Raw genomic sequence first — 105327 nt, forward strand, 5'->3', positions numbered from 1 at the left:
CCACCACGATCAGGCCCACTTCACAGGAGAAGCAGGAGCCCCAGAGAAGGCGCGGGCTCTGTTCGAAGCCCTCGTCCCGTACCTGGCCGAGCTCCTTGGGGAGGACCATCGCAGGACCCTGTGGAACCGGCACAAGCTCGCCCGCTGGACGGGTCGAGCCGGACAGCCCGCCGCCGCACACACCCTGTACAGGGAACTGGTCGTGGATCACACCCGCGTGCTCGGCGCCGACCACCCGGACACTCTCACCAGCGTCCGCGAACACGTCTACTGGGCCGGCAAAGCCGGCCTGTGAACCCCAAGTACAAAGGCCTTGATCCGGACCGGGAGAGTCAGGACGTTTTCCGACTCGTTAGGACCCGGTACGGATGGCCGCGACTTTCACCTTCACGGGTTTCTCTCCGTGCAGCCCCAAACGCGTGTTCGGGCGGTTCTGCTCGGCTTCTCGGATTCCCTCCAGGATTTCCTGGAGGGAATCCCCGAGGCTTTGCGCGAGGGGCCGAATGGGGTACGGTAATCACCGATGAACTCGCTGCTACGGGGCGGGGTGATCGGTGCGGATCCGACTCAACGTCGCCTTTCGTCGGCGGCGGTGCGGGCGGGTGTGCATTCGCGCGCCAGTTCCCCGTGGAGAGGGGGCCCGGATGGGCCTCGGCAGTGAAGACGACGAGCGGAAGAAGTGGTTGCGCAGCCTGTTGAAGGCGCTTCGCCACGCGACACCGCTGGTCGCCCTGGTGGCGGACGTCCTGGCCATCCTGTACGGGATCCAGGTAGTCGCTGGCAGGTAGCCGGTCCGGGTGAACGGTAATCACCCGGACCGGCCGCTTGTAAGGGGAACGCGGTCCGCCCATGGTCCAGTGCCACGGGCGGACCGCGGTTGCGTGTCGGGTAGACGTGATGTCGATGCCGATTGCCCCTCCCGTAGGGTACCGCAGTTCTATGCGGTTCTACCGTCATACGGTCGGCACGATTTTAAAATCCCCGCGTCATTTCACGATCGTATCCGCGGCTGAAGTCACGTTTCGGTATTTCCCGTCTCCGGCGTCATTCCAATCCTCCCGCAACGGGCTCCGCATTGAACGTTGGCTCTCAATTCCCGGCGTCGTCGTATTGCGAAAGTCGCGGTCCCTCGCGCTGCGCATCTGGGCCGGCCGACGGCGCCCTGATCGTCGTGCGCACCGGCGACGGCAGGGCGGGAGCACGCCTTAACGTTGAGGGGAGGTTCCGTCTCCCGCCGGGTGCGGCATCGTGATGGCCTCGAAGAACGTGCTGACCAGCTCCTGCGGCATCTGATAGCCCTTCACCTTGCCGAAGCCGGGTCCTCGCGGTGCGAGGGGCGGCTGCATGCCCTCCGGCCACCAGCCTTCGCGGACACCGCGTTCGAGCGCCCGCTTGAGCGGGCCCGCGTGGCCCCGCAGGCTCTTGCCGTCCAGGTCCTCGCGCAGGATTTCGTCCGACACGAAGCCGTCCCTGACTGCTGCTTCCCGGAGCAGGCGCTGCGCCCGCTTCGGAACGGCCTGGTAGAAGCGGTCGGCGCGCTCGACGGTCCACTCGGAGTCGAGTTCGACGGCGGCGGCGTGCTTGGCGAGGAGGGCGAGGAGGTCGGCCCGGAACGCGTCGTTCGGCTCTTCGACGGTCAAGACGATGCGCATGGTTCAGGGCTCCCGTTACAACAGACGTGAATAGCGGTCCATAGACGTGGAGTCACCGTAGCGGTCCCGCTGCTCGCGTGTCCCCGTCTTCAGGGCATCCGGGTGAGAGGTCTTCCGTAAGACCCTCACCGTCCATGCCATACAGGAAAATTACAGTTTTCCTGTAATCTCTGATCAGCTGAGCCGATCAGCTGAGCCGAGCGACCGTCAAGCGAGGCCGAACCTCAGGGGATTCATGTGGAGAGTGTGAAGTCGGCGGCTCTGGCCGGCCAGCGGTCCTACGTACCGCCGGGGCTGCGCCTCGGTCCGCCGCAACTGGACTTCCCGCCGGTTCCCAACGGTGTCGACTACCTCCTCAGCGTCGTCCACCACCTGAACGAGGACACCGGCGGCTCACCCCGCGACATCAAGTACGCCGTGCTCCATCTCCAGGCGGCTGCCGAAGTCCTGCTGAAGGCCCGGCTCTTGCGCGAGCACTGGACGCTGGTCTTCAAGGACCCGGGAGCGGCCACCCGGAAGAAGAAGGACGACTTCTCGTTCGAGAGCTGCACCACCACCGAGGCGGTCACGCGGCTGCGCAACATCGCACACATCGCGATCACCGACGCCGAAGCCAAGGCACTGAAGGATCTCACCCGGGACCGCAACGCCCTCCAGCACTACGGTCTGACCCACAATGCGCGCGCCGTCGAAGCCCGCGCCGCTGTCGTGCTCGACTTCCTCGTGCGCTTCCTCGACGAGAGCCTGCTCCCCGAACTCCACGAGGAGGAGAGAACAAGAATCCGGCGCCCCATGGACGAGGTGCGCAGCGGACTCACCGCCATCGAAGCCTTCGTCGACGAGCGCATGAAGCGCCTTCGCGGCAGCGAACTGAAAGGCGCCGAGAGTACGACCGCCCAGTGCCCGGACTGCAACCAGCTCGCCTTGCGCGTTGCGCCAGACGAAGCGCGCTGCCATTTCTGCGCCCGGGACTGGACGGCTCGACAGATCGCGTACGAGCTGGGAGACGGCGATCCCGACAACCCGTGCAACGAATGCCCCGGCTGTCACGCTCCCACGCTGCTCGACTCCATCGTCTTCGTTGACCCCATCGGCGACAAAGACCTTTACTGCGTAACGTGTGCAACACGCTACGCCCTGGACGAGTTGGGCAACTGCGCTGCGTGCGGCTGCTACTGGCCCCACGAGGGTGACGACGACGGCACTCGCCAGACTCTCTGCGGGATGTGCCAGGACCAGATTCGCCGGGAAGAAGAGATGCTGTGACAGGGCTCGCGCGAGGCACGGCGGCAGAACACCCGGAGGTCAGGCTGGGGGCGCGGCGGTGACCGGCTCGGAGATCGACATCGTCACGGCCACCTCGGGTACGCCGCGCCCCCAGCCCGGTGCCGGCTTCACGCTCGCTGCCCTCGCCAAGGACCCCCGTACGGGCTGGCCGCCGCGTGCCCGGCGCATGTACGAGTACCTGGCAGCCAGGTACGGCGACCACGACGCGCTGTGCACCCTCGCCGCAGCCTGGATCGCCCACCAGCGCTCCGAAGGGGTCCGCAAGACCTACAGCACGAACTTCCGCGTGTTCGAGCCCTACCTGCGCGAGCACGGCATCCACCCACTGACCGTGGGTTTCCTCGCCGCCGATGCCTTCGCCCGGCACCTGGAGACCGCGCCCACCCTCGTCTGGCGCGACGGCCGCCGGGAACCCGAGGGCCCACCCCGCCAGGACGCCACCCGGCACAACGTCCTCGCCAGCTGCTCCAGCTTCTACGAGTTCGTCCTGCGGACCCGAGCACTGCCCAAGGAGGCGTTCGACGCGAACCCCTTCACCGGCGTGCTCTATCCCGTCATCGACCCGCTGGAAACCACCACCGTCTCCCTGAGCGAGACCGAGTGGACGACGCTCCTGGCCACCGCCCGGGACAACCCGATCTCCCGCGCGACGGCGCTGCGGACCTACGTGCTGCTGTGGTTCGTCTACGTCTGCTTCCTGCGGATCGACGCCGCCCTCACCGCCCGGATCGAGAACATCGGCCACACGGACGGGCACCGCACCATTCGCGTCCGGATCAAGGGTGGGAAGTGGGCCACCAAGGCGCTGCCGCCGCCCGTGTACGCGGTCCTCACGGAGCTGATCGGTGACCGTACCGAGGGCTTCGTCTTCATCACCAGCACGGGCCGGCCCCTCGACGAACCCTCGGTGTGGCGCACCCTGCGCAAGCTCGCCCGGCGCGCCGGCCTGCCCCAGGCCGACAGGATTCGGCCGCACTCCATCAAGCACACCGTGATCGAGCACGCCTTCGCCCGCCCCGGCGCCCGCCCGGACCGGATCCAGGAAGCGGCCGACCACCGAGACCCCCGCACCACGATGCGCTACCACCAACGCCGCAAGCGCCTCGACGACAGCCCGATGTACGACATGGCCGCAGCCACGGCCGCCGCTTTGGAAGAGTCGTAGCACGGCTGATGATTCGCCCCGAGGGGGACAGAAACTGGTCACGTCGGTGAGTGCCCTTGAGCGTTGTGGCATACGCCCCTCGCCTGTGGGGATGGACCGCGACTCTGCTCTGATGGGAGCTGGCGGCTGCGGCGTTGTAAGGGCAACCTGATCGTTCCTGGTCGGCACCGTATCTTCACGGCAGGCGGTAGGTGCTCCATTCCGGCTGGCCGGGCCCGTCCTCCTCCTCGTAATCAATGGGGAACTGGTGGCCATGCAGCCGGTAGACCATCTCGTCCGGTGCTGCCAACATCCGAGCCCGCCGCCAAGCCGCGTCGAACGACAGGCGCTTGTTCGCTTCGCGTCGCAGGCGCAGCGCACGCCAGGAAGTGAGAGGGGCGAGGATGATCCGCCACAGGGTCAGCTTCATCCCTTGCGCTGACCTTCTGCCGCTTCCCTGCCGGCCATGGATGCGCTGCCCACCGCCGAATCGTCCGCGGCGGCATCGCCCTTCAGCATCTTGACCGACTCGCAGAGCGCGAGCATCGCCCGGTTCTGCATCTCGATGTCGTCGAAGCCCTGGCCGATCGCCTCCCACTGCTCGAGCAGAGGCTGCCACCATGCGTCGGCAGCGACGATCCACCGCGCCAGGCGCTGCCAGTCGGCAACCTGCTGAGCGCCTGGCCAGTCGCCCTGCCGTTCGATCCGGTCGAGCACGAAGAGGTCGGGCTGCTCGTACAGGTTCGTGCGCAGGAACCGCAGCCGCCGTATTCGTGCCTCGTCTGCCCGCTGCTGAGCGAGGTCCTCCTGGGTGCTCTCCGAGAGGGTCAGTTCCACGCGGGCAGCCAGGCACCGGTATCCGGTGGCACGTGTGTGCTCCGGGGTGCCGAGCTCGGCGTTGACGGTGTCCTGAGCGGTACGTACCTCCACGGCTTCGAAGAGCCGGGCGACCTGTCCGGCCCGCGCCAGGGTCCGGCTGAGTACGAGGTCCTCGACATTGAGCCGGGTTCGCAGCGCCGGGCGCCATTCGATTGTGAACGTGGCCTCGAAGTGCATGCCGGCGGTTGCGGAGCGAAGCATCCGAGGCTGGGTGCAGTGGATCGTGCGGGCCCGGTGCTGCCAGAACCACCTCACGCCGGGTTCCTGTTGAGCTGGATCACGGTGCGGAGCCGAGGGTCGACGAGGCGGTCCCAGAAGTCGTTGGCCGCAGTCCTGTCCCCGTCGACCGTGACGTGCTCCAGTGCCTGCATCAGGCTCATGGAGGCCTTGAAGATCTTCTGGCCTCGCAGGACCGGGAGCAGCCCGTCCCGGACCCGGGCGTAGGAGGCGGGGTCATCTGCCGACTGCCTGATCCAGGCGGTGAGGTGGTCGATGGCGTCCGGCGCTGTGGTGATGTCTCCCAGCAGCTCCTGCAGGGCACGCTTTACGTCCACCTCTGGCGGAACTTGATCGGACAGCAGCCACGGGGTGGTGGTGGCCGGTACGGTCATCAGAGCCAGGAAAGCAGCGGTACCGGCGTCGCGGGGCCGCCCCGACTGCTGCCAGGCGCGAACTTCGGTGAGCAGCCGAACCACTCCAGCGGGCTGTTGCGCCTGCTCCACGAAAGCGTTGAGGACCTCGTTCCGGGACGATTCGTGCCCGCTGTTGGCGGCCCGCCGTAGCCGGACCATGGCCATCCTGGCCTGTGAAGACGTGACATCCGGGGTGTTCAGGACCTCCCGGCAGGTCGCCACCACCGTGGCCCCGTGCTCCTTGACCGATGCCCAGCCATACAGAAGGCCCCAGGCCTGGCGGCCGATGTGCTCGTCCTGTAGGGCCTCGACCAGAAGGGCGCTGAGGAGTTCCTTCTTCGCAGGGTGGTTCGGGGACCCGAGCTGGACGAGGTGGTCGACGTTCCCGTGCCGCAAGGTCAGAGCGGCGATGGCGTCCACGACGTGCTTGTTTGCCTCGCGGCCGCCACTGCCACCGTCCCCGGACACGAGCCACTTCAGCAAGGGGTCGCGCATGACCTCGTAGTTGTCCCAGACGTAGGTCAGGACGGCCCTGCCGTAGCCGGGCTGGTCGAAGACGACCTCGTCGTGGGCACCGACCCCGGCGCCGACATCGACGAGGCGACGGCGTAATCCGCGGCCTGCGAACGCGGCACTGGTCGTCGAGGCGAAGCCGCTCGTCCCGACGTTGATTTTTTCCTGCAGGTCTCGGGCGGCCTTGGCCACCTCGGGCATGGGGGCGGATTGGTGCACGGCGAGGGCCAGGAGGAGACAGCGGTCCTCCAGGGGCAGCGAGGTGTCCTTGCCACTGTGCACGGGGGCCGTCTCCCCGAACAGGGTGTCGAGTTTGTCGCGCCAGTCAGACAGCGCGGAGGTGATCCGTTCGGCAAGTCCGGCATCCAGTGCGGACCATGGCAACGGGACGTCCATGGGGAATGAGGAACCAGTCAGTCGCTCGTGTTCCTGCCACGTGAGCACGAGCGAGTCGGCCCTGCGGACCGCCTCCACGGCGTCCAGGCCCCTCAGCGAAGCCTTTGCCTTGTCGACGGACTGGAGGTAGGAAATCAGACCGGGGGCTTCGCGAGCCCTCAGGCGGGCCTCCACGACGCTCTGCGCCGGCGGCGGCTCGTTGAGGTGGACGAGGTGAATGCCTGACTGGACCGGGACGTAGTGATCAGCCCACAGGTCCTTGGCCACGTTCAGAACGAGGTAAGAATCCAGCTTCTCCAGGAGCCGGGCATGTGCTTCGAGCATCGTGAGGAAGTCGGCCGAGACGCGGTCGCGGCCGGGGTCCTTGAGGTCGAGCTGGTAGGCGTGGCGTTCCTCGGCGGGAAGCCGACTCACCTTCGGCGTTTTCCAATCCGCGTCCAGTTTCACGATGTCGGAGTCCTCATCCGTATGCCGGGCGAGGAGGTCCAGGGCCAGGGTGGTCGACCCGAAGGAACGCGGGGCGACGATGATCAGTACGTGCTGCCGCGGGCGTACTCCCTCAGGATCCAGAGCCTGCCGCCACGTCTCGGCCCACTGGCCTTCTCGGACGATCAGTTCCTGCTTGATCTGGTGACGGTGGAGGGTGGGTCCATCAAGGATGTCGTGCTTGCGGGTCTCGTTGATGATCTTGTCGGCGTGGTTGACGACCATCTCCGGATTGTTCACCGTGATCGGCGTCGGCCCAGCGTCCGGTACGGGAGGCAGGACGAACGCTGCCGGGTCTGTTCGCCCGCCGCCAGGAGAGCCGGGCTCATCGGACGGACGGGGCGGAAGGAGGGGACGATCGTCGGACATGTGCTTTGTGCTTCCTTTCGGCAGGGAAGGGGAGGTGAGAGCACGGCCGGCTCAGATCCGGCGTCGGTCGATGCGCATCGTCCCGACCTTGTTGATGACGGTGGTGTCGGTCATGTCGCCCATGAACTGGAAGACGGCGGGCGGGCGACTCGGGTCCCCTTGGCCGCCTGGGCCGCTCGGCGGCGTCGGCGCGGCAGTTCCGCCCTCGTCCTCGGGCGCGTCCGGATTGATGAGCGGGTCGAGGGCTTTCGGTGTCATCTGGGGTACGAACAGCCAGCACGGCTCCTCGAACGCCTTGCCGTCCACACGCGCCGTCGCGCGGAGGAAGTGTTCTTCGTCGAGGTCCGGCGTGCGTCCCGCACGGACGGTGCGGCGGAACGCCGCCTCCGAGACGACCGCGGCCAGAAGGCCTCGCCGGTGTTCCCGGGCCGCCGTCAGGGCCGTGCGCACGACCTGGCTGTCGAGCAGTCGGCACACCTCGTTGATGGCGTCGCCGCGGTGGTCGGGAAGGGAGAGCGGTCCGACGTGCACGGCGGCACGCAACCTGATCGCCGGAGCGCCGGCGAGCCGTTCGCGGTCGTAGCGGACGAGCGCCGCGTGCAGGTGTTCCAGCAGCGGGTCGACCAGCCGTGCGATGTCCTTGGCGGGCATGACGAGGATGGCCCCGTCACCGGTGTCCTTGAACGCGCCGGGCCGCTCTCGTGGGTCCTGGAGTCCGATGTGTGCCAGCACGTTGGTGAGGACGTCGTCCAGGTCCGAACGCAGGGGAGCCATCTTCGCTTCCTGGACCTGGCTGTAGCCCTGCATGTCCACGGCCAGGAGTGCCTGTTCCGGAGGGACATCGAGGGACGAAGGCGGGGCAATGGACACGCTGCTACCGACCTTTCGGTCACGACGGAGGAATCGGGTGCCCCATGCTCATCGGCCCGGGCGCGCGGTGGTGCCCAGCACTGGGCACCACCCTGGTGCGGCCGGTCACATCGTGCTGCGGGCGTGGGCCTCGATCGATGCGATGTCGTGGATCAGCAGACCGCCGCCCGGCTCCGTCTCCAGCCAGCCTTCTTCCCGCCACGGCTTGATCGCCGCACCGACGGCGTTGCGGGAAGCACCGATCATCTGGGAGAGCTCTTCCTGAGTCAGCCGAACACTGACCGCCGGACGATTGGTCGATGCCGCGTCCACGAGCCGGCTCAGCGCACCGGCCAGGCGTGCGGGGACGCATGCGGTGGCCAGTTCGAACCTGACCTTCTCGGACTCCCTGACCCGCGCGATCGCATGACGCAGCAACGGGTTGAGCAGGCCGTTGTTCTCGACGAACGTGAGGAACTCGGGAGCTGGAATGAGGTGCACGCGACAGGATTCTGCGGCGATCACGGAAGCCGAGCGAGGCTGGGCATCCAGGACGGCCAGCTCGCCGAGCAGCTCGCCGGGACCTCGTACAGCGAGCAGGGCCCGTTCCCCGTTCGGTCCTGTCAACGTCACGAGGGTCGATCCCGAAGCGAGAAGCACCACATGGGTGCCGGGATCCCCCTGCCGCAGGAGGACGCTGCGGGCCGGACGCACCCGCAGCGGGGCCAGGCGGCATAGCTGGGACCACAGGTGATCGCCGATCACTGCCATATGCGACTGATGCATATCCCCCCAAACATACGGACCAACGCAGGGGGTGAGGGTTTCAGGCGGTGAGGAAGGCGAGCAACAGGCCCAATCCAGCCATAGCGATTGCGGCCACGGTGAGATCAATGGCCAACTTGATCGCCCTGAACTTCCGGCGGGCGAGAGCGGTCAGGGCGACACCCCTCTCGGTCTCCCCTTCGAGCGCGGGCGCGGATCCCGCTCGGCCCGCAGGCTCGTCCGCAGTCCGCCCGCCTTCTCCGCCGAGCAGATTCTCCCGCCAAACGGCCCTGTCGTCCTTTGGGAAGACAGGGCGTAAGGCTCTCAGCGCCGATATCAGGGCCGCCCCGAGCAGGCTGCCCGCCCCTGCGAGGGCTGCCGCGAGCAGGTGTGATGAGCCGACCAGTGAGGACAGAGCCGTACCCGTGACGATCGCGAGCAGCGCACCGGTGACCCCGGACAGAGCAGTCGCTTTCGCATCAGCTCGCTGCACCTCGACGAACATGGTGCTCGTTCCGCTCGCGGGGTCGGCGTTACCCGCCGGCCCCGCCGCCGGGGTGTTCTGAGGCCAGGATCCTTCCACTGCGTACTCCTGTTCGTCGTCCTGCGACCATTGGATCTGCAGTCTGGGCGCGGAGGCCTCTATGGAGCTGCCCACCAGGTGGTACCGGACCCGATCGGTAGCTCACACAGTCCGGAGCACAATCGGGAGAGCCCTAACACCGCACGCGGCCCCATACCCGACCTCGACGAATACCGGACGTGTGTCCGGAGACTGGCCGGGCCCGGCTCCCCTACCGGCGGGCCGAAGAGGTCTCTGACACACGACGTCGAGAACGGCACCTCGACGCCAATGCTGCTGGCCCGCTCCCGCCACGCCTCCGTCCGCTACCGGTCACAGGGCGTCGGGGTTCGCCCTGACCGGCTGTGCCCACAAGGGTGCGATGCGCCGCGTCACCTCGTCGGCCAAGGTGCCCCGACCGGCCTCGGAGAGTTGCCTGGCCAGGTGCTCCAGGAAGTGGGCCAGCTGCACCTGTTGGGTGGAGGACACGGGCGCCTTGAGCCGACGCCAGACGAGAACGGACTCGATCAGGGTCGGACTCACCGCCTCCTCCGGTCCGCGCTCGCCCGGCCACAGGGCAACGAGCATCTGGGCCGTCGCATAGCTCGCCGTGTACTTGACCGGGTTGATGTTGGCGAGCCTTCGGTAGCTCTGCAACGCCCCCAGCTGGCAGGTGAGGGCCTCGTCGAGGCTGCCCGCCGTACGCAGTCGGCCGGCCAGTGAGGCGATGACCTGCGCGTACTGGCTCAAGTACGCCTCGGGGTCGCTCCTCGCCAGAGCCTGGTACATGGCCGCCGCCCGCCGCAGCACCACCAGTGATTCCTCGCCCTTGCCCATCGCCTCCAGAAGAGTGGACTGAGTCTCCAACGCCTGGGCGTGGTTCAACTGGTTCACCGGCACCGTGTGGTCCATGGTCCGGTACATGTCGAGCGCTCGGTGGAGCAGGGCGTGCGCGTCCTCGAGGCTGATGTTCATGAGCTTCTTGGCCACCGGCACCAGAGAGTGGGCGTAGAGCACCGAGTAGCGGGCCGGATCCGCGGCGGCCGCCCGCTGGTACGCCACGGTCACGCGTTTGAGCATGGCCAGCGCCTCGTCGCGCCGCTGACCATGGCCCAGGCGTTTAGCGGCCGCGTTCAGCGCACCCACGAGCGGCCCGACGTATCGGGTGATGTTGCGCTCCGCGAGTCCTTCGTACGCGTCCGCCGCACGAGTGAAGAGGGACAGTGCTTCCTCGTCCCGTCCCGCCGCGGCTGCCCGGTTCGCTCGCTGAAACAGTTGCAAGGCATGTGAGACCAGCTCCGGGTCGGTCGGTGCGGTCAGTGCCTGCCCATACAGGGTGACGGCTTGCTGATACGTGGTGAGCGCGCCCTCCTCCCGGCCCGCATCGGCGTGATCCTTCGCCTCCGACTCCAGGGTCTGCGCCCGCGCCACCAGCTCCGGTTCCCGCGAGGGCGCCTCCGTCCGGGCGAAGATCGCGCAGGCGTCCTGGTACGTCTGAAGCGCCTCGCTGACGTGCCCCAGCGCGGCCTCCTGCCGCGCCAGCATCACCAGCTGCGGTGCGAGGAGGTCCAGAAAGGTCGACGGCTTTCCGGCGGCCACGCCCCGTCGCGTGACCATGGCACTGCGCAGGACCTCCAGCGAGTCCTCCGCTCTGCCGCCCTCGGCGTACCACTTGCTGAGCAGGATCTCGGAGTCGGCCAGCCGCAGACGCAATTGGGGCTTCACGGCACACAGTCGGCGACAGACCTCCACGGCCTCCTCCAGGCGAGCCAGCGCCGCGGGCGAGGGTGCCTTGGTGCCCGATGCAGTGGCGGTGAGGAACAGTCCCCGTTCCAGCTGGGAGAGGTAGCCTGACGGATTCATTCGCGCGAGCCGCCGCCAGATCTCTGTCGCCTGTTCGCGACTGGCCGTCGCCTCGTCCTCCCGGCCCAGGGCGGACTGGCGCCGTGCGACATCGACGAGGCGATCCGCCAGCACGGACAGGTTCCCGTCCGGTCGTGCGTCGGCGAGCTCGCGTGCGACCTGCGACGCTTGTTGCGAAGCCCGCAGCGCCCCTTCGCCGTCCCCGCAGCCGTCGAGTACCGTCGCCAGCTGGCCGAGCGTGCGGGTCAGCGCCAGGGCCGTGTCCGACGCGGGATCGGCCGTCTGCTCGGACAGCCTTCGGCGGATGGCGACGGCGCGCTGGGCCGCGGCCAATGCCTCGTGCTGCCGGCCGGCGTGGAGCCGTAGTTTGGACAACGTCACCAGCGACTCCGCCAGCTGTGCCTCGACGTCCGCGCCGACCGACTGCGCCTGCATGGCCACGGCGCGCTCCACCTGAGCGATCGCCCGCCAGTACTGCCGCATGTCGACCAGCCTGTTGGCATGGCTGACGAGGTAGCGGGCGAGGCGGGACGTGTGCGCTTCCGGGTCCGACGCGACCAGATGCTCCGCGTACTTCACAGCCTCGTCGGCGGCTTGGGCAGCCCGCCTGACATCGCCCTGGGACCGACGCTGCTTCCGGACGCGGTTCGCGTACTGGTTCGCGAGGCTCACGAGCGCTTCAGCGAGATGCGGTTCGTATGTCTGCGGGTCCGTGGGGACCAACTTTTCGCGGTAGAGCAGCACCACGTCCTTCATCACCGTCACTGTCTCGGCCCGACGGTCATCCCGAGCCAGGCGGCTCGCCAACGCTTCGAGGGCCTTGGCATGGCGGTACAGGTCGGCAGGAGCACCTGATTCGGCGGCCAGCTGGCAGCGGCCGACGATCAGCTCGGCCATCGTCGTCGCCTGGTGCCCCAGCCTCTCCGTGAACCGCGGAACGACCTCCAGCAGCGCCTCCAGTACCTCCAGCGGCAGGACGTCCGGTTCGGCGAGCACGGCGTCGATCGCCTTCACCAGCGGCCCCGGGTTCTCGGTCTCGCCGATCACCGTGAGAGCGGCGACACCGAACCGTGCCACATGGTCCTTGATCAGTTCGGCCAGCACGTCGGCGACGTGGTGCTGACGTACTTCTGCCCGCGCCAGCACGGTGAGCAGATGGTTGATCTGCCGCCCGGTGGCCACGTTCGCAGCGTCGTGGAGCAGCTGCGGCCGCTCCTTCAGCACGGTGCCGATAAGGTGTTCGCCGAGTCGGTCCGGCTGGAGCGTCGCCCAGAAGTGACTGGACGTCGGGTACAGATCGCTGATCCATCGCGCGACCTCGTCGCTGCCGTCCTCCCCGAGGTCCCGCACCCCGCGCACCCTGCCCAATACCGACAGACCCTCGGTCTCGTCAATGGCGCTCCATGCCGATGCCGAGGTGACCGCGTTCCGTCGCCCCTGGGATCCGAGCGTCAGGCCCCGCGTCCTCGCCGTCTTCTCCCAGTAGCTCTGTTCGTGGAGGAGCAGCACGTCCTCCGTGCGTGTGGCCGGCGAGGCCAGTGGACTGCCCGCCTCCAGCAGGGCGGCCAGGGCGTTCATGTGCAGGGCCAGCACCGAGCTGTCGTCGGTGCCGTCCGTCCCGAGGTTCGGCCGCGAGGCCACCTCGTCCCGTATGGCCGGCCAGAGCGTGTTCTTGTAATGGGGTAGCGACGACAGTGAGTCAGCCAGTGACGCGACCGCGCTCTGCCACACATCGACACGACCGGCCGGGGTGATCTCCAGTGGCTTCAGTTCCTCGACCGGCACGTTCACCAGCGATGAAAGGTACTGCGACGTGGCCAGCTCTGTCAGCCAGTCTCCTGCCGACCGGGCGAGGAGCAGCAACCTTACCGACTGCTGCGGGTATCTCAAGTGCCTTGTCAGTGCGTCTAGTTGCTCCCTCCTTGTCTCGGCGTAGTCGACGACCAGCAGCAAGGGGCGAGACAACTGTTCGAGCGTCTTCAGTGTCTCGGTGGGAGCATCCTCGGCGAGCCGGCCCGTGACCCAGTCCTGGTCACGGAGGCGGTGGCAGAGTTCCACACCGAGGCGTGTCTTGCCCTCGCCGCCACCGCCCACGAGCAGCCGAGTCGAGAATGAACCGGGTTCGTGGCACCAGCTCTCCAACGCTGCCAAGAGGTCGGTGCGGCCGTGGAACGGCACCGCCTCCACGTCCGCGCGCAGCAGTGCCGCCGGCGAATCGGCCGTGTGTGGCTCCTGGAACAGGCGCCGGATCTCCGCCGGCTCGACGACGCAGTTCCGGCCGGTGTCGGCCTTCAGCAGCGAGCGGAACTCAGGGTCGGCGGCCAGTGAGGAGACGGGCACGGCCGTCAGGCGTCGGCTGGAGAACCCTCCCTGATCACCGGCGACGACGCCGATGAGAAGGCCGTCGGCGAACAGCGCCGCCCCCGACATCCCGTGCCAGGGAGTACTGCTCCTCCTCACCCGCGTCGGCGGATCCTCCACGCCCACCGCGTACCAGCCCGCCTTGAGACCGGTCAGCGGGTTGACCCGGCCGCTGAGCTGCTCCGTGTCGCGGACTCCGTCCGGGTGTCGCTGCACGTCCGGGAATCCTGCGGCGGTCACCGATGTGTTGATCGCAGAGGTCACCAGCCGACCCCACCGGACGGCCTTCCACCGTTGCGGCAGGCTCTGCTCGGGATCGGTGACGCGTAGGAGTGCGACGTCGAGATTCCGGCCGTAGCGGTGCCAGACGACGGTGCACTGGATGAAGCCGTCCGCGCCGAGCAGGCGCACCTGCACCGTTCGTGCGGGCGCGCCGTTCACCAGCACGACATGGGCTGCGGTCAGCAGCAGGCGTGGTCCCACGCCGTAGGCGGAGCCACAGTTCCAGGGGTTGTCACCGGTCGTCGCGTAGACCTCGGCGACGAGGACCGTGTCCATGCCGGTGCCCGGTCAGCGGGGCGGGAGTTCGTTGACCCGGCCCTTGATCTCCAGGGTCTGGCCTTCACCGTCCCTGGGCAGCAGTTCGAGGCGCAGCCTGTGCGTCGTTCCGGAGGAGTACTCACCCTTGCCGTTGAGGGCGAACACGCCGAACTGGAGCTTGCCGCCGCCGCCGCCGGACCACCGGGCCTCCAGACCCAGTTCGACCTCCACCTTTCCGACGGAGAAGGCCACCTCGCTGTCCTGGCCGGCGGCCTTGGCGATCAGCAGCTGCTCCCGCAGTACCCGGATCGCCTCGGACAGTTCCATCCACTCGTGCGCCATTGACCCGTGTCCCCTCGTCTTTGAGCGTGGGCGAGCAGAATAGCCGAGCAGGACGGTCCCTAGGGGCGAAGTCGATCAATGATGCAGTGGACTGATGCTGACTCAAATGGTGCTTGATGATTCGGAGTTCAGCGACTAATGGCTGTCCCGTAAATGATCTCCGAGTCGTTTCGGGCAGGGTCAGCCGCCGCGCGGGGCCGCTCGCCTATCCGCCGAGGGCGAGGTTGTGCATCCGTGCGATGCCCAGCATGGCGTGGTGGACGCCGTCGTGATCGCGCTTCGCCGCGAGGGCGCCAGCTCCCCGGGCCAGGGGCGGCCGTGGGGTCTGCCGCTGGAGGACCGGGTGCTGCTGGTAGTCGACGGCACCGGTCGTTGTGGTCGGTGAGCCTTTGCCCGGCAATCGCAACGACTGCCGGGCATGGGAGGAGTCTGGCGCGAAGGCCGCCGTGGGCAGGGCCCTCACGAGCAGGGCCCTCACGATGGCCGACCGCGGCTAACCGGGCACCGGCCTCCTCATGCCCCACCGCCGCACCCCGGGCGAAGAGTTGCCGGGCTGGAAGCGCGAGCACAATCGCTCGCACGAACAGGTCCGGGCCCGCGGCGAGCACGTTTTCGCCCGCATGAAGACCTGGAAGATCCTCCGCGGGTGCCGTCTCAAGGGCGACGGGGTCGGACGCGCCATGCTCGGCATCGCCCGACTGCACAACCTCGCTCTCACGGGATAGCTTCTGCCGCATACGAGACCTGAGAGGTCCCCGGGAGACGGCTCCCCCCTCGCAGTCTCGGAGGAGAATCAGGCGAGGCAGAACTCGTTGCCCTCGATGTCCTGCATCGTGATGCACGACTCGTTGACGCCATCGGCGCGCTGCGTCAGCACGTGTTTCGCGCCGAGCGCCATCAGCCGTGCGCATTCGGCCTCGAGTGTGGCCAGGCGCTCGTCACCCACGAGCCCTGTGCCGACCCGCACATCAAGATGCACCCGGTTCTTGACGACCTTGCCTTCGGGAACTCGCTGGAAGAGCACGCGCGGGCCCACACCCGAGGGATCAGCGCACGCGAAGTAGACCTCGTCCTCAGGCGGCAGCGAGTGGTGGTACTCCTCCCACGTGGCAAAGCCCTCCGGGACTGTCGGTACGACGTACCCCAGCACCTCGCACCAGAAGGCGGCGAGCCGCGCAGGTTCCGCGCAGTCGAAGGTCACTTGGAACTGCTTGATCGTTGACATCGGCGCACGATAACAGGGGCCCTGCCCATCTCCCCGGGCGGGTGGATCCACACGTTGCCGGGAGGACGGCCCGCCCCGCCTCCAGCAGCAGCCGTCGCTGCCGCGCCGTGTGTCAGGGGCGAGTCCGAGTCGAGGTCGCGCAGCTCGGTGGACGACGGCGAAGGCGTGGCAGTACGCCGGCCACACGATCAGGCCGGCTCCCGATTCGGCGACCACTGTCAACGACCTGGAGTTCGTGGACTACAACGACCCCTGCGCGAGGACGTCGACATCCTCAAGCGGGCCACGGCTTTCTTCGCGAAGGAGACCCGCTGACGGTGCGCTGACGGACAGACAAGTCACCGAATCGGAACCAAGATCGGCCCGCTGTCACTACTGATAGTTCTTATTCTCCCCGCAGGCCGGTACACGACTGCCGTCAGTAGCCTGACCATCTTGCATAGCAGCCGTAATATTTCTCGACCTCGTCAGGGTCGTCGTTTCGGTAGGGAAACCACCAGGTAGGGTCCTTCTGGTCGCGGAATTCTTTGAGGTCGTTGTCCGTGATAGTCAGGCAAAACTTTGTTGTCACAGGTTCTTGGCTGCTCTCGCGCTTCAGCGTCAAGGTTCCCTGGTACGTGCCTGCGGCGAAGCTCCAGTCCTCTGCCACGAAGCTGAGAACTGGCTGCTGGGGTTCGCCCTGAGTGACCATGAACAGGGTTGGATCACTGATGTGTGAGTAGCCGTCCTCTGGCTCCCCCTTCCACTTGATCACCTCGTCCCACCAGAACTTGGGCCTCTTGGAACGATCAGCGGGTCTCTCCGGCCGCAGCTCGAGTTGAATGTCCGTGATGATTTCGACATCCTGGGCCTTCTTGCGTGTGGACAGAACCGGCTGCAGAAAGATAAAGGTATTGTCCTTCTGCCCGATGCGCAGGATATGAGGCAGGGTCGTATTCACGCTTGGGGGGTCCATGCTGAGCGTGAGGCTCACGATGGAGAGCCCAAGAGCCGTCAGACTGATGACGGCCGAGATCCAACCCTGCAACACACCGTGCGGTACTCCCTTGCCCGGCGTCGGCTCCCCTCCCCCGGCTTCGTCTGCGGCAACCGTCTCCATGGTCTTCAGCCTGCGCGCCGAGGGCGACGGAGGCGACCCAGGAAGGTCTGCACGAGTACCGCACCTACTGGTAACAGACCAAACCCCCAGGAGGTAGGGCCGAAGCAGTCGTACGGGCCAAGCCGACCGGACAGACTGGGCCCGACTGCCCGAATTCCTTGGCAGTCTCGGCGCCACCACAGTCTGTGCCGCCGGCGCCTGACTGCTTCGCAAGACGGCCAACCGGCGGGAGAGCCCGGCGCTCGCGCTCGCCCACGCCCTCCAGCAGGCCGGCGCCACCGTCACCGTTCACGACCCGCAGGCCGTGGCCACCGCCATGGCCCGCAACCCGGAGCTGGACTACACCGACGACCTGGCCGCCTCCGTCGACGGAGCCGACCTCGTCGTCCTGGCCACCGAATGGCCCGAATACCAGCAGGCCAACCCCCAGGACCTGGCAGGCCGCGCGGCCAGCCCGCTGCTCGTCGACTGCCGCACCACCCTCGACCCGGAGCCCTGGCGCATGGCCGGCTGGAGCGTTCACCAGCTCGGACGCCCCGGATGCGTTCCTTCGCCGCCGCTCTGCCGACCGTGCGCTGCGCGCACAGCGAAGCCGAGGTACACGACTGGTTCGCCCGCCTGCTCGTGCCGCAGTACGAGACCTGGGTGGCAGAGACCGGAAACCACCTCGTGGGGCTCCTGGTGCTCAACGGGAAGGAGCTCAAACAGCTCTACCTCGACCCTGCGTGGCGTGGGCAGGGCCTCGGCAACCGGTTCAGCTCCCTGGCCAAGCAGCAGCAGCCCGACGGGCTGACGCTATGGACGTTCCAGGTCAACGAACCAGCACAGAGGTTCTACGAGCGGCACGGCTTCATCGCGGTCGAGCGGACGGACGGGCGACGCAACGACGAGCGCGAGCCAGACGTCCGCTACGCCTGGCAGCCACACTGATCGTTGGCGGCAGCGGCTTCCTGGGGCCGAGCTGATCCGGCAGGCGAGAGCAGCAGGGCACACGACCATCGCGACCTACGCGACCAAGCCAGGCGACGCCTCCCCAACTGTTTGGTACCCCCTTGATCTGCGGGACGGTGGCAGCCTGGATGCCGTCATGGCCGAGGTGCGCCCGCAGCTTGTCCTCAACGCATCGAGCAGCCTGGGCGACTGGGCGACTGGGCGACTGGGCGACTACGGCAGAGGGACCCATCCGGCTCGCGATGGCCCCGCCGATCGCTTTCGATCTTGTTCCGGGAAAGGGTCGTTTGTGAGAGCTGATTCGTCTACACGTCGAGTGAGGCCAGTGCCCGGCGAGTGACGTCGGCCGGGGCCGCAGCGATGACGTCATTGAGTGCGTCCATGGAGGTCTGAAGGTCGCTGATGACCCGAGCGATGCGGTCGCGCTCCTGGTGGAGGTCGGCGAGCAAGTCCGAGCAGGTGGGGACGAGGCGGTCGCCGGTGTCCCGCAGGCACGGCAGGACTGTGGTGATCGTTGAGGTGCCCAGGCCCGCGGCCAGCAGGCTGCGGATGCGGCGGACGATGGCAACGTCCTCTTCGACGTATTCCCGGTATCCGCTGGGGCGCCGCTGCGGGTGGAGCAGACCCTGTTCCTCGTAGTAGCGCAGCAGGTGCACGGCCACGCCGGTCCGTCGGGACAGCTCACCGATGCGCACCTGGACCTCCTGATGGTCGCGCGGCTTTGCCCGTTCGACTTGACTCTCATACCGATGTGAGACTTTAGCGTCTGCGGCATGACGGTGAACAAGGGTTTCGCGACGCTCGCCGCGTTGTGCGCGAGCGTCTTTGTCGTGGGTACTTCGGAGTACCTGATCGCCGGGCTGCTGCCCCAGGTCGGCGCTGATCTGGATGTCTCTGTGGGCACCGCCGGACAAGCGGTGACCGCATACGCGCTCGGAGTCGTGATCGGAGGGCCACTCATGGCCCTGCTGACCTCGCGACTGCCGCGCAAGGGGCTCGCCATCGGCCTGATGCTGCTGTTCGCGTCGGGCAGTGCGATCAGCTCCGTGGCCCCGTCGTTCGGCCTGCTCCTGGTGGGCCGCATGGTGTCCTCGCTCAGTCACGCCGCGTTCCTGGCCCTGGCGCTGGTGACGGCGGCCCAGGTGGTCCCGGCCGAGAAAACGGGCTCGGCCATCGCCACCGTCGCCTCCGGATTCACCGTGGCCACGCTCCTCGGAGTACCCCTGGGGGCACTGCTCGGGCAGGGCGCCGGATGGCGGGCTCCGTTCGCCGTGCTGACCGTTCTGTCCCTGGTGGGCACCATGCTGCTTGCCGCCGTACTGCCCCGGCAGGAGGCACCGTCCACGCGACTGCGCGACGAGATACGCGTAGTGGCACGTCGGCCGGTCATGCTCGCCATCGCCACCACCGCAGTGGGCTTCTCCGGCGTCGCCACGGTGTTCACCTACATCGCCCCGCTGCTGACCCGCGTCTCCGGCTTCTCCGCCACGGCGGTCTCCGGTCTGCTGCTCGCCTACGGCGCGGGCAGCTTCCTCGGCAACCTCACCGCCGGAAAGCTGACCGACAAGTCGATGAGCGCCACCGTACGCGGGGTCTTCGGCGGGCTGGCCGGGACGCTCTTGCTCGTCCCGTTCGCCGTGGTGTGGCAGCCCACCGCGGTGGCCGCGGTCCTGGTACTCGGCCTGCTCGCCACCGCGACCATCGCCCCGCTGCAGGGACTGATCCTGCACCACGCGGGCGCCGCCCCCAATTTGGCGGTCTCCGTCAACGTGGGCGCCTTCAACCTCGGGGCCGCAGCGGGCTCGGTCATCGGCGGCGCGATCGTCGCCGCCGGCGCTCTGCGGTGGACCGGCCTGGCGGGCGCGGTGCTGAGCCTGATCGGATTGGCCCTCACCTTCGTCCTGCCTCGGACACGGACGTCGGCGAAGGATGCCGAACACGAAGCTCCGATCGCCGCCTGATTCCCGGCCACTCACCTCGTAAAGGAGGTCGCCATGCGCGCGATCCAAATCGCTCGCCACGGCGGGCCCGAAGTCCTGTCCGTCCGGGAGGTCCCCCAGCCCACTCCAGGAGCCGGCGAAGTACTGATCCGTACCGTCGCCAGCAGTCTGAACCCGGTGCGACAGCCGACCTCGTGATCTGGGACTCCTTCGAGTAACCCCATCGCAAGACCCGCGAGTACACGGCATTCGGTCCGTTCCGGTTCGACCGTCGCCAATACGATGACGCCCTGCGCGCGCTGAACGCCGCTATTGGCCCCGACGAGACGTAATGCGCACCCGCTACCGATGGTTCAGAGAAGCCTGCGTCCGGTGCCCCTACTGTCGCGGGCGTTGCCGCGCGCACGCTGACTCAGGCCTCAGGCTCCGCGGCGGGCGAGTGGGTGACGGCGTCCGCGGACAAGACGGGGGCGAACTCCTCGAGGTCGGGGTGGGTGGCGGCGACGGTGCGCAGGATCCGGATGAGGCTCTGCGGTTCGAGTGGCCGCCCGTTGACTGTCGTGAAGAGGTGGCCGCTGTCGTCGCGGGCGGCGGCGCGGTGCAGGAGGTACTCGTCGATGGCGCGTACGGCGTCGCGGTGGACGGGCTGGAGGCGGGTGGCGTCGGACGCCGCGTTCTTCTGGGGGACGTCCCAGGTGGTGCGGTGCTGCTCCTGGTGGCGGCCGTTCAGGCGCATGGCGGTGATTTGGCCGGGGCGCAGGATGTCCTCCTCGTGGCCCCGGCCCCACAGGTAGTGGTTGAGGCAGAGGTAGACGAGGGCGCGGGCACGATGGGGGCCTTCGCGGCGGGTGCCGGGGTAGCGGTCGGCGGCCTGGGCGAGCCAGCGGCACTGGTCGGGGGTGAAGAGTTCCCGGCCGGGTAGACCGGCCGCGAAGTTTCCGCCACGGCGGAACTGGAGCGCCCTCGCGGTGCCGGGTGGCACGAGGCCGGGTCCGCCGGCGGATTTGACGGTCTCGGCCCAGCGGTAGAAGCTGCGCACGGCTCCGCAGGCGGCATCGCGGGACCGGGCCGCGGCAGCGTAGTCGATTGCCCAGTTCTGGAGTGCCATGAGTGTGGGCCGGAGGTACAGGTCGGGGTCGGGGTTCCCTTTCGTGCCGCAGCCGACGGTCAGCCAGTGCAGGACGGCAGAGCGGTAGTGCTCGACGGCCTGGTAGCTGAAGTAGCCGTTGGCGGAGGAGTGTGGGCCCGCCAGCCATTCCTCGACCAGCTGGGCGACGTCGTGGTCCATCGGACCAACCTAGCCGTGCTCCGCTTCGCGGGTGGTCGCAGGGTCTGGGCGTTCAGGCCGCCGGCGCGTCGCCGAGCCGAGAGGGTGGTTCGAGCGTGTGTGCGGGCATGGTGAACCGGGGCTACTGCTGCCCCGGTTCACCATGCGGGAATGACGACGGATGTCCTGTGGCAGTTGTGCAGTGTGGAGGCGTGCCAGGACGCGGCGGAGTCGCGGGGATGGTGCCCGAAGCACTACTGGAGGTGGAAGAAGTACGGCGCACCGGATGCTCCGGTGCGGGTGTATTCCACCGCGCCGGCGGCGCCGCGGTCGCGGCAGTGCACGATCTCGGGGTGTGAGCGGTCGCGGCAGTGCACGATCTCGGGGTGTGAGCGGCCGCGGCGGACGAAGCTGTGGTGCGGTACGCACTACGCCCGCTGGCGCAGGGAGGGTGACGTCGGCTCGGGCGGTGGGTCGACGAGCAGGGCCGATGTCTGAAAACGGTTGGCCAATTAGGGGTAGCCGGATCATCGGCCGCAAAAACAACGGATATGGCTGACCTGCGGCAATGCGGTTACTCGGCAGGCTGCGCTGGCCCAGGTAGTCCAGCAGCATCCCGGCGAACGGGGACCCGGAGGACCTGTGCGAGCGGCCGGTTCTCTATCGTGGCCGCATGTCTGGGGAGCGGGAACTGGAGAAGTACATCGGCTTGAGTCTGGCGCGGTGGCGCGGGCGGCTGTTCGAGGCCGGTCATTCGGAGCGGTCTGGTGCGATCTGGTTGACCGCGCTCGACGGGGATGACGAGCTCGGGGAGCTCGCGAGCGGGGTCCAGTGGGGCAAGCCCGCGCGGCTCGTGTCGCTGGACGAGCTCTCCGAGAAGTACGACGTGGCAGCGAATTGCACGCTGGACGGCGTGCACCTCTCCGTGACGAAAATCGACGGCGACACGGTTCACGTCTGGTACTCCAATCGTGGCGAGAACGCCTTCACCCGGGCGCACGGCCTCGTCCCCCAAAGCTGGGACTACTGCGTCGGCGAGGTCGACCGCGCACAGCTCGACAGCCTGGAGGTGGAACGCCGGGAACTCCTCGAGCCGGAGCGTGCCCATGCCAGGCTCGTCGCGGTTTTCGGCGAGGATCTCGTGGACCTCAACCGGTCGTGGTGCCGCCGCCCTGCGGATGCGGGACCGTGGCTGGGCTCCGAGCAGGTGCCGGCGCCCTACGACTTCAGCGGCGCGACAGTGAAGACGCTGGGGGAGCCGAGGATTCAGGTTCCAGTCGAGGAGCTCGAGAGCTGGACCATCCGGGTCGCCTACGCGTTCTACGACGGTTACGAAGTCTGCGTGGACTCGACAGGCCTCGGCTACACGGCCACGATTTGCACTGCCGACGCCGCGTGGGCCGAAGCGGAAGGCATGGGGCCGACGCTCCGCGGGTGGCATCCGGTCTACTGGCCGCAGCTGCAGTACTGGAGGAAGAAGGTGCAGCTCACCGAGCTCACCGACTTCCGCGCCGAGCGCCTCGACGTGCTCGCCCGGATCGTTGCCCGCGGCACCCGCCATGCTGCGAATGGCGGCGCCTACTCCGCCACGCATGACGACGAGGAAGCCGGAGGAACCTGGCCTCACTATTCCCCCGGCGATCACTCACGATGACCCCTGATCCGCAGCGCTGGGCGAAAGGGCTCAGGAGAAGAGGCACTTGCGGCGCCGACTGAGTTCACTGAGACGAGGCTTGCTTCCCTGAGAAGGGACATCGGAAGTCCGTCCGCCCTGTGCAGCCCGGACCTCACCCACCTGTCGGGGCGCCGGTGAGCCTTCCCTCGTCGAGGACCAGGCCGACGTACGCGTTGACGAGGATCGGTGCCGCCTCGGGCTTGGTGGGCATGTCGGTACCGGTCAGGGCATCGAGTGTGACGGGGCCTGCGGGGCCGATGCCATATACGCGACCGTGCCAGACGGCGGTGATCTGCGGAACGCGGCGGCCGTCGTCGCCTCCCTCCTTGAGCTGCCACAGCATGCGGCCGTCGGCCGGGTCCACGGCAGTGACCGCAGCGGAGCCAAAGCAGAGGAGGGTTTTCGCCTCGTCGTGCGTGCAGCCTATGCTGCTGAGACCCGAGGGCATGTTGCCGCGTACGCGTCCGCTGTCCGGCGCAATCAGCTGATCGACGTACTTGCCGTCCGGGCGGTGTCCTCGTACGCGTACCGCTGCCGGTCCGGCGTCGTACATGCCGGCCTGGAAGACCTTCTCACCACGCCATCGCTCAGCGCCCGTCGCGAGATCGAAGCTGACGGGGATGGAGTCGAGGTTCTCGACGTGGAGCAAGCCCGTGGCGGCCCCGTCGCCTACCTGCCGCACTTCCACATCCTGCTGGGTCCAGCGCAGCGCGTGTGTGGCCATGTCGATGCCGTAGGAGATCGCCTTGCCGCTCCCACTACGGCCGGCCAGGGTCACCACGACGGTGCCGCCCCCGGCGCCGACCGCAGAGACCTGGACCGCGCCGGAGGACTGCGTCACCCAGTCGGGCACCTTGACGACGGTCCGCCAAGAGACCGCAGGCCTGCCGGTCGCGGGGGACGCGAGGAGCTCCAGCGCGGCACCCGCAGCGCGGGTGCCCGAGGCGGGCTCAGTGATCAGGAACGGCGCCAGGGCCACCCCGCCGACCACCAGGGGCGGGAGGACGTCGCCATCAGAGTCCGGGCGGAGTACCTGACCCTGGGGTGCGATCTCGCCCTCGACCTGTCCGGTCGCCAGGTTGAAGGCCTGGAGGCGGTCCGGCGAGGCGATGATCGCTCGACCGTCGGCGAGAACGAGGGGCAGGACGCTACCCCCGCCGGGGGTCCGCCCGGCCAGATTGAGCCTGCCCTTTGTCGCCGCCGAGGGCAGAGCAACTTCCTTGCCGGTGTCGAACCAGGCCGGCGGATCGTGCGGCACCAGCTGCGGCTCCGGCGGCACGGATGGGGACGAGGCCGCAGTCGGCGCCGCCGTGCTCCTCGGCTTGTCGTTGTCGCCGCCCGAACTGCACGCGGTGGCCATGCAGGCGGTCAGAGACAAGACGAGGGCCAGCGGCTTGGTGGTACGCACGAGTGCCTCACTCCTTGGGCGGGACGGCGTGGACCGATGATCCACTCGGGGAGAATACGCCCCGGTTCCGCTACTGCCGAGGTGATGCGGGTGACACGACGCCCTACCTGATCCACGCGCCCTTGGCCCGCGCCAGAGATCGTTTCCGCGCCCCGCCCCGGCAGGCGCCCGGGCAGCGTCGAGCTGCCGCCGCATCACGGGGCCCGCGTGAGTAGGACATTAAGTTACTTGTAACAGACCCAGGCCACCCCTCCCCTGCCCGCGGGTGTACCAAGGTCCGGTGCCCACGGGTACGGCGCGGGGCGGGGCCGGCGCCTGCCGGTGAGTGGGTGGCGGCTGGTCTGTTACAAGTAACTTAAGCCGGATGGGCTTCGGGGTTCGAGCGCTGCCATCAGCTGAAGAACCGCTGCCGCAGCGCAGCGAAGTCGGTCCTCGGTACTGGTGAGCTCGCGCAATCAACGGTCGCGCATTCGCAGCCGCAGGAAGCCTGGTGGTGACTGTTCGCAGTCCTGGACGGATGCGGCTGGAGGATTGGGGAGCTTCTGCCGGGTCAGGTCAGGAACTCGACAAGCCCGTGTCGATGACGATCATCTTCTCCAGCGCGTACCTGTCCAGGTCCGGATGGTGCTCTTGCCGGCCTGCGCGGATGCGGTGGAAGCGGAAGGTCCCGTTGGTGGTACTCGCGCTGACGATGCATCGGATCTGGAGTGGAGGTTCGGCTGAACGGCCGAGATGGCAGACGTGCAAGGCCAGCGTGAGGCCCTGGGCCAGCAGTAGCCTCTGATCGGCCTCGGCGATGACGGGCTCGCCGTCATCCAGGACGTCGACGGTCACGGGCACGAAATCCTCAAGGTGGAAGCTGTTGACGCTGCACTCCCACGCGGTGAGGTCGATGAAGCCTCCGGGTCCGGTGTCGGGCAGGTGACGGACGGTATCGGTCAGCACCACGGCGTCCCCGTGGAGAGCGATGCCGTTGGCTGTGAGATCACGGAGGCCAGCTGTCAGTCCCTGTGGTGGCTGTGTCGGTGCGAGTCCTGTCCATGCGCCGAGGAGGGCCGCCGCCGCGTCGTTCATCTGCACTGTAAGCACGTGGGCAAGAATCCCTCAGGGGCTCAGGAGGACGGGAAGCAGGGCCGCTTCCATGGTCTTGGTACTGGTGGGCTCGCCTGTTCAGCCCCCGTCAGTTCGCCGTGCCGTCCAGCCGGATGGTGACCGTAGGTGGTCGCCTGCGGCGTATCGGCTCCACGTCCCGCCGGTCTCCCTGAGGAGGCGGCCGGTGGCCTTGTCGTGGCAGCCCAGAACGACCGCGACGACGGGGGCAGGCAGCTCAAAGAATTGCTGTCGAATGGCGGCGCCGCGGGCAGCGGCGACCGGGACACCGATCTCGCGCAAGAGGGCGGACAGGTGGTCGGGCCGGGCAGGCTGGCCTGCCCGGCGGCCGGGGAAGAGCCAGCGCGGTGCCTGGTTGGTGGCGGTGTTCATGTTGTCGCGGTCTGCGATGTACTCCAGCAGCAGGGATGCCACTGGTGCAGGGACGGGTGAGGCGGGTTCCCCGAGCCGTAGAAGCATTGCTTCTCCGTCGTTGAGCACGTCGTCGGCCGTCAGCTGGACGATGCGGGTGACGGGTTGCGCGTAGAGAAGAACGATGACGCCGGCGACACGAAGACGCATCGGCGTGTCTGCGTCGGTCAGCAGGCGGCCGAGCGCGTCCAGGCGCTCGTCTCGCCCAGTGCGGCTCGTCGGGAGACGTTCATCACGGGGATGGAGAGCAAACGCCGGCACTGGCGGCTCTGCATGGCCCAGTTGAGGAAGGCTCTGAGGCAGTTGCGGCTGTGCTCGCTGTTCTCGGCGTACCAGGCGTCGATGTCGCTCTGGCCGCCGGCCTTCCCGGTACGCGGTGCGTACGGCGTCGGTCTTGTCGGCCGGGACGGCGGGGCGGCGCCCGCCCTTGTTGCCCTTGCCTCCGCAGCCCGCAGTCCGCAGCCCGTCGTAGGTCAGCTCGCGCTGGAGGTCGCGCTGGAGTTCGCCGGCGGCGGCGAGGGTCTGCACCATGAACGTCACGGTGGACAGCAGCTCTCCGGTGCGCGGGTGGCGGGCCGTGAGGTCCATCGCGGAGAACGCGCCGTCGTGGATGCGCAGGGCGAGGCGGTCGCGGTGCAGGACGTCGAGCACGTCGAGAATGTGCCGGTGCCGCGCACCAGGCGAAACATCTCGGAGATGTGCACGGTGTCACCCGGCCGCGCGTACGTCAGCAGCACGCCGAACTTCGGGCGCTCCAGCGGGTGGAGGCGGCTGGAGATGCCGGCCTGCTCCTCGAAGACGACCGGGTCCTCGATCCCGGCTTCGTCCAGGACGAGGTTCTGACGGTCGGTCGACACCCGCTTGTCGACCAGGTTGGCCATGCCGCTCCCCGTGATGGTGGTCGCATTCGACCCTAGCTGTCAGCAAACCCTGTCATCAGCCGTCATCGGATCTGATTGGATCGGCGACGCCACGTCGGGGCCGCGTCGCCGTTGGGGCACGCGATCTTGCTACGACTGCGGCGAGTTCTGCGGCACCACCCGCTGCTAGCCTGCGGTCCATGATCAAGGGCGGCTCGGCAGGCCGAATAGGCCGCATGGCGGGGGACAGCAGGCCGGAGCGCGTGCTGGTCGCCGCCAGTTTCGTAAACCGGGTCGGCAACGGTCTGTTCAACGCGGCGTCGGCGCTGTATTTCACCTTGGTCGTGGGTCTGCCCGCAGTGCAGGTCGGTGCCGCGCTCACCATTGCCGGAGTGATCGGCCTGTGCGCGGGGATACCCGGCGGGCATCTCGCCGACCGGCGCGGCGCGCGCACGATCATGATGCTGGCCCTCGCGGTCCAAGCGGTGTCAATGGCGGCCCTCGTCCTCGTCGAGAGCTGGACCGCGCTCACGATCATCGCGACGGTCGACCAGATCGCCGCGGCGGTCGGTGGGGCGGCCTGGGGCGCTCTGGTGGTCCGGGTCGGGGGTGATCGCCCGGCCATGTTTCGGGCGAAGCTGCGCACCTTCGTCAACCTGGGCGTCGTCCTGGGAACGGTGGGCGCCGGGCTGGCGCTGGCCGCGAACACCCGCGGCGCCTATGTCACGCTGATCCTCGGCAACGCGGCGAGCTTCGCCCTGTGTGCTGCGCTGTTGCTCCTGCTACCTCGCTACCCGGTGCTGGCGGCACCGCCGCAGCAGCGCCGCTGGCTCGCTTTCGCGGACCGTCCGTTCCTGACGTTCACCGCCCTCTACGGGGCCATGGGACTGCAGTACCCGGTGGTTTCCCTGCTCCTGCCGATCTGGATCTCCGAGCACACCGAAGCGCCGCGCTGGACTGTGGCCGCGCTGTTCGCCGTCAATTCCGCCTTCTGCGTGCTGATGCAGACCAGGATCGGCTCGCGTATCGAGACCCCGCACGACGGCGGCAGGGCGTTTCGCACTGCGGGGCTGCTCTTCCTCGTCAGCTGCCCGATGATGGCGCTGGCGGCGTACGCCCCTGTCTGGGCCGCGGCGGGACTGGTCCTGGCAGCGATCTTCGTCCACAGCCTGGGAGAAGTCTGGGAGTCCTCGGCGTGCTTTGCCCTGGGCTTCGGTCTTGCCCCCGACCACGCCCAGGGTCAATACCAGGGTGTCCTCGGTCTCGGCTTCAGCGCGGGTCAGGCTCTTGCCCCCGCGATCCTCACCACGGTGGTGCTTGGTCTCGGCACGGCAGGCTGGCTGCTGCTGGCGTTGTTCTTCGCGGCGCTGGGTGCTGTCGGCCCATCTCTTGCCCGCTGGGGTATGCGGACCCGGCCGCAGCCGGACGTTGCTGCGAAAGCGACGCGATGATCAGGGAGTAGGTACCGGAAGTCTTCCGCGTGGCGTGGAACGGTGGGCGTGCGTGTGCATCGCGCTGCCGCTGGAGTAGCGGCATGGCACGGGTGGTCAGGCCGCCGGGCCGTAGCCGTCCGCGTCGGGGCCATCGCCGCGCAGCGGACTGAAGTCGACGTCCAGATGCGGGTCGTACGCCTCGGGCTGGATGCCGAGTTCGTGGGTGGAGTACTCGCCGAAGCGGCGGATGTGCTCGGTCAGGTACGGCGAGATGTGGGCCAGGTCCTCGCGCGGTCTTCTCCTGCTCGACGGGGTCGTTGTCGGTGATGACGCCGCCGTTGCCGAAGCCGATCCACTGGGAGAAGCCGTTGAACGCCTCGACCTTGTTCGTGGCCGCGGTGACCCGCCGACGCAGCGGGGCATCCGAGAGTCCCGGGCGGCCTGGACGGGACTGTCGGCGTCGATGTGCTGGAGCACGGTGCGGTAGTTCCCGATCAACGCCTCAACGATGGCCTGCTGTTGCTCCCGGATGCTCTCCTGCTCCGCCTTGGCCCGCTTGACCTGCGCGAGCCGCTTCACCAGGTTCCAGTCCCGAAGCCCAGGCGCGTCCGCGGCGTCCGCCTCACCGGTGAAGTCGGTGATCTTCCCCGATGCGAAGCCGGTCAGCCACATCCCGGTCTCGCCGAGCTCGTCCGGTGAAGCCCGGCAGCTCCAGCCCGGCTTCGACGACCGCGGATACGCGGTCCTCTCGATCGTGACGGCGGACCCGCTCAGGCGCTCAAGATCATCCCGTGGCGGGTTTCTGGCGCATCTGGGTCATATCCCAAAGTGGCGAACCAGCAGCTGTGGGACACCGTGCACGGGCTGCTGAGCGTTGGGCAGCGGGCGGTGCTGGACTCGCTGCTGACGGAACCGGGGTGTTGAGGATGGCCTCTTCTGCATGGCCTGGACCCTGGCTGACGTTTGCCATCACCGTTTCCGCCAGAACCGGCTTGGGGCCAGCCAAGACGTAGCCTGACGGGCCCCACACCAACTTTTGGAATACTTCACCTAATTGCCAACACCAGGCTCCGAACGAGGTCCATCACGCCTGGCAGTCGCAACTTCCGCTATTAATCCGCAGCAGGTCTTGGCGTAACCCAAAATCGTTCAGTCGAGCCGTCGTGAGAACCTCGGAGTAGAGGTGACACTACCTGGGACGCCTGGCGTCTTCTTCGTTCCATACCGAGATCACGTGCCCCTCGCCATATTGCTCGACGACCATTGCCGTTGCTTCACTCGGCGACGAAGCCATCAGCCGCAATTGGATTTCCGGCTGGCCAGCGATCTGAATAAAGCCGACATATTCACGCTTCGGCTCTCCTGACTCGGTGCTCATAAACGTCTCCCTGGCTTATCTGTAGGTTTTGAGGCAAATAGCGCTGTGACAGAACGCTCCGACAACAGTCCCTGGGCTTTCCAGAACTCGACTCATCGCCTCCGACGACATGGACGGGACATCGTGAATCGTGACACCAGAGAGTCGCCCAAAACGACCAACATCTTCAACGTAAAAGCTGGATTCCGGAGTCATGACGCCAGCACTATCGCCATGGGTTCCAGTGAGGATATGGACGTCATCTCCACGCTTAACGCCGTCCCTCACGATGCCGACCAAGTCTTCCTGCGTAATAGTTCGGTTTGAGGTAAAAACTCTCCCACCGGCCGCATTGCTGTCTTCTAGCCAGGGTGCCGACGGTGCCCTTGGTGCGGACCATCCAGGAACAGGCCCAACATCCCTGTTGTTCGCGGCTGAAAGAAGTTTAGCGCCTCCCCCACAATTGTGGACGAGAACTGGGGTGGCTCCTGCGAGCACATAGTACGTGTGCGTGCCGAGGTGCCGTCATCTGCGTTTTCGCAGGTCAGCGGAATTCGGCCAGTCCGTGAGCGTGCGTGGAAGTGCTGTGTTGTGCGCCCCTGTTGCCGTCGGCGTTGCCGTCAGACGGCTATCCCCAGCGAGTGCAGCCGCTCCCTCAAGGAACGCCGCGAACATCAGGAAGGAGAGCGTGAGGCGGCAGGGGTGGGTTGGACGGACGTCGACCTGGTCTTCAGCACATCAACTGGTGGACCACTCGACCCCGCCAACCTCACCCGCAGCTTCCGCGGCCTCCTCAACCAGGCAGGGCTCCGCCGTATCCGCTTCCACGACCTCCGGCATTCAACCGCCACGCTCCTACTGGAGCAGGGCGTCGATCTCGTCGTGATCAAAGAACTCCTCGGCCACGCCCACATCGGCGTCACCGCCGGCGTCTACGCCCACGTAAGACTCCGCCTCCAACGACAAGCCGTCGACACCCTCAACAACGCGCTCAATGCCGAGAACGACGGCACTGACGGCCCACCTTCTGTCGCGAGCGTCCACTGACGTTGCCGTCAAAGCCCCGCCAGCGTCCTTGCTGGCGAGGCTTCGATGATTCAGCGCGCCACTAGAGTTCCCAGTTGCGAAGCTCGGCTACCTCCTCGATGGAGGGCATAAGCCTTGCACCGAATTCGGTCGCTGATGCCTGGATTGGAGTCAGAGCCGAGGAGAGATCCAGACCCAAGCTGAAATTCGTTGCCCCCCGAGCGAGAAGGTCAATGACTTCACGCTCTGCGTCAATCTCCATCTGGACGAGGGGCCCCGGCGCAGGAGACGGATCTCCGTACCTCACAATCACAGGCTTCTCTCCTCCCAGCTTGAAGTCGAGCATGGAGAGTAGTGACCTAATGGCGTTGATGGACATCTCCGCCTTGGCCGCAGATGGCCTCAATGAAACCGCGAGGGCGTTTCCAACCAACGCCACAGACTGGGCCGCATAGAACTCGGGTCGAGACGAATCATCCTCGTCATCCTGAGATTCCATATCCAGCTTATCCAGGGCCTCTGCGCACTCATCCTGCACGGAATTTCCGGCAGCTGCCGCCCAGGCGAGCCCGAGCGAGGCATCGACCCACTCAATCTGCTCCGATCGGCCGAGGGCTCGGCAGAAGGCAGCACCTCGCTCCGCCGCTGCGGCACAGATCAGCACCAGTTCAGGATCCGAAACGTTCGAAATTGCTTGTAGTTCCGGCGCAATCTCCATGTCCCTCTAGCCTCCAGTAGCCCAGAAGATTGTGAACGGTGAGTTCTGTGCAGCATGGCCACGCATCCCCGCACCACCCACTGTTACCCCACGGACGTTCAACATGGGGGAGCAGATGCTGACACAGAAATTCCTCGACGCTGCACCGAACACGGCATGCTCATTGGGCCCCAAGCTGCTAAGAATCCCTTGCTCGGCATGCCCAGCAGCCTGCACGAACTCTTCTCCTGGCCGGAGTGTCCACCCGGAAGGCATGGCACCATCTCCGTTGATTCCAATGCGATTGACGAATGTCTTCGTTTTCGAGTTAAAGACACCGATTACCGCTGTGGTGCCCTTCACGTCCGCCATGAAGTAATCGCTGCGAGATGCTTGCAGTTCTTCCGCACGACCGAGCGCGAGCATTGCATCGTCTTCACTTGCAACCCCAGGGCCACAGTTGTGTACCAGGACCGGCGTGGCACCCGCCAGCACATAGTACGTGTGGAGTTCGGCGATGGTGAGGTTGTGAACAGCTGCCTGAAGGGTTGTCCAGCGACGGATTGCCGTGACCTGGACGTGGGTGCCGGCGCTGGTCTGGAGCCATTGGCCTGGCTGGAGGTCGGTGGCGTCCACCCATGTGGAAATGTCGGCAGCCCAGAAGGGGTGCTTGTCAGTGGCCGTGATGACGTCGGTGCCGGAACCGTCGGCGCCGTCAGTGTCCACCGTGATCTCGACGAGGTTTTTGGAACCTGCGCCGAGGATGGTCGCGGTCACGTCTTCGGCGGCCGTCTCGCCGGTCTCGGGATCCGTGGCGAGGATCTTGTCGCCCGGCTCAAGGTCTTCGATCGGTTTGGTCGAACCGTCGGCCATGAGGACGAGAGTGCCCGGGATGAAGCTGTTGGGAGTGGGGCATGATCCGGCCTTGGAGAACAGCTTGCCCAGACCCTTGCCCCCTGCCTTGCCCAAGGCTGTGACCGCGGGCGCCGCCGCCGCTCCCATGACTCCGCCGACGCCTCCGGTGACCGCTCCCAGGCCCATGTCCTTCAGCACACCCGTGGTGCTGTGGTCGGCCTTCGGGTTCATGGCGTTGCCGACTGCCGAGCCTGCGGCTCCGGCGATCGCCCCGCAGCCGGCTGCCGCTGCGAAGCCGACGCCTCCTGTGGCGAGACCGGCCGCACCTGCGGCTGAAACGCATACGCCTCCGACGATGATCTCGGTGCCGATCGTTACGATCGCCACCTTGTTCTCGTGCCAGAAGGCCTTGCCCTTCTTGACCGTCTTGTTCAGGTTGCACTTGGAGAAGAAGCCGCAGTCCTTGGCCGGCTTGCTCTTCCCGCCCTTGCCTGAGGTGCTGTTCTTTCCGGGCGGTGGTGGGTTGTAGTCGTTGTCCAGGCTGCTGCGCTCGTCACTGCCACCGCCTGAGCCGAGGGGGTCCTCCTCATAGAGGGTTCCGCCGTTCGCGGTGCAACTCGAGTGGTACGCACAGTTGTCGGCCTTGAGACCGCTTGGGTCGGAGCCGGTGATCGGGTTGCCGTTGGCGTACGTGTACCCGTTCATCTGGATCGGATCGGTGATGTCGATCACCGGGTCGACGGAGATGAAGCGCCCGGTGGTGGGCTCGTACTCGCGGGCGCCGATGTGAGTCAGGCTCGTGTCGGAATCGTCGACGCCGGTGCCGAGGAAGGTGCGGCTGCCCGGCCAGTCTGCGGGCTGGGCGCCGCGCGGATTTCCGTAGGGGTCGGATTTGCGGCGGGTTACGCCTTGTCCTGCCGCCAGGTCCACCGTGGTGGTGGCCGTGTTGTGGTGGTCGGTGAGCAGGACCGCCAAGTTGTGGCCTTCGGACCTGCCATTGGTCTGACGAACCGTAGTGGGGCTGCCCGAGCTGCCGTAGTAGCGGACGGCATCGATGGCCTGGCCGGCCTTGTTGACGGTGATCTCTGCTTCGCCGAGGTACAGGGTGCGTGCGCTGCCGGTTTCCTCGATCAGCCGGTTGCCGTCGGCGTCGTAGATGTAGCTGGTGGTGGCGTCAAAGGTCCACTGCTGATTGGCGCCGGTGCTGCAGGCGTACACGAGCAGATCGGTTCCGCTTGCGTCGTTGCTGTGGGGGACGTCGATGCAGGCATTGGTGGCCGGGTTGTAGAGAGACTTGTCGCCGGGCCGGTAGATGAACTTCTGCTTGTCGCTGCCGTCGCAGGTGGTGATGCGAGCCTCACCGTTCTGGGCGGTGAGGCACTTGCCGAGGGCCTGGACGGTTTCACCGGTCAGGCGCCACTGCTGGGCTTTGGTCTCGTTGCACGGCCACAGCTGGACCCGGGTGCCGTCGGCCGAGTTGCCTCCGTCGACATCGAGGCACTTGCCCGACAGGCCCTTGACCGCGACGGCTCCGATGCCTGGACTGGAGGCGGAGGTGATCTTGTTGCGCCGGTCCCAGTTCAGGATCTGGGTGTCGCCGTCGATGCGCCGACTCTTGGTGTTTCCTGACGCGTCGTACTCGTAGGTGGAGACCGAGTCGATCGTGGAGCCCGGCTTCTTGGTGGTCTTCGCGGCCTTGGTCAAGGCATGGGGCTGGATGGTGGTCGTCGGCCGGGTGCCGTTTCCGGCGACCGTCACGCCGTAGCTGTACGTGGTGACGTCGTCCAGGGCCGCGTCGGAGAGATCGTGGTTGATGAGTTTGGTGCGGTTGCCGATCGCGTCGAACTGATATTCCTGCCAGAAGCCGTCACCGTCCGGGCCCGGTGTGACGTCAGCCAGGCTGGGGCCCGAGCAGGCCTCGGTCTTCCCTGTCCAGGCCTGCGTGAGCCGGCCCATCGGGTCGTACGCGTAGCACTGGCGGTCGGTGCGGCCGCCGGGCTGCGAGTCCGCAACCGAGGTGATGTTCCCCGCGGCGTCGTAGGTGTAGGAGACGTCGCTGATGCGGTGGGAGTTGGCCGTCTCCCGGTCGTTGATCGACTGGTTGATCCGGCCGGTGTTCGGGTCATACAGGTTGGTGGTCCACACTCGGTTGGGTGCACTGCCGGAGGCAGTGCGCAGGACCTCGCCAAAGGGGCTGTACTTGACGTCGGCGGTGTACCACGACAGACCCGACAGGGTCTGGGGCATGCCGTCGCCGTTGTAACGGGTGATCAGCTTCTCGGCGGCCAGGCCGCCCGGGGTGGCCGGGACTGTCGTCGACTGGACCTTGCCAGTCGGTGTGTAGGTGGTGCTGTAGACGTAAGTGCCCGCGAGGCCCTTCGTCGCGGGCGCGTCCGGAATCGTGATCTTGGATCCGGTCGGCCGGTACTCGGCGTCGTATCCGGTTACCTCGCTCCTGTACTCGACGCCGCCCTCGTAGCGGATCGAGGCGACGGGCTTGCCGTTGGCGCCGGGGAGCGAGTCGAAGGTCCAGGAGGCGACCAGTGGTCCGTTGGCGGCGTCGTCGCGCAGCTCGGTCTTGCGGCCCAGAGCGTCGTAGGTGCTGTACTGGGTACGGCCGCTCGAGTCCTTCGCCCAGACCTGCCGGTCGAGCTGGTTGAAGCCGAAGGAGGACTGCCCGGTGTCGGGGTCGCTGGACGAGGTTTGCCGGCCGCGGGCGTCATATCCATAGGTCCACTGGTTTCCGGCCGCGTCGGTGACGGATGTCAGTTTGTTCCGCAGGTCGTAGCTGTAGGCGGTCTTGGTCCAGCTGCTGAGGTCGCTCGACGTGGCGTGCTCGATGGCCGTGGTGCGGCCGAGCGGGTCGGTCGATGTCTTGGCGGCGCGGCTGCCCTTGAGTGGGGTGGTGCCGTCCACGGACATGGCCGATCTGGTGAGGGTCCAGTCTCCCGCGTACTGGGTGGTGGAGGAGTACTGGGGGACGTCCGCGTGCAGGGTGGTGCTGCGGACGGCCCGGCCGAGCCCGTCGTATGCCGTGGCGGTCGCGTTCGGCACGTGGAAGACGGACTCGGGTACGAAGATGTCCTTCGACGGTGTTCCTTCGGCGTAGTAGCCGTTGTTGGTGCGCCGGACCGTGCCGTTGGCGCTGTAGAGGGTGTCGGTGATCAGGCGGCCTCCGCCGAGGGCCTGTCCCTGGGTCTGGCGCGGGCGCAAGAGACCGTCGTAGATCGCGACCGATTTGGTGTACGTGCCGTCGTCCTGCAGCGTGCCGCTGGTGACGACCGGAGCCTCGTGCTCGGAGATCTCGTACCCGAAGGTGAAGGCTGCCTTGTCCGTTGCGGGCTTCTGTGAGGCAGTCCAGACCGCCGTGGAACGCCCGAGGTTGTCGTAGGTCGTCGTGACCTTGCGGCCGTTGACGTCGGTGTCCTGGAGTGGCTGGCCGCGGCCGGGGTCGCTCTTGGTCGCGGTCGTGTGGCCGATCGCGTTGGTGCTGGTCACGGTGAAAGCCGGACCAGTGGCGGGGCTGTAGGCGGTCGAGACGGGGTTGCCCGCGGCATCGAAGACCTTGACGGAGCGTCCGAGTGCGTCGTACTCCGTACGGGCCGTCGTGACCCAGCCTGTGCCGGCCGCGTCGTTCGTGTCGACCTGGTAGGCCAGCCCCTTCGTCGGGGCTGTCCCGAAGGCGTTGAGCGCGTCGTAGGACGTGCGGGTGTCTGAAAGGAGGGGGCCGGAGCCCGACTCCTCACATGATCCGGCGGTGGTGCGAACGCGTTCGGCCAGACCGATCAGGTGTTTGTCGGTGTTGTGGACGTACGCCGTGGTGACGCACACCTGGTCGCTGGTCTTCGAGCCACCGGTGCCGTTCGAGGTCACGGCCTCGGTCTGGACGCTCTGGACGAGGCCGTAGCCGGTCTCATGGGTGGTGTGCGTGCGATGTGTCCGCGTGGCTCCGCCGCTGACGTTCTCGATGCTGTCCTTGCGTGCGGTACCCGTGCGGTAAGCCTCCAGGGGCGTCGTGCCGTCGCGGGGCCGAGAGGCGACCTTCTGGCTCCAGGGCCAAGTGAGGGAGCGGGAGACCACCTCGCCGCCCGGCTTGGAGTACGTGATGCTCTCGGCCGCCAGGCCTTGGTACGGAGGGATGTCCTCGCCGAGGTCTTCGGACTCGGTGGAGTCCTTCAGCGTGATCTTGGGCCGGCCCGCGTCAGAGGACATGCCGCGGAAGTAGCGGGTACGGGTCTGTGACTGCACGGTGGCGTCGGGATTGCCCGCGTTGGCGGTGACGCCCTTCGTCACGACGACGCCGGCGTAGCCGCGCCACTGGTTGTACGTGCGGAGTTCGGGCTTGGAGAACTCGTCGCTGTCCTTCGCCCAGGCAGCGTCGCCCTCATAGGTGTAGCTGGTGGTGACGTCAGGCTGGCGGGCGACGCGGTCCTTCTCGACGACGCGGTCGACGACGTACTTGTTGAACCACTCCAGCGGCGGCTTCTCCAGCTCCCCGTCCGGCGACCAGTGGACGGGATAGCAGCGGGTGGTGTTCTCCTCGGGCTTCGGGTGGGTGGTACCGACCGCGCAGGGTGCGGAGTAGCCGACGTAGATCTCACCACCGGTTTCGGTGCGGATGGTCTCCACGCGCAGACGGTCGAAGTCGGGAGTGGCGTCACCGGAGCTCTTGGCCACGCGGTTGGGCATGTCCTGCACATTCGCGAGGAAGGACACCGGTGGAAGGCTTGTGGAGGTCTGGTTTCCCGAGGTGTCCAGGGACGTGCCGTAACCCGTGCGAGTGATCGACTCCAGCCACAGCGGCGGGTGGGTGTCGCCGCGCTGCTCGGGGAAGGACTGGGTCAGGTTCCACCGGTCCACGAGGGACAGGTCGGTGGAGCCTTCGGTGCGCTGGCCGTAGGTGGTGACAGCGGTCAGGCGCTTGCGCGTCCAGAAGGTCGGGGAGCCGATGAAGCAGTTCTTCGCGTCGGCCTTGCAGTGGAGGGTGGACGGTGTGTCCCACCAGGGCTGCTTGTCTCCGTAGTTCTTCGACTCGAACTCGGCGTCCGAGCAGGTGGTACTGCCCTGCTTGACGCAGCGCTCGGCGACGGTGAACGCGACTTTGCCGGCCGGTGCGCCGGAGAGGTCGCTCGCGCGCAGGCCGTAGGAGATGGTGGTGGGGTAGCCGCCGCGGACGTAGGAGACCTTCTCCTTGAACTTGCTGTTCTTGGCGTAGTGGTTGGTCTCCTTGGCCCAGTCGATGACCATGGCGTTGCCGTTGACGTCCTCGACGTAGTCGAGGTTCCAACGCCAGCCCTGGGTGCACGAGGAGTTTGCGTAGGCCGTCTGGTGGCAGGGCTCGCCGGGGTGGTTGCCGAAGACTGGGACGGTGAAGACGGAGTTCGTGACGGCTCGGCTGCCGGATCCGTCGACGTCGTGGCGACCGAAGTGGTACTTCGTGCCGTCGCGGGTGGTGACGACCCAGTACTCGCCGTCCTTGGCACCGTTGGCCACGGTTGAGTCAGTCTTGCGCTCGATCTTCGAGCCGTCGTCGGATGCGGGAATCCACTGGCCGGACGTGGCGTCGTGGACGAGTTCAGTGCTGGAGCCGCCCAGCGACATCACGACGTTGTCGCCCGCCCAGCACAGGTCGCCCTTCTTCTTGTCCGTGGCGTTGTCGTTGTTGGGCTTGGCCGGGGTGTCCTTGCGGTCGTCGGCGCAGGAACGGTAGCGGCGCTCGATGAAGCCGGGTTCGTAGTCCCAGCCATCGCCGACCCAGGAGGCCTGGCCATTGGCCACGGACGTCTTGCCGTCGACCGCCTGGGAGGAATAGGAGAAAGCAATCTTCGGGGCCGGTCCGGCCGGAGGCGCGGGAACGGTCAGGGGATACGTCCAGGAGAAGCCGCCGCCGCTGCCGCCCGCCGTCCAGGAGCTGGTGGGGGACAGAGAAGTCGCCGTGTAGGTACCACCCGCGCCGGAGGCGCCGTCGGAGGCCGCGAGGACGACCGGGCCGCCGCCCGACATGGTCCGCATGCCCTGCGACGGCGCGCTGGCCGGATCGATGGTGGCGCGGACCGTGCCCTTGTCGGGGTCGTTCGTGCTGGGCACGTCCTGGGCTGCCGTGCACTCGGGCAGGTCGGGAGTGGTCAGGAAGCACTCCGGGAGCTGCTTGAGCTCCAGGCGGCTGGACCACTCGGTGCCGTACAGGTCTTCGAACTTCTTGTAGTCCAACTGGACGTCGACCGGGGTGGAGCCCTGGGCGGGCGGGGTCACCTTGATGATCGCGCCGTCGACGTCGGCGGCCTCGGTGGCGGCGCGCGCTTCGACCGACACCGACCACGTACCCGAGGGTGCAGGCGGCGCGGGGTTCTCCTCGGTCGGGGAGGCCTTGCCGATCGCGACGGGAAGGGAGCCGACCTGTACGAGCTGGTCGCCCGTGGCCGGCGCGAGCGCGACATCGGCCGAACCCGCCGCAGGAGGGCTGACTTGGCTCGGCTCGTACTCGGCGGGCGGCGTCACGGGCGCGCCCGCCCAGCCGTGCAGCTTCGCCGCCGCGGCCTCGTCGAGTTTGGCCTTGGGTTCCTTTTGCAGGGCGGGCAGCTCGAGGGCGGAGCGGTCGCCCGGTGGCGCCGCCCATGCCTGGGCCGGCAGCAGTGAGGCCATCAGAAGGACGGACAGTGTGACGCCTGTTCTCCGTGCCAGGCCAGCGCGTTTGCTGCGCGCCGACCTGGTTTTGGGCAGGCGGAAGTTGTTCGCCGAGAACGGCGACATGTGGACCCCCCCACGCCGCTGCCGGCCCGGAACTCTCAAAAGTCCGAACCTGACAGGGGACTGACAAATAGCCAGCTGATTCTGCAATCCCGGCGTGCCGGAAATCCATAGCTGGAGGATCTCTGTGGGCTTAGTCACTTTATTGCGCGTAAATCTTGGGATGATCCACTCATATCGCCTGCGACCTGGGGTTTTGCTCGAATGAGGCGAGGTGACGAAACCTCAGAGATGGTCCATGCTCAGCTCGCACATTTCTGCGCGAAAGGCGACTGGGGAGCCGCCTTTCCTTTCCGGCCAACGTGGCCGAATTAATGCGAGTACCGAGGGCCGATGATCTGTGCCTGAGGGGGGAGAAAAAGACGTGGCCGATTCACAGCCATTTGAGGAAAACTCGCCGCCCGATCCTGTGAACGGTGGTCGCCGCCCACGGTGGAGTGGCCGCAGGCGCGTGGCGGCCGCTGTCGCCGTGCTCGCCGCGGCCGCGCTGGCTGTGCCGCTGGGCATCCACCTCACCGCCCATGACGGCGGCAAGCCCGTGAAGGCCCAGCGTCCGGGGCGCCCGGTCGAGGCGGCCGAGGCCTCCCGCGAGGCCAAGAAGACCGGCAAGGACGTCGAGGTCACCGCGGAGCGAACCGCCGACAGCACCACCTGGGCCAAGCCCGACGGCAAGATGAAGATGCGCATCCACAACGGCACCGTCCGGGCCAAGGTCGGTGGTGATTGGAAGGACATCGACACCACCCTCCAGCGTGTCGAGGGCGGCTACGCCCCCAAGGCGGTCAACAACCCCCTCGTCTTCAGCCCGGGCACCGCCAAGAACGCCAGTTCCCCTGCGTCTGCCGGCGGACGTGCCTCCCGCGCGGTCGCCCGTACGAACCTGAGCGGCTCCGGCGTGATCACCGCCGCGCACCAAGGCCCGTCCACGCGCGCGCCCGAGCCCGAGTGGACCGAGCTGGTCCGCCTCACCAGCGAAGGCCATGACGTCGTCGTCAAATGGCCCGGAAAGCTCCCCGCCCCCGTCATCGACGGCCCGCGCGCCCTGTACGAGAACGTCCGGCCGGGAATCGACCTGCTGCTGACCGCCCGCGACGGCGGCTACGGCCACGTCCTGATCGTCCACGACAAGCAGGCTGCCGCCGACCCGCTGCTCACCGAGCTGAACTACGGGCTCAGCTCCCCCGACCTCACCTTCCACCTGGACCCCGAGTCCAAGGCTGTCAGCGCCCAGAACGGCGAGGGCCAGGAGGTGGCGGCGTCGCCCAGCCCGTTCATGTGGGACTCCGCCGGCGAAGCACGTGTGACCGAGGGCGAGAAGAAGGAGGTCTCGCCGCTCGCGAAGGACCACCCCGCCCTGGGACTTCCCGCCCTGGGAGGCCCTCAGACCGACGCCCACACGGGTGTGGCCGACGCCGAGCTCAGCGCGGACAACATCCTCAAGCTGAAGCCGGACAGCAGGCTGGTCAACGATGCGGACACGGTCTACCCCCTCCTCATCGACCCGCCCTTCACCGTCCGCAAGCACAGCTGGACCCTGCTCTACGCCAAGTACCCGAGCTCAAGCTTCTTCAACGGGCAGAACTTCAACGACGGCACCAACGAGGCCCGCGTCGGCTACGAGTCCGACAGCAGCGGCCTCTCCCGCTCGGTGTTCAACTTCTACCTGGACTCCCGCCTGCACGGAGCCACCGTCACCTCAGCGAGGGTACGGCTCCTGCAGACCTACTCGTGGTCCTGCGACAGCTACGCCTTCGACGTCCACGGAACCCCTCTCGCCACCAGTTCCAGCAACTGGAAGAACAGCACCGACGCGGCGTTCTGGGGGCGCTGGATCGCCGCCGGCGAAACCGGGCACGGGTGGAACAGCTCGTGCCCCGACAGCTGGGTGGCCGTCGACGTCCTGCCGTTCGTGAAGGACGCCGCCGCGGGCGGATGGCCGAGCATGTCCCTGGGACTGCGCGCGAAGAACGAGAGCTCGGCGAAGTCCTGGGCCAAGTTCCTCGCGAACGGCGAGAGCGCTCCGTATCTGGACATCGAGTTCAACCGGCCCCCCGCCGAACCGACGCAGGCCGACATGCAGACCTTCCCCGGCGGCACGTGCAGCATCGGCAGCCCGGTTCCCAGCATCGGCAAGAGCGACCTGACCTTCCAGGCCAAGAGCTCCGACCCCGACGACAACCTGAAGAGCATCTACATCGACATCTGGCGCAAGTCCGACGGCGCCACGGTATTCGGAAAGCATCTCGAACCGGACAGCAGCGGCACGGTCAAGGTGACGATCCCCTGGTCGTCCTTCACCCACAACGCGCAGTACTCCTGGGCCGCCTCCGCCTACGACACCGACGGCGCGTACTCGCGCGGCGGACCCGCCGGCACCGACTCCTGGTGCACCTTCAGCATCGACCACGTCGCCCCCAGCTCACCCGCGTTCTCCTCCACCGACTTCCCCTCCCCCGGCCCGGACGGGGCCGAATGGAGCGCCGGCCGATTCCCGGCGCCGGGAACGGTCCGCTTCCTCGGCAACGGCGCCAAGGCCGAGGAGATCCGCGAGTACCAGTGGAGCATCAACCGCCCCAGCTTCGACCAGAAGGCCACGCCCTCCTCAGGCGATACCGCGACCGTGCAGGTCACTCCCCAGAACTCGGGGCCCAACGTCCTCTACGCCCGGACCGTGGACAAGTCCGGCAACGTCTCCGCTCCCTCCACCTACCTCTTCTACGTCCGCCCCGGCGACAAACTCGACACCCCGGGCGACGTCACCGGTGACACCTTGCCGGACATCCTCGCCATCGACGCCGACGGCAACCTGCGTACCTACCCGGGCGACAACCGCGGCGACATCGACGCCTCCATGCCCGCCGCCACCAACGCCGGCCAGCCCGTCGCCGACGGGTACTGGAAGGACGCCGCCACCGGAAAGAGCGCGCTCATCGGCCACTCCACCGACTGGTTCCCGGGCGACGGCATCACCGACCTGATCGCCCGCATGCCCGACGGAAAGCTCTACGCCTACCCCGGTGACGGCAGCGGCCGCTTCGACACCAGCCGCCGCATGGACGTCCTCATGCCCCAAGGCTCACCCGACCCGGCCACCTTCACCCAGCTCGTCGTCACGGAAGACGTCACGGGCGACGCGATGGCCGATGTCTTCGCCGTGACCGACACCGGAACCCTGTGGGCCTTCAGCGGCTACACCGGAGCCAGCTTCTCCGCCGCCCAGCAGATCGGCGGAGCCGACTGGGCCAAGCGCGACATCATGCACGTCCGCGACGTCTCCGGAGACGGCGTCCCCGACCTCGTCTTCCGCGACGACTCCATGCCCAGCCGCGGCCTCGCCCTGCGCAAGGGCAAGCCCGGCGCCAAGGGAGGCGTCGACCTGAACTCGCTCGCCAGCGCCGCCGCCTCCAACGGCGGCCAGGACCTCGCCTACGGAGCCACCGGCTGGAGCCGCGCCACCTGGCCCCTCCTGCGCGGCACACCCGACGTCACGGGAGACGGCGTCCCCGACTTCTGGCTCGCCAAGACCGACGGCAACCTCTACCTCTACGCCGGAGGCACCGCCACGCACGGCGACTGGAAGACCGTCGGCACCGGCGGCTGGAACACCATCCGCAGCATCGGCTGACACCACCCGGAGATCCGTCCTGACGCGGCAATCCCCCAAGCGAAGCCGAATCACCATGGCCGCCCGGCAGTCGACCAGCCCCCCTCAAGGCTGACACGACTCCCGGGCGGGAACTCCCAGATCGAGAGGGACCAGCTCCGCGCACGTAAAGAGGATGAAAAAGGGTTGGTATTGCCTTTGCACGTTCTGGCCTTCTCCGCGCACTAGGTGTGTGACGGGTCGGCTGGTCGGACCTGTCCCATGGGTCCCGCCGTCCCCACTCGGGCTGAGATGAAGGCGGCGGGGCCCGAAAGTTGGGCGCGGCCCACTAGCATAAATTTGCCGCTATCGACCCATAACGCAACAACCCGACAGGTAGCTGTACCCTGCCGGGTTTTTTGTGTTGCTCAGTAACCAGTGCTTCACTATGTGTGGTCGATCAAATCGACTGGTTGCCCTGCCGTACTTCGATCACTAGCCCGAGTGGGGGCGGCGGGGCGATCTCCAACCATGGGACAGGAGATCATTCCTTGGCTCTGTTGACTTCCGACCCTGCGCCGCCTCGGCATGGTGCGACGACGCAGGGAATCATTTGGTTCGGCGGCCTGATTCTGTTCTTCTTCATGGCCGGCGTCATCTTCCCGGAGATCCCCCCTGCTCTCGAGGGGTATCGCGAGACGGCTCTTGTGAGTTCGTGGGTCGGTCTCGGCGGCTTCTTGTCCTGGGGAACCGCGAGCAAGGCGAAGATGACCGGGAGCAAGCTCATGGATCACTTCTTCACCAAGTTCTGGGACAGAGCTCCCCGGCCGTCGGACCCGGCTGCGTCCGAGTCCGACGCCGGACAGGTGTCGACGGAGGAAGAGAGCTGACCGCGGAACATCCTGAGGCGACTCGGCATCAGGCCTCTGTGGCTGATGCCGAGTTCGCTGCGCTGTTCGTCGACCTGGCCCCTCGGACTCGACTGCACCTGCTCTACCTGGGCGCCCAGCCAGCAGAGGCCGAGGAGGCCGTGCAGGATGCCATGCTCAGCCTGCTGCAGGCTCTCAGGGGTGGCATGAACGTGCAACATCCGAAGGCCTGGGTGAGAATGGTCGCCGCTCGGAACTTCTTTCGACGGAAAACGACGACCACGATTCGCGAAACCTTGGTGCGTGATGTCCCGGATTTCGCCGCACCGCATTCGATGGACGCGGAGGTAGCGACCGCGGTGGACGTTCTGGAAGCCCTGAAGCGCCTGCCTGCACGACAGGCGACCATCATGCGCCTTTTCGCTGCCGACTACAGCGTTTCAGAGATAGCCGATTTGTTGGAAATGACACCGGCAACGGTTCGATCGAACCTTCGGCACGCCCGGAAGAAGCTGCACCTGCTTCTACTTGGATAGTTTCTCTGCCTGAGGGACGTCCGGCTGCTCCACCGCTCGGACAGCCACACGACGGCCGACACCGGGATCGGCTTGAACGTCCACTGCCTCGCTCCCGGAGCCATCCGGTCGAGCGGCTCCCACAGCCCCAGCCCGTACCCGCTCATCAGCAGATCACCTGGGACTGGGGCGCAGCGACCGTGCCGGCACCTTCTAGTGGGCGCGGTCATCCGGTCCTCGGCCGCTGGGGGGCCGAGACTGTCGCTCCCGCGTGGTCGTCCACGCCCCGTAGAGCGTAGCGAGGGCGGCCGCGATGCCGGCTATGGAGCCTGCCGAAACGCCGAGCAGAGTGAGCACGACACCAGCAGCCAGAATCGAGAGGAAGACGATCATGTCCAGGACGCGGTCGGAGTGCAGGCGCTGACGGTTCCTACTCATGGTGTCCTTCCGGTAGGTACGAGGGGTTGAGCTGCCCGTCGGCTGTTCAAGCGACCGTGCGGGCCGAGCTCGCATCCTTCGTAACCGCGCGGCGTCAGCGGTGGAAGATGACTTTTGTTCCCTGGACGAAAGCGCTGGTCAGAATTTTTGCTTCCCGTCGTGGAAGCGTGGGTAGCGTCATGTCATGTCAGGGCAGGGGGGTCCCGGCAGGGACGATGGCCAAGCACAGGCCCGGGGAAGAGGACGGCCTCGGAAGAGCCTGGACGTGACCGGGCGCGATCCGCACATGCGGGAGTTTGCCCGGGAGTTACGAGAACTCGTGGGGAGCTCCTACAGAGGCTCCGGCGCTCTGTTGAGCCCGGCCGAACTGTCCAGGGTCTGCAGCGGTCAGAGACTCGTGGCGCTCGACACGCTGCGCCGACTGCTGGAATTCAAGGGGGCCGAGCCCGAGCACGTCGAGTACTGGGAGCTGCGATGGGCACTGGCCTATCGGCATCTGGAGGCTTCGGGAAGCAAGGCTCTGGCCCGGAGGAAGGGCGAGGCGGAAGAAGCCATGGCGATCGCCGCGCACAAGCCGGATCGCCTGCACATAGTCGCTGACCAGATACAAGCCAAGCAGGACCGCGCTCGTCACCGGGCTCTACGCGCCGCTGAGCTACCACTCGGCGAACTCGATCGCTCCTTGCCCAACGCCAGGCAGAAGTTCGGTTACGGTCCAGCGGCCTGCTGGGTCGATCTCACGGACTATCTACGCCGTCTGATCCTGCTTTTCACCGAGCACGAGGCCCACGAGAAGTTCAACAGACACACCTTGAGCGAGCTGCTTCCTCACCTGGCGGGCTTGGCCGAGGTCACGGGTGTCGCGGGGTGGCGGAAACTGGCCGAGCAGATCGCCGCAACCTACGAAGAAGCAGACCGTAAGGGCTGGGAGGTCATGCCTTCGCCGAGCATTGAGCGAACTGTTCCTGACATCTACGTCGACCGGTACTCCCACTTCCGCGCACAAGCCGGCCGAAGGGCCGCTCAACTGGCCAGAGAGAGCGTCTTCCTGGCCGAGAAACCGGTCCTCTTCCCATCCTCGCCCGTGGATCTCGACCGCTACGACCCACCGCGCAGCAGCTACCGACACGCCGCCCCCGTCAGCGCCGTGTGCGCCGGCGCACTGCCTTTCGGGTTGTGGGTGACGGGTGCGCCGGCGCCCTGGCTGGCGGTCGGCTTGCACTCCCTCGTTGTCTTCCTGGGCATGTGGCTGGTCTGTTTGGTGTGCAAGGCCGAGGCGCGCCCTGACCAGGAACAGGCTGCGACCGATCGACCGGACAGCCCGATATGGTCGTCCGAGGCCCTGTGACCGGCTGTCTGGGCGAAGGTGGACGCGCAATCCCGGGAGCTTCAGGCAGTGCTGTCGATGCCCAGGTGCGCGAAGGTGATGTCGCGGACCTGCGTGACCGCTTCCGGGGCAAGCTCCGCCAGCACGGGCAGGGCGGTGTGCCAGCCCGGGCCCGTCACCGCTCTCCGGAGGAACGCCGCGGTCGTCACCACGGCGCCGGGAACGTCCGGGGCGGCCGCCAGGGCCAGGATCCGGAGCGTCTGCGTGAACGGGTCGGGGCCCGCGGGGTACCTGGCGGGCGTCAAGCGGGGCGGTACGCGGGCCAAGTGCCCCGCCACGGCGGCGAACGCCGCCGCGCGCCCTTGCGGATCCTCGATGCGCTCGGCCGCTCGTGTCGCCGCGTCGGTGTCGCCGAGCAACGTGTGGAGGACCGCGAGTCCTGCCAAGGGGAACTGTCCCGTACGCCCGACCCGGGCATCGCGCTCGAGCCAGTCCAGTTGGGTGCGGACGTCCTCGCCGTCGCCGATGCGGAGTACGGCGTCGACGAGCACGGTCGCGGCCTGCCACTCCTGAGGATTCGTCGGCGCCTCAGCACGCGCGTCGCCGATGGCCCGCCGGAGCCGATCCCGACACGGCTCGTCCGTCTCGGCCGCCGCGGCAGTGAGTTCGCCGAGGTGTGCGAGCAGGGCAGCAGCCCGCCCCGGCAGCGTCTTCGTCGCTTCCAGGCGCGCCCGGGCCGCGTCCACGATCCTGGCCGCAGCTGCCGGATCGTGAGCGGCGAGCCCTGCCGCGACCACGACGCGGGCTCGCCCGGCCTCCTGCCGCCACGAGGTCTTACGCGCCCGCTCGGCCGGCTCCGTCCGGTCAATGAGGTCGTTGGCCGCACCGCCCTCCCCTACGAGGGCCAGGGCTTGCGCCGCGACGGCCCAGGCTCCTCCCCCGGCCTCCGGGGCTTCGACCGCCGCGCGGGCCGCCTCATCGGCCAGCCTGCGCGCGTCGGCCTCGCGCCCCGATGCCCCAGCCGCCATTGATGCTTCGGCGAGGGCGCGAGCCCGGTTGCCGGGGGTGGCCAGCTTGCCGGCAAGGACTTCGGCGTCCTGCGGCAGGCCGACGCGCGCGAGCGCACCGGTGAGGGAAGGCAGCCAAGGCAGCGCGTGCCCGGCACCGGTGTCGATCTCCGGCAGCAGCGCGAGGGCGTGGTCCAGGCGCTGCCTCGCCTCCGCGTCCCGGTCCCGTTCGGCAAGGGCGACAGCTTCCCTCGCCAGCCGCTGGGCCTGCGCTACCGCCAGGTCCTCGGAGTCGTCTGAGTCGTCTGGGTGGTCTGAGTCGTCTGTGTGGTCGGCCTCCGCAGCGCCGTCCGCGGTCTCCGCGTGCGTGATCACCACGTCCACGAAGTCGGCCCTGTCGTATCCCTGCCGGAATTCCTCGGGCACGCCCTCCAGCAGCTGCCGGACCCGATCGCTCGAAGCCCCGGTTTCGGTCAGTGCCCGGACCAGTCGTACGAGAGTGAGCCGGAACCCGCATTCGATGTGGGCGCGGTCCTCGACCGAGAGCGAAGCGGGGGTCCGACACACCGACTCGATCCGCTGCCCGGCCAGTCCCGCCAAGGCCACGGCCTCCTCGGGGCGCGTGCCGGCCAGCGTGGAGGCCGCGATCGACAGGACGTCCAGGTCTCGGAGGTCCTGGGACGCGGCCCAGCAGTCCCGGGCGTGGCCGAGGATCCGGTCATGAAGGCGCTCGCGCCTGTCCGGGGCGGCTGCCGCGAGGAGTGCCCAGAGCTGGATCGCGGTCGCGGGATCCTCCGCGGTGTCCTCGGCGGCGCGCTCCGCGGCTTCCCCCGCCTGGTGCTCCAACTCGTCCAGGAGGTGGGCCGCCCCTGCCGGTTGCCGCGGGGCCAGGAGTCCGGCCGCCTGCGCCCACGCCTCGTACCGCGCCGTGTTCGACCCGCGCGTTCCGCGCAGGAGCTCGATGCCGTCCTCGTCCTGCCCGGTGGCGATCAGGGCCAGTGCCGCTTGGGCGACGACGGCCTCGGCCTCCTCATCGCCCGCGATGAGGAGCGGTGCCTGGCGACGGGCGGTGTTCGCCCATGCCACCGCCTCCCGCGCCGTCTCCCTCGCCTGTTTGTGGCCGCTGTCGGCCAGTACGCGGGCCACTTCGGCCAGCGTCGCCGCCTTGGAGGACGGGTACGGGGAGGCCAGCGCCAGAGCCCGGGCCCGGCGTGCGTCGCCGAGCCGGGCGAGCGCGCGGGGGATGTCGCGCGGAAGGGTCCGGGAGTGCCGGAGCAGGAACGAGCGCGATGCGGCCGCGCCCGCCAGGACGGCCAGACTGTCCAGGGTGTCCCCGGTGGCCGCCTCCGCGGCGAGCTCGATGTCCGCGAGGGCAAGGTCCGACCCGAGGCCGGCCACCTGCCGCTGCCGGCGGCGGAAGTCGAAGACGAGGGAGGCCAGCCGGTCGGGGCCGCCGCTGTGCTGCACCAGGCGGGTGTAGCCGGTCAGGAGGTAGTTCGGCGTGTGCTCGGGCCAGCCCTCCCTCCGGTACCGGTCTGCCCAGGCGTGCAGGATCCCCTCGGCCTTGGCCAGCTGCGCCGTGCCGAGATGCTGCGCCGCCACGCGGGGCAGCTCGTCGTGAGCGAGTACGTACGTACGCAGGGCGGGGTCGTCGCCCCAGTCGGGGCCCCGCAGGGCCAGGTGGTCGCTGTCGTCGGGGCGCATGCTGCGGCCCGTGACGCCGTGGAGCAGTTCCATCACGTCGTACGGCAAGGTGTCGGCTCCGATGAGTTCGGCCAGCTCCTCGCCGCTCAGGCTCCCCCGGGCGACGGTGAGCAGGCCGAGCAGGCGGCGGCCCAGCTCTCGGTCCTTGAGCAGGGCGTCCAGGTCGTTCTTCACCATGTCGCGGATGACACGAGCCTCCGGAGAGGCGGTCAGCCTGCGAACGATCGCGGGATCGCGCAGCGGGTGGTCGGGAGGCACGTCGCTCGGCAAGGGCGGGTTCCGTCTGCCGGACACGACGACGCGCATGCCCGGCGGAAGCTCCTTCGGCAGCATCGCGGCGATGCTCCAGCCGCCGTCGCGGGGTTCGGCGGCCGCGTCCAGGCCGTCTACGACGAGCAGCAGGGTGCGGCCGAGGGCGCGGCCGGCGCGCGCGGCGGCCTCGTAGAGGTCTTCGAGGCGAGAGGGCGCTCCTCGGCCCACGAGGTCGGCGAGCTGCCGGCTCACCGTCGTACGGAAGGTGTCCGGGTGCTCGGTGCCCAGACGCCGGGTGATGAAGTACGGGACGACGTCGACGCCGACCGGCAGGTACTGGAGCACGAACCAGGCCAGGAGCGCGGACTTCCCGGACCACGGATCCGCCTGCCACAGGGCATAGGAGTCGCCCTGGGAGCGGCGGTCGGCGGCGAATGCGGAGAGGGCGTCCAGTTCCTGGAGCCGGCCGGAGAAGTCGCGCGGCTGGATGTACTGCTTCACCTCTGCCGCGTGGCCGAAGAAGCGGCCCCTGGACGTCGCGTTGATGCGGGGCCCGCTGCCGCCTTGCCGCGTCTTGCCGGCTTGCTGCGCGGCCTGGAGGTAGGAGCGCCACCCTCCCGGGCTGATGGGTTGGTAGTCCGGCGATCGCTTGCCGGCTTCGCCGTGGAGGTACCGGATCAGGGCGAGGGCTGTGGGCTGGTGGCGGTCCGATGGCGCCGAGCGGCCGGTGCGCCAGTCACCGATGTGACCGTTCGACAGCTTGAAGCCTTGCGCCCCCAGATCATTGACGATCTTCTTGAGGGTGAGCGGGCCTCCCACGCCTCCACCCGCTGCCCGGAACAGACTCTCCAGCTCTCGCGCGAAGTCCGTTAAGAACGCGTCCTGCTCCAACGTGCCCGCCCCCGCCGTCGCCTTGCCGGAACTTCTCCGGAAAATTCGTTGCTGCCCCTCTGACCAGGCTACTTACCGGCGATCCGGCTGTCCGGACTTCGCCGGAAGACCTCCGGACACGGCATATCTGTGGGACCGAAGCCCGGCGGGCAAGACCGCCGGGCGACCGTCCAAGGGGGATCCACCATGTCCGTCCTGCCGTCCGTGCTCCACGACGCGGCCGCGCTGACCGCCGCCACCGGCCTCGCCTACACCGGCGCCGTGGTCACCGTGGCAGCGGCGTCGGTCCTCTCCCGCAGCCCGGAGCGCCGGCGCGACGCCCGCGCGACGCTCACGATCCTCGTACGGCGCCGCCCGCCGAGGTGACGACGTCCATCGACGCGCGGCTGCCGGCAGCCGGCAGCCCAATCCGACACGGGAACGAAGCACGAACACATCTGAGTTCACTGGGACTTGGAACTCGAGAGTGTTGGTGCTTCGTCTTTCCTCAAGGTCGAGAAACGCCCTCGCCGAGTCATCATCCGTGCTTTGCTGGTCATGGGAGAGCACCCCAGCGGGCTCTCCTGCACCTGTAAGCCCTGCCGTTCAATGGCAGGGCCTTCGGATGCAGGAGGCATCAGGTGGGGTGTCGGTTACCGGAGCGGTTGCAGCGGCTCAAGGTGCGTGAGCTTGCGGGGATGGCCCGTCGGACGTTTTCGAGCTTCGCCCCAGCAGTTCCCCGCCCGTGTGGGGATGGCCCCCGTTACGAGCAAAGACAGCCCCAAACCCCCGCGGACGCGGGGATCGGGCGACCGGCACGACCGGGCGTCGGCAGCGCCGATGTCGTCACTGTGAGTGAGCGCTACAGGTGGCTCCGCACGGGCCGCAGACGGGTGCTGACCGACGAGGCGGCGCCCCCGGGCACCGTGCCTCGCGGCGTACGTGAAAGAGACGACCTGGCTAGTCGGGCCCGGTCCAGTCGAAGGTGATGTGCTTGCTGGACCGGCCTTCGCGGCTCCAAAGGAAGCCGTGGGCATCGGCGCGGTCCACCGTCGAGCGGCCCCAGGTCGCGACCTGGCCCGGTCCGGTCTCCGCACCCGGCAGGTTTGTCGACTGGACGCGCGCACCCTCCGGGGTCGTGGGTCCCGTGAGCGCGACCGCGCTCGCCTCGACCCGGTCCGGTACCACGGCCCGCCAACTCGCGAGGTCGTCGGCGACCTCGATCTCGATGGAGGCGAACTCCATGCCGCGCATTTCGGCGCCCATCATGCCCACCATCTCGGCGGGCCAACTGCCCGCCTGCCCACCGAAGATCATCTGAAGCGCCTCGCGCTGGGAGTCGTCGGCGCGCTCGTCGACGAAGACCGCGGCGTACGTGTCCGTGTGCTCGGCCCAGATGTTGCCGACGAACGAGGCCAGCATCAGCACGTTCAGGCCGTCCAGCCGTACGTCACCGTAACGGCCCTCGCGGATGTGCCAGGCCAGGATGCCGTCGCAATCGCCGTGAGTGGGCAGCTGTGCGAACGAGCAGGGGCAGGGCACGTTGCACTTGCAGGTGTCGAACCAGTCGCCCGCCGCGTGCCACCGGGGAACGGTCGCCGTCGTCTCGGACATCTCCCTGCCTCCTCGTGACCGTGCCGGGACGTCGGTCTCGGGAGGACGGCAGAGCCCCCGGGAACCATCGCCGGCCCACGCCCGGGTCGTACGGGGTATCCACCCCGATTGTCCCACCGCAGGGGCCACCCGGAGGAGGTGTCTTCCGTGTACACGCATACACGCGTTCCCGCGCGCACGCGCAGGTCCACCGTGATGTGCTGGAGGTGTGCGCCTCGACCGCAAGGCCCTGTCACCCCCTCTGCGTCCGGCGAATCTGCTGTCGGCCCGGCAGCTGGCCCTCGCCTGGTCCGTGATGGCGTCGATCGCCCTCCTCGCCTGGGTGCTGGTGGTCGACCAGGCCCGTGACATGGGGGTCGAGCCGGGAACCATGGGCATGGGCGTCCCGCTGTTCCTGCTGCTGTGGCTGGTCATGATGATCGCCATGATGTTCCCGTCGGTGGCCCCAGTGGCCCTCACCTGGGCGCGGGCCATCGGGCGCCAGTCGCCCACGGGAGTCGTGCGGGTGACTCGTACCGCCCAGTTCGTCGGCGGGTACCTGCTGGCCTGGACGGCCTTCGGCCTGATCGCCTACGGGCTCCTCGCCGGGACCGGGGCCCTGGTGGACGAGCACCCGGGCGCCGGGCGCTGGATCGGCGCCGGGGCCTTCCTGGTCGCCGGGCTGTACCAGTTCGGCCCGTGGAAGGACCTCTGCCTGCGGCACTGCCGGAGCCCGATGGGCCAGCTCGTGCGCTACGCGGGCTTCCGGCCCCGGGCCCGCGATCTGCGGGTCGGGGCCCACCACGGGGCGTACTGCGTGGGCTGCTGCTGGGGGCTGATGGTCGTGCTCGTCCCGCTGGGCGTCATGAACGTCCTGGCGATGGCCGCGGTGGCCGTGGTGATCTTCGTGGAGAAGCTCTGGCGGCTGGGCCCCGTCTTCTCGCAGGTCGTCGGGGTCGCCTTCCTCGTACTCGCGGTCCTGAGCCTGTTCCAGCCCTGGCTTCTGCCGGGCCTGATCCCGCCGCAGTCGCCCATGACGGAGATGCTCCGCCCCTGAGAGCACCCAACAGAGAGCCTGGTCGTAGCCGTATCCCCTTCCTGGCTGAGTCGGCAGTGCTGCGGGAGGCGCTCGGGCCCGAGCTGTACGAGGCCGTACTGGCCGTCCGCCGCGCGGACGCGGAGCTGTTCGCCATGTTCACCGAGGTGGGCGTCATCAAGGCCGTCCGCCGGCGGTATGGACTGGCTACCAGACGAAGAGGAGCAGCTGCTCGGCCGTGCCCGTGGCCGAAGGAGGCGGGCGCGGCGTCGTCCGTGAGGGGTGCGGGCCAGGCGCCGGTGCCGTCCAACGCGAGGAGCCAGGAGCGGCCCTCGGTGGCGTGGTAGTGGATGGTCGCGGCCCTCGTGCGGCCAGGCCCGCCGGGGTGGAGTTGCAGGTGTCGAGGAACTCGGCCACGCCGTCGATCGCGAGGTCCGCCGGCATCGGCTGCACGGCGCCTGCGGCGAGCTGGGCGTCGTAGGTGTGCGCCAGCACCTCATGCACCCGGCGCCGGGCAACGCCCCAGGCATTCGCCGGCGACACGCCGACGGCCCACCACGTCCAGCACTCGCGCTCCGGGCCGGCCTCGCGCAGCGCACTCAGCAGCAGCTCGTTCGACTCGGCGTACCAGGCCAGCAGCGTCTCGAGCTCGCGCGGCGCCTCCGCTGCATCCTTGGCCGGCGGAGCCTCGGGCGGGCCCGCGGCGACGATCGCGGCCCACCAACGCTGACCCGTACCCAGGTGCCGCTCGTCGCCTCGGGCGGGAGGAACCCGGGTTCATCTCCGCGGATGCGGAGCGCAGTAGGCCGTCTCCCGATTGGTCAGCATCCGCTTGGGCTCATTCCCGCAGGTCGCGGGAGCTCCTCATCTACGGCAAGCGCAACACCCTGGCCCTGGGGTCATCCCCGCTGAGGCAGGGAGCAGATCTCGACGGGAACGTAGAGCAGGAACGCGAAGGAGTCATCCCGGCAGGTGCGGAAAGCAGGCGGGAGCCACGGGTCGGGCGTCCCACCCCGCTGGGTGTCCCCCGAGCAAGCCTTGCGCCTCAACAGTGTTGCCAGGCCCCGTAGTTGGTGTCTCAGAGACCCCGTCATACCCCCTCTTCCGCATGCTACGGTCCTGCCACATTCCACCAGGGAACCGTTATGAGCAGAGAGCGAACGATGCACCTTGGCTGAATTACACGCTCCGCCTCACGGGGCGACGCGTCCCCAGTGGGACCCCCGACGGGAAGCATGCGCCCATGCCCTGACCATGACGGGTGAGAGGGTCGAGCGGAGCCTCACAGGACTACTCGAAGACGCCGATGGGCTGCGTGCCGTCGATGACACCACCCCCGGCGCGACGGTCGCTCTCCTCGAGTACCTGCTGGCCATCTGCTACGCGTCGGGCACCTATCCGGCCACGGACACGGAGTGGCAGGACTGGGTGGAGCAGGGGCACTCGCTCGCTGAAGCCGCCAAGTGGCTCGCCGAGCAGCCCGACGGCGAGTGGGACCTCTTCCACCCCACCGAACCGCTCGGCCAGAACGCGCTCCTCGCCCCCTTCCTCGACCGGCACGGGGCAGGACCGGCCCAGCTGGTCATCGAGCGCGTCGGCGATTACAACCAGTTCTTCGACCACCACCACCTGGAGCACCCGACCCCGTTGCCCGCGGCCGAGGCGTTCCGGGCCATGCTCACCCAGCACGTGTACGCGCCCGCCGGGCGGGCGAGGATCTCCGGCAAGGAGACCCTCGGCCCCACGATCACCAATCTCGCCATCGGCCGCCTCAGCAGCCGCATCCGGGTCGTCGCGCTCGGCTCCACGCTCGGTGAGACCCTGCGGCTCAACCTCACGCCGTGTGCCGACGGACCGGGCGAGTTCAACCGCTCCTGGACCGCGGGAACGACGGAGCGCCGCGGCTTCCGCACGAAGCCGGACGGCCGGCCCGTGAGCGGTCCGGCGGACCTGCACAGCCACCTCGGCCGATCCATCCTGATGCGTCCGGCCGCTCTACCCGGGACCGGGGCCGGAACCGGGACCGGGACCGGAGCCGGAGCCGGAGCCAAGGAACCCGCCGTCGACCGGGTGCTCGTCGGCGCCGGCGAGCTGCTCGCGCTCCGGCGCCCCCAGCTCCAGGACGTCGTCTACGCCAGCACGGCCGAGGGCAAGACGAAACCCCTCTGGGCATCGGCGTCCCGCGCCTTCTGGCGCGACGCGCACGCGCTGTACGCCGCGGTCAAGGACGCGCGGCGGCCGGACGACGCCCGCCAGAGCGTGAACCTCTACGAGAGGCTGGCCCGGTTCCCGGGTCCGGACGACCCCCACGGCCCGGACAGCCCGCCCGTGCGCGGAATCAAGCTGTGGGCGGTGGGTCTCGTCGCCAAGCAGACCACGGCCATCACCTGGGTCTCGGGCGTCTACCCCTTCGCCCCGGGCCTGGGCGCGACGCTGCACCGCGCGTCGAAGGGGGGTTCGGAGATCGCCGAGTACGTCGCGACGAGCCTGGGCAAGGCCGCCTACGCGGCGTGGGAGATCGCCTATCCGAACCCGAAGCCGTCCGACAAGGCCGGCCAGATCGCCCGCTTCGACGTCCGGTGGCAGCACTGGGAGGCGGCCGAGGACCCGTTCAACCTCCTGCTGGAGAGGACGGCCTCGGGCGAGCAGGTCGACGAGTGCCTCCTCGACTACGCCTCCACACTCGCCTCAAACGCCGCCGAGTTCCTCGCCAAGAGCCTCGACTCGCTCCCGAGGAACTCCCGGGGTTTCCAGGCCCGCGCCGCGGCACGCCGGCGATTCGAGAGCGAGCTGGCGAGCCGAAAGGCTCCCGCCCAACTTCAAGGGGAGGACGCATGAGCACGGAGGCCAACACCTCCTACGAGGAACCGGGCGGAGCGCCCGCGTCCGACGGCGAAGCAGGTGCCCACCACGCGTGGGAGGCAGCCGAACCCAGCGAGCGCCTGACGGCCTGGCTCACCTCGCTCGTGCGCAACCGGGAGTACGGGCAGCTCGCGGACCTGCGCCGGCCGCGCGTACGGACGAACACCCACATCCGGGCCGGCTGGTTCGACCCGGAACAGCGCGAGGTGTTCGAGCAGGTGGCTTTCCTGTTCGCCCTCTACCACCGCGGCACCTCCAAGCCCTCCTACGGTGTCGGCAGTCTCGGTGCGGCGACGCGCAGGATCGGCAGCGCTGTCGGCCGCGGCCCCAAGGACCCCGGAGCCGTCCGTCTGATCGACCGGATCGTCTCCAGCCGCCGCATCCCCTGGCGCCATCTCCAGCACGCGGTCGCCCGACTGCGCTCCTGTGATCAGGCCCCGCCGTCCTGGACGAGGCTCGCGGAGGACCTCAGCCGGTGGAACGACCGCAAGGCCGGGATCGCCGACCAGTGGGCCGTGGACTTCCACGCGCCGCCCATCCCGTCCCGCGCCGCCGGGAAGAGCGCAAAGACCGCCGACACCACCCAGAAGGGCACCACCAAGTGACCACCGCCGCCTCCTTCACCGGCAGCCCCTTCCTCTCCCTGCACCTGCTGGAGACGCTCGTCGCCGTTCTCCCCGTGCGGGACGAGAACGGCTCCCCCAAGTCGATCGTCTACGGCGGCGCCGAACGGCACCTGATCACCAGCCAGGCCCGCCGCCGCGCCGAGAGGGTCCACGCCCGCGACCGGGCCAACGCGGGGGTCGGGGCTCTGGTCGGGCGCACCACCGGCACGCGTACCCGCGAGTGGGCGATGATCACCGCCCGGGCCCTGGTATCCGAGCACGGCTGGGACATGGCCGAGGCGGTCCCGACCGCCCGCGCGGTCATCGAGGCCACCGGGCTCAAGTTCGGCGACCCCGCAAAGAGGACCGTCGCCAATCTGACGAAGGTCCTCCTCTACGCCCCGTCCGACGCAGGCGTGCGCATCGCCGCCCACATCGCCGAGCAGGACGAGAAGATCCGGAGCTGGACGGCCTCCTACGTGGCAGCGCAGGCGGCCACCGCGAAGCCCAAGAGGGGCGCGAAGAAGGCCGCCGAGACCGCCGACCCGGGGATGACCGAACCGGCGGAAGGCTCGGCCGACGCGAAGTCCCTGCCGCCGTTGCCGGCCGAGACCCGGGCCGCCGTGCTGATCGCCCTGGCCCCCCGCGACGCCATCGACATCGCCCTCTACGGCCGCTTCCTCGCCGAGATCGCCGACTCCCCCAACGTGGACGGCGCCGTGCAGAGCAGCCATGCCTTCACCGTCCACGAGGCGGAGCAGGTCGACGACTTCTACGCGGCCGCGGACGACGCCAAGCTGGACCGCAAGCGCAACGCCCTGGACTTCCTGGACGCGGCCGACGACTCCGGGGCCGGCATGACCGGCTACCAGTCCCTGATCTCCGGCACCTTCTACCGCCACGCCGTGCTCGACCGCGTCAAGCTCCGCAACAACCTCCGGGCCGCCGGCATGAGCGTGGAGGAGGCGGAAGAGGCGTCCGTGGCCGCCGAGGCCGAGTTCGTCAACGCCTTCGTCGACGCCTTCCCCGAGGCGAAGAAGAACTCCACCGCCTCCACCGGCTCGCTTCCCGCCCTGGTCCTCGCGTTCGAGGGCGGGCGTCCGTACAACTACGCGGCGGCCTTCCAGCGCCCCATCGACGAAAGGCCGCCGCGCGCGGACGACAGGGGCACCAAGGACGACAAGGGCGGCGAAGGCCCGGCCGGGCCCGCGGCCGTGAAGCGACTGCTCGCCCACCACGTGTTCGTCAGCGACCGCCGCGACGACATCACGTCCGGTCGCGTCCTCACCTACGACCCGCACATCGACGAGCTGCTCACGGAGCTGAAGGAGCTCGGCGCGACGAAGGTGACATCCATCAAGGGGCTGACGGCGTGATGCACGTCCTGCTCGTCCGGCTCGCCGCTCCCCTGCAGTCCTGGGGGGCGGTGTCCCGCTTCTCCCGCCGGGACACCCACAGCCGGCCCACCAAGTCGGCGGTCATCGGACTGTGCGCCGCAGCCCTCGGCCGGGACCGCACCGCCCCCATCGACGATCTCGCCGCGCTCGCGTACGGGGTGCGCGCGGACCATCCCGGGACCCCCGTACGGGACTACCACTCCGTCGGAGCCGGCCGGTACCCGCTGCGCCCGCGCGACATCATCACCGACCACCGGCGCGCCGCCGCCGTCTCGGCGAGCCTGGACGCGGCCACCGGCGACCGCTTCGGCCACCACGAGCTGGCCGGGTGGTACGGAGCACCGAAGAAGATCGCCGCCGATCCCGTCTCCGGAGCCCTGGTCTCGGGGGAGCTCTCCCGTAGCGCGCTGATCACCGAGCGCTGGTACCTCTCGGACGCCGCGTTCGTGGCCGGGCTCCAGCACGCCGACCGGGCATGGCTGGAGGAGATCGCGCACGCCCTGGAGCACCCGAAGCAACTGCTCTGGCTGGGGCGCAAGTCCTGCCCGCCCTCCGGCACCCTGGCCGCCGGCATCCTGCCCGGCACGCTCGCGGAGGCGTTCGCCGCGAAGCAGCTGCTGCCCGACGGAGAGGGCCCGGTGTCGTCCGGGCGCCGCCCGTGGGCGTGGATCCAGGCGGACCCGGCCTCCCCAGGGGCCTCCCCCGTCAACGACCAGCCGGTCAGCTTCGACCCGGCACACCGGGTCCACGGCACGCGCTGGGAGACCCGTACCCGTGTCGCCATCGCCCCGACCGCCACCGAATGGGACATCATCCCGTGACCACCCCACGCACCACGGCGGCCCGCTTCGTCGCCACGCACTCCGTCCTGACGATGGACGCCCGTCACCCGTTCGTCGCGAAGTCCCTCGTCGACGCCCAGGACATGCACCGCACCGTCATGAGCGGGTTCCGCGGCTGGGTCGAGGACGGCGACCCGACCGCCCGCGCACAGATGGGCGTCCTGTCCACGTGGTCGGTGGACCTCAAGGCGGCGGCCCTCGTCCTGGTCGTGCAGTCGCGGGTGCCGGGCGACTGGAGCCGAATCCCGCGCGCCGCGCTCACCGACAAGCCGCACGTCATCACCGTCGACCGCACGGTCAAGGCCGGGGACGTCCTCGGCTTCCGTACGGTCGTCAACCCGACCCGCAGCAAGCCGACGGGCAAGCCGGCCTCCGAGAAGACCCGCGGACAACGGGTCCCCCACAGCACCCCCGACCACGTCAAGAACTGGTTCGTGCGGCGCCTCCAGGCGGAGGACGAACCCGCGACGGGCGAGGGCGGGGTGGCCCGGATCGGCGCCACCGCCGACCCGGCGGCCCTCGGCGTCCGGATGCTGCCCACCGTTTCCAGTCCCGCGCCGCACAAGGGACTGCGCATCGCCCGCGCGGAGATCCGCGGTTCCCTGACGGTCACCGACCCGGAAACCCTGGTGACAGCCCTCTCCAACGGCCTCGGCCACGCCCGCGCCTACAGCTGCGGGCTGATCCTGACGCGCTGAGGGGGGCTGCCGGTCCCCAATCTTTTGTCCGCGGACAAAAGATTGGGGACCGGCCGGACAGATCTCGGAGCGGATTCTCGCCCCTACCGACGCTGGTGACTACGTGGGCGAGGACGGGCCACGGTCCGATTTCTGGATGCCGTGACGTTCTCCCGAGGCGCTGCAGCTACGTCTCGGATCCAGCCGGCCTTGCCACCTGCCAGGTCTTGCGGACGCCGACGACTGCCGCCACGAGGGCGACCACCGTGAAGAAGACGACCAGAAATGGACTCTTGCATCTCGAAGCCGTCACGACCATACAGACGAAGACGGCCCAGTCGATCCAGGTCCGCTTCAACAACACCATCAACCCGTTCACGATCCCCTCCTGCCGGGAGTACATCATGCGGCAGAAGCCTGCGCGCGTCACCCAACGTGTGCACTCCACAGAAGTGATGCCGTTGGCGTCGGCTGCCCGGTCAGTCGCAGGGGTCTCCCGTGGCCGCTCCGTCGGGGGTCAGTTTGCCCACGGTGCCCGACTCCACGGACGTCGCCAGGGCAGAGCACAGGTGGGGCACTGCCGTGCCGGGGTCGATGGAGGTCAAGTTGGCCGGCCGGTGGGTGAGCCGCTGCTCGGGAAGTTTCCCCTCCTGGCTGCCCACGAACCCGATCGCGCCTCGGGCGTACAACGCCAGGTGGGCGTCGGGGCCGTCGCCCAGGGCCCGCACGGACAGCCACCCCGAGGAGAGGCGCATGACGGACTGCTGCGGTTCCTCTTGTCCGCCTACGCGCCAGACCCACACTCGTGTCGCCGTCTTCTCCTCCAGCTCCTCCACGGCCTTCGTCATCGCGTCCGTGTTGGCCACATCAATGGGGGGAAATTCGGGGTACTGCTTTCCCAGGTTGTCGAGCCCCATGGCGAACAGGCGTTTCCCGGTCCGGTCGAGGGTGATCCGGGTGGAGCCGAGCGAGTCGCTGAGGCCGGGAAGCTGCGCGACGACTGCACCCGTGCGTACGTCCCAGACCTTGAACTCGGTTCCCCACTCGGTGTCCGACGGCGAGAGCGTAGCGGCGATGCGCGTGCCGTCGCCCGAGACGGTGACAGCGCCGTTGACGGCATAAGGCGTCAGAACCTTCCCCTCCGCGTTCGCGGCACCGCCGGCACCCGCCGCCTCGGTCAGCGGGATGTTCCTGAGCTCATGGCGGACGTAGGGCTTCTTGCCGCCCTCTCCCGTTGTCATCACGAGCGCCGATTCTCCGCCCGGCGCCAGCCAGAAACCTGTCAGCAACCTGAGGCCCATGTAGCTCTCCCACCGCAGTGATGTCTCGGTGAGGAGCCGGCCGGTGGCGAGGTCACGCCGCTGCAGTTCCCACGTGTCGTTGGCGGTCTTGAGCATGAGCCCGATCACCTTGGCGGACGGATCGATACTCATGGCCTCTACCGACGCCGCGCGCGCGATGCCCTTCACCGGGACGACGACCGTGGCGCGGCCCGAGCCCGTGTCGAACACCGTCAGGCACGTGGTCAGCGCGATCGCGGTGGGGTCCGGCGGACGGCACGGATTCTTCTTGAACTTCGAGGTGATGGCGGGGCTCATGGGGGTGATGAACGCCGCGTACCGCCCGCTGGCGTCGATGGCCGGCCGGTTGCCCTGCATCACCGGGTCGAGCAGGCCGAGGGAGACCTGCTTCGCGCTGCGGCCGTCCTCCGCGATCCGCCACACCGCGGGCTTCAGGTCGGGAGCCGTCAGGGCGACCGTCCTACCGTCCGCGCTCAACTGGTTGCGAACGGACATCACGCCATCGCCGCTCGTGCTCGCGGTGTCCGAGAGGGCGCTGCTGGGATCAGGCAACAGCACATCCGCGGACTGCAGTGCGGCGTAGCTGTTCCGTACCCGGTCGTTGGTCTCCTCCGTGACGGCCGTGTCACGGGCTCTCAGCGCCAGTCGGGCCTCGCCATACGCGTCGCGGTAGGCCAGCTTCGCGGCACCCTCGGCGAGGGAGTGGGCCGCGGAATGCGCCAGCTTCTCCTGCTGGTCGCGCCAGACCGATGTGCCCACGACGGCAAGTACGGTGACGACGGCTGCTGCCCGCAGGCCCAGTGCGCGGTGCCGTCGTCGACTGCCGGCCAGATACCGGTGTTCTTCCCTGCCCATCTCGTCGGCATGAGTACGCAGCCACCGGCGCGCCTCGCGCGCTTCGGAGAGCGGTAGCAGCCGTCGCTTCGGGCAGCCCTCGCCGTACCACGCCTCGATCCGCTGGCGCAGGCCGTCCTGCCAAATGCGGAAGTCGCGCTCTCGAAGGGTGAGCTGGTGCAGTCTGTCCCAGCGGGTGATCAGGGATTCGTGCGCGAGTTCCACACCGAGCCGCGACTGCTCGTCGGCTACGCCGCCCTCGTCCCGGTCGGCGCCGGCGGCGGACCGTGGTAAGTCGGCCACTTCCCGGACGACGACCACCCGGGAGGTGGCCAGACGGCCGGCCAGGGCCCAGGTTTCGTCACCGAAGTCCGCCCGGGCGGCGGAGCGCCGGGTGAAGGCCATCCGGTCGGGCAGCGGATGTACGAGCTGGTTCAGCAGCCGGGCCGCCAGGGTCTGCTCGTCGGTGTCGAGCCCACTCCAGATGTGTTCGGCGTGATCCGCGAGAGCGTTCTGAACACCGCCCAGGTCGTCATAGGACTCGTGTGTCAGCAAGCCGTTCCGCTGGCGCTCCCACAGCTGGGACAAGGTGAACTGGACGAGCGGAAGGCGCCCGGGGGCGTGTCCCACCTCGTCCATGATGCGGTTGACCAAGCCCTCCTCGTACGTCACCGTGCACAGCTTCCCGATCGGTCCGAGAAGAGCCTGGCGCAGCTCGGCGTCGTCGAGTTCACCGACGGTCAGCAGCCGTTCGCCGTCCACCAGGAAGCCGAGCAGGGGCCGTTTGAGCGCGCTGCCGAGGAAGTCGGCTCGCAGCGCGCACAGCAGCCGCACAGGGGAGTCGGCCCATGCGACGGGAGCATTGCCGTCCGTCCCCGCGCCGGAGGCCGGAACGGCCGAGCGCAGCGCGGCGGCAAAGTCGTCGGCGGCCTGATCGGAGGCAGCGAAGACCTCTTCGAGCTGGTCAACGAAGATCAGCAGCCGCTCCGCACCCCGGGCCTCCAGCACGGCGCCGGTGATCTCCCGCAGCCCGTCCCGGGCTATGCGCTCTGCAAGCTCGGTCACCCGGTCGAGACGCTGAACGGCATCGGAATCGGCGGTGGTGCCGTTGGCCCGCTCCCCCGCCAGTGCGCGATCGAGCGCGAACGCGAGAGATCGCAACGGCGTACGCGCCTCGGAGGGCCGCATGGACACGACCACGGTGCCCGGCTCCGCTCGCAGCCGGGGCAGCACGCCTGCCCGGACGAGCGACGACTTTCCGACGCCGGAAGGCCCGATCACGGTGACGACCGGCGCGACCCGGCTTCGTCGGACGATCTGACCGGAGAGCCCGTCCCGCCCGAAGAAGACGTCCGCCTCCGCCTCGGAGAACGGGCGCAGGCCGGGGAAGGGTGTGGGTGGCTGAGCCATGGACCTGAGCCGTGGCCACGCCTCGAACAGTCCGGCGGTCGGCACCATGTAGGCGCTGCGGATGCCCGAGCCGCGCCAGGCGGTCACCACCATGCCGACGGCTGCCGCGCGCTCCGGGTCCCAGACCGGGACTCCGGAGAACCCCTTCCGGATGTCGAACTGGCTGGTGCCGTCCACATCGATCTGGACCCAGCCCCGGGCCTGCCGTCCGCGCAGCCGCCCGATGCTCCACACCCCGCTGTCGGACAGCTCGGGAAAGCCCAGCACCACCCCGCGGAGGTCGAAGGTCTCCGGGGCGTTGATCAGCGCAGCTGCGGTGGCAGCTGACGGGGGCGAAGCTGTGAGACGGAGGCCGGCGACGTCCTCGGGGGGCGTCCTGCCGGGCGGCACCCAGTGCTCGACCTCGGCGGTCACCCTTACGCCTGGTGCCACGAGCGGGAAGTCCAGCGTCACCGGCTCTGAGGGACGCGAAGTGCTCTCGCCGTCCCTTCCGAGCGCCATGTTGACGACGTGAGCGCAGGTCAGGAGGCGGTCCGGTGCCGCCAGGAAGGCTCCCCCGATCGGTCGCCCGTTCCGGCCCCACACCCGCGCGACGGCGGCACCCAGTGGACTGACAGCGGCGGCCCCGGCGGAACCGGTGGATCCAGTGGCCCCGGTCGTCGCGCGGTTTGGCTCACGGGCCACGTCCGCCACGCCCCCTCCTCAGCGTCACTCCCGCTATCGTTCTGGTGAGCATGACAGAACACCCCTTAGCATGCAGGCGAGTTGAGCCCTGTAGCGCCAGGAACGGAGGAGTTCCCCAACATGCCCGAACTGATCGAGATGCATCTGGACGAGGGTGGCAGCGTCTGGGTGGAGGTTTCGGATGGCCTCCCTGTGATCGATCGCGTGGGCAGGGGCGAGGACGCCCTGCGCTCGACCGCCCGAACGCTGCAGGACGCCCTGTCCCGCGTCCGCCCGGCGGTCGACGCGGTCGTGGACCAACTGCGTTCCGCAGCTCTCCCTCCGGACGAGGTGAATGTCCAATTCGGGATCAAGATCACCGCGGAGGCGGGGGCCGTGATCGCCAAGGCGGCTACGGAGGCCAACTTCACCGTCTCGGCTACTTGGGTGAGTGAGCGGAGCATGGGCAGAGGTGCCAGTTCGGCAGGGGCGGCCAATGCAGCCGACGAGGAAGCACCGCTTGCTGCCCCTCCGTCGCCCCGCGGCGCCCAGAACCCCTGACCAGAGGGCCCATACGAAGGGCTCACCCCGTCCCGCAGAACAACGTGGTGAAGCTTGACCGCTCACCCGGGGTCGTCCGAGCGTCTACGAGCGCAGCAGCCGCAGCGCGTCAGTCGTAGAGCTGCGCGGCCCCGGCCGCCACCACCGTGCCGGCGGGAGACGGCGCCGCCGCTACGGCGTTCCTGTCCACGCCGAAGAACGTCGAGTGCGTCGGCAACATCGGAGGGCAACCCTGGCGTCATGCCCGCACCGTGTGTCTGGCTTGCAGCGTTTGCAGGATCCTTCTCTCTCCCCGAGCTGCGGTCGGCAGTCCACCTGACGCGAGCTGTCTGTCAACGAACACAGTCCACGCAGGTCAGGGCAGCGCCGAAGCCACCTACGCTGAAAGGGACAGCGATCGGCGCGGCTCCCGACTTTTGTCCGCGGACAAAAGTCGGGGCCCCACCGCCGGTGAAAAGGCGGTGGGACCCCGGGGTGTCCGTCGGCGGGTGCTACCGCCGCTTGTTGATGTGGATCAGGCGCATCGTGAGCTCCGCGCGGTCCTTGGCCGTCATGTTCTGCCGGATCGCGTTGAACACGGCCTCCGGATCGTCCCACATGACCGAAGCCGGATCCGCTCCCCTTCCCTGAGACGGGATGGCGCCCTCTGGCTCGTGCAGGTGAACCTCCGGCACGGCTGCCGCCGGCTCCGGCGTGCTCGGTGTCGACGGCTGCGGAGCCGGACTCAGCTGGGCCGGTTCCGGGAGCGAGGCGGCCGGAGCCGACTCTTCCACCACCATCGGCGGCAGGCTCTCGGGCTCCCGACTTTTGTCCGCGGACAAAAGTCGGGCCGGCGGCTGACCCTGCTCCGCAGCCTCCGCGACTCCCCCAGCCAGGCCCGCGCCGTCCTGCGCAGGCACCGGGACGGACTCCTGAGCGCCCCGCAGTATCTCCCGCTGCGCCGCCTTGACCTGCGCTTCCTGCTCCTTGTTCGCCTTCAGGAGCGCGAGCAGTTCCGCCGCCCCGACACCCGGCCGGTCCTTCGCGGCCCGTGCCAGCAGCCGGCCGTCCCGCTCGGGCAGGTCCCCCGAGCTGAGCATCAGCTGGATCTCGTCCGGCAGTTCCAGCAGCACCAGCTGGTTGGTGACCCAGGACGGCGAGCGCCCCAGCCGCTCCGCGGCCCGGGACTTCGCACCGTGCTCCCGGCCGTCCTCCGCGCACGTCTCGACCAGCTGCTGCACACCCCGGGCGCGCTCGATCACGTCGAAGTCCTCGCGCTCGAGGTTCTCGGCGAGGAGGTGGTCGATGAAGTCCGTACGGGAGCCGGCGAGGTCGTCGCGTACGACGAAGTCCAGTGACTCCAGCCCCACGTGCAGTGCGCTGCGGAACCGGCGCTCGCCGTTGATGAGGACGTACGAAGCGGACCCGATGCGGGACTCGTGGTCCGGCCACAGCCCGAGGTACGCGCTCCGGCTGACCACGACACACGCCGAGAGCTGTGCCTGCCGCAGCTCCTCGCCGAAACGGGTCTTCTCCTCGTCCGTGCCGAAGTTCCGGCGCGGGTTGAGGGGAGTCGGGGACACCTGCTCCAGAAGGACCCGGACGAGTTCGTACGCCGGCACATCGCCCTGGGCGATGGCCTTGGCGCGCCCGCGCTCGCTCCGGCCGCCGCTGCGACGGGCGTTGCTGAAGGCGGCGCCGGTTCCGAGGAGGTCGCTCTTGCTCATACCGCGATCCTCCGCGCGATCTCCCGCATCGCTTCCGACTGCTCGCACTCCGGTGCGTAGTGCAGCAGGGGCAGCTTGACGCGCACGGCTTCGCGCTGCTCCTTCAGGTCTCCGATGACGGTGATGACTGGCGGGTCCCCGAACTCCTTCCAGCTGTTGAGGGAGGAGGTGACGACGAAGCCCTTGCGGCTGTCGTAGAGGTTCACGACGAAGCCGAGCTGGGAGATCTCGATGTCGAGGTCGTCGACCAGGTCCTCCAGCTGCTCGCTCAGCATGTCGTAGGCGTCGGCGGAAGTGTCCTCCGCCTGGACGGGAACGATGATGCCGGAGGTCTTCGGCGCTTCGCCTTCGCGGGTACGGGCGTAGTACAGCGCCGTGTCCATGGTGTAGCCGAGGCTGGGAGGGCAGTCGACGACGATGTAGTCGAACTCCTTCTCCAGCTCTTCCAAGGCCTTCTCCAGGGCGGTTTCCTTCGTCCGGACGTGGCGGGTGGTGGCCAGCCGGGCGTCGAGGAGGAAGGCGTCCTTGCAGGAGGGCAGCAGGAAGAGGCGGCCGGCGAACACGCCGTGCTCGATGGGGACGAGCAGCTCCCGCACCCGGCCCTCGATCTCCCCCAGCATGTGCTTGGCGAGGCTCGGTTCCTTGATGCCGAGCATGTCCGCGCCCAGGTGCCGCGTCAGGTGTCCCTGGGGGTCGAAGTCGATCACGCAGACACGGGCACCGGTCTCGGCGAGGGCCTGGGAGAGCCCGTTGCTGATGGCGCTCTTGCCCACGCCGCCCTTCTGGTTGCAGACCACGATCCGGCGCGCGCCCTCGTGGGACGGCCGTCGTCGGCCGGCGGGGGAGGGGTGGGTGTCGAGCCACAGCCTGATCGACTGGGCGACGCCCTGGTTGTACGGCACCTCCCGTACGCGGCAGTCCTCCTTGAAGTCCCCGTACAGGCCGGTGGGGAGGTAGGTGGAGAACGAAGCGGCGCCAGAAGTGTCCACAGGCGTCGCTGCGGAGGCGTCGGCACGCCATGCGTGGATGCCGTCGGTGACGGCGTCCTGGATGTCCACGCCCAACTGAGCTGCGCGGACTTTGAGTTCCTGCCGCAGGGACGCCGGCAGCTTCGCGACTACCTTTTCCCTGACTTCCGGATCGTATGGAGCGGTCATGCGGGTACCTTACTAACCTCCAGCAGGGAAAGCGAAGGGACACACCGGACGTATGTCGCGTGTGCGTTCAACCCTCTTGCCTGTCTCACCGATGGTGAGCCATCCCAGTGCCCACCTGTCCGATCCGCTCCCTACGCTCTACGGGCTGGGGCTCAGGCGGAGTGAGGGCGGCTGGTGGACGTGGAGGACTTCAGGCTGCAGTGGGTGGCGGGCCCCTGATGAGCTGCGCCGAAAGCCTCAGCCACATTCCTGCTCTGACGCTGAACCGCATACCCCAAGTCGCCGAAGCCGGTCCAGGTACCTGACCATCGGACGACGGTGAGCACTCCTGGAGGCCGTCGAGCGAATGGCTTCCCTGGCGACGGACATCCGCCACTTCCTTGGAGAGGAGCAGCAGTGACACCAGGCATACGCATCACTTGGACCTTGGGGACGCACGGTTGGGCCGAGTGCACCGTTGAGGATCGTCACGCGAAGGCGGAGCTCACCGCGTCTTACATCACTGGTGCACCCGAGGAGTTCCTGACCGCTGTGACCAGACTCGTCCAGGGCCAGACGGAGGTCCGTGCCCAGTTCGAGGCCGAGCCGACTGCCTACCGGTGGATCTTCTATCGCGCAGGCGAGGACATCTGGTGCCGCGTGCTCGAACTGCGCCATGGCGGCGATCACGACAACAGGGGAACCGAGATCTGGGCGAGTCAGCTCGGCATCGACCAGCTCGCCCGTGCTGTGATCCGCTGCTTCGATCAGGTCGCACAGACCTACGGCGAGAGCGGCTACCGGGCCAAGTGGGGTGAGTACTTCCCGCGAACCGAACTGGAAGCCCTCAGACAACTTTGGCGCACTCACCACCCTTCCCAGGGCGGCAGTGCGGACAACGCAGACTGCTTCGGCTGAGCGAAACGAGCCAGCCTGCACCCTCTCACCGGTCCCAACCCCCTCGGTCCTCGCAGGATTCGGAAGGTAGCGGGAAGAGCTGCCCGTCAGGTTGGACGGCAGGCCTCGCAGATGTGAGAGCTGATCGCTGCCGCCAGGTTGAGAGCCGCAGCACGCACCGCGGGGTCCTCGTCGATGGTCAACAGGGCTACCACGGCCACACCTCTGAGTACGGCCTGGTGAGCCGCCCACTGGACGTCAATCTGCGGAGCGTTGTCATGTTCAAGGATCGCCTGCAGGAGCTCGATGACCTCAGGCCGGCTGGTGACGCAATCAGTCACTGCTAGATCCCAGAGGAAGGGAACCGCCGCGACGGTCGCGTCAAAGACTGCCAGCTCGCCGAGCCACAGCCCGAGATCGCTCAATGCCTCAGCACTCGATTTGGGATCACCCCAAGCCACCCGCGACAGTCTGCCCGGAACTTCTCGCGCAGATCCGTAGGCATGGGTCAGCTCGTGCCACGGTATGCGAGACATGCCCTTCAGGATCCGCCCCATCGACACACCCCTCGTTCTGATGGCCATTGCCTGCTCACTGCTCGCTGCTCGCACTCAGCGAGGTTCAGCATGGCTACGCAGCCCAGTCTTGCACCTGGCGCGGCACGTTCGGGATCGACTGCGACTACGACGGTCGGCGCATGGGGTCGGTAGCTCCTCAGCCCTGGCGGGCTTGCGGTGCCCCGCCGGGGTGGTTGACCGCCGTTGGCGACTGCACGTCGTGCCCACTACCAAGCATGGAAGCGTGGCTGAGACCGGGAGTGGTGCGGGTGGCCACTGACCGTGCCCGTTCACCTCACGCGCCGTCGGGGCTCGCGTTCGGTGGTGCCGGTCGAAGAAGTGGTCCGGCTGGAGTTGAGGTGTTGGGTTGGGGGTCAGGTCGTGGTGGTTATGGGTGAGTTGGTGCCGTTATCGGGAGATGCGGTAAAGGGGGAGGGTAGGTGACACCTGCTCAGAAACCGTTGGTGCCAAGGCGCGTGGTCAGGTTGCTCTTTAATAAGAGGGCGCGGCCGTGGCAGGCCTGTGACCTGCGGTTTTGCGAGGGGGTATGTGTCCCCCAGGACACATTTGGACCCTCGGAATGTGTATCCAGCGAGCACATTTCGCGGAAAAATCAAGCAGTGCTTTAGTTTTTTGTGAGGCCCCGTCGCTTCCGATCGCCGCAGGTCAGGGACGTGAGCATTGCCGAGCCCTGCCTCCCGCGCACACTCCGGACGCGACTCAAAAGTGCTGCCATTGCGACAACCGAAATCAAGGAGTCGTGTACTTCCGGCGCCTGAGGGCAAAATAACTTCACGCCTCGTGTACTTTTGGGGCCTCCCTCGAACAGGCCGCGTGGGGGAGGTGCCCCCCGGCGCGTCGCCGCGCCAAAAGACAAGCACACGTTGATTTTTTGGATAGTCTCGGACCGCCTGAGTAACAAGGAGGTCCTGTGACATCTGATCCGCCCGCACGTCGTCGACAGCGCGGGCCCCGTCCCATTCCCGTCCCCTCCGCCGCGGGAGACGACGCCGAGTACGGAGACATCCTGGCCGTCCTCGGACAGCAGCTCGGGGAGAAGGTGGCGCACGCGACCGATCCCAGCGGGCGTCGTCGGCTCAAGGGAGTCCACTTCGAGTACGCGGCTGACCCCAAGGCCGTGCACGACATGGCCGGGGGAGCGGGCTACAGCCTGGCCAGCAACTGGTTCACGCAGCTGCTGGCGCAGCTGGCCGTCGCGAACAGCATCACCAAGTCCCAGCTGTGCGTGTTCCTCTTCGTGGCGGGTGGGCAGGTGCCGGGGACCGGCATCACCCAGTACACGCAACAGGAGATCACGGACGGACTGAACAAGGTCGCCGCCCAGAAGGGCGGCAAGATGATCACGCGTTCCACGGTCAACCGCGCCGTCCAGGCGCTGTGCGGCTACAACTGGGTGGAGAAGGCCGGCAACGGCAGGATCCAGATCAATGTGCGCCTGTGGTTCCACGGCAACAGCACGGCCCAGCACGAGGTGCTGGCCGAGATCGCCGACAAGCACGAGCACGACCCCAGTGTGTTCCCGTACGCGGTGGGACCGGAGGGTGCCCATCAGGAGGAGCTGGACCTCGACTTCGGGGCCGAAGACAGCTTTCGTGGAAGGAAACGAACCGGGTGATAGTGCTGTCACGCCCGTGCACGGGTGTCCGCTCACGAGGAAGGCTGTCCCATGGCTAACGTCATGTCTCCGATCGTCGCGGAGCGCATCTGGGCCCTGCCGCTGTCGGGCTCCGCGGTCAAGTTCCTCCAGTACCTGGTCTCCCGGAGTGACTTCGGGGGGACGCTTCCGGTCCGTCAGAAGGACATGGCGGCCGAGTACGGGGTCACCCCGCAGGCCGTCAGCGGGCTGATGGCGCCGCTGTGCGACCTGAACATCGTGCTCAGGCCGCGCAGCGAGGAGCGCAACGGGAACTCGTACCGGCTCCATCCGCTCGCGGCGAAGTACGAAACCCCCGAGAGCATGGAGGCGGCGTTCCGCGCGGCCCTCGCCCGCATCCAGGCGGGGGACCTGCCCAACCTGAAGCTGCCGACGTACCACCAGGCCCCGCCGACCCCGACGGGCCGGCCGAAGCTCCAGGTCGCCTGACCGGGGCGGGAGCCGGGAAAGACGGAAGGCCCTCCACTGAGTGGAGGGCCTTCCGCGCCTGAGTAACTTGGTGGCTTCACTATATCCGCCGAGCCCGAGTCCGCGCACTTGGCTTGCATCGAGGGTGGGGTCCGTGTCCTGGCTGGCCTCCCATCTGCTGCGGCCCCGGATTGTCATCAGAACGCCGCGCTGTCTGTGGCGCGCTGGGCGGACGCCTGTGTGCACAGCGCTGTGCGCGGGGAAGGAATCCAAGGATTTGCCGGTCTCGGCGAATGTGCTCCAGAACGGCTCGCCGACCGCCTAAAGTTGCTGGTCAGCAAGACGCCTCCCGCATGTGCGGGGATGAGCCCAGGACCGCCCCGAGCCCCGGAGGGGTCGTGACCTCCTCCCCGCATGCGCGGGGATGCCCCTGGGGCCAACCGCTTCTGGGTCGCCCTGGCCTGGTGCGCCCCGCATGAGCTGGGGATGTCCCCTGGCAGCCGGGGAAGGTGGACCCGTGCGGTCCTTGCTCCCCGCTCATGCGGGGATGATCCCGCGGCCAACGGCAACACCACGCTCAACCGTGACTGCTGTGGTGGCAGTTACTGCGCATGGGCCGGTCCGCATCCCGCGTGAGCGAGAGCGGGCGGACCCGCTTCCTGGCCCTGCTCATGGCCACGGTGGTCGCGGCCCTCGCCGCTTCGGCGTTCGTGGTCTCCGCCGCGACCTTCGACGGGCGCGAGGCCCGCGGCCCGGCGCGCAACCCCGTCCTCGCCGGGCAGGGAGAACAACCGAAGGCGCTGTGGAGCCGGTACTGGGAGAGCGAGCACGGCCGCCAGTACAGCGTCGTGGTGCTCTGGCCGCTGGCCGCCGACGCACCGTTGCCGCCGGGGCTCGACCGATGGCCGGCGCCGGGGGAGTCGTACCTGTCCCCGACGCTCGCCGAGGGGCCGGGGCGGGAGGACTTCACCCGCCGCTACGGGCACACGGCCGGCCTCGTCGGCGAGGCCGGGCTCGCCACACCCGGAGAGCGCCTGGTCTACACCCGGCCCAGCGAGGCCATGCTGAACTCCAGCTTCCTCGACGGGATCACGGGCTTCGGCGCACCTGGCCCCAGTTTCGGTGACGTCCGCCTGATCGACGAGGGCCGCGAGCGGTATCTCGCCGTCATCGTGGCGCTGCTCCTGGTGCTGCCGGCGGCGGGACTCGTCGTGGCCGCCGTACGCATGGGAGCCCACGGGCACGACCGGCGCGCCCGGCTGCTCCATCTCATGGGGGCCAACCGGCGCGCGCGGGCGTGGCTGGACCTGGGCGCCGCCATCGTTCCCGTTGCCCTCGGCACTCTGGCCGCGGGGGTTCTGCTGGCTCCCGCGCTGGTTGGGAACCTCTCGCTGCCCTGGATCGACTTCACCCGTGCGGCCGCTGACCTGCGCGGGGCGGCGGGTGCACTCGTACGCGCCGTGCTCGCGAGCGGCCTGGCCGTACTCGCGGTGGCGCTCCTGCTGCAGCCGGCCACCACCCGTCGGCCAGGTCGGGCGCCGCGCCGACGGGCGGGCCAAGAAGCCGGAGAACCTCCCCCGCTTGCGAGTCCCCTCCCCGCCACTCCGGGGACGTTGCCGAGCTCACCGGTCTGCTCGCGCCCGGCAACGTCCGACCTTTGCGGCGGTCAGGCCTTATTGGAGCGGGTAGAGGTGATGACAACGGAGGTGTAGGGCATGGTGGCGTGACCGCCGAGCATGTCGATCGCAGTCCCGGCGCTGTCCAGGACCTTCGCCATTTTGTCTGCGGGGAGTTGGGTGAGGCCGCCGAAGGTGGGGAGCTGGTCGAGCCACTCCTCTCGGGAGTAGGTGCGCTCCCAGGCGAAGCGCCATTGCTCCGGCTCGCTGAACCTGCCCGTCTGCCGGATCCCGTCGGCGATTCTCGCGAACAGTGGCTGGTACGCGTCCACGGCCGACCCTCTCAGCAGGCCGGGGTTGAACGGGGAATCGGGGGCGACCCGTTGGAGTACTTCAGCGAGGGCGTCGATCACCTCGGCCGGGAGCTGGGGGACGTGGTGGAAGGGGGCGAGTCGGCCGCCGGGCCGGAGCACCTGGGCAGCCTTGGCCGCGCCGGCGACGGGGTCCACCCAGTGCCAGGCGGTGCCGGCGATGACCGCGTCGAACCGCCGCCCGGCCGGCTGCCAGTCCTCGAACCTGGCGACCTCGACCTCGACACGGCTGCGTCGCGCAAAGGCGGCCATCCGTTCGTCGGGCTCGACAGCGAGCACCGTGCATCCGGCCGCCTGGAATTGCCGGGCCTCGATGCCGGTCCCGGCCCCGACGTCGAGTACGTGCCGGCCGGGGCTTGCCGCCACGATCCTGTCCACCAGGGCCTCGGGATACGGCGGTCGGGCGCGGTCGTAGCGTTCGGCGTCCACACCGAACGACTCGGCCGTCTGCCGGTGGCGGTGGGGCTCGCGTCCGGACTTGTCCGGCTGTCCCTGCGATAAAGTGGGCATGCGCCCACACTAGTGGGCGGTTGCCCACTTGTTAAGGCTGGGTCGGCACGGAAGGGGAGACAATGCCGTCAGGGGTGCACATCCACAACGTGCGCGGCCAGTTGTTCGAAGCCGCTGAGCGCGTCCTGCTTCGGGACGGGCCCGACGCGTTGACCAGCCGGGCGGTCACGGAGGAGGCGAACTGTGCCAAGGGTGTGCTGCACCGGCACTTCACCGACTTCGACGCCTTCCTGGCGGAACTGGTCCTCAACCGCATCCGCGGCATCGAGGACCGAACCACGACCCTGCGCGCCGCCGCCGGCACCGGGAGCGTGGTGGACAACCTCGCCGACGCACTACAGGACCTGTTCCGGCCGGTCACGGTGGCAATCGTCGCGCTCATCACCTTCCGCGACGGCCTCCGCGCCCGGCTGCGCGAGGCCGGTCTGACCGGCATCCCACTGGCCGTGCAAGGCACCGCCATGATCGCCGCCTACCTCACCGCCGAGCGGGAGTTGGGGCGCCTGGCCGGCGACGCCGACATCGACACACTCGCCCCCACCCTCGTCGGGGCCGGGCACCTGCTGTTCGCCGACCGGACAAGCGCCCCACCGCCGACCGCCGCCATCCAGAAGATGGTGACCACCGTCATCGCCGGCGCCTTGCGACCACCCCAATCGTGACCGCCAGATGCCTGGAGAGATCCACTGAGCAGGTACGGGGTCGCCCCGGGCAAGGGGTGGCCGTTTCAGGAGCGCCATCAACGGGGCGTCTGCCCCGACTTACGCAACAATGCCGGACTCCGCAGAAGTACGTGGACACGCCTGCCTGCCGCCTAAAGTGGCAGGCGAAGCAGTCTGCTCCAGCGCCCGCGGGGATGAACCGCTGTACGTGGAGACATTCGCCACGGACACGTTGTGCCCCCGCGCCTGCGGGGATGAACCCCAGCGGACCGGCACCATTACGGCGGCCGTGCTCTGCGCCCCGCGTCTGCGGGGATGAACCCTGGCGGCCGACCTGGACGCCCACGTGGTGGGTCGCCCCGTCACTAACGCAGTTGGGAGCCTGCAAAACGCTTCTGCGCCGTCAGTGTTGGTGGGGGCAGAGGCGTTTGGTGTTCCACGTTCAGCGTCTGCGGGGTTTGCGGTGCCTTCCTGTGCCCGCGGTCATGGGGGACCGGGCGGGAGGTGGCGGCAGCGCATCGCCGACCGGGCGGAGTCTCTTCGCGCGACGGGCCGCCCATTGCTCCAGGGGTTCGTCCATGGTCTTCCTCCGTCCGGCGAGGGCTGCACCCTATCGGCCGGAGACGGCGGCGGCCCCTGCCTCCGGACGAGGGGACGGGAGCGGGGCCGTCGCGATGGTCAGTTGCCGGGCCAGGTGATCGTGTGGCCGTTGGGGGTGGCGGTGACCGTGAACTGGTCGAGCTCCGGGGCGCCGTGCTCCCGCCAGCGGTTGACGTGCTCCTCGACGGCGTCCCAGATGCGGTCAGGGCCGCCCTGCCGGACGATCCAGGTCCCGTTGATTTCGGTGAGGACGGCCCAGGACCCGGCGCTTACGTCGATCAGGACGTGTTCGGTGCGGCCGTCGCGGTCGAGGGTGATCCGCTGGGCTCGCGGTGCGGCGAGCTGGGCGACGAAGCGGGTGTTCCAGTCGTCCAAGACGTCGGCGCCGAGCATGGCCTGGCGCTCTTCGCCCTGATCGAGGTCGGGGAGGATGCCCAGCGGCGGGGGTTGCTGGGGGCGGGCGAGCATGAAGGAGATCTGTCCGCCGAGGAAGCGCCCGGACGCGGTGCCGTCCTCGTGGACGGTGAGGCGGGCGAGTTCGGAGGAGTACATCCAGCCGCCGAGGGTGGCGAGGATGATTCCGCCGGGACGGGTCTGCTCGATCCACGCCGGCGGCAGGTTGACGATCCCGCAGGTGGCGACGATGCGGTCGTAGGGGGCGCCGGCCGCGTGTCCTGCCAGGCCGTCGCCGACGATCCGGTGCGGGGCGTATCCGCAGGCTCCCAGCGCGGCCCCGGCGCGGCCGGAGATCTCTTCGTCCACCTCGACGGTGGTCACCTGGTCGTCGCCGAGGCGATGGCACAGGAGCGCGGTCGAATAGCCGGTGCCGGTGCCGATCTCCATGACGCAGTGGCCGTCCTCGACGGCGAGGTCTTCGAGCATGCGCACGACCAGGGACGGCATGGTGCTGGAGGAGGTGGGCGTCCTCATGATCTCGCCGCGCAGGTCCTGGGGGGCGATGGTGCCCGCGATCTGCGTGACCAGGGACTCGTCCTCGTAGCAGCGCTCCAGCCACAGCGGCTCGTCGGGCATGACCGGCGCCCACGCGGTCGGCCGGCCCGGGAGGTCGACGCGGTCGAAGAAGCCGCCGCGCAGGAACTCGTGCCGGGGCACCGTCTCGACCGCCTCGCGCCACGGCGGGGTGTGCAGGTGACCGCCCGCGGCGAGTTGCCCGGCGAGGACCCGCAGCAGCTCCTGTTGGTCCCGCTCGTCCTGGTCGCTCATGACGTCGTCTTCCTCTCCAGCAAATCCGCCATGGCTGCCACCATCGGCAGTCCGGTCTCCGGCTCCATCCAGGCCCATTGGCCGGAGCTGTTGCATTCCAGGAACCACCATTGCCCCACGTGGTCCACGGCGAAGTCGAAAGCGCCGAAGACGAGGCGGAAGTGGGCCAGGTATGTCCGTAGAGCCTCCGTGATGCCCGGGGGAGGCTGGACGACGCTGTACGTCAAGCGGGAGTAGTCGGTGCGCCAGTCGAGGAGGTCGGAGTCGATGCGGACGCAGAAGATCTCTTCGCCGATGACGGTGACGCGTACGTCGGCCGCCTTGTCGATCCGCTCCTGGAACAGGTGGACGGTCCCGGCCACGGAGTCGTCGATCTCCTCTGCCTCGACCTCCAGCACCTCGACCGTGCAAGAGACGCCGTCGATCCGGTACAGGGGCGTCGACAGCGGCTTGTAGATGACCGCTTGCCGACGCTTGATGAATGCCCGCGCGGCATGCGGGTCGGACGTGAACAGGGTGTCGGGGGACGCGGAAGCCCGAGGTGATGGCCACGGCGAGCCCGGAGGGCTTGAACTCGGCGTCGCCGATGCGGTGCGGGTGGTTGACGTACAGGCAGCCGGGCAGCGAGGCGAGGACGCCACCGAGCCCGTACCGGGCCTGGGTGACGGCGAAGCGGGCGCTCTGCTCGTCCAGGTGCGGGAAGGTGAAGCCGGAGGGGCGCCGGTAATAGAGGGAACGGACGCGGGACAGGTCCGCCGTGCGGGTCGGGGTGTGGAGGAACCCCTTGACTCCGTCGGCGGTGATCACGGCCTCGAACGACAAGGTGGCGGGGAAGTCCCCCGAGTCGAACCGCACGACCGGGACGTCCCGGCCGTGCAGTTCCTCGATCACCAGGTCGGTCGTGGGGTCGTCCAGGTTGGTGACGACCAGAACCGGGCTGGAGTCCGTCACTGGTCGCTGTCGTTCCCGGAGTCGGAGTCCCCGCCTCCCGTGCCGCCGCCGCTGCTGCCGTCGGAGGGGTTCCCGGTGTTGGTGGCGGGGTTGGTGCCGGTGCTGGTGCCGTGGCCCGGCATTTCCATGACGGCGCCGGCGGCGTCGAAGTAGACGCCGGTCTGGGTGGCGGGGTCCAGTTCGACCCGCTCGTACGCGGGCGCCTGCGCGGGGTACGGGGTCATACGGCGAAGCCCCCACGGGGCCGGTGTGCTGATTCCGTTCGGCAGGGGCGTGCCGGTGGGCATGCGGTCAGAGTGCACGAACATCTCTACCTCCGTGGTCAGTGGTGGTCGTGGCTGTGGTGGTTGTGGTGGTGGACTGCGGTGCGGTTTGTGCGGGGGTGCTGCCGCGCTCGATGTTGCCGACGGCGGTCGTGGTCTCCACGCCGTTCGTGCGGCTGATGTGAGCGATGCGGACGGATCCGGCCGTCGTCGTAGTGCTGGCGGGTGACAGCCACCGCCCGCGAGCGTCCGCCGGTACCGGGGGTGCGTCGGGGGAGAGTGCTGCCCATGACTCGCTCCTGCCGTCGAAGGAGGGCGGGATCCGGCCCCTGACGGGGGACGACGGGGTCCGGATCCCGCTCACTGATGCCGCGCGGTCCTGCCAGGGGAGTACCCATACGGATGGGCCCGTTCCGTGCGGCGTGAGCGCCGGTCGGAACGGGAGAGCCTGCGATGCTCCGACTGGCCGACACTCATTCAATGGCCGTCAAGACCAGCCCGGTAGGACGATCAGGCTTCGCCAACGGCAAGCCGCCTAGGACGATTTGGCAAACCGTTTACCGACCCGCACCGCAGGTCGAGATCTACGGTGTGGGGATGGAGACAGCCCGGAACACGCTGTTAGCCACCTGGATGGAAGACCAGCAGCTCAGTGCCCGAGCACTGGCCGACCTGGTCAACCGTGAGGTCGGTGAGATCACCGGACGCCTCGGAGGACTGGACGACTCATCCATCCGCGCGTGGCGCTCAGGCCGGGTTCGCTGCCCCAAATCCGTTCAGCTACGCGCTCTGGAGAACGTCAGCGGGAGACCCGCCGCCGCCTTGGGGTTCGTCCGCCGCAGCCGCACCCCTGGCACCCCGCCCCGTCAGGAGACACCGCCCGTGGAACGCCGCACCTTGTTCACCGCCGCCGTTGGCGTCGTGGTCGGCGCCGCCGGCTCATACCCGGCAGCCGCAGCCGCAGCCGCTCCCCGCCGTATCGGCATGTCCGACGTCGCCCGCCTCCAGCAGCGGTTCACCGACATCATCGCCGCCGACCACCGCCACGGAGGACGGACCGGCATCGAGCACCAGGCCCGCGCCCTGGCCGGCGACGCACTACGGCTCCAGCAGCAGGGAGCCGCGTCCCAACGGGTGCGCGCCAGCCTGTACGCGGCCGCCGCCGCGTTCTGGTCGTCGGCGATGTGGGCCGCGATCGACGGCAGGAGGTTCGAGGACGCACGGGGACATCTGCGGGAGGCGCAGAACATCGCGTCCATGTCCGGCGATCAGGCGATCCAGTTCCGGATCTGGTCTCACGCGGGGACGATGTACCGGCACATGAACCGGCCCGGTGACGCCGACGCCGCCAACGCGGTCGCCCGGAACCTGGGGATCAGCCGGCGGGACCCGATGTTCGCGTCTCTCGGCCTGGCCCGGCACGGCGCGATCCACGCGGCGGCCGGTGACCGGCGGTCCACCGACCGTGCGTTCGGGCAGGCGCAGGAGGCGCTGGACCGGTCCGACCCGGCAGCGCACAGGCCGGTGTGGCTGACCGCGTTCTACGACCGCGCCGAGATCCACGCACTGGCCCTGTCGGCGTACCTGTCGCTCGGCGACTGGGAGACGGCCGAATCCCACGGCTATCGGTGCCTGGCCGAGCTGCGGCCGCACATGCGCCGCTCGCTCGCGATCACGACGACCCGCCTGGCCCGCGGGCAGCTCGAACAGGGCGAAGTCGAACGGGCCGTCGCGACAGCGATGCAGGTTCCCGCCGACGCCGCGGCCTCGCATCCGCGCGTCACCCGGATGCTCTCGGGATTCGGGCAGCGCCTGACCGACACGGCTCCCCACAGTCCCCAGACCGCCGTGTGGCGCGACTACACGGCCCGAGTGACGGCGAGCGCACGATGACGACCAACCCCACCCCTGCCCTGCGCCGGTACACAGCCCTGGACCCGATACGGCAGACCATCGGCGACGTGTACGCCCAAGTACGCGCCGATCTCCTCGACCACCCCAACTACCGCCTCGACGTGTTCCTGGAACGCCTGGACCGGCACGCCGCCGAGCCGGGCTGGGCAACGGTCATCGCCTACGAGGAGACGGGCCAGCCCATCGGGTACGCCTACGGGAACACCGTCGGCCCTGGTGACAGGTGGTGGAAACGCATGACGATCCCCGCGCCCGGTCGGTACTCGGCCCGGGACGCCATCGCCGTAAAGGAGATCGGCGCCGTCCCGGCATGGCGCGGCGTCGGCCTGGCCCGCCGCATGCATGACGCGCTGCTCGACGGTCGACCGGAAGCACACGCCACGCTGATGGTGAACCCGGCCGCCGGTGACGGGAAGGCCATGCGCCTGTACGAGGGATGGGGGTACGAGGAGATCGGCACCGTGCAGCCATCCCCCGAATCCCCTTGGCTCGTGTGCATGGGACGTCCTCTCCCTTGAACATCAGGGCCTCGATGCCGCGCCCGTCACCTTCCGTGAAATGGGTGAAAGATGCGGAGCGGGGTCGGGGGTCGGCGTACCGTGCCGTGAGTGAGGGGTGCGAGCGGAGACGGCGACCTATTGGCGGCCCTGCCAACCTTGTCCCGGACGTTCGGGCTGGGCGAGGTACGGGACCGGACGTTCCTCGTCCATGGCTTGATGAACCGGAATTGGCGTGTGGAGACGGCTGCCGGCACGTACGCGGTGAAGGAGATCACCGACGTCCCCCTGCCCAGGATGCGCAGGAACCTCGCCGTACTCGCGGACCTGGCCGGCGAGGGCTTCCCCGTACCTGAGCCGTTGACCGCCGAGGGCGGAGACCTCGTGGCGGAGGTCGGCGGGCGCGGCTATTGCGTGCTGCCCTGGGTGGAAGGCGACCACGTACCGGGGACCGAACTGGCCCTTGACCAGGCCCGCGATCTCGGCGCGCTGCTCGCCCGCCTCCTGGCCCGGCACGCGGGCCGGCGGCCGACTGGCGAAGTCCCTGCCGGGCCGTACGGGTGGACGCACGGCGACTTCCAGTACCGCAACATGCTTCGCGAGGGCGGTGACGTCGTGGCGGTCCTGGACTGGGACCGGCTCGGTGTCCGCCCGTACGGGGAGGAGGTCGCGCGGACCGCCCAGGTCCAGTTCGGGGTCGGCGGCGTCTTCGACCTCGACCGCGTCGCAGCGTTCACTGCCGGGTACCGGTCGGTGATCGGCCTGTCGGAAGCAGACTTGGCTGAGGCGGTGACCCGGCTGTGGTGGAAGCGCATGACCGACTTCTGGCAGCTGGAGCTCTACCTCGACCGCCAAGACCCGGCCTTCAGGGCGATGTTCCTGTCGGACGAGGCACTGCTGCACTGGTGGACCGACCGCGCCGACGAGGTCCAGGTCGCCTACGCGACCCGCTAGTGCTTGCCGCCCACAGGCGTCATGGCAGTCACGGCCTCATCCTCGCTCCGCCGGCGGCCGGTCGAGGTGACCGGGCCGGCTTGGAGCTGCCTTCCCGGCCGTCCGCGCTTCGGCCGCGCGGCTATCCCCGCTGCCAGGAGCGCAGGCGGTCGGCCACGTCGAAGACGGTGGTGCGGAGCATGCGGATGTCGGTGATGAGCTCGCGCCACTGTTCGTACGGCGCGTCCACAGTCTTGCCGGACGCCTCGATGTACGCGACGGCCACTCCGTACGCGAAGTACTCGTTGTACTCGGGGAGCGGACGCAGCAGGACGATCGCATCGAGGAGAGCGGCGGCGCGCCAGTAGGCGTCGGGGTGGTCCACATCGAGACTCGGGGTGTTCACCCGGTGCCTGGCGACTGCCGCCACCATCGCGGAGTGGTCTGCCACCTCTACGTCCTTGAACAGTGCCTCCTGCCGTTCGAGCAGCCAACGGTGGTCGATGTGCAGTTCCACCTATGCCGCCCGAGAGCCGGCGTGGCCGGAAGCAGGGCCGAAGTCGTGCTCGAACCCCTCGCGGAATCCGGGGCGCCGGACAGCCTCGTCAAACGCCCGAGCGGCCCGGGCGAGCCCGGCTTCGTTCTCCTGTGCGGTGGTGAGCTCGGTGAGGTACGCGGATAGATCGAGGCCGCGCGCCGCAGCCAGCGCGGTGAGGCGGTCGTGGAGCTCGGTAGCCACCTCGAGGGTGGTGGTATCGGACATCCTCCGAGTATCCGCATTCGCAGGACGGTAGGGGAGCCCTTCGCCCACACGCGGTGCGGGCTGTCGGAGGCGACCGATCAGCGTTGCGGATGAGGCCGTGCCGGAGTAACTGCTCCCGAGAGATGCCGCTATGCCGGATTGTGGAGAAGTGCTGAGGAACAGCTCACCGTCCGCATAAAGTGGCAGGTCGACGGGTCTGCTCCCCGCGCCCGCGGGGATGAGCCCAAGTGGTTCGGGTACAACCTGGGCGATCCGAACTGCTCGCCGCGCCCGCGGGGATGAACCCCAGCTGTCTCGCATGTGGGGAGCTCTGTCCCGATAGGCGTGGGGCCAATCGAAAACAAGCCCGGGAGCGACACCGCGTGGCTAGTGCTGTGACCGGGAAGGAGGTTCACCGGGTCGCCCGGCGCTGGTCGAACCCGGGCCCGTAGCCTGGCCGGATGCCCGATGACATCCTCGCCCTGTGGCCCCTCGCGCCCGCCTCCGAGACGGACTGGCTTGCCGGGATCGCCCAGGACGACGGCCTCACCGGCTACGAGGCACCCGGGCGGCCCGACGCCGCCTGGGTGCTCGGCGGCATGTACGAGCGCGGGGGCACTGCCGGGGATTCGGTCAACACCAGCCAGAGCCGGGACGAGCACCCCGGCCCGGGTTGGGAGCGGCTGCGCTGGGCGGAGCTGGCCGCCCGCATCGGTGATCCGATCGTGCCGCAGGGCCTGTACCCCTGTTTTCGCTGCTTCCCCTCCGCGAAAGGGGCGGGTATACGGCCCGGCTCCATCGAGTGGCCCGCCGAGGGCAGTCTCGACAGGCCGACATGGGACCAGCTGATCCGGTTCCTCACCGTTCACAGCCCCCAGGGAGCGGACACCCCCTGCCTGGCGTACTACAACCCGCTCATCACGCAGGATTTCGAGAACAGGCATGTCCGCTCCGGCCGCCTGGGCGATGCCCACGCCCTCTTCGACAACCCGGACATCCTGTACACCCCCTCCAACCTGTGGGCCGCGGACCGCTCCTGGGTCGTCTTCACCGACTACGACCTCTGGGGCACCAAGGTCTGCGGCGCCCGCCCGCTCGTCGAGGCGCTGCTCGCGGACATCGAGCTCGAAGCCGTCCGCCTGCCTTGGACCAGCTAGGGCTGTGCCGTCCGCCGCGACCCGGCGAACCTTTCCGGTCACAGCAGTAGAATTCCCGTGGCACCACATCTCCCGGTGCCCCAGGGGGATGACCCCGAAACCCACCATTGGGTCAGCGGGAACCGCGGCTGCGCCCCGCACCGGCGGGGATGACCCGTGGGTCGGATATTCGTTGAAGGTATCCAGCAGTTGCGCCCCGCGAATGCGGGGATGAACCCGGGCTTCACATCGAGTAGGACGCCCAGGTCTCCTGCTCCCCGCGCCTGCGGGGATGAGCCCGTGTTCAAATCCACTCCGGCGCCGACGCCGACCATCCGCCGCAACCCGGCCCACGGGTAGGAGCCTGCCCGGCTCGACGTCCTTCGGCCGATCAGGCCGACGCCGTCATCGGACGGAAGAGCCAAGACCTCGGTATGCGGTCCAATCCAGCCCGTCGAGGCGAAGGTCTTGTGCGGGTCTCGGGGTCGACACCGGCGACGCCGCCCAGCGTCAAGCCCTCGAAAGCCTCGCCGCCGCCGAGATGGTCACCTGCGGCGACACCAGCGACCGCTTCCACGACAACGTGCCCTGTAGCCATACCCCGACGTCGGCGGCGCGCTCGTCCTGCGGGAAGTCCTGCTCAAGGGATGCACCGCGACCCCGCGCCTCTCTGTGCGCCGCGTTGTTCCTTGTGACAGGTCCCCATGCATCAGCCCCAAGGGCGGACTGGCCACTCACTGCGAAAGGCATGAGTAGGACGACAGTCCAGCCTGCGAGCCTCCGCCAGGCGTAGCAGTCCAGACCCGACCGGTCCTCCCCCGCCATCGTGACCTCCGCGTCCATCACATCGAGCGGCAGCATGACCGCGCGCACCGGGTGGACGTCACGTCGCCGAGGTGCCCGGCCGCACAGCGAGGCCAGAGCACCCACAGGCACGACGCCTGGCGTACCGCCGCCACCAGCGTCCTCGCAGCAGTGCGCAGCTTGTCACCGGATCGGTGGGAGGCGAGGACGTCCGCAATGGCCAACCGGCGGCGACTGTGAAAATCGCTGTTCGATCACCGGAGCACGGTGATAGACATCCGGTGTGGAAAAGAATCTTGAGTTCCCTGACCTGTTGCGACTGATCGATGAACGGTCGACCGCCTTCCGCGCCGTGGTCGCCGCCGCGCCCGGTCTCGACGCGCAGGTGCCGAGCTGCCCCGGGTGGACGCTGTTCGATCTGGTGAAGCACCTGGGTGGGGGAGACCGTTTCTGGGCCGCCATCGTCGGCGCGGGGCCTGCCGACGCTCCCCCGGCCGAGGCCGTCGCCGCGCGCGCCGCGCTGGAAGTGCCGCAGGAGCGTGAGGCCCTGCTGGCCTGGCTGGACGCGTCGACGCAGCTTCTGCTGGGCGCCCTGCGCGCGGCGGGACCGGAGAGCGGTTGCTGGACGTGGTGGCCCGCGTCGCAGTCACCGCAGACCGCCGGCGGCACCGCCCGGCACCGGGTCCAGGAGACCGCGGTGCACACCTACGACGCCCAGCTCGCCGGGGGCTCCCCGCAGCCGCTGCCGGTCGAGCTGGCACTCGACGGTGTGGAGGAGTTCCTGTTCACCGTCTGCGCAACGCCGAGTGCCTGGCCGCACAAGCCCACGGCCTTCGACTTCCACGCCGCCGAGGGCCGCTCCTGGCGCCTCACCGTCGACGGCGACGGCGCACGCATCACCCGCATCCCCGCGCCCACCGCCGCGACCGGCGAAGACTTGGACGCAGCCGGCGCCTCCGTCCACGGCACGGCCAGTGAGCTGGTCCTCTACCTGTACGACCGGATCCAGGCCGAATCCTTGCACGTTGACGGAGACGCAGGGCTGCTCGACCTGCTCCGCGCCTGGGAGCCGGAGGAGAAGTAGGACGTAGCGGGGGCGGTTGGCCGCGCCTCGAGCCGGTAGGACACGACTCTTCGCCAGGTTCGTCAGTCGCGGCACCGGGCTCAAACCCGCGAGGCGGCCTCGGGGCGTCACCAAGCCGACCGTCTACCTGGATGGCAGTGCGAATTTGTCCGTCCCAGCGATCACGAGAAGCGACGCGACTGCCGTCGTCCCGATCTCGTCGAGAAGTCAGTCGATCGGGTGACTGCGGCGGCTGCCGTGCATGAGAGCAGGGCCTCTTGGCAGCCCGAAGGGTGTCGAATCCAACGTGCGGTCCAAGAGGCCCTGTTGTCGCATTTCTACGGCAACGCGGGAGTGGGGCCACTTCAGCCACTCTCGCGTGTGACTGTCTGGCTCACAGGCTCGGGAAGTGGGCGGTGGTCCGGCCACTGCTGCCGGTGCCGGGCTGGCTGCGGGGCCGGGGCGGGCAACCGGAGGCTTATTGCCACCGCGCGATGCTGGACGCGATCCGCCACCTGGTCGCGCTCGCCCCGTGGATCACCACCGTGGTGGACGACGGCACCCGGGCCCTGCTCGGCTGGGCCATCGACCTCACCCCGACCTCCGCCACGGTATTCACTTCGATGCGCATGGCGATGGTCCACGACCCGGCCGTGTCCCCGTTCGGCGCCGTCCCCGAGCGCGTACGCATCGACCGAGGCCTGGAGTTCGCCGCCGACGCAGTCGAGGCCGCCCTGGGCACCCTGACCGTGGTCATGCACCGCCTCCCCGCGTTCCAGCCGCACCGCAAGGGCAAGGTCGAGCGGTTGAACCTCACGATCGAGCAGATGCTGATCTCCCAGCTCCCCAGCTCCCCGGCTTCACCGGCGGCCCCCGCGACGCCGACGGCAGACTGTACGGGCCGGTGAAGGACTCCGTCGCCGCCAAGCGCGCGGCCGAGACGGACCAGGACGGTCCGATGCGCATCGAGCGGTTCGTGGAGCGGTTCGCCGACTGGGCCCACTGGTACAACACCGAGCGCCCGCACCGGATGCTCGGCGGCCGCACCCCGCTCCAGGCGTGGAACGAGGACACCACGCCGGTCCGGCGCATCCCCGCCGACCAGCTGCACCACCTCATGCTCGCCTCCGCCGAGCGCACCATCCAGAAGGACGGCATCAACTTCCGCTCCCTGTCCTACGTCGTCGCCCCCGAGCTCCACGGGCGCGGCGGCCAGAGCGTCGAGGTCCGCTACATGCCGCACGACGGCCGGACGATCGAGGTGTTCCTGGGAGGCAAGCACCTGTGCACCGCGTACCCGACCGGGCAGCTCACCCCGGAGCAGACCGAGGCATTCCGCGAGCACGCCCGCGCCGAGGCCGAACGCCTCGGTCGGGAACGGCGCCCTGCCTCCCGGCGCTCGCGCCGCGAACTCGCGCCCATGACCGGTGACGGCGCGGGTGCCCAGGAGTCCCGGCTCGTCGCCGAGAAGACCGGCCGCGCTGTCTCCCGTCAGGCCCGCGACGCAGCCCTGCGGGCCCGCTCCTCCACCTCCCTGCTCGGCATCACCCCCCTCACCCAGAAGAAGGAGAGCTGAATGCCCCGGCACTGCGCCGACCTGACCGGCGCCGCACCCTGCCGACGGGCACCTTCCAGCTCGCGCACCGCATCGTCGACGGCCTCGTGAAGAACAACGCCACCGGCGTCATCCACGGCCCGGCCGGCACCGGCAAGACGTACGCGGTCGAGGCCGCGCTGGAGGACCAGGCCGCCCGCGGCGGCCCCGCCGTGTGCACGCTCGCCTTCACCGCACGGCCGACCATGCGCCTGGTCGCCGACCACCTCCTGGCCGAACTCACCGGTACCGAGGCCCCCAAGTCCCGCAACCGCTTCCACATCACCAACCGGCTCGTGGACCTGCTCGCCCACCCCCACCCCCGCCGCCCGGTCGTCGTGGACGAGGCCCAGCGCCTCAACAGCGACTGCATCGAGCTACTGCGGCACCTGCACGACGAGCCGAAGACGAAGTTCGCCCTCCTCTACGTCGGCGGTGACGGCTGCTGGGAGGTCCTCTCCCGCGAACCGATGCTCCGCTCCCGCGTCTTCCGCCGGCTGCCCTTCCGCCCGCTGACCGCCGAGGAGATTCCCGAGCCGATGCGCGGCTACCACCCGATCCACGAGGGAGCCGACGCCTCCCTGCTGCGGCAGATCGACGAGCTGTACGGGCAGGGCACGATGCGCGACTGGGCTGCCTTCACCCACACCGCCGCCAGCCTCTGCGAGGCCGCCGGCCGGGCCCGCATCGACACCGAGGTCATCGACAACGCCCTCACCCTCCTCGGCGGCGGCGTGTATGCCTGACACCGCACCTGCCTCCGCGGTCTTCAACCGCGACCTGCCGGCCGGGCCCCGCTTGGACCGCGCCGTGGCCGCGTACGGCCGGATCCTGGAGGCCGACGCCGAGGACTCCATGGTCACCGACGAGCTCGCGCGCATCCCGGCTTCCCGGACCGGGGCAGGTGCGAGCTCGTCGTCACCCCCCTGACAGCAGCGCCCCTACGGTCACCTCCCCGACCAGCACCTGGCCGTTCGGGCCGCCGAGGAGACCGCCGCCGCCCAGCGGGCCGCGCCTGGCCGGCACGAGCCGCAAGGAGACGCTGACGATCATCGCGCAGTACCAGCAGCAGCACGCGGCGTCCGTCGCCGAGGCCCATCGGGCCGCCCGCGCCTGCGCCCCTGCGCGGCCCGATCCCGGACTGCGGGACTCCACCCCCGCACCTGTAGGAACCGCAGCTAAAGCGGCTGGTGGCGTGCGAGTCGCGCCTGGACGAAGCGGGCGGCGTTGCTGCCCTCTCCGAGGACCGCCGTCACGACCTTGGCCAGGTCGCGGCCGACCTGCACCACCTCAACGGGGTCCTTGACCTGCTGCCAGGTGTAGACGGCTCGCCGTACGGAGGCTTCAGCGTCCGCGTGGTTCGCTCCGTGGAGGGCGATCTGAAGCCCGGTCGTGTGGAGGTACCAACGGGCGGCAACGGCCGACTGCCCCGCGAGAAGGGCGAGCCAGCCTCGGATCTCGCGGGCGTTCACTGTGTGGGCGTGCCGTTCGCCAAACCGGGCAGTCAGCTCCCGGTCGAGTATCTCTGCGTCAACTCCTGCTGCGGCGAGACCCTCAGCGTCGTCAGGTGTTGCGAAGACCGCAGTGATCGCGGCGATCCGGCTCTGGTACTCCTCTGGGGCTGGGGTTTGCCGCTGCTCAACGCCGGCGCCGGCCTCCTCGTTGCGTGGCGCGGCTGTGGCCGCCTCGATGACCAGAGCCTCTTGAGGGGCGTCGCCGCTGCCCTCTTCGTCAACGCCACCAAGGGCTGAGAAGTCCTCGCGGTCGCTGTCATGGCGCTCGACGAGCTGCTCGGGCACGTCACCGACCGCAGTGGGCGCCGCGGCATCCTGCAACGGTTCACCATCGGCCAGATGGGACATGGTGAACCATTCCTGCACTGCCAGCGGCAGGGAAGACTCTTGGGGGGCTCGTACTGGTTCATCAACGGGAGAACGGCCCTCCTGTCCCCATCCGGGATGCGGGTCGGGCTGCCAGAAGTCGGGCGTGACGGTGCCCCACGGAAGTAGTTGCCGGTCTTCGTTCGGCATGCCGGAATTCATCAGATACGGATTCCTTTCGACCGCATGTAGGGAACGGGGCTGATGTCCGATCCATATGCGGGTCCCGTGCGTACCTCCATATGGAGGTGAGGCCCGCTGGTGTTGCCGGTGTTGCCTGACAGCCCGACCACTTGCCCGCCCGGGATGGTCTGTCCTGCCGAAACGTCGATCCGGCTCAGGTGGGCATACTGGCTGTACATGCCGTCGGCGTGCTGTAGAACGACCTGGTTGCCGTAGGCGCCGCCCGCTCCTGCGGACACGACCTTGGCCGGGCCGATAGCGTGAACGGGTGTTCCGGCGGCCGCGGAGAAATCGATTCCGGTGTGGTAGCCGCTGCTCCACATTCCACCAGGAACATGGTATGCGGTCCCTACGGAGGCGTTCACTGGCTTCGTCCACTCGCCCGACATTTCCGGGGACCCTGAGTTGTCAGGAGCCGTCAGGCGGGCCTGATTGGCCATGATGTCTTTTACGTAGTCGTAAGTCTGGCCATTGGCGAACCGTTGCGGTGGAACCCCGTCGTAGTGGTCCACCCAACCCCACCCCGCGTTATACCCGGCTAGGGCCAGCTCTATCGGGCTTCCCGAATAATTCGGGTGCTTCTTGGCCGTCTTCAACAGGCCGCACATCATTTTCCCTTGAGAGGGAATCGCATCTGCGGGATCCCACACATCACGGTCACCGTCTCCGTCACCGTCGATCCCCTGTGTGGCCCACGTGCTGTCTATGAACTGGGCAATTCCTTTGGCGAGTGGGATCTTCTGGCCGTTCTTGATCTCGTAGGACATGGCATTCGGCTTGAAGTTCGATTCGGCATTCAGCTGCGCCGCGAGGATCCCAGCCGGGAGTCCTTGGTCACACGATGCCGCAGCCTTCTCGATGAGGCCCGCGTACTGCGCGGGCACATAGCCGGGCCCCACCCTGAGCTTTCCGGCCGTGAGCACGAAGTCCCCGCCGGCGCCGTCGCCACCCTTGTCGTCATCCGATGCCCCGACCAGCAACACCAGCCCGATCCCCACGGCGAACGGGCTGGCGACGAAGACCGCGGCCAGGAGCGCGATCCCCTTCTTGGCGTCCAAAGCCGATCCCCACCTTCATCGCCCCGCTCTTGATCATGACTAGTCGTCACCATAAGGCGTGGACACGGCGTCTTGCCGCCTTCGGGGCAACCCCCGGCAACGCACCGCCACCCTGCCACACAACATTTCCGGCCCCAAAGACGGTAAGCCTGGCCGGTTTTGGCGCCACCCCTGAAATGTGTATCAAATTGGTGCAAACAGCCGCCAAAAGTGACGTACATGCATAAGTGTCTTGCGGCTGTCTGGAATTAACGCTTCACCAGGCATGGGGCACCACTGGGGCCCCAGTCGTTCGCGGTTAGACTTTTGAGCATGCGTCAGGTCAGAGGCCTGGCACAGTGATTACATTTGCAATGCGGGGGAGCGTTGGCTAAGAAATCTCAATCGGCCTTCATGCTGCCCGCCGACAGCCGCCTGGTCATGCCGGTGCTGGCTGCCGGCGGCGGCAGTGGGCGCTCGACCGTCGCGGGCCTTCTGGCCTGCTCTCTGGCCGCATCTGCGGCCACCGTCGTACTCGACACGGCATACCGGCTGGCTTCGCCGTGGCCCACTTGGCCCACGAAGCCGGGGGCCGGCCTGGCGTCAGTACCGCCGGATCAGGGGATGACACCCGCTCAGGTCCGCGCTGCCGCCTCGCGCTGCTCAGGACCGGATGGAGACTGGCAGGTCCTGACCGACCATCAGGAGTGGAGCGCGCCGCCGCTGCCCCTTCCGTCAGATCCGGCTGCTTGGTACCAGCTGGCCGCCGCCGGGGGGTGGCAGGCCGTGATCGCCGACACCGCACATCCGATAGCGCACGACGTAGTCACCTCCCGAACACTGAACCTTTCCGGTCTGACCGCCGGCTGGTGCGCGCTGCCCTACTCCGTTCCGGTGATCGCGGCCCCGGCCACGGGCCCCGGAGTCGCCGCGCTCCAGATGGCTGTCCGCGCAGCGAGCGCTGAGGGCCTTCCGCTCGCGCGGATGGTCGTGGCCCTGGTGGAAACCGGGGACGGCCGGCCTCCCGCCGTGGCGCGGGCGGCCGCCACCATGCTCCAGTCGCAGGTGTCCGGCGTCGTCCAGATGCCATTCGACCCCCACATCCGGGCGCGCGGGCTCGGCGATGCCCATCGGCTGATCTCCCGCAAAACCCGTGAGGCCACGGCCGCTCTCGTGAGCGCCGTCCTCGCCTCCGCACATCGCACCTGGGGGGAACCGCTGCCCGCAGCGCCCGTTCCCGCAGGCACCGCCCGCCCTGGGGTGGCGCCGCCCGCTGCTTCCCTCCTTGCCCAGAACGATCCACATCCACAAGAAGGGGTTCTCGCATGAGCCTGCTGATCGACACCGCCAACCAGTTCGCCATCCTCGCGGATGACCCGCCGATCGTGCCCGACTTCAAGCCGGCGGTACCGGGCCCGATCAAGGACGCGACCTCGACGATCCTCGGCTGGACGGCGGGCAGCGGCCTTGCCCTGGCGGTCCTTGGCGGGCTTGTCGGCTGGGCATGTGTGGCCATCGGCCACAACACGGAGCGGGCCGGCCTGGCCGCCCGCGGCAAGCAGGCGATCATCTGGTCCCTCGTCGCGGGCATGGGCATCGGTGTCACCAGCGGCCTGGTCATGGCCTTCTACAACATGTCGAAGAGCGGCGGCGCCTGAGCATGCCCATCGACTTCCAGCGCCAGGCCCGCCGCGCCCGGCTCCGCCTGGCGGGCATCGGCCTCGTCGTTCTGGCAGCCGTGGCCGGCGGCGCCGTCGCCCTCATCAACATCGACGATTCCGGCAGCAGCCAGGCGGTCTCAGACGATGCCAAGACGACTCTCAGCCCCTCGCCCAACATTCCTTCGGCTCCGGGGGCTGGGTCAGGTGCGGATCTGACCCCTGCCACGGCCCCCAAAATCCGCCTGTTCAAGCCGACCACCACCACCGAGGGCATCGGGCGGGGCTTTGAGCACTCGGCAATGGGCGCGCGCTCCGCCGCCGTCAGCTACTGGCAGGACCTGAACATCATCGACGATGCGATCGCACGTCAACAGTGGCAAGCCATCACGTCAAAGGACTCCCCGGATACGGTCGACCGGCGCGTGTCCGACGTACGCAAGACCCGCGAAGCCGCAGGCCTGCCACCCTCCGGTCCGGCCCCCGACGGCATCAGCTTCTCCACGACCGTGACGGCCATGCAGGCACTCGGCTTGGAGACGAGCGGCGACGTCGTCCAGGTGTGGATGAGCTATGACGTATACGCCGTGTTCCGGGACAAGGGTGGTAACCAGAACCCAAAGAAGGGCGAGACGGTCTACCTGATCCTCAAGTGGGAAAACGGGGACTGGCGCGTGACGGACGAACCTCAGTACAGAAAAAAGCTGACGGGCCCGCAGCCCTACCACCCCGACAGCAGGCCCGCGTTCCAGGACGGATGGAGGGAGATCGCCCATGGCTAGAACACTGGCCCGACTTATCGCCCTCTTGGCCGCTTTCCTGATCCTGATGACGTCCGGTTCCTCCATAGCTTTTGCGGGCGCGAAACCACCGGACCCCTACCCGAAGGGGCCGGGCTGGGAGGGGCTTATCGGCATCAGCAAGAAGACCGGCGAGTACTGCCAATTGAACATCGGGGACCTGTCGGCCCGCGAGGACTGCCGGGAGCCGGTGGATTGCAAGAAGGACTATCCAGCACATCATCCCTGCATTGGAGATGACTCCATTGCGACTCCCGAGGAGGCCCTGGAGTTCAACCGGGGAGAGCTGAAGCGCTGGAAGGAGGACTTCCCACACAAGAAGTGGGAAAAGTTCGGGCAGCTGAGCAAGTTCCTCGAAAAATGTGTGGAGAATAACAAGAGCACGTGGTTGAAATGCAAGCTCGCCGGCGAGACCGAGTTCGGGGCTCCCTCACCGACCGTCTCTGAGTGGGTGGCAGGCGAGATCTCCAAGATGGCTGCGAGTGCTCTTGAGGAAGCTGCCTCGATGCTCGGGCAGTCGGTGGTGTGGGTCCTGCAACAGTTCGCCGACAAGTTCAACGAGATCACGACCATTAATTTGGCCAAGACGGGCATCGGTCCGATGCTCGGCATCACCACCGGGCTCTCGGTGCTCATCGCCGCTTTCCTGCTGCTCGTGCAGTTCGGCAAGGTGGCCGTGTCACAGCAGGGCGGCCCGGCGGCCACGGCCATCGTCGGCCTGGCCAAGTGGGCCGCCATCCTGGCCGTCTACCTTCTTGCGACCCAGACCGCGCTCAACTGGTCCGACACGCTCAGCGCGGCTCTCGTCGACGAGGCGTTCAAGGGCGGGGACGCGATGAAGACGAGGATGGGTGAGGTATTCGCCGGTCTCTTCTCCACCGGTGCCACCGCTGGAACGGCAGGTACCGCGCTCGTTGCCGGCACCAGTGTCACGGCCGGAGCGGTCGGCTTCGTGATCGTCATGGCGATCCTGTGCATCCTGGCGATCGGCGCCCTGTGGATCGAGATGCTCGTGCGGCAGGCCGCGATCATGCTCCTGATCATCTCCATGCCCATCGTCCTTGCCGGGCAGATGACCGACAGCACCCGCACCTGGTGGCCCACGGCCCGCAACGCCCTGATCGCGACCATCCTCACCAAGCCCGTCATCGTGATCTGCTTCAGCGTCGGGTTCACGGTGATGAAGGGTGCGGAGGGCACCCAGAATGTGATCGTCGGCTTCATGATCTTCGTCATCGCCGGCACCGCCTGGCCGGTGCTCGCGCGCTTCATGACCTTCACCACCAACGGCGACGGAAACTCGACCGCCTCCGGGGTGATCAGCAGCGTCGGCAGCTCCATGGGCAGCATGTTCGGCGGGAACCAGGCGTCCCCGTCCGGGGCGGGCACCGCAGGCGGCGGCAGCGGCTACACGAAGGCGCTCGAAGGCGACAACGAGAGCAACTCTGGCGGCAGCAGCAGCGCCTGGTCGAAGGCGCTGAAGGGCAGCGGGGGCGGCGGCTCCTTCGCGTCCCCGGTCGCCGCCGCCGCGATGGCTCTCCAGTTGGCCGCGGTCAGCAAGGACGTCGTGGAAGGGGCCTTCCAGAACCAGGCGGCGAACGCCGGACTCGGCCCGGCCGCCCAGGGCGGCCGAGGCATCGTGGGCCAACGCAGCGGGGACGGCGACGCGCCCAGCCAGGCCGACGGCCCGTCCCCTGCTCCAGCCGAATCCGCGGGGCCGGCGCCGGAGCCTCCTCCGCCGCCTGCCCCGCCGTCAAACCAGCCCACCACGCCGCGGCCTCCCGACCAGCCCACCCAGTACTCGGCTACCCCGCCACCGCCTACCTCCACCGGGAGCTGATGCACCGTGTCCAGCACCGAACCGGCCGTCTACAGCGGCTGGCAGACGGAGCGTTCCGGCTTCATGGGCAACCTGTCCGGGCTCGGCTTCGCCTTGGTCGCGGCCGCGTCCGCCATCGCTCTCATCCCCATCTACACCCGCTCCTGGTCCAGCGCCTTCATCGCGCTGCCCCTGTCCGCGCTCCTCCTCGCCCTTGCTTATGGGCGGGTCCTGGGGCTCACGGCGGACGAGTGGATTGTTCTCGCAGTGAGGCATCAGATCGCAGTGGCAACCAGCAAGAACTTCTTCTTCTCCGGTCTGTTCGCTCCGCGGCGGGCCGATGACGACACACAGCCGATGGACCTCCCCGGCACGCTCGCCCGCATGCGTCTGCTGGAGGCACCGGACGGCTTGGGCGGCGAGATCGCCGTCATGCACAATCCGATCGAGGGCACCTACACGGCCGTGTGCCAGGTCTCGTACCCCGGCCTCGCCTTGATCGACACCGACAAGCAGAACGCCAGGGTGCGCGGCTGGGCCGCGTTCCTGCGCAGCCAGTGCAAGGAGGACGGCGCCGTCGTGCGGATCGCTGTGCACCAGCGGTCCCTTCCGGACGACGGTGGCGCTCTGCGCTCGTGGGCCGAGCGCCACACCTCACCGGACGCCCCTGCGGCGGCTGTCCAGGTGCTGGGTGAGCTGATGGCAGGCGCCGGTCCGGCGGCCACCGTCCGCGAGACCTACCTGTCGGTCACCTTGTCCGCGTCCCGCGCCCGACTCGCCATCAAGGGGGCCGGTGGCGGCCAGATCGGTGCGGCCGCCGTCCTGGTACGCGAGATCAACGCCATGCACAGCGCCCTGAGCAGCGCCGGCCTCCACGTCGTGGAGTGGCTGGCCCCCCGGGCAATGGCCCAGGTGATCCGTACCGCCTACGACCCGGAGGCCCACCTGACGCTGAGCGCGCGCAACACGTCGGCCGAGGATCCTCAGTGGCAGGGTGCGCCGCGGGGCGTCGATCCCGAACTGGCCGGGCCGGCGGCCACCGAAACCGGCTGGGGCATTTACCGCCACGATGGCGCCTGGACGGTGACGTACCAGGTCCGGGGCTTCCCCCGCTCCGACGTCTACGCCACCTTCCTCCAGCCCTTGTTGCGGCCCCGCTCGAACGCGAGGCGCTCGCTGAGCCTGGTCTACGAGCCCATCGGCCCCGGCAAGGCCCGCGCGGAACTGGCACGGGAGAAGACCAAGCGCCAAGTGGCGCGGGACATCCGCAAGAAAACAGGTCGAGCCGAGTCCGAGGACGAGAGGCGCGAGGCCATGACCGCGAACGCGCAGGACGTCGCCCGTGCCTCGGGCCACGGTGTCCTGCGGTTCACCGCGCTGGTGGCAGTCACCGTGACCGACCGGGAGGAATTGGAAACGGCATGCGCCGAGCTCCAGGCGGACGCGTCGGCCGCGAACCTGGAGATCCGCCGGGCCTGGGGTGCCCAGGATGCTGCGTTCGCCGTATCCGCCCTGCCGCTCGGGCAGGGCCTGCCGGACCGACGGGTGGGAATCTGATGGCTCTGCTCGGTCGCCGCGGTCGCGGCGCAGACACCAACCTGAAGTCCAAGCCCCTGTCGGACTTCGTCGGGACCGGCGTACCCGTGCCGGCGCCTCGGCAGCTGACCTCGCGTGAGCTGCGGCGGTCCCGGTTGTTGGAGGACCCCGCGTCGGCGATGCGGGTCGCGCCGCGCAAGGGCTGGCCCCAGCCGTTCGCGGGCCGTGTGGCCTCGCTGGCGAAGCCGGAGGTCTTCCGGGCCGACAGCGAACGGGCGTCCGGGATCTACCCCTTCCTGCACGCCGCTTCACTTCCGCCGATCGGCGCGTACATCGGCTACAACACGCTCACCATGCAGGCTTTCAGCGCGCATCCGGCAGCCTGGGTACGCGAAGGGCTTGTCACCAACCCGAACGTGATGATCACGGGGATCCCGGGGTCCGGGAAGTCCGCGCACATCAAGTCGCTGTGCCTGCGGATGATGGCCTTCGGGCACCGCACCCTGATCGCCGGGGACGTCAAGGGCGAGTACCAGGCGATGTGCACGTTCCTCGGGGTAGAGCCCGTCCGGCTCGGCCCCGGCCTGCCGGGCAGGCTCAACCCCCTGGATGCCGGGCCGCTCGGCATAGACCTCGACAAGGTCACCGATCACGAGGTCTTCAAGGGACGCCTCAAGGAGATCCACCGCCGGCGGCTCACCCTGCTGACTGCGCTGCTTGAGCTCCAGCTCCGCCGGGCCCTGAAGCCCGAGGAGGAGGAGAGCCTGGACATCGCGGTCCGGGAGGTCACCGGCGAGCTCCGCGGGCAGAGCCGGCTGAGCGTCCCCACCCTGCCGTCGGTGTACGCCGTCCTGAAGGACCCCACCTCCGCGATGGCCCGTGAACTCCGGGTGCGGGGCGACGACATCCAGCTCGCCCGGGAACAGATGGCATCACTGCGCTCCGCGCTCGGCGGCATGATCACCGGCTCGCTGGGAGGTCTCTTCGATCAGGAGACCTCCATCGGTCTGGACTGGAACGCACCGATCCAGTCCGTGGACATCAGCGCGCTGGAGCAGTACGGCGACGCCACCGTGGCGATGGTGCTCACCTGTGTCTCCTCCTGGGCGCAATCGGCCATCGACCGGCCCGGCGAGCGGCCGTGGACGGTCGTCCGCGACGAGCTGTGGCGGCAGATGCGTTCGGGCGGTGCCGCGATGGTCCGCAAGATCGACGCAGACCTCCGGCTCTCCAGGGCGACGGGCACGATCCAACTGCTCGCCACGCACAGGCTCTCCGACTTCGAGTCCGTCGGGTCCTCCGGTTCGGAGGCGGTTGCCATCGCCAAGGACCTGATCGCCTCGTGCGAGACCCGTGTCCAGCTGGCGCAGGACACCAAGCCGCTCCAGATCACCAGGGAGGCGATCGGTCTGACGGATGCGGAGTGCGACCTGATCGGCGGATGGGGTGCCGGCCAGCGCGGCCGCGCGCTGTGGAAGGTGGGCCGCGGCGGCGGCAGCCACCCGGTCCAGCTGATGCTCTCCCACACCGAGAAGGCGCTGTTCGAGACCGACGAGAGGATGGTGGCTTGACATGTCCGAGCGCACCGGCCCGTCTGCTGCCGGGCTCGACGACAACACGCTGCTCGCCGCCTACGGCGCGGGCCTCGTCGTCACGGTCGGCGGTTCCGTCCTGCTCGCCGGACCGCTCGCCGGGCTGCTCTCCGGCAACGGCTGGGTCGGCAGCAGCGAAGGCGTTCCCACCACGGTCCTGTCGGCCCTCGTCAAGGGCCCCGGCTCCGTCTACCAGCCGGCCCCGCCCCCCTGGCTGTTCTACGCGCTCACCGTGTTCTTCGTACTCGCCCTGGGCGCCCTGATCGTCAGGGCCGCCGGCGCGATGTCCTTCGGCGGGAGCTCCGGGGGCGCCCAGTGGGGCGGCGCGAAGATCGAGCGGAAGATGGCCGCGCAGAACGACCCGCTGAAGCGGATCAACCGCATCACCGCCGGCCGCGGCTTGCGTACGAAGGCCATCGTGGCGGCCCAGCCCAACATCTCCGCGACCGTCTTCGGCGTACCCGGCTCGTCGAAGACGACCGGCCTGGTACTGCCGAACGCCGCGGAATGGCAGGGTCCGCTGGTGGTCACCACCACCAAGGCCGCCGACCTGGACGTCATCTACGCCCGCCGCCGCGCCATCGGCCCGGTCTGGGTCATCGCCCCGGCCGGCATCCCCGGCCGCGCCACCGACCACTGGTCCCCGGTCGCGTACTGCACCGATGCCAAGGCCGCCGACCGGATGGCCGCCTGGTCGGCCGAAGGGTCCTCGTCCGGCGACGACAAACGCGCGGCCCCGTGGGTCGACCAGGCCAAGAGCGTCCTCAAGGGCATCATGCTCGCCGCCCAGCTCTCCGGCGGCGGCATCAGCGACATGCGCCGCTGGATCAGCCTCGGCAGGGACGCGGTCGACCACGTCCGCGCGATCCTCCTCGCCCACGGCTACGCCGACGTCGCCGAGGACTACGCCTCCCCCTGGCTGCGCCTCCACGAGGACGGCATCGGATCCATCCAGTTCAGCCTCAACGTCCTGGCCCGCGTCTTCGCCGACGAAGAGGTCCGCGAGACCTGCTCCCGCTCCGACTTCACCTTCGAGGAATGGCTCGACCGGCAGGGCACCATCTGCATCATCGCCTCCGAGGCCGACGCCGACCGCTTCGCCCCGCTCATCAGCTCCCTGATCGCCGGAGCCATCCACGCCGCGGAGTCCCGCTACAACGCGACCGGCAAGCCCATCAGCCCGAGCGTCGGCGTCCTCGTCGACGAGGCGGGCAACATGCTGCGCTACCCCCGGCTGCCCAACATCCTCACGACCGGCCGCGGCATGGGCATCACCATGCTCACCGTCTGGCACGACCTCTCCCAGCTCCGCGAGTCCCTCGGCACGCAGAAGGCCAACACCGTCCTGTCCGCGAGCGGTCTGCGCATGCTGCTGCCCGGCTGCGGCGACCTGGAGACCCTGCGCTACTTCTCCGGCCTCTACGGCCGCACTGAGGTCATGAAGACCAGCCACGGCCGCTCCCGCGGCGAGCACTCCACCAACACCCAGGCCACCGAGACCGACCTGGCCCCCGTCCACTCCCTCCAGCAGCTGCCCGACTTCACCGCCATCGCCCAGTACACGAACCTGCCGCCCATCAAGGTGAAGATGCGCCTCACCTTCCGCGACAAGGACCTCAAGAAGCTCCTCGCGGAGCCCGAGGCCGCCCCCGCCAAGAAGTAGCCGACGCAGCGACGCCCTCCAGGAGACACCCGTGCCCGACCCGTTGAACCCCGCCGACCTCTGGCCGATGCCCCCCGGCGGCGCCGCACAACAGGCAGCCGAGCCGCAGCGCTGGGTATGGGCGGCCATGGACCCCGCCGAACGCCGCCTCCGGATGCGCGAGCTCGGCGTATGGGTCGACTGGCTCCGCACCACCTTCGAACTCCACAACACGATCACGCACTGCTGGTACCGGCACTGCGCCGTCGTCGAGCACCTCACCGCCCTCTACGCAGGCTGGGTCCGTACCTACGCCGGGGAGGAGGCGCCCGGCCGCGAGCTCGCCGAAGCCGACTGGATCAACACCCTGCACGCCTTCACCCCGCGCCTGAAGCTCGCCGCCTGCGCGACCGGGACCCACCAGGAACCGCCGATGTCCGTGCCGTCGCCTGCCGGCAGCGCCGAGGAATTCGAGCTGTACCTGACGCTCTCCGACGCGACGACCGCCCCGGCCGCCCACCCGGCGGCGGCCGAGCTGAGCCGACGCGAAGCCGAGCTCAACGCCCCGTTGTAGCCGACCGCCCGACCACGTGGAGGTTCCGCGATGTCCACACCGACGGATCCGGCAGCCGGCCAGGCAGCCGCCGCGCACGCGCGGGCTTCGGTGCCCCTGTGGCAGGACGCCGACCCGTCGACGGGCACCACCGTCCGGTCGCCGCACCGCGACTCGCCCGAGTCCCCCTCACGCCACCCGACTTGAGAACCATCTGGAATGGCAGCGGATCCAGACCGTCCGCGGCGCCCTGCGCAACGTCTGGGACGTCATGAAGGAGAAGGCGGGCGCCTCTTGGGACGCCCTCCGCGCCGACACGCGCTTCCAGGGCTTCTGGCGGGCGGCGTCCATCCGGTTCTGTGAGGCGGTCTCCGTCCAGGCGGCGGCCCTCGCCAACCGCCTCCAGCCGGGGACAGGCGACCTGCCGACAGCCGACGCCCTCCTGAAACTCTCCAGCACCGCGCTCACCTACAGCGCCGTCGCCGCAGCCCAGGTGACCCCGGCGGCCGCGCCGGCGCCGACGGTCGCCACACCCCCACCACCCGCGCAGCGCACCCGCATCTCGGCCTAGCGCTAGCCCGAGACACCGGCTGGACGGAGCGTTCGCCGTGCGGCCGCGGGGATGATCCAGAGGCCCGGCGCGCGGCCGGGGAGCCACTGGATTGCTCCCCGACCCCACGGGGATGGCCCCTGCGACAGGGGGAAGGGCCCGACTCCCCAGTCCTGCTCCCCGCGCACGCGGGGACGGCCCCACCAGACCGGATCGAAGGGCAAGCCCGCTGCTCTATGCCGAGGCGAGCCTCGGACGGCCCAAGTCCGCCGGCGTCCTCCGCGTCCGAACGGCCGACGCAGCGAGCGGCACCTTCTGGTGACTGCCAGCCCGGCAGACCGGCCAGATTGCCCGAGGTCCCGGGATTCCCGTCAAGGACGGAAGCCCCCGGGACCGACGTCGTCACGCGCCTGGACCGCCGTGGCGTGCAGGCGGTCTGGGCAGGACCCCCTCGCCACAGGATGTGCCGGGCCCGGCCAGCGTGATTCACGGCGCATGTTTTCGAACAAGCCGGAGGTCCCACATTCGCCTCGGAAGAATTATCGGTAATGGAGGGGGACGACTGGAGCGTTCTCACATACGAGGCAGGCGACAACCTCTTGTACGAGATGGAGCATGCCCGTGAACGACATGATGGTCTCCGCCGCCACCCCCGACCTTCGCTTGAAGGCTGATCCTGACCAGCTGGCGGCCGACCAGGAGCTCTACGCGCAACTCCAGGCCGACGAGTTCGAAGGCGCCCGGTACCAGCACTTGCGTGACGACCTGTGGGTGTACGGGTGGCGGGTCATCCGCAAGTGGATGCGGGACGGCACGATCATCGCGCGCTGCCGCGAGCGCGACGTCCACTTCGCAGCCCCGTACACCGAGGTCGAGGACATGATGCGCCGCGCCGACTTCCGTGATGAGATCGCGCACGACTGCGTGAGCGCGGCGATCACAAAGTTCATGACCGCGATGCGCGGCGGAGACGGCTGGACCCCGGACGGCGGCGCCACCATGCGCACCTTCCTGGTCGTCTACTGCCTGCACGATTTCCGGGACGCGTACCGCCGCTGGGCCGTTCCTCGTCGCCGTCGGCTCTACGAGATCACGGACGGGATCTGGCGGGGCCCTCAACTGCCGTGGGACCAGCCGGTCGTCGAGCTGACGCCGGCGGACATGATGGAGATGCGCGGCACCCTGGATCTCATCCTCGACGAGGCGAACCTGGAGGAGCGGGCGATCTGCCAGCTGATCCTCTCCACCGGCGCCACCCAGGAGCAGATCGCCCGGGAACTCGGCACCACCCGCAAGTCCGTCGAGCGGCGCATGGCCCGGCTCCGCAAGCGCGCCCTGGCCCTGGCCGTCGCGATCGGCATCGACATGTGCCGCCCCTCCGTGCAGAGCGGAGCGGCCCGGTGAGCGTCGTCCTCGACATCCTGACCGGCTCGTTCGCGGAACTCCTCGGTGGCGTTCTCTTGCTGCTCGTGCTCGCCGCGTGGTCTCGTCGGCACTGGCGCTCGCGGACTTCCGCCCCCGTTCCCGCCTCCGTCTGCGCGAGCGGCCCGCCACCGCGACAGGCTCAGCGGTACACCCTGCTCGGCACCCACAGCCCCCACGGCGGCCCGGTGCAGATCGTCAGCGGACGTCCGCCGGGCACGGTGTACACGCATTGCGGCGAAGGAAGGCCGAGGAGGTTCGAGCTGACCGACGTGGCCCTCAGCGACGGCACGCACGTCGCGGAACCACTCGACCGCTACGTCTAGAAGCTGCACGGCCGCTGCCGGATCAGGGCTGTGCACCCGCCCTGCGGCCCTGGTTCCGGTTCGGGCCCTCAGCCCTCAGGCAGTTGCCGGAACCGCGGTAGTCAGGGTGGCCGGCCCTCCGCCTTGCGAGGCACGGTACCCGCCAGCCGCGTCACCAACCTGCCCGGACAACACACCTAGCCGCATCGCAGCGCCGCCCGCGGTGTCCCGCGTACGGCATCTGGTCAGTCACCCGGCGCCAGATCTATCGTGAGGCAATGACGGCACACAGCCCGGGGGTGCCCGGCGGCGTGGACCAGGGCGAGTTGGGGACGACGGACGTGGTGCTGCGGGCGGGCGGCGCCTCCTGGCTCACCGTGCCGCGCTCGCTGGGGAGCGCCGCGCTGACCGCGCTCGGTACGGGCCTTCTCGGGCTCGCCCTCGTCCTGCCGGTGGCGGTGATCGTGCTCTTCTCCGGCGCCGGCTGGGCCACGGTGGGGGTGGCGGCCCTCTGGATGGTGTCGGCGGCCGTCGCGACGGGCTTCGCGGGCGCACTGGCCGTGGCCTGCTTCCGGGTGTACCGGATCAGGTTCTCCGCCGCCGGCGATCCCCCCGGGGTGCGCCTGGTGCGCGGCCTGGGGAGCGGTCCGTGGCGGCCGATGGAGGAGACGGACCGCCTGCGCCTGGAGCAGGAGATCGAGGAGCCGTACGCCGGGGACCCCCTCCCTGCCACCCGCGTCCTCACGCTGCGCCTGATCCAGGACGACTCCGACGTCTGCCGAGCCGTCCTCCCGCCGGACACCGACGCCCGACAGCTCCTCGCGGCCCTGGAGCAGGCCCTGGGGCCGGCCGTCCTGCTCGAACTCCACGTCAAGCGCACCACCCGCCCCGCGCCCCGGCGCCGCCCCGGCCCCCGGAACCGCGGCCGGGGCGGGCCTTCCGGCATCGGCATCAGCGGCGCCGGGGGCTACAGCTGCGGCGCCGGCAGCGGATGTGGCGGGGGCGGGGGCGGCTAGCCAGCGTCTCAACGGGGTGCGCCGTGTGCGCAGACGTTGAGGTACCCGATTCTGTACGTCGGTCGGGAGATGCAGGTGATGGCCGCCGGATCGTGATGCAGAGGCGTGAGGGCCGGAGCCACGACGCGGGGGTCGGGGCTCCGGCGGTCACAGGGACGGGTCCAACGTGAGCGCTCGCAGCAGTCGTGCGAGGCGGCCTGGTTCCTGCCGGGGTCGCGCGGGCATCTCCGGTGGCGGGCCGTACACCCCGAGAGGCGGGTTGGGCGTCGCCGGGAGCGGGGCGGGCGCTTCGGGAGGGTAGGTGGGTGTCTCCGGCTGGGGGTGTGATGTCTCTGCGGCGCTCTCCTTGTGCGGGGAGGAGTGGTTGAGGAGGGCGATCGTGATGGCGGCGACCTCCTGGACCGAGGAGCTCTTCGCCACTGCCTCGATGAGGCGAGCGGCAAGGTCTTCTCTCCCGCCCTCCTTGAAGCTGATGGCCAGCTCCGCGATCTCGTCACCCGGGCGTGTCACGGCGGCCTTGATGACGGCGTCGAACGGGTCCAGGGTCACCGACTGGTCCGTTCGCGCCCGGGTGTTGGCCGGCTTCGGGGTGTCATGCATGCGCTCAGCGACCCTGTACCAGGACTCAGGGTCCTCGGCGCCGCATGCATGTGCGATGGCGGCCACGACGTCAGGCCTGGGAGGCCGACTCCGGGGCGGCTTCTGGTTGATGCCGTCAAAGATCGTGCTCTTCGGTACCCCCGTGCGCTCGGCAACGAGCCTGAGGGTGAGACCGGCTGACGCCATCAGGTCGCGGAGCCCTTGCTGGAGCTTCTGGAGATCGTCGGTTTCCGGAGCCACGTGCTGACTGCGGCTGAGTGGATGAGGCTCGAACTTGCCGCGCTGTGCCAGCCGCGCCCTCTGGTATCGGGCGTGGATCACTGCCACGAGCTGCGCGCTGGTCTCGTCCCCCTGGTGGAGGAGCGAGAGGACCTCCGTCAAGACAGGCCAGGTCGGGACCGCCTTGCCGGAAAACATCCTGGAGAGGGTCGAGATGGAGATGCGCGACGGCGTGTGGCGGTGGATCGACTTCAGGGTGGGTTGGCCGTTGTGGTCCTTGAGGTGGCGGAGCGCGGACGCGAACTCCGCCACCTCAGGGAGGGTGTTCTCCATGTGCCGGGCCGCTATCGAGCGACGCCCGGCTCTGCCGCGGGGGTCGAGGCGGTGAGCCGACGTACCGCCTCGACACCGGCGATGACCGCCACCACGACCTGGACGCTCGTCGCCGGCGGCATCCCGGCGAGGGACAGGCCCACCGTGGCGAGCACGGCGAGCAGGATCACGATGACGAACGCCTTCGTCGGCTTGAAGCGCTTCTTCTTCTCGGGAACCACGCAGTTCGTGGTTCCCGAGAAGCGCTTGAACAGGCGTTGAAGCCTGGTGCCCATGTCACTCCTTGAGTTGTTGGCGCAGACCTTTTTGGTTGCTGGAGCACCCGCCCGCGGATTGGCAGCTCCGCGTCGGATTTCTAGATTAGGGCACACGAATAGCGGATTATGCAAGGCCGTTGGAAGCAGCCTTAACCCCCCGCACTTTTGTGCGAGGGGTTAAGGCTTTTTTGGAGCTTTACGTTCCGTCGTCCGCTGCCAACGGTGACGGTCCTTCCCCGGCGGTCTGCGCCAACAGAAGCCATGGGGCACACGGGCGACGACCCCCCTGAATGGAGTCGCGGTTCGCTCGGTGACGGGGTCCATCAAGCACCCGGTGCCCCGCGTCCGGCAACCTCTCTTTTTCTCCCGGATGCAATTCCAGTGGAGCTGAGCTGCGTAAATTCAATTTTTTCAGCAAGCGTCCGGAGGTGTCCGTCCGGGGAAATTTGCAAACGCCGGACAGGAAACGCAAACCAGAACAGTTGACAGTGGGTTTCCTGGAAAGGGAGGGCGGAGCGGAGCCGCTGCCAGGGGACCGCGTTCGCGGTGACGTACGTGCGGTGCCTCGTGAGTCAAGCGGTCGGCGAGCTGTGCGCGGTCTGCACCGAGGTCGGCAAGCCGACGGCGTCCGCGCAACCAACGGAACGGCCAGTACGTCGGCCGACGCCCCGGCTGTGCGGCTGGGGCGGTGGCTCACTCCTCCGTGTCCTCACAAACGTCGCCGCCCCCGGCGTTGCGGGCTTCCCGGCGGGCCCGGCGGACTTCCAGCGTGATGGCGAGAGACGAGCCGATGATCGTGAGGAGGTCGGCGGTGGCGGAGATGATCTCGATCATGGGACTGCCCTTTCGGTCGGGAGCCGCTGTGTGACGGCTCGGGGCAGACCTTGATGCGGAGTTGGGCTATCCGGACCACGCAGGCAGGACATCGCAGGTAAGTTCCGGACCCAGAGGTGGTTGTCCAGAACGAGGCGGACAACGGGCACGGGGCAAGGGGGCGCTTTATGCCGGTCAGGGGGGCCGCGGGCGGGAGGCCGTGGGGGCCGATCCGGCCCGAGAACACGCAGGCGGGGAAGCTGGCGGAGTTCTTGCGGGCGCGCGTGGACGAGTCGGGCAAGACGCTGGCAGTACTGGCCGGCGAGGTGAACGTGTCCAAGTCCCAGGTCAGTGCCTACCTGGCCGGAAAGATTCCGCCGCAGCCGTTCGTCGCGGCGCTCATCAGGGCGACCGTGCCGCCCCTGTTACGCGAGCGGCGACAGGAAGAGGCGGCTGGGATGCTGCGGGACGCGGTGCTCCCCCCGCGTACCGCTCGGGCGGCACCCTCGACACGGCCGACCGAGGGTGCGGTGGACATCGCCGCCGTACAGGCGCTGCAGATCGAGACCTACGACCGGCTGACCCGCTCCCTGGAACAACAGGGCGAGCTGCGGCAGGCCGCCGACAACTCGGCGAAGCTGATCATGGTGCTGCTGGGCGTGATCTACAGGCTGCAGGAACGCGTGACCGGACTGGCCGCGGAACGCGACCAGCTCAGGAACGGCGCTGGGGACGCGGAGGTCAAAGCGGCCGACGAACGGCTCAGCCAAGCCCTCGGCCAGCAGACGAGAGCGCAAGAGGAACTGGAGCGGGCCGAGGAGAAGAAGCGGCAGGCCGAGGCCCTGTCGTCCCAGCTGCAAGAGCGGATCGACGAGCTGACCGATGAACTCGACCGCCTGCGCGGACCGAGCTCGCCCCCGCACGACATCCTTCATGTACCGGCAGGCTCCGGCGGCAGGGCACACGCCGGGGCGCACGAGGTGCCGCGGGATCCCGGAGGCGACGACATCGACGTCGTCCTGGCTCGCGTGAGGGCCGTCAACGACACCGACGACGACACCGTCACCCGCATCAGCACCGAAACGGGACTGGACCCGAGCGTGCACGAACGCGTCCCGGACAACCCCGTCACCAGCGCAGACCGCAGGGACAACCGCAGCCTCGAACAGCTGAGCACCACTGCGGAGAAGGCAGCCGAAAACGGCTCCGCGGCCGAGGCCGCCGCCGCGTACGGTGCTCTCGCCCGCGCCTCCATCCGGTTGCTGGGCCCTACCTACCCCGACACCTTCACCAGAAGGTACGAGCACGCGTACTGGACCGGAGAGACCGGAGACGCGGCAGCCACCCTCGACCTGTACGTGGGAATCCTGCGGGACGAGACCACGGCCCTGGGCCCCGACCACCACGAAACCCTGGGCACCCGGCACCTCCTCGCCGGTTGGACGGGCCGGAGCGGAGACCCTGCTGTCGCGCGGGACCTCCTTGCCACTCTGATTGCCGACAGCAAGCGCGTCCGAGGGGCCGAGAATCCAGAGACCCTCTTCGCCCGACAGGAGCACGCGCACTGGACGGGTGAGGCCGGAGCCCCAGAGACGGCCCGCGACCTCTACGCCGCCCTCGCCACCGACCGCGAGCGTGTCCACGGACCCGACCACACCGGCACCCTCCTTGCGCACCACGAGCACGCCCGCTGGACGGGTGTGGCCGGAGACCCGGAGACAGCTCGCGACCTGTACGCCGATCACATCACCGACCGCGAACGTGTCCACGGACCTGACCACCCCGACACCCTGAACACGCGCCACGAGCACGCGCACTGGACGGGCGAGGCCGGAGACCCAGAGACCGCCCGCGATCTCTACGCCGACCTCGTACCCGACCAGGAACGCGCTCAAGGACCTGACCACTCCGACACCCTCAACACGCGCCACGAGGATGCCCGCTGGACGGGTGAGGCCGGAGACCCAGAGACCGCCCGTGACCTCTACGCCGGCCTCGTACCCGACCGGGAACGCGCCGAGGGACCCGAGCATGCGAACGCCCTCCTTGCGCGCCACGAGCACGCCCGCTGGACGGGTGTGGCCGGAGACCCGGAGACCGCCCGCGACCTGTACGCCGACCTCGTCACCGACCGCGAACGTGTCCACGGACCTGACCACCCCGACACCCTGAACACGCGCCACGAGCACGCGTACTGGACGGGCGAGGCCGGAGACTTGGCCATTGCACGCGACCTCTACTCCGCTCTGCTACCCAACCGTCACCGTGTCCAGGGAGCCGACCATCCTGGCACCCTCAACACGCGCCACGAGCACGCCCTCCTGACAGGTGAGGCCGGAGACCCGGCCGCCGCACGCGACCTCCTCGCCGCTCTGGTGCCCGACAGCGAACGCGCCCTCGGGCCCGACCACCCCGACACTCAGCTCACCCGTGAGGGGCTCGCATTCTGGACAGGTGAGGCCGGAGACCCGGTCACCGCACGCGACCTGTACGCCGACCTCATCACCGACGTCACGCGGGCTCTCGGCCCCGATCACCCGGAAACCCTGCACGCTCGCCGCGAGTTCGCGCGCTGGACAGGTGAGGCCGGAGACCCGGTCACCGCACGAGACCTCTACCTCAACCTCATCACCGAACACGAGCGGCTGGTAGGCGCGGACGACTCCGGCACCCTCATCAGCAGGGCAGGCCTCGCTCGCTGGACCGGCCGTGCCGGCAGCCCCGCTCGCGCCCGCGACCTGTGCAAAGAGCTGCTGCCCGACCTCCAGCGGACCTTGCTTCCCGACGACCACGCCACACTCGACAC

The 105327-nt window shown here is 68.8% G+C and carries 89 protein-coding genes and 6 pseudogenes; 52 read left to right on the forward strand and 43 right to left on the reverse strand.

Going from position 1 to position 105327, the window contains the following annotated elements; all coding sequences use genetic code 11:
• Nucleotides 1-295 (forward strand): tetratricopeptide repeat protein (locus OG982_RS31030; RefSeq protein WP_323139302.1); only part of this gene is annotated, 295 nt, incomplete at its 5' end.
• A 349-nt stretch (nucleotides 296-644) separates the two neighbouring features.
• The gene (locus tag OG982_RS29675) at nucleotides 645-788 is read left to right on the forward strand and encodes a hypothetical protein (RefSeq protein WP_266793763.1); all 144 of its coding nucleotides are present in this window, start codon (nucleotides 645-647) and stop codon (nucleotides 786-788) included.
• Between the two features lie 417 nt (nucleotides 789-1205).
• On the opposite strand, the gene OG982_RS29680 is transcribed toward OG982_RS29675, so the two are convergent.
• Complete coding sequence (locus OG982_RS29680) at nucleotides 1206-1652, reverse strand: hypothetical protein (RefSeq protein ID WP_266950052.1); 447 nt, start codon at nucleotides 1650-1652, stop codon at nucleotides 1206-1208.
• Nucleotides 1653-1889: 237 nt separating this feature from the next.
• Between OG982_RS29680 and OG982_RS29685 the strand changes: the two genes are divergently transcribed.
• Both OG982_RS29685 and OG982_RS29690 read left to right on the forward strand, forming a co-directional pair.
• Nucleotides 1890-2918, forward strand: a complete 1029-nt coding sequence (locus tag OG982_RS29685) for a hypothetical protein (RefSeq protein WP_266950053.1) — start codon at nucleotides 1890-1892, stop codon at nucleotides 2916-2918.
• Nucleotides 2919-2976: 58 nt separating this feature from the next.
• The gene (locus OG982_RS29690) at nucleotides 2977-4104 is read left to right on the forward strand and encodes a tyrosine-type recombinase/integrase (protein ID WP_266950055.1); all 1128 of its coding nucleotides are present in this window, start codon (nucleotides 2977-2979) and stop codon (nucleotides 4102-4104) included.
• Nucleotides 4105-4279: 175 nt separating this feature from the next.
• On the opposite strand, the gene OG982_RS29695 is transcribed toward OG982_RS29690, so the two are convergent.
• The 8 genes from OG982_RS29695 to OG982_RS29730 all read right to left on the reverse strand — a co-directional run bounded on the left by OG982_RS29695 (nucleotide 4280) and on the right by OG982_RS29730 (nucleotide 14640).
• Nucleotides 4280-4513 (reverse strand): hypothetical protein, encoded by a 234-nt coding sequence (locus OG982_RS29695; RefSeq protein ID WP_266950056.1) that lies wholly within the window; start codon nucleotides 4511-4513, stop codon nucleotides 4280-4282.
• Nucleotides 4510-5139: a hypothetical protein gene (locus tag OG982_RS29700; protein WP_266950057.1), complete on the reverse strand. Its 630-nt coding sequence runs from the start codon at nucleotides 5137-5139 to the stop codon at nucleotides 4510-4512. Before OG982_RS29700 ends, OG982_RS29695 begins: the two co-directional genes overlap by 4 nt.
• A gap of 74 nt (nucleotides 5140-5213) precedes the next feature.
• A complete protein-coding gene (locus tag OG982_RS29705) occupies nucleotides 5214-7358 on the reverse strand; it encodes a hypothetical protein (protein ID WP_266950059.1) in 2145 nt (714 codons plus the stop codon).
• A 51-nt stretch (nucleotides 7359-7409) separates the two neighbouring features.
• A complete protein-coding gene (locus OG982_RS29710; RefSeq protein ID WP_266950060.1) occupies nucleotides 7410-8228 on the reverse strand; it encodes a hypothetical protein in 819 nt (272 codons plus the stop codon).
• A gap of 105 nt (nucleotides 8229-8333) precedes the next feature.
• Nucleotides 8334-8978 carry a Crp/Fnr family transcriptional regulator gene (locus OG982_RS29715; protein ID WP_266950061.1) on the reverse strand — a complete coding sequence of 215 codons (645 nt, stop codon included), beginning with the start codon at nucleotides 8976-8978 and terminating at the stop codon, nucleotides 8334-8336.
• A gap of 55 nt (nucleotides 8979-9033) precedes the next feature.
• Nucleotides 9034-9477 (reverse strand): hypothetical protein, encoded by a 444-nt coding sequence (locus OG982_RS29720; RefSeq protein WP_266950063.1) that lies wholly within the window; start codon nucleotides 9475-9477, stop codon nucleotides 9034-9036.
• A gap of 390 nt (nucleotides 9478-9867) precedes the next feature.
• Nucleotides 9868-14316 carry a tetratricopeptide repeat-containing serine protease family protein gene (locus OG982_RS29725; protein WP_266950064.1) on the reverse strand — a complete coding sequence of 1483 codons (4449 nt, stop codon included), beginning with the start codon at nucleotides 14314-14316 and terminating at the stop codon, nucleotides 9868-9870.
• Nucleotides 14317-14328: 12 nt separating this feature from the next.
• The gene (locus tag OG982_RS29730) at nucleotides 14329-14640 is read right to left on the reverse strand and encodes a trypco2 family protein (protein WP_266793773.1); all 312 of its coding nucleotides are present in this window, start codon (nucleotides 14638-14640) and stop codon (nucleotides 14329-14331) included.
• 265 nt (nucleotides 14641-14905) lie between these two features.
• Here OG982_RS29730 and OG982_RS29735 point away from each other — a divergent pair.
• Nucleotides 14906-15365, forward strand: a pseudogene (locus OG982_RS29735) (transposase family protein); the annotation flags it as partial.
• A gap of 68 nt (nucleotides 15366-15433) precedes the next feature.
• Here OG982_RS29735 and OG982_RS29740 read toward each other — a convergent pair.
• Nucleotides 15434-15865: a VOC family protein gene (locus OG982_RS29740; RefSeq protein WP_171166537.1), complete on the reverse strand. Its 432-nt coding sequence runs from the start codon at nucleotides 15863-15865 to the stop codon at nucleotides 15434-15436.
• Nucleotides 15866-16283: 418 nt separating this feature from the next.
• Nucleotides 16284-16964, reverse strand: coding sequence for a hypothetical protein (locus tag OG982_RS29745; protein ID WP_266793776.1), 681 nt, complete (start codon nucleotides 16962-16964; stop codon nucleotides 16284-16286).
• A gap of 202 nt (nucleotides 16965-17166) precedes the next feature.
• On the opposite strand from OG982_RS29745, the pseudogene OG982_RS29750 reads away from it, so the two are divergent.
• Together OG982_RS29750 and OG982_RS29755 are read left to right on the forward strand one after the other, a co-directional pair.
• Nucleotides 17167-17442, forward strand: a pseudogene (locus tag OG982_RS29750) (UDP binding domain-containing protein); the annotation flags it as partial.
• Between the two features lie 62 nt (nucleotides 17443-17504).
• The gene (locus OG982_RS29755) at nucleotides 17505-17894 is read left to right on the forward strand and encodes a GNAT family N-acetyltransferase (RefSeq protein ID WP_266950065.1); all 390 of its coding nucleotides are present in this window, start codon (nucleotides 17505-17507) and stop codon (nucleotides 17892-17894) included.
• Nucleotides 17895-18220: 326 nt separating this feature from the next.
• On the opposite strand, the gene OG982_RS29760 is transcribed toward OG982_RS29755, so the two are convergent.
• Nucleotides 18221-18610 carry a MerR family transcriptional regulator gene (locus tag OG982_RS29760; protein ID WP_250050332.1) on the reverse strand — a complete coding sequence of 130 codons (390 nt, stop codon included), beginning with the start codon at nucleotides 18608-18610 and terminating at the stop codon, nucleotides 18221-18223.
• 78 nt (nucleotides 18611-18688) lie between these two features.
• Here OG982_RS29760 and OG982_RS29765 point away from each other — a divergent pair, with 78 nt between their 5' ends.
• Nucleotides 18689-19876, forward strand: a complete 1188-nt coding sequence (locus OG982_RS29765; protein WP_266950069.1) for an MFS transporter — start codon at nucleotides 18689-18691, stop codon at nucleotides 19874-19876.
• Between the two features lie 33 nt (nucleotides 19877-19909).
• A pseudogene (locus tag OG982_RS29770) lies at nucleotides 19910-20035 on the forward strand (NADP-dependent oxidoreductase); the annotation flags it as partial.
• A gap of 232 nt (nucleotides 20036-20267) precedes the next feature.
• Here OG982_RS29770 and OG982_RS29775 read toward each other — a convergent pair.
• Nucleotides 20268-21143 (reverse strand): hypothetical protein, encoded by an 876-nt coding sequence (locus tag OG982_RS29775; protein WP_266950071.1) that lies wholly within the window; start codon nucleotides 21141-21143, stop codon nucleotides 20268-20270.
• Nucleotides 21144-21795: 652 nt separating this feature from the next.
• Between OG982_RS29775 and OG982_RS29780 the strand changes: the two genes are divergently transcribed.
• The gene (locus OG982_RS29780) at nucleotides 21796-22776 is read left to right on the forward strand and encodes a hypothetical protein (protein ID WP_266950072.1); all 981 of its coding nucleotides are present in this window, start codon (nucleotides 21796-21798) and stop codon (nucleotides 22774-22776) included.
• 133 nt (nucleotides 22777-22909) lie between these two features.
• Here OG982_RS29780 and OG982_RS29785 read toward each other — a convergent pair whose 3' ends face one another.
• From OG982_RS29785 to OG982_RS29800, 4 genes are all read right to left on the reverse strand, one after another.
• A complete protein-coding gene (locus OG982_RS29785) occupies nucleotides 22910-24205 on the reverse strand; it encodes a PQQ-binding-like beta-propeller repeat protein (protein ID WP_266950073.1) in 1296 nt (431 codons plus the stop codon).
• 555 nt (nucleotides 24206-24760) lie between these two features.
• Entirely contained in the window at nucleotides 24761-25279 is a 519-nt protein-coding gene (locus tag OG982_RS29790) for a hypothetical protein (protein WP_266950074.1), read from the reverse strand.
• Between the two features lie 96 nt (nucleotides 25280-25375).
• Nucleotides 25376-26377 carry a hypothetical protein gene (locus OG982_RS29795; RefSeq protein WP_266950075.1) on the reverse strand — a complete coding sequence of 334 codons (1002 nt, stop codon included), beginning with the start codon at nucleotides 26375-26377 and terminating at the stop codon, nucleotides 25376-25378.
• The gene (locus tag OG982_RS29800) at nucleotides 26263-26607 is read right to left on the reverse strand and encodes a hypothetical protein (RefSeq protein WP_266950076.1); all 345 of its coding nucleotides are present in this window, start codon (nucleotides 26605-26607) and stop codon (nucleotides 26263-26265) included. The genes OG982_RS29795 and OG982_RS29800 overlap by 115 nt, the downstream gene beginning before the upstream one ends.
• 179 nt (nucleotides 26608-26786) lie before the next feature.
• Here OG982_RS29800 and OG982_RS29805 point away from each other — a divergent pair, with 179 nt between their 5' ends.
• Nucleotides 26787-28037: an MFS transporter gene (locus tag OG982_RS29805; RefSeq protein ID WP_266950077.1), complete on the forward strand. Its 1251-nt coding sequence runs from the start codon at nucleotides 26787-26789 to the stop codon at nucleotides 28035-28037.
• Between the two features lie 96 nt (nucleotides 28038-28133).
• Here OG982_RS29805 and OG982_RS29810 read toward each other — a convergent pair.
• Nucleotides 28134-28449, reverse strand: a pseudogene (locus OG982_RS29810) (Tn3 family transposase); the annotation flags it as partial.
• A 759-nt stretch (nucleotides 28450-29208) separates the two neighbouring features.
• Nucleotides 29209-29397, reverse strand: coding sequence for a hypothetical protein (locus OG982_RS29815; RefSeq protein WP_266950079.1), 189 nt, complete (start codon nucleotides 29395-29397; stop codon nucleotides 29209-29211).
• A 597-nt stretch (nucleotides 29398-29994) separates the two neighbouring features.
• Between OG982_RS29815 and OG982_RS29820 the strand changes: the two are divergent.
• A pseudogene (locus OG982_RS29820) lies at nucleotides 29995-30423 on the forward strand (tyrosine-type recombinase/integrase); the annotation flags it as partial.
• Nucleotides 30424-30484: 61 nt separating this feature from the next.
• Here the strand turns inward: OG982_RS29820 and OG982_RS29825 are convergent.
• Together OG982_RS29825 and OG982_RS29830 are read right to left on the reverse strand one after the other, a co-directional pair.
• A complete protein-coding gene (locus OG982_RS29825) occupies nucleotides 30485-31120 on the reverse strand; it encodes a hypothetical protein (RefSeq protein WP_266950081.1) in 636 nt (211 codons plus the stop codon).
• Between the two features lie 6 nt (nucleotides 31121-31126).
• Entirely contained in the window at nucleotides 31127-38704 is a 7578-nt protein-coding gene (locus OG982_RS29830) for a ricin-type beta-trefoil lectin domain protein (RefSeq protein WP_266950082.1), read from the reverse strand.
• Nucleotides 38705-39152: 448 nt separating this feature from the next.
• On the opposite strand from OG982_RS29830, the gene OG982_RS29835 reads away from it, so the two are divergent.
• From OG982_RS29835 to OG982_RS29845, 3 genes are all read left to right on the forward strand, one after another.
• The gene (locus OG982_RS29835) at nucleotides 39153-42326 is read left to right on the forward strand and encodes a DNRLRE domain-containing protein (RefSeq protein ID WP_266950084.1); all 3174 of its coding nucleotides are present in this window, start codon (nucleotides 39153-39155) and stop codon (nucleotides 42324-42326) included.
• A gap of 509 nt (nucleotides 42327-42835) precedes the next feature.
• Complete coding sequence (locus OG982_RS29840) at nucleotides 42836-43174, forward strand: hypothetical protein (protein WP_266950085.1); 339 nt, start codon at nucleotides 42836-42838, stop codon at nucleotides 43172-43174.
• 38 nt (nucleotides 43175-43212) lie between these two features.
• Entirely contained in the window at nucleotides 43213-43689 is a 477-nt protein-coding gene (locus tag OG982_RS29845; protein WP_266950086.1) for an RNA polymerase sigma factor, read from the forward strand.
• A gap of 192 nt (nucleotides 43690-43881) precedes the next feature.
• On the opposite strand, the gene OG982_RS29850 is transcribed toward OG982_RS29845, so the two are convergent.
• The gene (locus tag OG982_RS29850; RefSeq protein WP_266950087.1) at nucleotides 43882-44106 is read right to left on the reverse strand and encodes a hypothetical protein; all 225 of its coding nucleotides are present in this window, start codon (nucleotides 44104-44106) and stop codon (nucleotides 43882-43884) included.
• A gap of 397 nt (nucleotides 44107-44503) precedes the next feature.
• Here OG982_RS29850 and OG982_RS29855 point away from each other — a divergent pair, with 397 nt between their 5' ends.
• The gene (locus OG982_RS29855; protein WP_266950089.1) at nucleotides 44504-45454 is read left to right on the forward strand and encodes a hypothetical protein; all 951 of its coding nucleotides are present in this window, start codon (nucleotides 44504-44506) and stop codon (nucleotides 45452-45454) included.
• Nucleotides 45455-45495: 41 nt separating this feature from the next.
• Here OG982_RS29855 and OG982_RS29860 read toward each other — a convergent pair whose 3' ends face one another.
• Nucleotides 45496-49215, reverse strand: a complete 3720-nt coding sequence (locus OG982_RS29860; RefSeq protein WP_266950090.1) for a hypothetical protein — start codon at nucleotides 49213-49215, stop codon at nucleotides 45496-45498.
• A gap of 258 nt (nucleotides 49216-49473) precedes the next feature.
• Here OG982_RS29860 and OG982_RS29865 point away from each other — a divergent pair, with 258 nt between their 5' ends.
• Nucleotides 49474-49653 (forward strand): hypothetical protein, encoded by a 180-nt coding sequence (locus OG982_RS29865; RefSeq protein ID WP_266793702.1) that lies wholly within the window; start codon nucleotides 49474-49476, stop codon nucleotides 49651-49653.
• A gap of 573 nt (nucleotides 49654-50226) precedes the next feature.
• Here the strand turns inward: OG982_RS29865 and OG982_RS29870 are convergent.
• Nucleotides 50227-50880: a DUF1326 domain-containing protein gene (locus tag OG982_RS29870; RefSeq protein WP_266793704.1), complete on the reverse strand. Its 654-nt coding sequence runs from the start codon at nucleotides 50878-50880 to the stop codon at nucleotides 50227-50229.
• Nucleotides 50881-51088: 208 nt separating this feature from the next.
• Between OG982_RS29870 and OG982_RS29875 the strand changes: the two genes are divergently transcribed.
• Nucleotides 51089-51916: a DUF2182 domain-containing protein gene (locus OG982_RS29875; RefSeq protein WP_266793706.1), complete on the forward strand. Its 828-nt coding sequence runs from the start codon at nucleotides 51089-51091 to the stop codon at nucleotides 51914-51916.
• A 186-nt stretch (nucleotides 51917-52102) separates the two neighbouring features.
• Here OG982_RS29875 and OG982_RS29880 read toward each other — a convergent pair whose 3' ends face one another.
• Nucleotides 52103-52636 carry a maleylpyruvate isomerase family mycothiol-dependent enzyme gene (locus OG982_RS29880; protein ID WP_323139304.1) on the reverse strand — a complete coding sequence of 178 codons (534 nt, stop codon included), beginning with the start codon at nucleotides 52634-52636 and terminating at the stop codon, nucleotides 52103-52105.
• Between the two features lie 513 nt (nucleotides 52637-53149).
• On the opposite strand from OG982_RS29880, the gene OG982_RS29885 reads away from it, so the two are divergent.
• The 5 genes from OG982_RS29885 to OG982_RS29905 are packed head-to-tail and all read left to right on the forward strand — an operon-like array spanning nucleotide 53150 to nucleotide 58299.
• Nucleotides 53150-54733, forward strand: a complete 1584-nt coding sequence (locus OG982_RS29885) for a type I-E CRISPR-associated protein Cse1/CasA (RefSeq protein ID WP_266950091.1) — start codon at nucleotides 53150-53152, stop codon at nucleotides 54731-54733.
• Nucleotides 54730-55362: a type I-E CRISPR-associated protein Cse2/CasB gene (casB, locus tag OG982_RS29890; RefSeq protein ID WP_266793710.1), complete on the forward strand. Its 633-nt coding sequence runs from the start codon at nucleotides 54730-54732 to the stop codon at nucleotides 55360-55362. The genes OG982_RS29885 and casB overlap by 4 nt, the downstream gene beginning before the upstream one ends.
• Nucleotides 55359-56738 (forward strand): type I-E CRISPR-associated protein Cas7/Cse4/CasC, encoded by a 1380-nt coding sequence (locus tag OG982_RS29895; protein WP_266950092.1) that lies wholly within the window; start codon nucleotides 55359-55361, stop codon nucleotides 56736-56738. The genes casB and OG982_RS29895 overlap by 4 nt, the downstream gene beginning before the upstream one ends.
• Nucleotides 56738-57580 carry a type I-E CRISPR-associated protein Cas5/CasD gene (gene cas5e / locus OG982_RS29900; protein ID WP_266950155.1) on the forward strand — a complete coding sequence of 281 codons (843 nt, stop codon included), beginning with the start codon at nucleotides 56738-56740 and terminating at the stop codon, nucleotides 57578-57580. The genes OG982_RS29895 and cas5e overlap by 1 nt, the downstream gene beginning before the upstream one ends.
• Nucleotides 57577-58299, forward strand: coding sequence for a type I-E CRISPR-associated protein Cas6/Cse3/CasE (locus OG982_RS29905; protein ID WP_266793715.1), 723 nt, complete (start codon nucleotides 57577-57579; stop codon nucleotides 58297-58299). The genes cas5e and OG982_RS29905 overlap by 4 nt, the downstream gene beginning before the upstream one ends.
• A gap of 166 nt (nucleotides 58300-58465) precedes the next feature.
• Here the strand turns inward: OG982_RS29905 and OG982_RS29910 are convergent, their stop codons facing one another.
• Nucleotides 58466-58657, reverse strand: a complete 192-nt coding sequence (locus tag OG982_RS29910) for a hypothetical protein (protein WP_266950093.1) — start codon at nucleotides 58655-58657, stop codon at nucleotides 58466-58468.
• Between the two features lie 100 nt (nucleotides 58658-58757).
• Nucleotides 58758-62516 carry an AAA family ATPase gene (locus tag OG982_RS29915; RefSeq protein ID WP_323139303.1) on the reverse strand — a complete coding sequence of 1253 codons (3759 nt, stop codon included), beginning with the start codon at nucleotides 62514-62516 and terminating at the stop codon, nucleotides 58758-58760.
• Nucleotides 62517-62627: 111 nt separating this feature from the next.
• Here OG982_RS29915 and OG982_RS29920 point away from each other — a divergent pair, with 111 nt between their 5' ends.
• Entirely contained in the window at nucleotides 62628-63047 is a 420-nt protein-coding gene (locus OG982_RS29920) for a CU044_2847 family protein (RefSeq protein ID WP_266950095.1), read from the forward strand.
• 491 nt (nucleotides 63048-63538) lie between these two features.
• Here the strand turns inward: OG982_RS29920 and OG982_RS29925 are convergent, their stop codons facing one another.
• Nucleotides 63539-64753, reverse strand: coding sequence for a ParB/RepB/Spo0J family partition protein (locus OG982_RS29925; RefSeq protein WP_266950096.1), 1215 nt, complete (start codon nucleotides 64751-64753; stop codon nucleotides 63539-63541).
• On the reverse strand, nucleotides 64750-65910 hold the full coding sequence (locus OG982_RS29930; protein ID WP_266950097.1) for a ParA family protein: 1161 nt from the start codon (nucleotides 65908-65910) through the stop codon (nucleotides 64750-64752). The genes OG982_RS29925 and OG982_RS29930 overlap by 4 nt, the downstream gene beginning before the upstream one ends.
• A gap of 396 nt (nucleotides 65911-66306) precedes the next feature.
• Between OG982_RS29930 and OG982_RS29935 the strand changes: the two genes are divergently transcribed.
• Complete coding sequence (locus OG982_RS29935; RefSeq protein WP_266950099.1) at nucleotides 66307-66807, forward strand: hypothetical protein; 501 nt, start codon at nucleotides 66307-66309, stop codon at nucleotides 66805-66807.
• Nucleotides 66808-66893: 86 nt separating this feature from the next.
• On the opposite strand, the gene OG982_RS29940 is transcribed toward OG982_RS29935, so the two are convergent.
• On the reverse strand, nucleotides 66894-67370 hold the full coding sequence (locus tag OG982_RS29940; protein WP_266950100.1) for a hypothetical protein: 477 nt from the start codon (nucleotides 67368-67370) through the stop codon (nucleotides 66894-66896).
• Nucleotides 67371-68274: 904 nt separating this feature from the next.
• Here OG982_RS29940 and OG982_RS29945 point away from each other — a divergent pair.
• The 3 genes from OG982_RS29945 to OG982_RS29955 all read left to right on the forward strand — a co-directional run bounded on the left by OG982_RS29945 (nucleotide 68275) and on the right by OG982_RS29955 (nucleotide 71138).
• Entirely contained in the window at nucleotides 68275-68979 is a 705-nt protein-coding gene (locus OG982_RS29945; protein WP_266950101.1) for a hypothetical protein, read from the forward strand.
• 51 nt (nucleotides 68980-69030) lie between these two features.
• Nucleotides 69031-69447 carry a hypothetical protein gene (locus tag OG982_RS29950; protein ID WP_008739521.1) on the forward strand — a complete coding sequence of 139 codons (417 nt, stop codon included), beginning with the start codon at nucleotides 69031-69033 and terminating at the stop codon, nucleotides 69445-69447.
• 611 nt (nucleotides 69448-70058) lie between these two features.
• Nucleotides 70059-71138 carry a hypothetical protein gene (locus OG982_RS29955; RefSeq protein WP_266950103.1) on the forward strand — a complete coding sequence of 360 codons (1080 nt, stop codon included), beginning with the start codon at nucleotides 70059-70061 and terminating at the stop codon, nucleotides 71136-71138.
• Here OG982_RS29955 and OG982_RS29960 read toward each other — a convergent pair.
• Nucleotides 71093-71923 (reverse strand): class I SAM-dependent methyltransferase, encoded by an 831-nt coding sequence (locus OG982_RS29960; RefSeq protein ID WP_266950104.1) that lies wholly within the window; start codon nucleotides 71921-71923, stop codon nucleotides 71093-71095. The two genes, OG982_RS29955 and OG982_RS29960, sit on opposite strands and share 46 nt — an antisense overlap.
• Before the next feature lie 74 nt (nucleotides 71924-71997).
• Here OG982_RS29960 and OG982_RS29965 point away from each other — a divergent pair, with 74 nt between their 5' ends.
• Nucleotides 71998-72585, forward strand: coding sequence for a TetR/AcrR family transcriptional regulator (locus tag OG982_RS29965; protein WP_266950106.1), 588 nt, complete (start codon nucleotides 71998-72000; stop codon nucleotides 72583-72585).
• A 678-nt stretch (nucleotides 72586-73263) separates the two neighbouring features.
• Here OG982_RS29965 and tgmC read toward each other — a convergent pair.
• From tgmC to tgmA, 3 genes and pseudogenes are all read right to left on the reverse strand, one after another.
• Entirely contained in the window at nucleotides 73264-74409 is a 1146-nt protein-coding gene (gene tgmC / locus OG982_RS29970; protein ID WP_266950107.1) for an ATP-grasp peptide maturase system methyltransferase, read from the reverse strand.
• A pseudogene (gene tgmB / locus OG982_RS29975) lies at nucleotides 74406-75360 on the reverse strand (ATP-grasp ribosomal peptide maturase). The gene tgmC and the pseudogene tgmB overlap by 4 nt, the downstream one beginning before the upstream one ends.
• On the reverse strand, nucleotides 75357-75668 hold the full coding sequence (gene tgmA, locus OG982_RS29980; RefSeq protein ID WP_266950109.1) for a putative ATP-grasp-modified RiPP: 312 nt from the start codon (nucleotides 75666-75668) through the stop codon (nucleotides 75357-75359). Before tgmA ends, tgmB begins: the two are co-directional and overlap by 4 nt.
• A 435-nt stretch (nucleotides 75669-76103) precedes the next feature.
• On the opposite strand from tgmA, the gene OG982_RS29985 reads away from it, so the two are divergent.
• The 3 genes from OG982_RS29985 (at nucleotide 76104) to OG982_RS29995 (ending at nucleotide 78988) form a co-directional block, all read left to right on the forward strand.
• Nucleotides 76104-77516, forward strand: a complete 1413-nt coding sequence (locus OG982_RS29985) for an XRE family transcriptional regulator (RefSeq protein ID WP_266950110.1) — start codon at nucleotides 76104-76106, stop codon at nucleotides 77514-77516.
• A complete protein-coding gene (locus tag OG982_RS29990) occupies nucleotides 77513-78055 on the forward strand; it encodes a GNAT family N-acetyltransferase (RefSeq protein ID WP_266950112.1) in 543 nt (180 codons plus the stop codon). Before OG982_RS29985 ends, OG982_RS29990 begins: the two co-directional genes overlap by 4 nt.
• Nucleotides 78056-78145: 90 nt before the next feature.
• On the forward strand, nucleotides 78146-78988 hold the full coding sequence (locus OG982_RS29995) for a phosphotransferase (protein ID WP_266950114.1): 843 nt from the start codon (nucleotides 78146-78148) through the stop codon (nucleotides 78986-78988).
• A gap of 121 nt (nucleotides 78989-79109) precedes the next feature.
• Here OG982_RS29995 and OG982_RS30000 read toward each other — a convergent pair whose 3' ends face one another.
• Together OG982_RS30000 and OG982_RS30005 are read right to left on the reverse strand one after the other, a co-directional pair.
• Nucleotides 79110-79484, reverse strand: a complete 375-nt coding sequence (locus tag OG982_RS30000; RefSeq protein ID WP_266793737.1) for a toxin Doc — start codon at nucleotides 79482-79484, stop codon at nucleotides 79110-79112.
• Nucleotides 79485-79730, reverse strand: coding sequence for an antitoxin MazE7 (locus tag OG982_RS30005; protein WP_266950115.1), 246 nt, complete (start codon nucleotides 79728-79730; stop codon nucleotides 79485-79487).
• Between the two features lie 440 nt (nucleotides 79731-80170).
• Here OG982_RS30005 and OG982_RS30010 point away from each other — a divergent pair, with 440 nt between their 5' ends.
• Nucleotides 80171-80866: a hypothetical protein gene (locus tag OG982_RS30010; protein WP_266950117.1), complete on the forward strand. Its 696-nt coding sequence runs from the start codon at nucleotides 80171-80173 to the stop codon at nucleotides 80864-80866.
• Nucleotides 80867-81355: 489 nt separating this feature from the next.
• Here the strand turns inward: OG982_RS30010 and OG982_RS30015 are convergent, their stop codons facing one another.
• Nucleotides 81356-81706, reverse strand: a complete 351-nt coding sequence (locus tag OG982_RS30015; protein WP_266950119.1) for a hypothetical protein — start codon at nucleotides 81704-81706, stop codon at nucleotides 81356-81358.
• A gap of 226 nt (nucleotides 81707-81932) precedes the next feature.
• On the opposite strand from OG982_RS30015, the gene OG982_RS30020 reads away from it, so the two are divergent.
• From OG982_RS30020 to OG982_RS30040, 5 genes are all read left to right on the forward strand, one after another.
• Complete coding sequence (locus OG982_RS30020; protein ID WP_266950120.1) at nucleotides 81933-82733, forward strand: maleylpyruvate isomerase family mycothiol-dependent enzyme; 801 nt, start codon at nucleotides 81933-81935, stop codon at nucleotides 82731-82733.
• Nucleotides 82734-83128: 395 nt separating this feature from the next.
• Nucleotides 83129-83620 (forward strand): transposase family protein, encoded by a 492-nt coding sequence (locus tag OG982_RS30025; RefSeq protein WP_266950121.1) that lies wholly within the window; start codon nucleotides 83129-83131, stop codon nucleotides 83618-83620.
• Complete coding sequence (locus OG982_RS30030; protein ID WP_266950122.1) at nucleotides 83617-84288, forward strand: Mu transposase C-terminal domain-containing protein; 672 nt, start codon at nucleotides 83617-83619, stop codon at nucleotides 84286-84288. The genes OG982_RS30025 and OG982_RS30030 overlap by 4 nt, the downstream gene beginning before the upstream one ends.
• 86 nt (nucleotides 84289-84374) lie before the next feature.
• The gene (locus OG982_RS30035; protein WP_266950123.1) at nucleotides 84375-85052 is read left to right on the forward strand and encodes an ATP-binding protein; all 678 of its coding nucleotides are present in this window, start codon (nucleotides 84375-84377) and stop codon (nucleotides 85050-85052) included.
• The gene (locus tag OG982_RS30040; protein WP_266950124.1) at nucleotides 85045-85236 is read left to right on the forward strand and encodes a hypothetical protein; all 192 of its coding nucleotides are present in this window, start codon (nucleotides 85045-85047) and stop codon (nucleotides 85234-85236) included. Before OG982_RS30035 ends, OG982_RS30040 begins: the two co-directional genes overlap by 8 nt.
• Here the strand turns inward: OG982_RS30040 and OG982_RS30045 are convergent.
• From OG982_RS30045 to OG982_RS30055, 3 genes are all read right to left on the reverse strand, one after another.
• Nucleotides 85225-85461: a hypothetical protein gene (locus tag OG982_RS30045; RefSeq protein WP_266950125.1), complete on the reverse strand. Its 237-nt coding sequence runs from the start codon at nucleotides 85459-85461 to the stop codon at nucleotides 85225-85227. The genes OG982_RS30040 and OG982_RS30045 overlap by 12 nt on opposite strands.
• Nucleotides 85462-85484: 23 nt before the next feature.
• On the reverse strand, nucleotides 85485-86168 hold the full coding sequence (locus tag OG982_RS30050) for a hypothetical protein (protein ID WP_266950126.1): 684 nt from the start codon (nucleotides 86166-86168) through the stop codon (nucleotides 85485-85487).
• Between the two features lie 179 nt (nucleotides 86169-86347).
• On the reverse strand, nucleotides 86348-87427 hold the full coding sequence (locus OG982_RS30055) for a M23 family metallopeptidase (RefSeq protein WP_266950127.1): 1080 nt from the start codon (nucleotides 87425-87427) through the stop codon (nucleotides 86348-86350).
• A gap of 393 nt (nucleotides 87428-87820) precedes the next feature.
• Between OG982_RS30055 and OG982_RS30060 the strand changes: the two genes are divergently transcribed.
• From OG982_RS30060 to OG982_RS30120, 13 genes are all read left to right on the forward strand, one after another.
• Nucleotides 87821-88735, forward strand: a complete 915-nt coding sequence (locus OG982_RS30060) for a hypothetical protein (protein ID WP_266950128.1) — start codon at nucleotides 87821-87823, stop codon at nucleotides 88733-88735.
• The gene (locus OG982_RS30065; RefSeq protein WP_266950129.1) at nucleotides 88732-89064 is read left to right on the forward strand and encodes a hypothetical protein; all 333 of its coding nucleotides are present in this window, start codon (nucleotides 88732-88734) and stop codon (nucleotides 89062-89064) included. The genes OG982_RS30060 and OG982_RS30065 overlap by 4 nt, the downstream gene beginning before the upstream one ends.
• A 2-nt stretch (nucleotides 89065-89066) precedes the next feature.
• Entirely contained in the window at nucleotides 89067-89846 is a 780-nt protein-coding gene (locus OG982_RS30070) for a hypothetical protein (protein ID WP_266950130.1), read from the forward strand.
• Nucleotides 89839-91704, forward strand: coding sequence for a hypothetical protein (locus tag OG982_RS30075; protein ID WP_266950132.1), 1866 nt, complete (start codon nucleotides 89839-89841; stop codon nucleotides 91702-91704). Before OG982_RS30070 ends, OG982_RS30075 begins: the two co-directional genes overlap by 8 nt.
• A 6-nt stretch (nucleotides 91705-91710) precedes the next feature.
• A complete protein-coding gene (locus OG982_RS30080; RefSeq protein WP_266950134.1) occupies nucleotides 91711-93240 on the forward strand; it encodes an SCO6880 family protein in 1530 nt (509 codons plus the stop codon).
• Entirely contained in the window at nucleotides 93240-94790 is a 1551-nt protein-coding gene (locus tag OG982_RS30085; RefSeq protein WP_266950136.1) for a type VI secretion protein, read from the forward strand. Before OG982_RS30080 ends, OG982_RS30085 begins: the two co-directional genes overlap by 1 nt.
• Before the next feature lies 1 nt (nucleotide 94791).
• Entirely contained in the window at nucleotides 94792-96474 is a 1683-nt protein-coding gene (locus OG982_RS30090; protein WP_266950138.1) for a type IV secretory system conjugative DNA transfer family protein, read from the forward strand.
• Between the two features lie 31 nt (nucleotides 96475-96505).
• Nucleotides 96506-97027 (forward strand): hypothetical protein, encoded by a 522-nt coding sequence (locus OG982_RS30095; protein ID WP_266950140.1) that lies wholly within the window; start codon nucleotides 96506-96508, stop codon nucleotides 97025-97027.
• Between the two features lie 30 nt (nucleotides 97028-97057).
• Nucleotides 97058-97213: a hypothetical protein gene (locus OG982_RS30100; protein WP_266950142.1), complete on the forward strand. Its 156-nt coding sequence runs from the start codon at nucleotides 97058-97060 to the stop codon at nucleotides 97211-97213.
• Between the two features lie 64 nt (nucleotides 97214-97277).
• Nucleotides 97278-97577, forward strand: coding sequence for a hypothetical protein (locus OG982_RS30105; RefSeq protein WP_266950143.1), 300 nt, complete (start codon nucleotides 97278-97280; stop codon nucleotides 97575-97577).
• 594 nt (nucleotides 97578-98171) lie between these two features.
• On the forward strand, nucleotides 98172-98960 hold the full coding sequence (locus OG982_RS30110) for a hypothetical protein (RefSeq protein ID WP_266950144.1): 789 nt from the start codon (nucleotides 98172-98174) through the stop codon (nucleotides 98958-98960).
• Nucleotides 98957-99304: a hypothetical protein gene (locus OG982_RS30115; protein WP_266950146.1), complete on the forward strand. Its 348-nt coding sequence runs from the start codon at nucleotides 98957-98959 to the stop codon at nucleotides 99302-99304. Before OG982_RS30110 ends, OG982_RS30115 begins: the two co-directional genes overlap by 4 nt.
• A gap of 257 nt (nucleotides 99305-99561) precedes the next feature.
• On the forward strand, nucleotides 99562-100299 hold the full coding sequence (locus tag OG982_RS30120) for a hypothetical protein (protein ID WP_266950147.1): 738 nt from the start codon (nucleotides 99562-99564) through the stop codon (nucleotides 100297-100299).
• Between the two features lie 147 nt (nucleotides 100300-100446).
• Here the strand turns inward: OG982_RS30120 and OG982_RS30125 are convergent, their stop codons facing one another.
• The 3 genes from OG982_RS30125 to OG982_RS30135 all read right to left on the reverse strand — a co-directional run bounded on the left by OG982_RS30125 (nucleotide 100447) and on the right by OG982_RS30135 (nucleotide 102542).
• Complete coding sequence (locus tag OG982_RS30125) at nucleotides 100447-101451, reverse strand: helix-turn-helix transcriptional regulator (protein WP_266950148.1); 1005 nt, start codon at nucleotides 101449-101451, stop codon at nucleotides 100447-100449.
• A gap of 11 nt (nucleotides 101452-101462) precedes the next feature.
• Nucleotides 101463-101726, reverse strand: a complete 264-nt coding sequence (locus OG982_RS30130; RefSeq protein WP_266950149.1) for a hypothetical protein — start codon at nucleotides 101724-101726, stop codon at nucleotides 101463-101465.
• Nucleotides 101727-102401: 675 nt separating this feature from the next.
• A complete protein-coding gene (locus OG982_RS30135; protein WP_266950150.1) occupies nucleotides 102402-102542 on the reverse strand; it encodes a hypothetical protein in 141 nt (46 codons plus the stop codon).
• Between the two features lie 116 nt (nucleotides 102543-102658).
• Here OG982_RS30135 and OG982_RS30140 point away from each other — a divergent pair.
• On the forward strand, nucleotides 102659-105327 hold a 2669-nt coding region (locus OG982_RS30140), incomplete at its 3' end, for a tetratricopeptide repeat protein (protein ID WP_266950151.1).

It is taken from the genome of Streptomyces sp. NBC_01551 (assembly GCF_026339935.1).
Lineage (GTDB): Bacteria > Actinomycetota > Actinomycetes > Streptomycetales > Streptomycetaceae > Streptomyces.

Excerpts from the sequence above, each read along its gene's own strand:
- OG982_RS29675 (WP_266793763.1), top strand. The coding sequence starts at position 645 with ATGGGCCTCGGCAGTGAAGACGACGAGCGGAAGAAGTGGTTGCGCAGC.
- OG982_RS29680 (WP_266950052.1), bottom strand. The coding sequence starts at position 1,652 with ATGCGCATCGTCTTGACCGTCGAAGAGCCGAACGACGCGTTCCGGGCC.
- OG982_RS29695 (WP_266950056.1), bottom strand. The coding sequence starts at position 4,513 with ATGAAGCTGACCCTGTGGCGGATCATCCTCGCCCCTCTCACTTCCTGG.
- OG982_RS29700 (WP_266950057.1), bottom strand. The coding sequence starts at position 5,139 with ATGCACTTCGAGGCCACGTTCACAATCGAATGGCGCCCGGCGCTGCGA.
- OG982_RS29705 (WP_266950059.1), bottom strand. The coding sequence starts at position 7,358 with ATGTCCGACGATCGTCCCCTCCTTCCGCCCCGTCCGTCCGATGAGCCC.
- OG982_RS29715 (WP_266950061.1), bottom strand. The coding sequence starts at position 8,978 with ATGGCAGTGATCGGCGATCACCTGTGGTCCCAGCTATGCCGCCTGGCC.
- OG982_RS29720 (WP_266950063.1), bottom strand. The coding sequence starts at position 9,477 with ATGTTCGTCGAGGTGCAGCGAGCTGATGCGAAAGCGACTGCTCTGTCC.
- OG982_RS29725 (WP_266950064.1), bottom strand. The coding sequence starts at position 14,316 with ATGGACACGGTCCTCGTCGCCGAGGTCTACGCGACGACCGGTGACAAC.
- OG982_RS29730 (WP_266793773.1), bottom strand. The coding sequence starts at position 14,640 with ATGGCGCACGAGTGGATGGAACTGTCCGAGGCGATCCGGGTACTGCGG.
- OG982_RS29740 (WP_171166537.1), bottom strand. The coding sequence starts at position 15,865 with ATGTCAACGATCAAGCAGTTCCAAGTGACCTTCGACTGCGCGGAACCT.
- OG982_RS29745 (WP_266793776.1), bottom strand. The coding sequence starts at position 16,964 with ATGGAGACGGTTGCCGCAGACGAAGCCGGGGGAGGGGAGCCGACGCCG.
- OG982_RS29755 (WP_266950065.1), top strand. The coding sequence starts at position 17,505 with ATGCGTTCCTTCGCCGCCGCTCTGCCGACCGTGCGCTGCGCGCACAGC.
- OG982_RS29765 (WP_266950069.1), top strand. The coding sequence starts at position 18,689 with ATGACGGTGAACAAGGGTTTCGCGACGCTCGCCGCGTTGTGCGCGAGC.
- OG982_RS29775 (WP_266950071.1), bottom strand. The coding sequence starts at position 21,143 with ATGGACCACGACGTCGCCCAGCTGGTCGAGGAATGGCTGGCGGGCCCA.
- OG982_RS29780 (WP_266950072.1), top strand. The coding sequence starts at position 21,796 with ATGTCTGGGGAGCGGGAACTGGAGAAGTACATCGGCTTGAGTCTGGCG.
- OG982_RS29790 (WP_266950074.1), bottom strand. The coding sequence starts at position 25,279 with ATGAACGACGCGGCGGCGGCCCTCCTCGGCGCATGGACAGGACTCGCA.
- OG982_RS29800 (WP_266950076.1), bottom strand. The coding sequence starts at position 26,607 with ATGGCCAACCTGGTCGACAAGCGGGTGTCGACCGACCGTCAGAACCTC.
- OG982_RS29805 (WP_266950077.1), top strand. The coding sequence starts at position 26,787 with ATGATCAAGGGCGGCTCGGCAGGCCGAATAGGCCGCATGGCGGGGGAC.
- OG982_RS29815 (WP_266950079.1), bottom strand. The coding sequence starts at position 29,397 with ATGAGCACCGAGTCAGGAGAGCCGAAGCGTGAATATGTCGGCTTTATT.
- OG982_RS29825 (WP_266950081.1), bottom strand. The coding sequence starts at position 31,120 with ATGGAGATTGCGCCGGAACTACAAGCAATTTCGAACGTTTCGGATCCT.
- OG982_RS29830 (WP_266950082.1), bottom strand. The coding sequence starts at position 38,704 with ATGTCGCCGTTCTCGGCGAACAACTTCCGCCTGCCCAAAACCAGGTCG.
- OG982_RS29850 (WP_266950087.1), bottom strand. The coding sequence starts at position 44,106 with ATGAGTAGGAACCGTCAGCGCCTGCACTCCGACCGCGTCCTGGACATG.
- OG982_RS29865 (WP_266793702.1), top strand. The coding sequence starts at position 49,474 with ATGTCCGTCCTGCCGTCCGTGCTCCACGACGCGGCCGCGCTGACCGCC.
- OG982_RS29870 (WP_266793704.1), bottom strand. The coding sequence starts at position 50,880 with ATGTCCGAGACGACGGCGACCGTTCCCCGGTGGCACGCGGCGGGCGAC.
- OG982_RS29885 (WP_266950091.1), top strand. The coding sequence starts at position 53,150 with ATGACGGGTGAGAGGGTCGAGCGGAGCCTCACAGGACTACTCGAAGAC.
- casB (WP_266793710.1), top strand. The coding sequence starts at position 54,730 with ATGAGCACGGAGGCCAACACCTCCTACGAGGAACCGGGCGGAGCGCCC.
- cas5e (WP_266950155.1), top strand. The coding sequence starts at position 56,738 with ATGCACGTCCTGCTCGTCCGGCTCGCCGCTCCCCTGCAGTCCTGGGGG.
- OG982_RS29920 (WP_266950095.1), top strand. The coding sequence starts at position 62,628 with ATGCCCGAACTGATCGAGATGCATCTGGACGAGGGTGGCAGCGTCTGG.
- OG982_RS29925 (WP_266950096.1), bottom strand. The coding sequence starts at position 64,753 with ATGAGCAAGAGCGACCTCCTCGGAACCGGCGCCGCCTTCAGCAACGCC.
- OG982_RS29930 (WP_266950097.1), bottom strand. The coding sequence starts at position 65,910 with ATGACCGCTCCATACGATCCGGAAGTCAGGGAAAAGGTAGTCGCGAAG.
- OG982_RS29940 (WP_266950100.1), bottom strand. The coding sequence starts at position 67,370 with ATGGCCATCAGAACGAGGGGTGTGTCGATGGGGCGGATCCTGAAGGGC.
- OG982_RS29950 (WP_008739521.1), top strand. The coding sequence starts at position 69,031 with ATGGCTAACGTCATGTCTCCGATCGTCGCGGAGCGCATCTGGGCCCTG.
- OG982_RS29960 (WP_266950104.1), bottom strand. The coding sequence starts at position 71,923 with ATGCCCACTTTATCGCAGGGACAGCCGGACAAGTCCGGACGCGAGCCC.
- tgmC (WP_266950107.1), bottom strand. The coding sequence starts at position 74,409 with ATGAGCGACCAGGACGAGCGGGACCAACAGGAGCTGCTGCGGGTCCTC.
- tgmA (WP_266950109.1), bottom strand. The coding sequence starts at position 75,668 with ATGTTCGTGCACTCTGACCGCATGCCCACCGGCACGCCCCTGCCGAAC.
- OG982_RS29985 (WP_266950110.1), top strand. The coding sequence starts at position 76,104 with ATGGCCGTCAAGACCAGCCCGGTAGGACGATCAGGCTTCGCCAACGGC.
- OG982_RS29990 (WP_266950112.1), top strand. The coding sequence starts at position 77,513 with ATGACGACCAACCCCACCCCTGCCCTGCGCCGGTACACAGCCCTGGAC.
- OG982_RS30005 (WP_266950115.1), bottom strand. The coding sequence starts at position 79,730 with ATGTCCGATACCACCACCCTCGAGGTGGCTACCGAGCTCCACGACCGC.
- OG982_RS30010 (WP_266950117.1), top strand. The coding sequence starts at position 80,171 with ATGCCCGATGACATCCTCGCCCTGTGGCCCCTCGCGCCCGCCTCCGAG.
- OG982_RS30015 (WP_266950119.1), bottom strand. The coding sequence starts at position 81,706 with ATGCTGCCGCTCGATGTGATGGACGCGGAGGTCACGATGGCGGGGGAG.
- OG982_RS30040 (WP_266950124.1), top strand. The coding sequence starts at position 85,045 with ATGCCTGACACCGCACCTGCCTCCGCGGTCTTCAACCGCGACCTGCCG.
- OG982_RS30050 (WP_266950126.1), bottom strand. The coding sequence starts at position 86,168 with ATGTCCCATCTGGCCGATGGTGAACCGTTGCAGGATGCCGCGGCGCCC.
- OG982_RS30060 (WP_266950128.1), top strand. The coding sequence starts at position 87,821 with ATGCTGCCCGCCGACAGCCGCCTGGTCATGCCGGTGCTGGCTGCCGGC.
- OG982_RS30065 (WP_266950129.1), top strand. The coding sequence starts at position 88,732 with ATGAGCCTGCTGATCGACACCGCCAACCAGTTCGCCATCCTCGCGGAT.
- OG982_RS30070 (WP_266950130.1), top strand. The coding sequence starts at position 89,067 with ATGCCCATCGACTTCCAGCGCCAGGCCCGCCGCGCCCGGCTCCGCCTG.
- OG982_RS30075 (WP_266950132.1), top strand. The coding sequence starts at position 89,839 with ATGGCTAGAACACTGGCCCGACTTATCGCCCTCTTGGCCGCTTTCCTG.
- OG982_RS30085 (WP_266950136.1), top strand. The coding sequence starts at position 93,240 with ATGGCTCTGCTCGGTCGCCGCGGTCGCGGCGCAGACACCAACCTGAAG.
- OG982_RS30090 (WP_266950138.1), top strand. The coding sequence starts at position 94,792 with ATGTCCGAGCGCACCGGCCCGTCTGCTGCCGGGCTCGACGACAACACG.
- OG982_RS30100 (WP_266950142.1), top strand. The coding sequence starts at position 97,058 with ATGTCCACACCGACGGATCCGGCAGCCGGCCAGGCAGCCGCCGCGCAC.
- OG982_RS30105 (WP_266950143.1), top strand. The coding sequence starts at position 97,278 with ATGAAGGAGAAGGCGGGCGCCTCTTGGGACGCCCTCCGCGCCGACACG.
- OG982_RS30110 (WP_266950144.1), top strand. The coding sequence starts at position 98,172 with ATGCCCGTGAACGACATGATGGTCTCCGCCGCCACCCCCGACCTTCGC.
- OG982_RS30120 (WP_266950147.1), top strand. The coding sequence starts at position 99,562 with ATGACGGCACACAGCCCGGGGGTGCCCGGCGGCGTGGACCAGGGCGAG.
- OG982_RS30125 (WP_266950148.1), bottom strand. The coding sequence starts at position 101,451 with ATGGAGAACACCCTCCCTGAGGTGGCGGAGTTCGCGTCCGCGCTCCGC.
- OG982_RS30130 (WP_266950149.1), bottom strand. The coding sequence starts at position 101,726 with ATGGGCACCAGGCTTCAACGCCTGTTCAAGCGCTTCTCGGGAACCACG.
- OG982_RS30135 (WP_266950150.1), bottom strand. The coding sequence starts at position 102,542 with ATGATCGAGATCATCTCCGCCACCGCCGACCTCCTCACGATCATCGGC.